This window comes from Limnohabitans sp. Rim8, from assembly GCF_943326455.1.
In the GTDB taxonomy this organism is placed as follows: Bacteria; Pseudomonadota; Gammaproteobacteria; order Burkholderiales; family Burkholderiaceae_C; genus Limnohabitans_A.
Genome location: NZ_CALPTI020000008.1, coordinates 56,437 through 156,552 on the forward strand (window position 1 = coordinate 56,437; position 100,116 = coordinate 156,552).

The 100,116-nt window shown below is 58.1% G+C and carries 91 protein-coding genes, 1 tRNA gene, 1 other RNA gene and 1 riboswitch (1 of these 94 only partly in view); of the genes, 51 read left to right on the plus strand and 42 right to left on the minus strand.

Features of this window, described 5'->3' with window-relative positions; genetic code table 11:
* The 5 genes from Q1M54_RS07590 to Q1M54_RS07610 form a co-directional block, all read right to left on the minus strand.
* Window positions 1–1,012 carry the 5' portion of an amidase gene (locus Q1M54_RS07590; RefSeq protein WP_300555867.1) on the minus strand. The gene continues 449 nt to the left of window position 1, outside the view, so only the first 1,012 of its 1,461 coding nucleotides appear in the window; the start codon lies at window positions 1,010–1,012; the stop codon falls past the left edge of the window.
* Between the two features lie 104 nt (window positions 1,013–1,116).
* Complete coding sequence (locus tag Q1M54_RS07595) at window positions 1,117–2,094, minus strand: tripartite tricarboxylate transporter substrate binding protein (protein WP_300555869.1); 978 nt, start codon at window positions 2,092–2,094, stop codon at window positions 1,117–1,119.
* Window positions 2,095–2,229: 135 nt separating this feature from the next.
* A complete protein-coding gene (locus Q1M54_RS07600; protein WP_300555871.1) occupies window positions 2,230–3,300 on the minus strand; it encodes a M14 family metallopeptidase in 1,071 nt (356 codons plus the stop codon).
* Entirely contained in the window at window positions 3,297–4,172 is an 876-nt protein-coding gene (locus Q1M54_RS07605) for a DMT family transporter (RefSeq protein WP_300555873.1), read from the minus strand. The genes Q1M54_RS07600 and Q1M54_RS07605 overlap by 4 nt, the downstream gene beginning before the upstream one ends.
* Window positions 4,169–5,128 carry a helix-turn-helix domain-containing protein gene (locus Q1M54_RS07610; RefSeq protein ID WP_300555875.1) on the minus strand — a complete coding sequence of 320 codons (960 nt, stop codon included), beginning with the start codon at window positions 5,126–5,128 and terminating at the stop codon, window positions 4,169–4,171. The genes Q1M54_RS07605 and Q1M54_RS07610 overlap by 4 nt, the downstream gene beginning before the upstream one ends.
* Before the next feature lie 155 nt (window positions 5,129–5,283).
* On the opposite strand from Q1M54_RS07610, the gene Q1M54_RS07615 reads away from it, so the two are divergent.
* The 10 genes from Q1M54_RS07615 (at window position 5,284) to Q1M54_RS07660 (ending at window position 16,484) form a co-directional block, all read left to right on the plus strand.
* The gene (locus Q1M54_RS07615; protein ID WP_300555877.1) at window positions 5,284–6,012 is read left to right on the plus strand and encodes a type 1 glutamine amidotransferase; all 729 of its coding nucleotides are present in this window, start codon (window positions 5,284–5,286) and stop codon (window positions 6,010–6,012) included.
* The gene (locus tag Q1M54_RS07620; protein WP_300555879.1) at window positions 6,009–7,274 is read left to right on the plus strand and encodes a cytochrome P450; all 1,266 of its coding nucleotides are present in this window, start codon (window positions 6,009–6,011) and stop codon (window positions 7,272–7,274) included. The genes Q1M54_RS07615 and Q1M54_RS07620 overlap by 4 nt, the downstream gene beginning before the upstream one ends.
* A gap of 11 nt (window positions 7,275–7,285) precedes the next feature.
* On the plus strand, window positions 7,286–8,578 hold the full coding sequence (locus tag Q1M54_RS07625) for a glutamine synthetase family protein (protein ID WP_300555881.1): 1,293 nt from the start codon (window positions 7,286–7,288) through the stop codon (window positions 8,576–8,578).
* Window positions 8,579–8,596: 18 nt separating this feature from the next.
* A complete protein-coding gene (locus Q1M54_RS07630; protein ID WP_300555883.1) occupies window positions 8,597–8,911 on the plus strand; it encodes a 2Fe-2S iron-sulfur cluster-binding protein in 315 nt (104 codons plus the stop codon).
* Between the two features lie 9 nt (window positions 8,912–8,920).
* The gene (locus Q1M54_RS07635) at window positions 8,921–10,405 is read left to right on the plus strand and encodes an aldehyde dehydrogenase family protein (RefSeq protein WP_300555885.1); all 1,485 of its coding nucleotides are present in this window, start codon (window positions 8,921–8,923) and stop codon (window positions 10,403–10,405) included.
* An 18-nt stretch (window positions 10,406–10,423) separates the two neighbouring features.
* Entirely contained in the window at window positions 10,424–11,788 is a 1,365-nt protein-coding gene (locus Q1M54_RS07640) for an aminotransferase class III-fold pyridoxal phosphate-dependent enzyme (protein ID WP_300555887.1), read from the plus strand.
* Entirely contained in the window at window positions 11,785–13,026 is a 1,242-nt protein-coding gene (locus tag Q1M54_RS07645) for a Tm-1-like ATP-binding domain-containing protein (protein ID WP_300555889.1), read from the plus strand. The genes Q1M54_RS07640 and Q1M54_RS07645 overlap by 4 nt, the downstream gene beginning before the upstream one ends.
* Before the next feature lie 9 nt (window positions 13,027–13,035).
* Window positions 13,036–13,704, plus strand: coding sequence for an HAD-IA family hydrolase (locus tag Q1M54_RS07650; RefSeq protein ID WP_300555891.1), 669 nt, complete (start codon window positions 13,036–13,038; stop codon window positions 13,702–13,704).
* Window positions 13,705–13,860: 156 nt separating this feature from the next.
* Complete coding sequence (locus Q1M54_RS07655) at window positions 13,861–14,856, plus strand: tripartite tricarboxylate transporter substrate binding protein (protein ID WP_300555893.1); 996 nt, start codon at window positions 13,861–13,863, stop codon at window positions 14,854–14,856.
* Window positions 14,857–14,918: 62 nt separating this feature from the next.
* Entirely contained in the window at window positions 14,919–16,484 is a 1,566-nt protein-coding gene (locus Q1M54_RS07660) for a malonyl-CoA synthase (protein WP_300555895.1), read from the plus strand.
* A 38-nt stretch (window positions 16,485–16,522) separates the two neighbouring features.
* Here Q1M54_RS07660 and Q1M54_RS07665 read toward each other — a convergent pair whose 3' ends face one another.
* Entirely contained in the window at window positions 16,523–16,966 is a 444-nt protein-coding gene (locus Q1M54_RS07665; RefSeq protein WP_300555897.1) for a universal stress protein, read from the minus strand.
* A 106-nt stretch (window positions 16,967–17,072) separates the two neighbouring features.
* Here Q1M54_RS07665 and Q1M54_RS07670 point away from each other — a divergent pair, with 106 nt between their 5' ends.
* The 8 genes from Q1M54_RS07670 to Q1M54_RS07705 all read left to right on the plus strand — a co-directional run bounded on the left by Q1M54_RS07670 (window position 17,073) and on the right by Q1M54_RS07705 (window position 24,695).
* On the plus strand, window positions 17,073–19,475 hold the full coding sequence (locus Q1M54_RS07670; RefSeq protein WP_300555899.1) for a cation-translocating P-type ATPase: 2,403 nt from the start codon (window positions 17,073–17,075) through the stop codon (window positions 19,473–19,475).
* A gap of 9 nt (window positions 19,476–19,484) precedes the next feature.
* The gene (gene ccoS / locus Q1M54_RS07675) at window positions 19,485–19,622 is read left to right on the plus strand and encodes a cbb3-type cytochrome oxidase assembly protein CcoS (protein WP_300555901.1); all 138 of its coding nucleotides are present in this window, start codon (window positions 19,485–19,487) and stop codon (window positions 19,620–19,622) included.
* A 70-nt stretch (window positions 19,623–19,692) separates the two neighbouring features.
* On the plus strand, window positions 19,693–21,132 hold the full coding sequence (gene ccoN / locus Q1M54_RS07680; protein WP_300555903.1) for a cytochrome-c oxidase, cbb3-type subunit I: 1,440 nt from the start codon (window positions 19,693–19,695) through the stop codon (window positions 21,130–21,132).
* 13 nt (window positions 21,133–21,145) lie between these two features.
* Entirely contained in the window at window positions 21,146–21,772 is a 627-nt protein-coding gene (gene ccoO / locus Q1M54_RS07685) for a cytochrome-c oxidase, cbb3-type subunit II (protein ID WP_300555905.1), read from the plus strand.
* A 9-nt stretch (window positions 21,773–21,781) separates the two neighbouring features.
* Window positions 21,782–21,922, plus strand: a complete 141-nt coding sequence (locus Q1M54_RS07690; RefSeq protein WP_300555907.1) for a cbb3-type cytochrome c oxidase subunit 3 — start codon at window positions 21,782–21,784, stop codon at window positions 21,920–21,922.
* Window positions 21,923–21,961: 39 nt separating this feature from the next.
* A complete protein-coding gene (ccoP, locus tag Q1M54_RS07695) occupies window positions 21,962–22,882 on the plus strand; it encodes a cytochrome-c oxidase, cbb3-type subunit III (protein WP_300555909.1) in 921 nt (306 codons plus the stop codon).
* 125 nt (window positions 22,883–23,007) lie between these two features.
* Window positions 23,008–24,390, plus strand: coding sequence for a cytochrome c oxidase accessory protein CcoG (gene ccoG / locus Q1M54_RS07700; protein ID WP_300556043.1), 1,383 nt, complete (start codon window positions 23,008–23,010; stop codon window positions 24,388–24,390).
* A 23-nt stretch (window positions 24,391–24,413) separates the two neighbouring features.
* Window positions 24,414–24,695 (plus strand): nitrogen fixation protein FixH, encoded by a 282-nt coding sequence (locus Q1M54_RS07705; RefSeq protein ID WP_300555911.1) that lies wholly within the window; start codon window positions 24,414–24,416, stop codon window positions 24,693–24,695.
* A 38-nt stretch (window positions 24,696–24,733) separates the two neighbouring features.
* Here the strand turns inward: Q1M54_RS07705 and fnr are convergent, their stop codons facing one another.
* Window positions 24,734–25,453 carry a fumarate/nitrate reduction transcriptional regulator Fnr gene (gene fnr, locus Q1M54_RS07710; RefSeq protein ID WP_300555913.1) on the minus strand — a complete coding sequence of 240 codons (720 nt, stop codon included), beginning with the start codon at window positions 25,451–25,453 and terminating at the stop codon, window positions 24,734–24,736.
* A 206-nt stretch (window positions 25,454–25,659) separates the two neighbouring features.
* On the opposite strand from fnr, the gene hemN reads away from it, so the two are divergent.
* The gene (gene hemN / locus Q1M54_RS07715; RefSeq protein WP_300555915.1) at window positions 25,660–27,042 is read left to right on the plus strand and encodes an oxygen-independent coproporphyrinogen III oxidase; all 1,383 of its coding nucleotides are present in this window, start codon (window positions 25,660–25,662) and stop codon (window positions 27,040–27,042) included.
* Window positions 27,043–27,116: 74 nt separating this feature from the next.
* Window positions 27,117–27,794, plus strand: coding sequence for a sulfite exporter TauE/SafE family protein (locus tag Q1M54_RS07720; RefSeq protein WP_300555917.1), 678 nt, complete (start codon window positions 27,117–27,119; stop codon window positions 27,792–27,794).
* Window positions 27,795–27,815: 21 nt separating this feature from the next.
* Here Q1M54_RS07720 and Q1M54_RS07725 read toward each other — a convergent pair whose 3' ends face one another.
* Window positions 27,816–28,628: a sulfite exporter TauE/SafE family protein gene (locus Q1M54_RS07725; protein ID WP_300555919.1), complete on the minus strand. Its 813-nt coding sequence runs from the start codon at window positions 28,626–28,628 to the stop codon at window positions 27,816–27,818.
* Between the two features lie 4 nt (window positions 28,629–28,632).
* Window positions 28,633–30,150, minus strand: coding sequence for an acyl--CoA ligase (locus Q1M54_RS07730; protein WP_300555921.1), 1,518 nt, complete (start codon window positions 30,148–30,150; stop codon window positions 28,633–28,635).
* 123 nt (window positions 30,151–30,273) lie between these two features.
* On the opposite strand from Q1M54_RS07730, the gene Q1M54_RS07735 reads away from it, so the two are divergent.
* Genes Q1M54_RS07735 through Q1M54_RS07745 form a run of 3 tightly spaced genes read left to right on the plus strand, consistent with a single transcriptional unit; the run spans window position 30,274 to window position 33,276 of the window.
* Window positions 30,274–31,266, plus strand: a complete 993-nt coding sequence (locus Q1M54_RS07735) for a tripartite tricarboxylate transporter substrate-binding protein (protein ID WP_300556045.1) — start codon at window positions 30,274–30,276, stop codon at window positions 31,264–31,266.
* Between the two features lie 19 nt (window positions 31,267–31,285).
* Window positions 31,286–31,783 (plus strand): tripartite tricarboxylate transporter TctB family protein, encoded by a 498-nt coding sequence (locus Q1M54_RS07740; protein ID WP_300555924.1) that lies wholly within the window; start codon window positions 31,286–31,288, stop codon window positions 31,781–31,783.
* Between the two features lie 2 nt (window positions 31,784–31,785).
* A complete protein-coding gene (locus Q1M54_RS07745; RefSeq protein WP_300555926.1) occupies window positions 31,786–33,276 on the plus strand; it encodes a tripartite tricarboxylate transporter permease in 1,491 nt (496 codons plus the stop codon).
* Here the strand turns inward: Q1M54_RS07745 and Q1M54_RS07750 are convergent.
* The 5 genes from Q1M54_RS07750 to Q1M54_RS07770 all read right to left on the minus strand — a co-directional run bounded on the left by Q1M54_RS07750 (window position 33,263) and on the right by Q1M54_RS07770 (window position 35,893).
* Window positions 33,263–34,267, minus strand: a complete 1,005-nt coding sequence (locus Q1M54_RS07750) for a 2-dehydropantoate 2-reductase (protein ID WP_300555928.1) — start codon at window positions 34,265–34,267, stop codon at window positions 33,263–33,265. The genes Q1M54_RS07745 and Q1M54_RS07750 overlap by 14 nt on opposite strands.
* Window positions 34,264–35,052: a fumarylacetoacetate hydrolase family protein gene (locus tag Q1M54_RS07755; RefSeq protein WP_366146253.1), complete on the minus strand. Its 789-nt coding sequence runs from the start codon at window positions 35,050–35,052 to the stop codon at window positions 34,264–34,266. The genes Q1M54_RS07750 and Q1M54_RS07755 overlap by 4 nt, the downstream gene beginning before the upstream one ends.
* 18 nt (window positions 35,053–35,070) lie before the next feature.
* Window positions 35,071–35,250: non-coding RNA, 6S RNA (gene ssrS, locus Q1M54_RS07760), on the minus strand.
* 89 nt (window positions 35,251–35,339) lie between these two features.
* Window positions 35,340–35,669, minus strand: a complete 330-nt coding sequence (locus tag Q1M54_RS07765; RefSeq protein WP_300555932.1) for a cell division protein ZapA — start codon at window positions 35,667–35,669, stop codon at window positions 35,340–35,342.
* A complete protein-coding gene (locus Q1M54_RS07770) occupies window positions 35,666–35,893 on the minus strand; it encodes a DUF904 domain-containing protein (protein ID WP_300555934.1) in 228 nt (75 codons plus the stop codon). Before Q1M54_RS07770 ends, Q1M54_RS07765 begins: the two co-directional genes overlap by 4 nt.
* A gap of 84 nt (window positions 35,894–35,977) precedes the next feature.
* Window positions 35,978–36,226, plus strand: a riboswitch (cobalamin riboswitch).
* 172 nt (window positions 36,227–36,398) lie between these two features.
* Between Q1M54_RS07770 and Q1M54_RS07775 the strand changes: the two genes are divergently transcribed.
* The 6 genes from Q1M54_RS07775 to Q1M54_RS07800 are packed head-to-tail and all read left to right on the plus strand — an operon-like array spanning window position 36,399 to window position 41,941.
* Window positions 36,399–38,156 carry a TonB-dependent receptor gene (locus Q1M54_RS07775; RefSeq protein ID WP_300555936.1) on the plus strand — a complete coding sequence of 586 codons (1,758 nt, stop codon included), beginning with the start codon at window positions 36,399–36,401 and terminating at the stop codon, window positions 38,154–38,156.
* Between the two features lie 7 nt (window positions 38,157–38,163).
* Window positions 38,164–38,967: an ABC transporter substrate-binding protein gene (locus Q1M54_RS07780; RefSeq protein WP_300555938.1), complete on the plus strand. Its 804-nt coding sequence runs from the start codon at window positions 38,164–38,166 to the stop codon at window positions 38,965–38,967.
* Complete coding sequence (locus Q1M54_RS07785) at window positions 38,960–39,898, plus strand: helical backbone metal receptor (protein WP_300555940.1); 939 nt, start codon at window positions 38,960–38,962, stop codon at window positions 39,896–39,898. Before Q1M54_RS07780 ends, Q1M54_RS07785 begins: the two co-directional genes overlap by 8 nt.
* Window positions 39,895–40,896, plus strand: coding sequence for an iron ABC transporter permease (locus tag Q1M54_RS07790; protein WP_300555942.1), 1,002 nt, complete (start codon window positions 39,895–39,897; stop codon window positions 40,894–40,896). Before Q1M54_RS07785 ends, Q1M54_RS07790 begins: the two co-directional genes overlap by 4 nt.
* Window positions 40,893–41,660: an ABC transporter ATP-binding protein gene (locus tag Q1M54_RS07795; protein ID WP_300555944.1), complete on the plus strand. Its 768-nt coding sequence runs from the start codon at window positions 40,893–40,895 to the stop codon at window positions 41,658–41,660. Before Q1M54_RS07790 ends, Q1M54_RS07795 begins: the two co-directional genes overlap by 4 nt.
* Window positions 41,661–41,698: 38 nt before the next feature.
* A complete protein-coding gene (locus Q1M54_RS07800) occupies window positions 41,699–41,941 on the plus strand; it encodes a glutaredoxin domain-containing protein (RefSeq protein ID WP_300555946.1) in 243 nt (80 codons plus the stop codon).
* Here Q1M54_RS07800 and Q1M54_RS07805 read toward each other — a convergent pair.
* The 5 genes from Q1M54_RS07805 to nth all read right to left on the minus strand — a co-directional run bounded on the left by Q1M54_RS07805 (window position 41,877) and on the right by nth (window position 46,712).
* Window positions 41,877–42,467 (minus strand): DUF2894 domain-containing protein, encoded by a 591-nt coding sequence (locus tag Q1M54_RS07805; protein ID WP_300555948.1) that lies wholly within the window; start codon window positions 42,465–42,467, stop codon window positions 41,877–41,879. The genes Q1M54_RS07800 and Q1M54_RS07805 overlap by 65 nt on opposite strands.
* Entirely contained in the window at window positions 42,464–43,111 is a 648-nt protein-coding gene (locus Q1M54_RS07810) for an OmpA family protein (RefSeq protein WP_300555950.1), read from the minus strand. Before Q1M54_RS07810 ends, Q1M54_RS07805 begins: the two co-directional genes overlap by 4 nt.
* Complete coding sequence (locus Q1M54_RS07815) at window positions 43,111–45,150, minus strand: hypothetical protein (protein ID WP_300555952.1); 2,040 nt, start codon at window positions 45,148–45,150, stop codon at window positions 43,111–43,113. The genes Q1M54_RS07810 and Q1M54_RS07815 overlap by 1 nt, the downstream gene beginning before the upstream one ends.
* Complete coding sequence (locus Q1M54_RS07820) at window positions 45,147–45,932, minus strand: DUF3348 family protein (RefSeq protein WP_300555954.1); 786 nt, start codon at window positions 45,930–45,932, stop codon at window positions 45,147–45,149. Before Q1M54_RS07820 ends, Q1M54_RS07815 begins: the two co-directional genes overlap by 4 nt.
* Before the next feature lie 147 nt (window positions 45,933–46,079).
* Window positions 46,080–46,712, minus strand: coding sequence for an endonuclease III (nth, locus tag Q1M54_RS07825; protein WP_300555956.1), 633 nt, complete (start codon window positions 46,710–46,712; stop codon window positions 46,080–46,082).
* 66 nt (window positions 46,713–46,778) lie between these two features.
* Between nth and Q1M54_RS07830 the strand changes: the two genes are divergently transcribed.
* The 3 genes from Q1M54_RS07830 to Q1M54_RS07840 are packed head-to-tail and all read left to right on the plus strand — an operon-like array spanning window position 46,779 to window position 49,002.
* Window positions 46,779–47,975 (plus strand): PLP-dependent aminotransferase family protein, encoded by a 1,197-nt coding sequence (locus Q1M54_RS07830; protein ID WP_300555958.1) that lies wholly within the window; start codon window positions 46,779–46,781, stop codon window positions 47,973–47,975.
* 3 nt (window positions 47,976–47,978) lie between these two features.
* Entirely contained in the window at window positions 47,979–48,782 is an 804-nt protein-coding gene (locus Q1M54_RS07835; RefSeq protein WP_300555960.1) for an alpha/beta hydrolase, read from the plus strand.
* Between the two features lie 10 nt (window positions 48,783–48,792).
* On the plus strand, window positions 48,793–49,002 hold the full coding sequence (locus Q1M54_RS07840; protein ID WP_300555962.1) for a DUF3820 family protein: 210 nt from the start codon (window positions 48,793–48,795) through the stop codon (window positions 49,000–49,002).
* A 12-nt stretch (window positions 49,003–49,014) separates the two neighbouring features.
* Here the strand turns inward: Q1M54_RS07840 and serB are convergent, their stop codons facing one another.
* The 4 genes from serB to mfd all read right to left on the minus strand — a co-directional run bounded on the left by serB (window position 49,015) and on the right by mfd (window position 54,103).
* Complete coding sequence (gene serB, locus Q1M54_RS07845) at window positions 49,015–49,737, minus strand: phosphoserine phosphatase SerB (protein ID WP_300555964.1); 723 nt, start codon at window positions 49,735–49,737, stop codon at window positions 49,015–49,017.
* Between the two features lie 33 nt (window positions 49,738–49,770).
* Entirely contained in the window at window positions 49,771–50,184 is a 414-nt protein-coding gene (locus Q1M54_RS07850; protein ID WP_300555966.1) for a PIN domain-containing protein, read from the minus strand.
* Window positions 50,181–50,528: a virulence-associated protein VapB gene (locus Q1M54_RS07855; protein ID WP_300555968.1), complete on the minus strand. Its 348-nt coding sequence runs from the start codon at window positions 50,526–50,528 to the stop codon at window positions 50,181–50,183. The genes Q1M54_RS07850 and Q1M54_RS07855 overlap by 4 nt, the downstream gene beginning before the upstream one ends.
* 68 nt (window positions 50,529–50,596) lie before the next feature.
* On the minus strand, window positions 50,597–54,103 hold the full coding sequence (gene mfd, locus Q1M54_RS07860; protein WP_300555970.1) for a transcription-repair coupling factor: 3,507 nt from the start codon (window positions 54,101–54,103) through the stop codon (window positions 50,597–50,599).
* Between the two features lie 157 nt (window positions 54,104–54,260).
* Between mfd and ispD the strand changes: the two genes are divergently transcribed.
* A complete protein-coding gene (gene ispD, locus Q1M54_RS07865; protein ID WP_300555972.1) occupies window positions 54,261–54,974 on the plus strand; it encodes a 2-C-methyl-D-erythritol 4-phosphate cytidylyltransferase in 714 nt (237 codons plus the stop codon).
* Window positions 54,971–55,465, plus strand: coding sequence for a 2-C-methyl-D-erythritol 2,4-cyclodiphosphate synthase (gene ispF / locus Q1M54_RS07870; RefSeq protein WP_300555974.1), 495 nt, complete (start codon window positions 54,971–54,973; stop codon window positions 55,463–55,465). Before ispD ends, ispF begins: the two co-directional genes overlap by 4 nt.
* Here the strand turns inward: ispF and Q1M54_RS07875 are convergent.
* Genes Q1M54_RS07875 through Q1M54_RS07885 form a run of 3 tightly spaced genes read right to left on the minus strand, consistent with a single transcriptional unit; the run spans window position 55,443 to window position 58,338 of the window.
* On the minus strand, window positions 55,443–56,825 hold the full coding sequence (locus tag Q1M54_RS07875) for an ATP-binding protein (RefSeq protein ID WP_300555976.1): 1,383 nt from the start codon (window positions 56,823–56,825) through the stop codon (window positions 55,443–55,445). The two genes, ispF and Q1M54_RS07875, sit on opposite strands and share 23 nt — an antisense overlap.
* Window positions 56,822–57,553: a two-component system response regulator OmpR gene (gene ompR, locus Q1M54_RS07880; RefSeq protein WP_300555978.1), complete on the minus strand. Its 732-nt coding sequence runs from the start codon at window positions 57,551–57,553 to the stop codon at window positions 56,822–56,824. The genes Q1M54_RS07875 and ompR overlap by 4 nt, the downstream gene beginning before the upstream one ends.
* A gap of 14 nt (window positions 57,554–57,567) precedes the next feature.
* Window positions 57,568–58,338, minus strand: a complete 771-nt coding sequence (locus tag Q1M54_RS07885; RefSeq protein ID WP_300555980.1) for a 3-hydroxybutyrate dehydrogenase — start codon at window positions 58,336–58,338, stop codon at window positions 57,568–57,570.
* Between the two features lie 101 nt (window positions 58,339–58,439).
* Here Q1M54_RS07885 and Q1M54_RS07890 point away from each other — a divergent pair, with 101 nt between their 5' ends.
* The 3 genes from Q1M54_RS07890 (at window position 58,440) to Q1M54_RS07900 (ending at window position 61,813) form a co-directional block, all read left to right on the plus strand.
* Window positions 58,440–59,396, plus strand: coding sequence for an alpha/beta hydrolase (locus Q1M54_RS07890; RefSeq protein ID WP_300555982.1), 957 nt, complete (start codon window positions 58,440–58,442; stop codon window positions 59,394–59,396).
* 40 nt (window positions 59,397–59,436) lie between these two features.
* Window positions 59,437–61,671, plus strand: coding sequence for a bifunctional (p)ppGpp synthetase/guanosine-3',5'-bis(diphosphate) 3'-pyrophosphohydrolase (locus Q1M54_RS07895; protein ID WP_300555984.1), 2,235 nt, complete (start codon window positions 59,437–59,439; stop codon window positions 61,669–61,671).
* A gap of 65 nt (window positions 61,672–61,736) precedes the next feature.
* Window positions 61,737–61,813, plus strand: a tRNA-Val gene (locus Q1M54_RS07900).
* A gap of 112 nt (window positions 61,814–61,925) precedes the next feature.
* Here the strand turns inward: Q1M54_RS07900 and Q1M54_RS07905 are convergent.
* The 4 genes from Q1M54_RS07905 to Q1M54_RS07920 form a co-directional block, all read right to left on the minus strand.
* Entirely contained in the window at window positions 61,926–63,965 is a 2,040-nt protein-coding gene (locus tag Q1M54_RS07905) for a M3 family metallopeptidase (protein ID WP_300555986.1), read from the minus strand.
* Window positions 63,966–64,001: 36 nt separating this feature from the next.
* Window positions 64,002–64,853 carry a bifunctional methylenetetrahydrofolate dehydrogenase/methenyltetrahydrofolate cyclohydrolase FolD gene (folD, locus tag Q1M54_RS07910; protein WP_300555988.1) on the minus strand — a complete coding sequence of 284 codons (852 nt, stop codon included), beginning with the start codon at window positions 64,851–64,853 and terminating at the stop codon, window positions 64,002–64,004.
* A gap of 76 nt (window positions 64,854–64,929) precedes the next feature.
* The gene (locus tag Q1M54_RS07915) at window positions 64,930–65,556 is read right to left on the minus strand and encodes a response regulator transcription factor (protein WP_019427964.1); all 627 of its coding nucleotides are present in this window, start codon (window positions 65,554–65,556) and stop codon (window positions 64,930–64,932) included.
* Between the two features lie 4 nt (window positions 65,557–65,560).
* Window positions 65,561–68,083, minus strand: a complete 2,523-nt coding sequence (locus Q1M54_RS07920) for a PAS domain-containing sensor histidine kinase (protein ID WP_300555991.1) — start codon at window positions 68,081–68,083, stop codon at window positions 65,561–65,563.
* A gap of 160 nt (window positions 68,084–68,243) precedes the next feature.
* Between Q1M54_RS07920 and aceE the strand changes: the two genes are divergently transcribed.
* The 3 genes from aceE to lpdA are packed head-to-tail and all read left to right on the plus strand — an operon-like array spanning window position 68,244 to window position 74,500.
* The gene (aceE, locus tag Q1M54_RS07925; protein WP_300555993.1) at window positions 68,244–70,940 is read left to right on the plus strand and encodes a pyruvate dehydrogenase (acetyl-transferring), homodimeric type; all 2,697 of its coding nucleotides are present in this window, start codon (window positions 68,244–68,246) and stop codon (window positions 70,938–70,940) included.
* 26 nt (window positions 70,941–70,966) lie between these two features.
* Entirely contained in the window at window positions 70,967–72,631 is a 1,665-nt protein-coding gene (gene aceF / locus Q1M54_RS07930) for a dihydrolipoyllysine-residue acetyltransferase (RefSeq protein ID WP_300555995.1), read from the plus strand.
* Window positions 72,632–72,640: 9 nt separating this feature from the next.
* A complete protein-coding gene (lpdA, locus tag Q1M54_RS07935; RefSeq protein ID WP_300555997.1) occupies window positions 72,641–74,500 on the plus strand; it encodes a dihydrolipoyl dehydrogenase in 1,860 nt (619 codons plus the stop codon).
* A 99-nt stretch (window positions 74,501–74,599) separates the two neighbouring features.
* Here lpdA and Q1M54_RS07940 read toward each other — a convergent pair whose 3' ends face one another.
* Complete coding sequence (locus tag Q1M54_RS07940; protein WP_300555999.1) at window positions 74,600–74,992, minus strand: hypothetical protein; 393 nt, start codon at window positions 74,990–74,992, stop codon at window positions 74,600–74,602.
* A 257-nt stretch (window positions 74,993–75,249) separates the two neighbouring features.
* Here Q1M54_RS07940 and Q1M54_RS07945 point away from each other — a divergent pair, with 257 nt between their 5' ends.
* Complete coding sequence (locus Q1M54_RS07945) at window positions 75,250–76,413, plus strand: MFS transporter (protein ID WP_300556001.1); 1,164 nt, start codon at window positions 75,250–75,252, stop codon at window positions 76,411–76,413.
* Here Q1M54_RS07945 and Q1M54_RS07950 read toward each other — a convergent pair.
* Window positions 76,343–77,260 carry a hypothetical protein gene (locus Q1M54_RS07950; protein WP_300556003.1) on the minus strand — a complete coding sequence of 306 codons (918 nt, stop codon included), beginning with the start codon at window positions 77,258–77,260 and terminating at the stop codon, window positions 76,343–76,345. The genes Q1M54_RS07945 and Q1M54_RS07950 overlap by 71 nt on opposite strands.
* A gap of 274 nt (window positions 77,261–77,534) precedes the next feature.
* On the opposite strand from Q1M54_RS07950, the gene Q1M54_RS07955 reads away from it, so the two are divergent.
* Window positions 77,535–79,610, plus strand: a complete 2,076-nt coding sequence (locus Q1M54_RS07955) for an ATP-binding protein (RefSeq protein ID WP_300556005.1) — start codon at window positions 77,535–77,537, stop codon at window positions 79,608–79,610.
* A gap of 3 nt (window positions 79,611–79,613) precedes the next feature.
* Here Q1M54_RS07955 and Q1M54_RS07960 read toward each other — a convergent pair whose 3' ends face one another.
* Together Q1M54_RS07960 and Q1M54_RS07965 are read right to left on the minus strand one after the other, a co-directional pair.
* Entirely contained in the window at window positions 79,614–80,480 is an 867-nt protein-coding gene (locus tag Q1M54_RS07960; RefSeq protein WP_300556007.1) for an N-formylglutamate amidohydrolase, read from the minus strand.
* 11 nt (window positions 80,481–80,491) lie between these two features.
* Window positions 80,492–81,463, minus strand: coding sequence for a tripartite tricarboxylate transporter substrate binding protein BugE (locus Q1M54_RS07965; RefSeq protein WP_300556009.1), 972 nt, complete (start codon window positions 81,461–81,463; stop codon window positions 80,492–80,494).
* 89 nt (window positions 81,464–81,552) lie between these two features.
* On the opposite strand from Q1M54_RS07965, the gene Q1M54_RS07970 reads away from it, so the two are divergent.
* Window positions 81,553–82,524: a LysR substrate-binding domain-containing protein gene (locus tag Q1M54_RS07970; RefSeq protein ID WP_300556011.1), complete on the plus strand. Its 972-nt coding sequence runs from the start codon at window positions 81,553–81,555 to the stop codon at window positions 82,522–82,524.
* Here Q1M54_RS07970 and Q1M54_RS07975 read toward each other — a convergent pair.
* The gene (locus tag Q1M54_RS07975; RefSeq protein ID WP_300556013.1) at window positions 82,497–83,207 is read right to left on the minus strand and encodes a response regulator transcription factor; all 711 of its coding nucleotides are present in this window, start codon (window positions 83,205–83,207) and stop codon (window positions 82,497–82,499) included. The two genes, Q1M54_RS07970 and Q1M54_RS07975, sit on opposite strands and share 28 nt — an antisense overlap.
* A complete protein-coding gene (locus tag Q1M54_RS07980; protein WP_300556015.1) occupies window positions 83,204–84,841 on the minus strand; it encodes a HAMP domain-containing sensor histidine kinase in 1,638 nt (545 codons plus the stop codon). The genes Q1M54_RS07975 and Q1M54_RS07980 overlap by 4 nt, the downstream gene beginning before the upstream one ends.
* Before the next feature lie 184 nt (window positions 84,842–85,025).
* Here Q1M54_RS07980 and Q1M54_RS07985 point away from each other — a divergent pair, with 184 nt between their 5' ends.
* Window positions 85,026–85,580 carry a hypothetical protein gene (locus tag Q1M54_RS07985; protein ID WP_300556017.1) on the plus strand — a complete coding sequence of 185 codons (555 nt, stop codon included), beginning with the start codon at window positions 85,026–85,028 and terminating at the stop codon, window positions 85,578–85,580.
* A gap of 54 nt (window positions 85,581–85,634) precedes the next feature.
* On the opposite strand, the gene Q1M54_RS07990 is transcribed toward Q1M54_RS07985, so the two are convergent.
* The 3 genes from Q1M54_RS07990 to Q1M54_RS08000 all read right to left on the minus strand — a co-directional run bounded on the left by Q1M54_RS07990 (window position 85,635) and on the right by Q1M54_RS08000 (window position 88,134).
* Window positions 85,635–86,228: a 3'-5' exonuclease gene (locus Q1M54_RS07990; protein WP_300556019.1), complete on the minus strand. Its 594-nt coding sequence runs from the start codon at window positions 86,226–86,228 to the stop codon at window positions 85,635–85,637.
* 7 nt (window positions 86,229–86,235) lie between these two features.
* Window positions 86,236–87,162 (minus strand): ribosome biogenesis GTPase YlqF, encoded by a 927-nt coding sequence (gene ylqF, locus Q1M54_RS07995; RefSeq protein ID WP_300556021.1) that lies wholly within the window; start codon window positions 87,160–87,162, stop codon window positions 86,236–86,238.
* Between the two features lie 78 nt (window positions 87,163–87,240).
* On the minus strand, window positions 87,241–88,134 hold the full coding sequence (locus tag Q1M54_RS08000) for a LysR family transcriptional regulator (protein ID WP_300556023.1): 894 nt from the start codon (window positions 88,132–88,134) through the stop codon (window positions 87,241–87,243).
* A gap of 107 nt (window positions 88,135–88,241) precedes the next feature.
* On the opposite strand from Q1M54_RS08000, the gene Q1M54_RS08005 reads away from it, so the two are divergent.
* The 4 genes from Q1M54_RS08005 (at window position 88,242) to Q1M54_RS08020 (ending at window position 93,357) form a co-directional block, all read left to right on the plus strand.
* Window positions 88,242–89,414: a twin-arginine translocation pathway signal protein gene (locus Q1M54_RS08005; protein WP_300556024.1), complete on the plus strand. Its 1,173-nt coding sequence runs from the start codon at window positions 88,242–88,244 to the stop codon at window positions 89,412–89,414.
* 100 nt (window positions 89,415–89,514) lie between these two features.
* On the plus strand, window positions 89,515–91,596 hold the full coding sequence (locus tag Q1M54_RS08010) for a DEAD/DEAH box helicase (protein WP_300556026.1): 2,082 nt from the start codon (window positions 89,515–89,517) through the stop codon (window positions 91,594–91,596).
* Window positions 91,597–91,666: 70 nt separating this feature from the next.
* Window positions 91,667–92,143, plus strand: a complete 477-nt coding sequence (locus Q1M54_RS08015; protein ID WP_300556047.1) for a hypothetical protein — start codon at window positions 91,667–91,669, stop codon at window positions 92,141–92,143.
* Complete coding sequence (locus Q1M54_RS08020) at window positions 92,140–93,357, plus strand: CaiB/BaiF CoA-transferase family protein (RefSeq protein ID WP_300556028.1); 1,218 nt, start codon at window positions 92,140–92,142, stop codon at window positions 93,355–93,357. The genes Q1M54_RS08015 and Q1M54_RS08020 overlap by 4 nt, the downstream gene beginning before the upstream one ends.
* A 60-nt stretch (window positions 93,358–93,417) precedes the next feature.
* On the opposite strand, the gene Q1M54_RS08025 is transcribed toward Q1M54_RS08020, so the two are convergent.
* Entirely contained in the window at window positions 93,418–94,443 is a 1,026-nt protein-coding gene (locus tag Q1M54_RS08025; RefSeq protein ID WP_300556030.1) for a tripartite tricarboxylate transporter substrate binding protein, read from the minus strand.
* A gap of 181 nt (window positions 94,444–94,624) precedes the next feature.
* Between Q1M54_RS08025 and Q1M54_RS08030 the strand changes: the two genes are divergently transcribed.
* The gene (locus Q1M54_RS08030; RefSeq protein ID WP_300556032.1) at window positions 94,625–95,809 is read left to right on the plus strand and encodes a YbfB/YjiJ family MFS transporter; all 1,185 of its coding nucleotides are present in this window, start codon (window positions 94,625–94,627) and stop codon (window positions 95,807–95,809) included.
* Here Q1M54_RS08030 and Q1M54_RS08035 read toward each other — a convergent pair whose 3' ends face one another.
* Together Q1M54_RS08035 and Q1M54_RS08040 are read right to left on the minus strand one after the other, a co-directional pair.
* Window positions 95,810–96,517: a VOC family protein gene (locus tag Q1M54_RS08035; protein ID WP_300556034.1), complete on the minus strand. Its 708-nt coding sequence runs from the start codon at window positions 96,515–96,517 to the stop codon at window positions 95,810–95,812.
* Window positions 96,514–97,065 (minus strand): C40 family peptidase, encoded by a 552-nt coding sequence (locus Q1M54_RS08040; protein ID WP_300556037.1) that lies wholly within the window; start codon window positions 97,063–97,065, stop codon window positions 96,514–96,516. Before Q1M54_RS08040 ends, Q1M54_RS08035 begins: the two co-directional genes overlap by 4 nt.
* A gap of 124 nt (window positions 97,066–97,189) precedes the next feature.
* On the opposite strand from Q1M54_RS08040, the gene Q1M54_RS08045 reads away from it, so the two are divergent.
* The gene (locus Q1M54_RS08045; RefSeq protein WP_300556039.1) at window positions 97,190–97,795 is read left to right on the plus strand and encodes an isochorismatase family protein; all 606 of its coding nucleotides are present in this window, start codon (window positions 97,190–97,192) and stop codon (window positions 97,793–97,795) included.
* A 117-nt stretch (window positions 97,796–97,912) separates the two neighbouring features.
* Entirely contained in the window at window positions 97,913–99,811 is a 1,899-nt protein-coding gene (locus Q1M54_RS08050; RefSeq protein WP_300556041.1) for a propionate--CoA ligase, read from the plus strand.
* Window positions 99,812–100,116: the final 305 nt, after the last annotated feature.

A 100,116-nucleotide genomic window follows, 5' to 3' on the forward strand; every position in this document is an offset into this window, starting at 1 on the left:
GGGCCTCAAAGCGAGCAAAAGTTGCATCGTCGAGCCAGGCCCCTGTGGCCGCGCGCAGCAGGTGGCAGTAAACGCGGTGTGACTGCGCGCTGTCCACCGGGCGGTGCTCGTCCAGCACGGTCACGCCTTGGGCGCGCAAAAAATCGGCCAGCGCGTGCAGCCGGTCTTGGATGCTCTTGTCTACCCGCGCTTCGGGGTCGTCGTAGACGATGGCCACCCGGCACTCCCGCAGCGGCTTGTCGTTGCGACGCCACTGCGCGGGCGTCCAGCCCAGCGGTCCAAACTGCTGCAGCGGCGTGGTCAGCACCTTCATGGCCAGCTGCAAGTCTTGAGCACTGCGCGCCAGGGGACCGGCCACGGCAATGTCGAGGCTGTCAATGCAGCGCACGCCCGGCAGCTGGTGGCCTTGCATGGGCACCAAGCCCCAGGTGGGCTTGTGCCCGTAGACGCCGCAGTAATGCGCAGGGTTGCGGATGGATGCGCCGATGTCGCTGCCCAGCTCCAGCGGGGTCATGTCTGCGGCCAGCGCCGCGCTGGCCCCGCCCGACGATCCGCCGGGCGAGCGGCGCAGGTCCCAGGGGTTGTTCGTGGTGCCATAGACCGGGTTGAACGTCTGCCAGTCGCCCAAAGCCACCGGCACATTGGTCTTGCCAAACACCACAGCCCCGGCGTCCAGCAGGCGCTGCACGGCCACGGCCGGTTTTTTTGCGATGTTGTCCTTGTACTGAGGAAAGCCCCAGCAAGTGGCCGTGCCCGGCAAATCAAACGACTCTTTCACAGTCATGGGCAGTCCATGCAGCGGACCCCAGTCCTCGCCACGGGCACGCGCCGCGTCGGCTTGGGAGGCGCGTTCATGGGCGGCCTCAAAGCTTCGCACCACCACCGCGTTGATCGGGCCATCGCGCTGCTCAACACGGGTGATGTGCTGCGCCAGCAACTGGATGCTGGTGACTTCGCCTGAATGGAGTCGGGCCATCAGTTCGGTGGCGGTGTTGTACGTGAAATCGGTCATGCGGCACAAAGAGGGCAGAAATGAAAAACCCGGGCATGTCACGAGGGGTGAGCATGTCCCGGGTGGCGCGAGCGTCAGCGCTTGTGCGCTGCGCCCTCAGGGCTTCACTGTGGTTCGACGTTGGCGGCCTTGAACAGCGCGCGGTAGCGGCTGACTTCCTGGGTGTAGAAGCGGTCCAGTTCGGCCACGCTCATGCCCGCAGGCACTTGGCTGCCGGTGGTGTTCATCCCTTTGACGAAGGCCTCAGACTTGATGGCCTCGTTCATGGCCTGGTTGAGTTTCTGAACCACAGCGTCAGGTGTATTTTTGGACACCTGCAAACCGATCCAGATGTCGAAAATAAAGTCAGACATGCCACGCTGAGCGCTGATTGGGGCAGCTTCAGGCAGTTGTGGGTGGGGCGCGGTGGAGGAGATGCCGATGATCTTGAAGCGGTTGTCCTTGACCATGCCGATGATGGGGCCTGCGACCGGCACGAAGGCCATGTCAACAGTGTTCCCGCCCAGATCGGTGTAGATTTGCACGGCCGCTTTATAGGGCACATGCAGCATGTCCAGACCCGTCAGCGTCTTGAAGCGCTCACCCATGATGTGATAAAGCGAGCCCTGACCCACGCTCGCGTAGCTGACCTTTTTGCCTTTGGCCCAGGCCAGGAATTCGGTCAAGTTGTTGACGGGCAGGTCCTTGCGCACGGCCAAGCCGATCGAGGTGCGACCCAACAAACTGGCCAAGCGCACTTCCTCGGGTTTGAACTTGACGGCTGACAGGGCCAGCGGCGCCATCACCAGCTCCATCGGGGTGCCGAGTAACTGGTAGTAGCCGTCAGCTGGTGCCGCCAATACCTTCTGGATGCCCAAAGCGCCGCTCACACCGCCCAGGTTTTCCACCATCATTTTCTGGCCCAAGCTTTTTTCGTACTCGACCTGAACCAGGCGGGCCACTGCATCCGAAGGGCCGCCTGCAGGGTAAGGCACCATCACGGTGACCATCTTATTGGGGAAGCCCTGCGCTGAGGCGCTGAGCACCATCAGGCTGCTCAGCAGGCCCGCGAGCAGGCTGGAAATCGTACGGCGTGAAATCATGGGTTCGTCCTTGTTGGTCCAGTTGAAGGGGGAGCGGTTGCCACCCCGGGTCAGGACCACAGTCTGAACAAGATACGGTTTAGAAGGTATCGAAAAATTGCAAAGTCTGGGCTGGGTTTTCCCGAGAAATGCGGTTCAGCATGGTGTGGTCAAGCCCTGCACCGCCTGGAGGGCCGCTTGCAGGCCTTGCTGCCAAACTTGTTTTTGCCACTCGGACGACGGTGGGTTGAAGGCCTGCAGCATGTCGGCTCGGATGGCGCGGTGCTGCTCGGGCGGGGCCTCGGGGTGCAGGGCCAGCCAGTGGTCGGCCCGCATGGCTTGGATCATCTGCGCCAGCGGCAAGGTGCCAAACTCCAGGCAAATGCCGGTGTATTGAGCCTCTGGGCACTCCTCGTCAATCGCCATCTGAATGGGCCCGGACAGGGGCACGCTTTGGGACGTGCCTGTGTCAACAGAGGTGATGTCTGGCCCCCACCATTGGCGGGCCCGCTGAAGTGTTTCGCCGTTGTCGGTGCAAGCAAAGATTCGCTCGCCATGGCCGTGTGGCCCCAAGCCCGTGTGCAGGTCGATCCAGGCGATCTGGCGGGCCTGACCCAAATGGGTTCGCAGCACCTGCCGGAATGTGCGGTGACTCCAGGTGGGAGTCAGACCCCCGAACCAAACGCCTTGGGGAAACTGGTATTGCCCGCTGGTGATGGCCCGCTGCATGCGGCGCTCGCCCCAGACCTCGGCCTGGGCTTGCAGTGCTGTCGTGGCTTGCGGGCTGGGCGGCCATTGTGGGGGCAGCAGCAGGTCTTGGACCTCGGCATAGTCGGCGTTGACCGGCAAGGGCCGGGCAAAGTCAATGAAGTTACGGTTGAGGTCCACGTTGTCCTCGTTGACCCGCCGCGCATGCGAAAATCCGTGCGGGTTGACCGCATGCACATGTACCACGGCCACACCGGGCGGCAGCGAGAGACAGTGCAGCAAACCGGTCTGGATGGCTGAGCCGCAAAAGCCTTCGATGCCATGCACCGCGCTGGTGGTCATCAGCACTTGGGCGGCATCTGCCGGGCCTTGGACGGCCACGTCCATGGCGAGTTCTTCGCCCTGTGCGCCCAGCAATGGCAATGCATAACGGTGCAACTGAGCCCCACAGGCGTCGGCAGCCAGAGCAAAACGCGCACGGGCCTCGCGGTAATTGGGGCTGAAAAGCGGTGTACTCATGGTTTGGCTTTTCTTTGGTTCAGCCAGCCAGCCGCCAGGCCAAAGCCCGCGATCATCCCCATGCCGCACAGGGCCAGAGCATCCGGCAGGTGGTCAAACATCCACCAACCGCCCAGCGCAGAGAAACCGATGGCCGAGTAAAGGTAAGGCGTTAAGACCGAGGCGGGCGCTTTGGAAAATGCCAGCACCGTGAAATACTGGCCGTAAGAGCCCGCCAGCGCCACCAAGCCCAGCAGGGCCAAGTCTGGCCAGGACATCTGGTCAGGCCAGAAAAAAGGCACTGCGGCCGACATCAGCGCAAAGCCCAGCGCGCTGGTGCACAGCTGAATGGTGAGCGGTGAGTCCTGCCGCGCCAAGTAGCCCGTGAGGGTCTGAAAGCCGGTGTAGCAAACCACTCCCATCATCGCCAGGCTGGCGCCCATGGGGTCCACATCACCGCCTGGGCGCACCACCAACAAGGCGCCCGTCATGCCGCCTGCCACACACAGCCAGCCCAGCCAGGACACGCTTTCCTTCATCACAAACCGGGCTACAAAAGTCACGGCCAGCGGTACCAGACAATAAATGGCGGTGAACTCGGCCACTGGCATGCGCTGTAAGGCGCCATAGCCAAACACGCTGCCGCTTACGACCAGCGCGCCGCGCAGCAGTTGCAGTCGCCACTGCCGTGTGCGCCACAGTTCGGGCGAATGCCTGCGCCAAATCGTGGCGCTGACCAGCGCGGTTTGCAGGGCGTAGCGCGTCCAGATGATGATGACGGGCGCCACGCTGAGCATCAGCTTTTTGCTCAGGGTGTCTTGCGTTGACAGGCAGGCCATGGCTGCGACCATGGTCAGGATGGCGGTGAGCTGGGTTTGGCTGGCGCTGCTCATCGCTTGTGCATCGTGTCCGAAGGCAGCTCGCCAAACAGGTGGCGGTAGTCTTGTGCGAACTGGCTCAGGTGCCAAAAGCCCCAGTGCGAGGCAATGTCCTGGATGGTCACGCCGGGCGCGGCTTGGCGCAAGGCGCGGCGCACGCTGTTCAGGCGCAGCGAGCGCAGGTACTTGATGGGCGTGGTGCCCAGCACGTCCTGAAAGCAGTAATTGAGTTTGCGTCGGCTGGTGCCCACGCGGCTGCACACTTCGAGGATGGACAGTGGCTCGTCGGCGTGGCCCATCATCAGCTCACACGCACGATCCACCAGTTTCTTGCGCCGCTCTAGGGTGGGCAGTTCGGAGGTGTCAACCTTCGCAGGCAAAGCTTCTAGCCATTCCATCAAGATTTCATCGCGCAGTTGGCGCAGGGCCTGTGGGTCGTGCTGGCGGTGTGCAAGGGCGCTGGCCTGGTCCAGGACGGTAAGTTGCAGGTCGCGCAGGGTTTGCGCCTTGATGTCGGTGGTTTTCAGCACCAGCTGCTTTTCGAGCCAATGCGCCAGAGGCTTTTGGTACATGCGCTCCCAAAGCGGGTTGAGCAGGCTGCGGTTAACCACCACGGCGATCAGGGTGAAGTGGGGTGGGGTGGTCAGGTCGACTTCATCGCCCTTGCCACACATGATGGCGTGGTCCGGCACCCTTTGACCGTTGAAAAACAAATCTGGCGAGTCCTGCAGCGCCATGGCAAAACCATAGACGCTGTCATCAAGCCGCCCGCGCTGACGCAAGGCAATGTTGGTGTCTTCACGAAGTAAGGTCACCTCGGGGAGCTGCACTTGGTGAATGCGCCCCTTGAACTGGCCGGGTGAGAGCTGCTCGTATTGCAGTGCCCAGCCCTGCTGGGCCAGGGCGTGCTGGTCCATGTCTTGGGTGTCCAGCACCTGGACCCATGCTGAATCGGGCACGGGGGAGCTCATCAGAGGCAGAAAACGCGGCACAAATGCATGCCCCTGAGTTTGCCCGTTTCCGCGGCACTCGCTTTTTCGTGGAAACCCGGGGTCCTCGGTGCCCAAACTTGATAGCGCTGCAGACGCCTTTTGCATAGCATGGACAACTGCCTGAAAGAGACCCGATGACACGACGCATTGCCGTTTTACTGACCAACGACGACACCTCGGCGTTTGCCGCGAAATTTCCGAATGATGGCCAAAAGGTGGTGCATCTGCTCCAACCCCTTCGCCCCGACTGGACTTATGAGGTGGTGCCGGTCAAGGACGGGGTGCTGCCTGCCAGTCCAGAGGCCTTTGACGGCTACGTCATCACCGGCAGTCCGGCCTCGGTCAACGACGACAGCCTTCATTGGGTGGGTCAGTTGCTGGATTTCATCCGGGCCGTGCATGCCGCTCGCAAGCCGCTGATTGGCCTGTGCTTTGGCCACCAGGCGGTGGCCCGGGCGCTGGGCGGGCAGGTGGCGCGCAACGCCGCAGGCTGGGGTCTGGGCACCGCCCCCACGAATTGGCATCGACAGCGCCCCTGGATGACCCCACCGCAAACCACCACCACCTTGATGGCCGCCCACAACGAACAGGTCACCAGCATGCCTGAAGGCGCCGTGTGTTTGGGTGGCAGTGACTTTTGCCCCATCGGCTCGATGCAGATCGGCCAGCACATCTGGACTACTCAGTTTCACCCCGAAATGCCACTGGTGTTCATGCAGGCTTTGCTGGGCTATCTGGCCGACAAGCTCGACCCCGCCACCATGGCCCGTGCCCACACCAGCCTGAACAACGCCGCCGATGTGCCCTTGTTTGGGCAATGGATGGTGCAGTTTTTTGATCACGCAAGGACCACCAACCCATGACCGTCTGGAACCCCACCGACGATGGCCACGCCGATTTGGCGGACCACGACAGCTATGTGAACGGCACGCCGCACAACACCTTCAAGCGCCTGCGTGATGAAGACCCCATGGCCTGGTGCGATTGGGCGGATGGCAAGGGTTTCTGGTCGGTCACGCGGCATGCCGACATTCTGGAGCTCAACCGCAATCACCAGCGCTTGTCCTCGGCGCAGGGCATCCGCATGGAAGACCAGTCGCATGAGGAGTACATGGCGCGGCGCACCTTTCAAGAAACCGACCCGCCCGAGCACACCCGCACCCGCATGCTGGTGGCCAAGGCGTTCTCCAAGCCCATGATGGCCTTGTACGAAGACCAGATCCGTGAACTCTGTGTGGGCATCCTTGACCAGGCCCTTGGCCAAGGCGAGTTTGACGCCACGCACCAGATCGCCCGCCAGTTGCCCATGCGCATGCTCGGGCGCATCGCGGGCCTGCCCGAGGAGGACCTGGACTGGCTGGTGGACAAGGGTGACGCACTCATGGCCAACACCGACAGCGATTTCACCAGCCATGTGGTCGACAAGATGGACACCGAGGCCTACCGCTTCATGCCGTTTCGCTCACCCGCCGGGGCTGACCTGTTCGACTACGCGGCCCAGATGATGGAACGCAAGCGCGCAGCGGGTGACACCAGCGGCGTGCTGCACCTGATCACCCAGCCCGACGCCCAGGGCAATGTGATCAGCGACACCGAATTTCGTAACTTTTTTTGTCTTCTGGTGGCTGCAGGCAACGACACCACTCGCTATTCGATCGCTGCCGCCTTGCACGCACTGGCCAACCAGCCCGGCTTGATGGCGCAGCTCAAGGCGGTGCAGGGCGAGGCCGCCTGGGAGGGCGTGGCCGATGAGTTCATCCGCTGGGCCTCACCTGCCACGCACTTTCGCCGCACCGCGACCGAGGACTTCGAGTACCACGGCAAGCAGGTCAAGGCGGGCGACAAGGTGCTGCTCTGGTTCATCTCGGGCAACCGCGACGAGCGGGCTTTTGACCAGCCGTTCACTGTCGACCTGAACCGGGGCGTGAACCGCCACCTGTCGTTCGGGCAGGGCGGGGCGCATGCCTGCCTGGGCATGTGGCTGGCGCGGCTGGAGTTGCGAGTTTTGCTGCAGGAGTTGATCAAGCGGGTGGACCGCATCGAGCAGACCGCACCGCACGCTTTTTTACGTTCCAACTTTGTCTCGGGCATCAAGCGTTTGCCCGTGCGCATGCACCTCATCTGAAAGGAAACACCATGTCCAATGTTCAAGAACGCCTGCGGGTGCTGTATTGCGACCACCTGGCCATCGCGCGGGGCAAGTACATAACGCTCAAACCCGGTCAGGGCGGCGGTGCCCGTTTTTGCAGAGGCACTTTTGGCGTCACTTACGAAAAAGAGCTGATTCCGGCCCCAGGCGCGATGGTCATGGAAGGCCTGCCTGACATGGAGGCGGCTTACACCGCCGAAGACATTCGCCCGGGCTGGCAGCCCTTCACCCAGGTGGCTATTGGCGATCTCAAAGCCAACGATGGCACGCCCCTGCCCATGTGCGGGCGCAGTGCTTTGAAACGCGCCGTGGCCGACTGGCAGGCCATGGGTTACGACCCGATGGTGGGCATTGAGCTCGAAGCCTTTGCTTTCCAGATCGAGCCCGACGGCTCGCTCAAACCCTACGACACGCCTGCGGCCCATGTGTATTCAACTGGTCCCTTCTCCGACCCGAGGGGTTTCACCGACGCCCTTTGGGAAAAAGCCACGGCCGCGGGCTTTCGCATCGACAGCATGAACACCGAATACGACGCGCCGCAGTTCGAATTCACGCTGACCTACGACCGTGCCGTGAAGGCGGTGGACGACATCTTCTTGTTTCGCCTGCTGGCGCGCGAAGTCGCTTTCCAGCACGGCATCGTTTTGACCTTCATGCCCAAGCCCATCCTCACGGTCGGGGGCAGCGGGGTGCACATCAACTTCAGCCTGCGTGACGGTCAAGGCCACAACGCGATTTCGGGCGGGCACGATGCCAGCCAGTTCAACGCAATCACACTGGGCTGCACCGCCGGGCTGATGCACCACCACCAGGCGCTGGCGGGCTTATTGGCGCCGTGCGCCAACTCTTACCAACGCCTGCAACCGGCCAGCCTGTCTGGCTTTTGGAAAAACTGGGCGGTGGACCATCGGGGCGTCACCGTGCGCTTGTCGGCTGAAAGCGGTGCGGGCGCTCGCATTGAGCACCGCATGGGCGACGCTGCGGCCAACCCCTACACGCACACTGCGGCAGTGTTGCAGGCCGCCCGCTTGGGCGTGGCCAACGCCTACCCGCTGCAACCCGCAGAGACGGGCGACTGCCTCGAAAACAAGGACGCTACCCAGAGCGTGGCAGAAACTTTGGGCGGTGCCCTGGATGCGCTCGAAGCCGACACGGCCCTGACCCAGGCCCTGGGCGAAGGCTTGGTGGCCAACCATGTGGGCATCAAGCGCCACGAGATTGAACGCACGGCAGGCCTGGAAGGCGATGCGCTGCGCGATTACTACATCCGATTCATCTGATCTGAAAGAACAAACCCCATGCCCCAAGTGCACTGGATCATGAGCAATGGCGATCGCGTGAGCGATGACGTCAACGAAGGCACCAACCTGATGGACGCCGCGCAGATGAACGGCATTCCCGGCATTGCAGGAGAATGCGGTGGCTGCCTGTCGTGCGCCACTTGTCATGTCTATTTGGATGACGCCTGGCTGGCCGCTTGCCCGCCCATGGAAGAGGTGGAAAACGCCATGCTCGACATCGTCATAGCGCCACGCCAAGCGGGCAGCCGTTTGAGTTGCCAGCTGATCGCGTCCAGCGCGCTCGATGGCATCGTGCTGCATGTGCCCGACTGAAAGCGCTTCATGAAACAGGAACAGATCGACGCCCTGCGCCACCTGCCCATTCCCGACCAAGGACTGATGATCGACGGGCAGTGGGCCGCTGCGACCTCCGGCCAGACGGTCCCCGTGATTTCACCCATCGACGGACAACAGCTCTGCACCATCGCGGCTGCTGGACAGGCCGATGTCGACCGCGCTGTTCAGGCCGCCCGCCGCAGCTTCGAGCAGGGCGTGTGGTCGCGCATGGCGCCAGCCGAGCGCAAGAAAATTCTGCACCGCATCGCTGACTGCATCGAAGCCCGCCATGCCGAACTGGCGGTGCTGGGCGTGCGCGACAACGGCACCGAAATTGCCATGGCCTGGAAGGCCGAGCCGGGCAGCGCGGCGGGCACCTTCCGCTACTACGCCGAGTGCGTGGACAAGATCAATGGCGAGATCGCCCCCACACCAGAAGGCACGCTGGGCTTGATCCACAAGGAGGCGGTCGGCGTTGTCGGGGCCATCGTGCCGTGGAACTTTCCGCTGATGATCGGTGCTTGGAAGATCGCGCCCGCTTTGGCTGCAGGCAACTCGGTGGTGCTCAAGTCGTCCGAAGATGCCTCGCTGTCTTTGTTGCTACTCGCGCAGCTGTGTCTGGAAGCAGGTTTGCCGCCGGGAGTGCTCAATGTGGTCACCGGCACAGGCGCTGAGGCGGGGGAGGCACTGGCGCGACACATGGATGTGGACATCTTGACCTTCACTGGCTCGGGCCCTGTGGGGCGTTTGCTGCTCAAGGCTTCGGCCGAGTCCAACCTGAAACGGGTGTACCTGGAACTGGGCGGCAAGTCGCCCAACATTGTTTTTGACGATGCGATCGACCTAGCGCAAGCCGCCAAAGTGTCGGCCATGGGCATCTTCCGCAACAGCGGTCAGGTGTGTGTGGCGGGCTCTCGGCTTTTGGTGCAACGTTCGGTACACGATGAATTCGTGGAACGGCTGCAAAAAATCGCTGCCAGTTTGCGTGTGGGCGATCCGCTGGATGTCAACACAGAGATCGGCGCGGTCAGCAGCGCCAGGCAACTTGCCAAAAATTTGGCAGCGGTGCAGACCGCGCAGCAGCAGGGCGCGCGCCTGCGGGTGGGCGGCCAAGCTTTGCAGCCCGTGGCGGGCGGCAGCTACATGGCGCCTGCCTTGTTCGACGGTGTGACACCCGACATGAACTTGGCACGCGAAGAAGTCTTTGGCCCGGTGCTGGCGGCCATGCCTTTTGACGACGAAGCCGATGCGGTGCGTCTGGCCAACGATTCGACCTATGGCCTGGCGTCGGCCGTGTGGACGGGGAGTCTGTCGCGTGCCCACCGCATGGTGCGCGCCATCAAGGCCGGGGTGGTGCACGTCAACACCTACGGCGGACCCGACATCACCGTGCCACTTGGCGGCGTGCGCCAGTCGGGCAATGGACACGATAAATCGATGCACGCCCTGGACAAATACCTGGACCTGAAAACGGCCTGGATTCAGCTTTGATTTTTGAAAGTAAATGACATGAACAACGACCAGCTCAAGGCCGACAACGCGCAATATCTCTGGCATCCCATGGCCCACCCGGGGGCGATGAAGAAATCCGCGCCCGACATCATCGCCAAAGGTGCGGGCTGCTGGATCTGGGACGTGGACGGTCACAAGATGCTTGACGGCGTTGGTGGCCTGTGGGCCTGCAACCTGGGCCACAGCAACAAGCCCGTGCGCGACGCCATCGTGGCGCAGATGGACGAGCTGCCTTTTTACAACGTGTTCCGCGGCACCACCCATGTGCGGGCGATCGAGCTGTCCAAACGTCTGGTGCAGTTGATGCAACCCGAGGGCGTGGCCACGGTGATGTTTTCTACTGGCGGCTCTGACGCGGTAGAAGGTGCCCTGAAAGTGGCGCGCCAGTACTGGAAACTCAAAGGTCAGGCCGACCGTTACAAGTTCATCAGCCTGCGCCAGGGTTACCACGGGGTGCACTTTGGCGGCATGAGCGTGAACGGCAACACCAATTTCCGCCGCGCCTACGAGCCGCTGTTGCCCGGTTGCTTTCACATCGACACGCCCTGGGCGTACCACAACCCCTACACCGATGACCCGATCCGCCTGGGCGAAATCTGCGCTGAGTTGCTGGAGCGCGAAATCGTGTTTCAGGGGCCGGACACGGTGGCGGCTTTCATTGCCGAGCCGGTGCAAGGTGCGGGCGGTGTGATCGTGCCGCCGCCCAACTACTGGCCGCTGGTGCGCCAGATTTGCGACAAGTACGGCGTGCTCTTGATCGCCGACGAGGTGGTGACCGGTTTTGGTCGCAGTGGCGAGCTGTTTGGCACACGCCTGTGGGGTGTGAATGCCGACATGTGGTGCCTGGCCAAGGGCATTTCTTCGGGCTATATCCCGCTGGGGGCCACAGCCATCAACCACCGCATTGCCGACGTGTTTGACGCCGACACCACGGGCACGGCCTCGGTCTCGCACGGCTACACCTACAGCGCGCACCCGGTCGCAGCCGCTGCGGCGCTGGCCACACTCGACCAGATCGAGGCGCTGGACATCCCCGGCCATGCCGCCCGAGTGGGTGAGCACCTGCAGACCCGCTTGCGCAAGCTGGTGGACACCTGCAGCTTTGTGGGTGATGTGCGCGGTGTGGGCCTGATGCTGGGCATCGAAATGGTGAGCGACAAGGCCAAACGCACGCCCATGACCCGCACCAGTGACATCCCGGCGCGGGTGGCTAAAGCCGCCTACAAGGCGGGTCTGATGGTGCGCATCTCCGGCCCCAACCTGATCCTGTCGCCGCCGCTGATCATCACCCGAGAAGAGATCGACTTCATGTGCGACGTGCTCGAAGGCGCGTTTGCCGCTGTGCAGGAGGGCCGCGCATGAAGAGCCCCGTCATCCTGATCGTCGGCACCGTCGACACCAAGAGCGACGAAATCGGCTTCATGCGAGAGCAGGTCCAGGCCGCAGGGGGCCGAGCATTGATCATGGACGTGGGTGTGCTGGCCAAAGGGCAGGTGGTCCCGGACATGGCCAACACCGCTGTGGCCGCAGCAGCGGGCGTGACGCTGCAGCAGGTGATGGACAGCGGCGACGAAAACAGCGCCATGGCCTTGATGGCCCTGGGCGCGAGCCGCTTGGCTGCCCAACTGCAGCGCGAAGGCCGCATGGACGGCTTGCTGGTGCTTGGCGGCACCATGGGCACCGACCTGGCGCTGGACGTGGCCAGCAGTTTGCCGTTGGGCGTGCCCAAGGTGGTGTTGTCCACCGTGGCGTTTTCGCCCCTGTTGCCACCCGATCGCATGCCGCCCGATTTGATGATGGTGCTCTGGGCCGGAGGCTTGTATGGCCTCAACAGCCTGTGCCAGTCGGCATTGGCGCAAGCCGCAGGCGCCGTGGTGGGAGCCTGCCGCGTGGCGCGTGTGCCGCGCTTTGACCGGCCGGTGGTGGGCATGACGTCTTTGGGCTCGAGTTGCCTGAAATACATGGTGCAACTGCAGCCCGAGCTGGACAAGCGTGGGTTTGATCTGGCGGTGTTCCATACCACGGGCATGGGGGGCAGGGCGTTTGAATTGCTGGCAGCACAGGGGCAGTTCGCCTGCGTGATGGACTTCAGTCTGCAAGAGCTGGTCAACCAGATGGGCGGCTCCGTGGTGAGCGCAGGCCCCGACCGCCTGATGGGCGCGGGCGGCAAAGGCGTGCCGATGATCGTCGCCCCCGGGGCGACCGATTTGGTGGATTACCCCGCATGGGGTCAGATGCCCGAGCGCTTTGCCGGGCGACCCTCGCACGACCACAACCGCCTGATCGCTTCGGTGGGCATTGATGCCGACATGCGCCGGGAGTTTGCCCGCGAGTTGGCCAGCCGCCTGCGCCGGGCACAAGGCCCGGTGCACTTGGTGTTGCCATTGCAAGGCATTCAAGAGTGGGACCGGGCCGGTGCACCACTGCACGATCCAGAAGGCCTGGCGGCCATGATGGATGAAATGGCGCAATGCGATTGGGGTTTGACTGAAGTCTCGCGCATCGACGCGCACATCAACGATGCTGCTTTTGTGCAGCAGGTGCTTGCAGTGTTTGACGATTGGCTGGACAAAGGGCTGTTGATGCCTGTGCGGGCATGAAAGCGATCCATGTCTGATGCGCTGAGACCTGAAGACAAGGCCCTGATTCTGGACTTTGGCGGCGTGATCAGCCGCACCCTGTTTGAAACCCACGCCTTGAGTGAAGCCGCTTTGGGCCTGCCTGCCGGCACGCTCACCTGGGAAGGCCCGTTTGCCCCTGAAACCGATGCGCTCTGGCAAGCCATGCAGGCCGATCAAATCAGTGAACGCGATTACTGGATGCAACGCACCCGCGAGGTCGGTCGCTTGTTGGGCGAAGAATGGACCGAGATGCAGACCTTTGTGCGGCGCGCTCGAGGGGCGGATGTACAGGCCGTGATCCGGCCCGAAGCAGTGGCGGTCATCCACCAGGCCAAGGCGCTGGGCTACAAGCTGGGCATTTTGTCCAATGAGCTGGATCTGTTTTATGGCGCGGATTTTCGCGCGCCTTTTCCCTTGCTCCAGCGGTTTGACGTGATTGTGGACGCCACTTACACCCAAATCCTCAAGCCCGACCCACGCGCTTACCAGGCGTGTTTGCAGGCCTTGGGGGTGCAGGCTGAGCACGCGGTGTTTGTGGATGATCAAGCACGCAACATCGAAGGCGCCAAGGCTTGCGGCTTGCAAGCGGTGACGTTTGACGTGTTTGAACCTGCACAAAGTTTCTCAAAGGCTATCCAAAGGCTTGCTACTTTATGAACACCTTTACCAAGTATCTGGGTGTCTTTGGGGCATCACTCAGGTGTCAGAAGACGGCCAATCTACTGGAAAACCCTAGGTCTTGCTGAACACCTTGATTCATTTGGAGTGCGTTGCAGTCTTTATGATGCGCCTACCATCATCAGGAGACTCACAATGAAAACAAGCATCACTTTGCGCCAACGACGCGATTTTTTGAAAGTCGTCTCAGTCGCCGCCGGCTCCCTGCCCATGTGGGCTCAAGCCCAGGGCGCATGGCCGACGAAGCCGATCAACATGATTGTTCCTTTTCCCGCAGGCGGAGGCACCGACGCCTTTGCGCGCCCCATGTCTGCTGCATTTGCCAAGCTGACTGGCCGGCAAATGATCATTGACAACCGCGGTGGTGCGGGCGGTACTTTGGGCGCTGGCATCGCTGCCAAAGCGACGCCCGATGGTTACAACTACTTCATGGGGGCCGTGCACCACACCATCGCACCCAGCATGTACCCACGCCTTGATTACGATCTGGAGCGCGATCTGATTCCCTTGATTCAAGTGGCGGCTGTGCCTCAGGTTTTGGTGGTCAACCCCAAGAAAATCACCTCGCCAGATTTCAAATCATTTCTGGAAATGCTCAAAAAGAACCCTGGCCGTCTGAACTACGGCTCTGCTGGTGGCGGAACATCGCACCATTTGGCCGGTGAGTTGTTCAAGCTGCAGACCAAAACCTTCATCACCCACATCCCATACCGTGGCGCAGGGCCCGCCTTGCAAGACCTGATTGCGGGCAACGTGGACATGATGTTCGATGGACTCGGGTCCTCGGCTGCCCACATCAAGGGTGGGCGCATCAAGGCCCTGATGGTCTCTGGCACCAAGCGCAATGCGGCTTTCCCAGATGTGCCTTGTTCGACCGAGTTGGGTTTGCCCGATTACACGGTCTCTACTTGGTACGGTGTATGGGCCCCTAGAGGCACCACCCCAGACGCACAGGCCAAAGCGATCGAAGAGTTCCGCCGTGCCTGCCAGACCGACGAAGCCAAAGCCGTGTGGGCCAACCAAGGCGCTGAATTTCCCAACCTCACGGGCGCTCAGTTCGAAGCTTTCATCAAAAAAGAATTGGCCAAGTGGTCCCAAGTGGTGAAGGCATCGGGCGCCAAACTCGATTGAGCTTTGGTCTGAGTTCTCCGGGCCTGTGATCAGGCCCTTTTTCACGTTTGATTTTTGCCATCATGACCCAAGACAATCTGTTTTCTGCCCTCAGGGCATCGTTTCCATCTGATCTGAAAACGGTGGCTGTTCAGACCGATGAAGGTCTTGAATACAGTTGGTTGGATTTGGAACGGTCCACCGCCATGGTGGCCAACTTGCTGCAATCCCTTGACTTGCCGGAGGGCAGCCGGGTGGCCGTGCAGGTCGAAAAATCCGTCGAAGCCTTGATTTTGTATTTGGCCACTTTGCGTGCGGGTTATGTGTTCTTGCCCTTGAACACCGCCTACCAAAGCGCTGAAATCGAGTACTTCATTGGCAATGCTGAGCCTGCTGTGGTGGTCTGCAGTGGTGTCAATTTTGGCTGGGTCAGCAAGATCGCCTTCAAGGCGGGTACGCAGCATGTCTTCACCCTGAACGAAGACCGAACCGGTAGCTTGCTTGACCGCGCGGCTTTGCAAAGTGACCGGCACACCCCGGTGCAACGCCACGCAGACGATCTGGCGGCCATTTTGTACACCAGCGGTACCACCGGGCGAAGCAAGGGGGCCATGCTCACGCACGGCAACATGCTCAGCAATGCGCTGACACTCAAGGACTACTGGGGCTGGACGGCAACCGGAGGGCCTACAGGCCAGGGGGATGTGCTCATCCATGCCTTGCCCATCTTCCATGTGCACGGTTTGTTTGTGGCCATCCATGGTGCGCTGATCAACGGCAGCAAGATGATTTGGATGGCCAAGTTTGACCCCAAGCGGGCCATTGGCTTCATGAGCCAGGCCACAGTGTTCATGGGCGTGCCCACGCTGTATGTGCGCATGCTGGCTGAACCTTCTTTGACCCAGGCAGCTGTTCAAAACATGCGTTTGTTCGTAGCCGGGTCGGCGCCCCTGCTGATCGAGACCTTCACCGAGTGGCAGCAGCGCACGGGCCACACCATTGTGGAGCGCTATGGCATGAGCGAAACCGCGATGTTGACCTCCAACCCCTATGCGGCAGACAAGCGCTACGCCAAGCAATCTGAGCGACGCGGCGGTACCGTTGGTTTTCCTTTGCCCGGTGTTGACCTGCGCGTTCATGGTGACGATGGGAAGCAGCTGCCCGTGGGTGAGATCGGAGCCATTCAGGTCAAGGGGCCGAATGTGTTCAAGGGCTATTGGCGCATGCCCGAAAAAACTGCCGAAGAGTTCACCGCTGACGGCTTTTTCAAGACAGGCGATGTGGGCAAAGTGGACGAGCGCGGTTACGTGACCATCGTGGGCCGCAGCAAAGACCTGATCATCAGCGGCGGTTACAACGTGTACCCGGCCGAAATCGAAGGCTACATCAACGACATGAAGGGCGTGGCTGAAAGCGCCGTGGTGGGCGTGCCACACCCTGACTTTGGCGAGGTGGGGGTGGCCGTGGTCACGCTCAAGACCGGCGCATCGGTGAAGCCTGAGTCCGTTCTGGCCGAACTCAAGGCCAAGCTGGCGAATTTCAAGATCCCCAAGCGCTGTTTTGTGGTGCCCGAGTTGCCGCGCAACACCATGGGCAAGGTGCAAAAAAACCTCTTGCGTGATCAATACAAGGGTCTTTTCGCATCCTGATACAGGACAGCTTGACCTGTCCGTCCCCAACCCCCGCCTTAGCGCAAGACTAACACAGGCACGTGCGAGTGGGTCAGCACTTGTTGGGTTTCACTTCCCAACAGCAGTCGCTTGATCCCCTTGCGACCGTGTGAGGCCATCACGATCAGGTCTGCTTTTTGTTTTTTGGCGGCGGCAATGATGGCATCCGACACCACATCGGACTTGATCACCAGCGACTTGATGGGAACGCTTTTGACTTTGGCCGATTTTTCCACCGTGGCCAATTGGGCCTGAGCGGCCTCTGTCCATTGCTTTTCGACCCGCGAAATTTCCTCGACAGACAGGGGAATGCTGCCCTCGAAGTAAGTCTGCGGGTAGCGTGGAACCACTTTGAGCGCGATCAACTCAGCGGCGCAGGTGGATGCCAGTTGAATGGCGCTGGCCACGGCTTTTTTGGACAATGCCGAGCCATCGGTGGCGACAAGAATGCGTTGGTACATGGTTGGCTCCTGGTGTGAAAAGAAAACCCCAGCATAAAAGAGCCGCAAACGCAGCCGCTTGATGCACATCAAGCTTTGAATGGGTCGGCTGGCGTATCTTTGAAACATGACACAAGTCAATGTTTTTTCGGGCCTTCCTTCGCACGCCGCTGAAACAAACGGTGTTCTAAGCGTGCATTCATCGCCCGACGCAGACGCAGCTCTCGATGCCGATGCCCGCTTGCAACTGCTCGATACCCCCGAGGAGTGGGCTGCATTCAGTTTTTCGAGCCAAAGTGAACCGGATAGATGGACCTCGAGTGTCGTCTTTGAAGGCATGCATTGCGCAGCTTGTGCGATCACGCTCGAAGATGCATTGCGGACCGTGCCCGGAGTGCAGTCGGCTCAAATCAGCGGTGCCAGCCACCGTGGGCAAATTGTTTGGTCTGCTGAGTTGACCCGTCCGTCTGAGTGGATGCGCGCCGTTGATCGCTATGGCTATAAAGCAGTGCCTGCCAACGACGCCCATGCCCACGCTATGCGGCGCGACGAAGCGCGGCGCATGGTCTGGCGTTGGTCTGTGTCGGCCATGTGCATGATGCAAGTCATGATGTACGCGACCCCGGCGTACCTGAGTGATCCGGGTGACATTGCCCCCGAGTCCATGCATCTGCTGCGTTGGGCGTCTTGGGTCTTGTCTTTGCCAGTGATTTTTTTCTCTTGCGCTCCGTTTTTGAGATATGCATGGCGCGACTTGCGTGAGCGAAAAATCAGCATGGATTTGCCCGTGGCTCTGGGCATGGTGGTGACCTTTGTGGTGAGCACTTTGGGCACTTTTGAGCCTCTCGGGCTGTTTGGTGCAGAGGTTTTTTTCGACTCCTTCACCATGTTCGTTTTCTTTTTGCTGACGGGACGATGGCTGGAGTTGCGCATGCGCGACCGCACAGCGGGCGCCTTGGAGGCGGTGCTGAACCGACTGCCTGAAAGCGTCCGCAAGCTTCAACCCGACGGCTGCTGGGTGCTCATGTCAGTTCGTCGTCTGCAAGTGGGAGATGTGATCGAGGTCTTGCCCGGCGAGGCTTTTGCAGCGGATGGCTTGGTGTTGAGTGGCCAGGCTCAAGTCGACGAAGCCTTGCTGACCGGGGAGTCGCGGCCCTTGGCTCGTCAAGCTGGAGACCGTGTGATCGCAGGGAGCCACAACCTGAGTGGCATTTTGCAGATCCAGATTGAGCAAATTGGCGCATCCACGCGTTACGCACAAATCGTGTCCTTGATGGAAAGTGCGGCCGTTTCCAAACCGGCCATGGCTTTGCTGGTGGACCGTTGGGCCAAGCCCTTTTTGATGGGCGTGATGTTGGCGGCGCTGGGCTCGGCCATCTACTGGTGGCCCACCGACCCCGCCCATGCGGTGATGGTGGCGGTGGCGGTTTTGATCGTGACCTGTCCTTGTGCCTTGTCGCTGGCCACGCCTGCGGCCATGCTGGCCACGGCTGGGGCACTCGCCCGCAGCGGTGTTTTGGTGCGTCGGCTCAGCGCTTTGCAAAATCTGGCGGGCATCGATACCGTGATTTTTGACAAGACAGGCACCTTGACGCGCGATGCATTTGAAGTGGTTCGCATCCACACCCGAGAAGGAGTGGGGCAAGCGCGGGCCTTGGACTTGGCGGGCACTTTGGCGCGCCATTCCTTACACCCAGTGTCGCGGGCCTTGTGGTCCAAAGCCCGGCGTCAAGCCCAAGCCGAGAGCCGATTGCCTGCGCTGGAGGCGCTGTCGGCGCACGAGCTGATTGAGCAAGCGGGGCAGGGTGTGCAAGGTGCTTTGAAGTGCCCAGGACAAGATGGCATGCTGTTTCGCTTGGGCTCTGCCGCTTTTTGCGCTGCACCGCCTCTCGCTAGTCACCACTTGCAAGTGAGCTTGGCTGACGCATCGGGATGGATGGCCAGCTTTGAGTTGGCCGAAGAAATCAGACCCGAGGCTGCGCGCGTGGTGCGTCAACTGAAACAGCTGGGGTTGCGCTTGAAAGTGCTGTCTGGCGATGGCCAAGCGGCAGTGACCCAAGTGGCGCATGCGGTGGGCATTTCAGAAGCGCAGGGCTGTTGCAGCCCCCAATACAAACTGCAAGCACTGCAGGCCTTGCAAGCCCAAGGTCACAAAGTGGCGATGGTGGGCGATGGCTTGAACGACGGTCCTGTATTGGCCGGGGCCGATGTGTCTTTTGCCTTGGGACAAGCCGTTCCATTGGCGCAGTCCAAATCAGACTTTGTGCTGATGAGTGGACAACTCGATGTGCTGGTCAGTACGGTGCAGCGCAGTCGCCAGACCCTTCGCATCGTCCGGCAAAACCTGTGGTGGTCGGCCATTTACAACGCTGCATGTGTGCCGCTGGCCGTCGTGGGTTGGTTGCCCGCATGGGCGGCGGGTTTGGGCATGGCACTCAGTTCACTGGGGGTTGTGCTCAATGCGCTGCGCCTGTCCAAGGCCTTGCCCGAAGTGTTGACGACACCGGATGCAGCCCATCCATCCACTTAATTCAACAACATGGACATCCTTTATTTGTTGATTCCTTTGTCGGTGGCCTTGGTGTTTTTCATCTTGGCGGGTTTGTGGTGGGCCATCTACCGCGGTCAATTTGAGGACATCGAGGCCGAAGGCGAACGAATTTTGCGTGACGATTGATTTCGATCAAGTCCTTGCAATGTACGCCCGTGCACACTCGTTTCGAAGATTTTAAAAACAAGAGGTGAAAATGAAATTTGCCAATATGCAGGCGACTTCGTACAACGACAAGGTGGTCAGACAGTTCGCCATCATGACGGTGGTCTGGGGTGTGGTGGGCATGCTGGTCGGCGTGATCATTGCGGCCCAGCTGACTTGGCCGGAGCTCAACTTCGGCATTTCTTGGCTCAGCTATGGGCGTCTTCGGCCCTTGCACACCAACGCGGTGATTTTCGCGTTCGGAGGTTGCGGCTTGTTTGCCGCCGCTTATTACGTGGTGCAGCGCACCTGCAACGTGCGCCTGATCAGCGACAAGCTCGCCGCTTTCACCTTCTGGGGCTGGCAATTGGTCATCGTCTTGGCGGCCATCTCTTTGCCCTTGGGATTCACCAGCGGCAAGGAATACGCCGAGCTCGAATGGCCGATCGACATCCTGATCACACTGGTCTGGGTGGCTTTTGCAGTGGTGTTTTTTGGCACCATTGGCACACGCAAGGTGCGTCACATCTATGTGGCCAACTGGTTTTTTGGGGCCTTCATCATCGCCGTGGCATTGCTGCACATTGTCAACAGCGCGGCCTTGCCTGTGGGCATGATGAAGTCTTACTCGGCCTACGCGGGCGTGCAAGACGCGATGGTGCAATGGTGGTACGGCCACAACGCGGTGGGCTTCTTTTTGACGGCCGGTTTCTTGGGCATGATGTATTACTTCATCCCCAAGCAGGCTGAACGTCCTGTGTATTCGTATCGCCTGTCGATCGTGCACTTCTGGGCGTTGATTTTCACTTACATGTGGGCGGGTCCCCACCATCTGCACTACACCGCCTTGCCCGATTGGACACAGTCGATCGGCATGGTCTTCTCACTCATTTTGTTGGCCCCCAGCTGGGGCGGCATGATCAACGGCATCATGACCTTGTCGGGCGCTTGGCACAAACTGCGTGATGACCCGATCCTGCGCTTTTTGATCGTGTCTCTTTCGTTCTACGGCATGTCGACTTTTGAAGGCCCGATGATGTCCATCAAGACCGTCAACGCGCTGAGCCACTACACCGACTGGACCGTGGGCCATGTGCACTCGGGTGCTTTGGGTTGGGTGGGTCTGGTGACCATGGGCTCCATGTACTACCTGATTCCCCGCCTGTTTGGTCAAAAGCAGATGTACAGCGTCAAGGCCATTGAAATCCACTTTTGGACGGCCACCATCGGCATCGTGATCTACATCGCAGCCATGTGGATTGCCGGTGTGATGCAAGGCCTGATGTGGCGCGCCATCAACGCGGACGGCACCTTGACCTACACCTTTGTGGAGTCCGTCAAAGCCACTTACCCGTTCTATGTGTTGCGTTTGCTCGGTGGTTTGCTGTACTTCGGCGGCATGTTGATCATGTTGTGGAACACCTTCAAGACGGTGACGCAAGGTCGTTCGGTGGAAGTCCGAATCCCCAATCTCGAAATCGCACACGCCTGAGGAGAAATCAAACATGGCTCAAAACCAAAAATCAGGCGGCTTGTCGCATGAGAAAGTCGAAACCAACAACTTCCTGATGATCGTGCTGATCCTGCTGGTTTTGTTGGTGGGTGGCATGGTTGAAATCCTGCCACTGTTCTTCCAAAAATCAACCACCGAGCCGGTGCCGGGCCTCAAGCCCTACACCGCGCTTCAAGTGGTGGGGCGCGATGTGTATGTGCGCGAAGGCTGCTACAACTGCCATTCGCAAATGATTCGCCCCTTCCGCGCCGAAACCCTGCGCTACGGCCCTTACTCGCTGGCGGGTGAATTCGTCTACGACCGGCCATTCCAGTGGGGCTCCAAGCGCACGGGCCCCGATCTGGCCCGCGTGGGCGGTCGCTACAGCGACGAGTGGCACCGCATCCATTTGACCAACCCGCGCGATCTGGTTCCTGAGTCCAACATGCCGGCCTATCCGTGGCTTGAGAAAGCACCTGCCAGTGCTGCCTCCATCCAAGCCCATATGAACGGCTTGCGCACCTTGGGTGCGCCATACAGCGACGAAGAAATTGCCAAAGCACCTGAAGCGGTGAAAGACAAGACCGAGCTGGACGCCGTCATCGCCTACCTGCAGGTGCTGGGTACCCACCGCAAATAAGGAATTGTCATGGACATCAACACCATGCGCTCTGCCGTGACCTTGCTCGCCTTTTGCTGCTTTGTCGGCATCGTGGCGTGGGCGTGGTCGCGCCGCAACCAGGCCGAATTTGACGAGGCGGCACAACTGCCGTTTCGCCAGGACGACTGAGCCATCCTCCAGCACAAAAAACAATACCAAGGAATCTCCATGAGTGACTTCATCAGCAATTTCTGGCACGTGTATGTGGCCGGCATCACGCTGTTCAGCATCATCGCCTGCTTGGCTTTGCTGTGGTTCAGCGGCAAGGCCAAGGCCATGACGGCCAACGACAACACCACGGGGCACGTTTGGGACGGTGACCTGCGCGAGATGAACAACCCGCTGCCACGCTGGTGGGTGGGATTGTTCGTCATCACCATCATTTTTGCTTTCGTTTACCTGGCCATGTACCCGGGCGCAGGCAGCTTCGCAGGTAAATTTGGTTGGTCTTCGGCCGGTCAGTACGAGGCCGAAGTGGCCAAAGGCCATGCCGAAGTGGCGCCGCTTTACGCCAAGTTTTCTGGGATGCCGCCCGAGCAAGTGTCCAAAGACCCGCAGGCCCTGGCCATTGGTGATCGTCTGTTCATGAACAACTGCGCCCAGTGCCACGGCTCTGACGCACGCGGCAGCAAGGGCTTCCCCAATTTGGCAGATGCCGATTGGTTGTATGGCGGCACGCCAGATGCCATCAAAACCACTTTGGTACAAGGCCGTGCCGGCAATATGCCGCCCATGGCCGCAGCCGTGGGCACGCCCGAAGACGTGCGCAACTTGGCGCACTACGTGCTGAGCATGTCGGGCAGCCCACACGACTCCTTGCGTGCATCGCTGGGCAAGTCCAAATTCGGGGTCTGTGCCGCTTGCCACGGCATGGACGGTAAGGGCAATCAAGCCATGGGCGCACCCAACCTGACCGACGACATCTGGTTGCACGGCTGGGGAGAGAACGCCATCGTGAACATCATCAACAACGGCAAGCTCAATCAGATGCCCGCACAGGCCGATAAGCTGACCGAAGGCCAGATCCATGTCCTCGCGGCGTATGTCTGGAGTTTGTCCAACAACGCCGTGGCCAAAGTCACCAAGTGATGACAGCCATTGCAGCAGGCCGTGTCCGCTGCAAAAACTGATCCAAGGTTTGCACGTTGCCTACTTCCGATAAACCATCCTCCCGCGGTGTCATTCCCATCGCGCCTTTGCCAGTCGAAGGGGAGATGGTGTCTTTGTACCAAGCGCAGCAAAAAATTTACCCCCGCAGCGTGCAAGGCATGTTTGCGCGTTGGCGTTGGTTCACCGTGTTCGTCACGCAATTGGTTTTTTATGGTTTGCCATGGCTGGAGTGGGGTCAGCGACAGGCGGTTTTGTTTGATCTGGGTGCGCGCCGCTTTTATATTTTTGGTTTGGTGCTCTACCCGCAGGACTTTATTTACCTGACCGCTTTGCTGGTCATCTCAGCGCTGTCGTTGTTTTTGTTCACGGCAGTGGCTGGGCGGTTGTGGTGTGGCTTTGCATGCCCACAAACCGTTTACAGCGAGGTCTTCATGTGGGTCGAGCGCCAGTTTGAGGGCGACCGCTCAGCCCGTCAACGTTTGGACGCGGCGCCCATGAGCTTCAACAAGCTGTCGCGCAAAAGCGGTAAACAAGCGGTTTGGCTGTCGCTGTCTTTGTGGACAGGTTTCAGCTTTGTCGGCTACTTCACGCCGATACGCGATTTGACCGCGTCGATCCTGTCCTTGGGTTTTGGCCCTTGGGAAATTTTCTGGATTCTTTTTTACAGCTTGGCCACCTATGGCAACGCTGGATTCATGCGCGAGCAAGTCTGCAAATACATGTGCCCTTATGCACGCTTTCAAAGCGCCATGTTCGACAAGGACACTTTGATCGTCACTTACGACGAGGCGCGTGGCGAGCCGCGTGGTGCCCGCTCCAAGAAGGCAGACCCCACAGCCCTCGGGCTGGGCTCTTGTGTGGACTGTACTTTGTGCGTTCAGGTCTGCCCCACGGGCATCGACATTCGCAAAGGCTTGCAGTACGAGTGCATAGGCTGCGGCGCTTGTGTGGATGTGTGCGACACGGTCATGGACAAGGTGGGCTATCCGCGTGGCTTGGTCAAGTTTTCGACACAAAACGCGCTTGACCATGGTTGGACTTGGGGACAAACGGTTCGGCGAATTTTTCGGCCTCGTGTGCTCATTTACACCGCTGTGTTGTGGGCCATCATCATCAGCGTTGGTGCGTCTTTGTGGTTGCGCTTGCCGTTCAAGGTGGACATTGAGCGCGATCGCGCCACCATGGCTCGTATCGTGGCAGGCGGCAAGATGGAGAACGTGTACCGTCTGCAAATCATGAACGCGGCAGAGCAAAAATTGACGTTCGACCTACAGGTCGACGGCTTGCTGGGCCTGAGTCTGGTCAGTGAAACGGGCGTGCAAGTAGCGGCAACCGAATCGCGCTGGGTCTCTGTCCGTTTGCAAATGCCCTATGAGGCTGCAGCACCAGGTTCGCACCCGATTGATTTTCGCATTCAGGCGACCTGGCCAGATGGCCAATCGGCCGGTTTTTTGAGTGAAAAAACCGTGTTTTTGGTTCCCCGTTGAATGACTTTTTTGGAAAGACAAGCATGATCCATGCAATGAAGAACCCCCAAGATGGACTGCCATGGTGGCGATTTGGCCTGGTCTGGATGGTGTTTGCGGGCCCCGCGGTGGTGGTGGTGGCCGGGTTTACAACGCTCTACATTGCGGTGAGCCACCCTGACCCTGTGATCACGGTCACGCCGCGGACGGCGATGCAAGAGCGCCAAGGCATCACCCATGCGCCTGCCATGCAAGGACGCAACCATGCCGCGACGGGTGAGTTGCCTGAGCCTGCTGAGTCTTCATCTGAGCCCACCAAACCTTGAAGTTTGGTGGTCCAGGGCCTCAACCCAGCTTGAATATTTCAGTTGCAGGCGTTGTGGTTGACCAACCGTTGCAGACCATCGCTGTCTAGGATGCGGACGTGGCGTTGTTTTACTTCGACCAATCCGTCGTCGACAAATTTTGAAAAAGTGCGACTCACGGTCTCAAGCTTCAGGCCCAAGTAGCTCCCGATTTCTTCACGCGTCATGCGCAGGACCAGCTCAGACTGCGAGAAACCCCGTGCATGCAGGCGTTGGACCAAGTTCAACAAGAAAGCAGCCAAGCGCTCCTCCGCACGCATGCTGCCTAAAAGCAGCATCACGCCGTGCTCGCGCACGATTTCACGGCTCATGATTTTGTGCACATGGTGTTGCAGAGCAGTCACTTCGCGAGAAATTTCCTCGATCCGATCAAAAGGCATCACACAGACCTCTGCGTCCTCCAGGGCCACCGCGTCGCAGCTGTGCTGGTCGTTCACGATGCCGTCAAGGCCTATGATTTCGCCCGCCATCTGGAAACCCGTGACCTGGTCGTGCCCGTCTTCGGTGGCCAGGCAGGTTTTGAAAAATCCAGTGCGAATCGCATACAAAGAAGTGAACTTGTCGCCGTTGGTGAACAAGGTGGTGCCTCTTTTGACCTTTCGCCGAACGGCGACCAAGTCGTCTAGTCGGTTCAAGTCATGGTCATTCAGGCCCATGGGCATGCACAACTCGCGCAAGTTGCAGTTGGAGCAGGCGACTTTGATGGCTTGTGGATTCATGTTTTATCCAATGTAAAAAAATGAATTTGCTCTGGATCAAGTCTTGAGCTTAAGGCCAAAAATTGACGTATGTTCAGCCTGTACCCGATATGGACTGGAAATCATCGGAAACCGGTAGCTTGTTTGATTTGGGTCAATACTTGGGCTGGGTCTGAAAGGCAAAGTCGTGACATTGTTTGGCACACGTTTTACCAAGGGGCAGACACATGTCCGTCATCACGCCTGAATTGTTGACACGCTTTGATGTATCTGGACCGCGATACACCTCTTACCCCTCTGCTGACCGATTTGTAGAGGCATTTGGCCAGGCCGATTACATCCAGGTTTTGCAGCAACGCCATTGCGGCCGTGTGGGGCAGCAGTCGCCCTTGTCCTTGTACGTTCACATTCCGTTTTGTGAATCGCTTTGTTATTACTGTGCTTGCAACAAAATCATCACCCAACACAAAGACCGGGCAGCCACGTATCTGCGATACCTCACGAAAGAGGTGATCCTGCACAGCCAACATCTGGGGCTTGGTCAGCCGGTGAGCCAATTGCACCTGGGTGGGGGCACGCCCACCTTCATGAGCGACGAGGAACTGCGTCAACTCATGGCCATGTTGCGGGCGCACTTTGCTTTTGTTCCCGGGGGTGAATACTCGGTTGAAGTCGATCCGCGTACCGTGGATGAGGGCCGTTTGGCTGTGTTGGCCGAGTTGGGCTTTAACCGCCTGAGTTTTGGCGTTCAGGACTTTGACCCTGCCGTACAAAAAGCGGTGCACCGAATTCAACCGGCCGAGCAAGTTTTCCAGCTGGTTGAAGCCTCACGCAGATTGGGTTTTGAATCGGTCAATGTGGACCTGATATACGGTTTGCCCTTGCAAACTCCCGCGTCTTTTGACCGGACATTGGCACAAATCAAAAGTCTCAGGCCTGACCGAATCGCACTCTACGCTTACGCGCATTTGCCGGATCGTTTCAAGCCGCAAAGACGCATACACGCGCAAGACTTGCCGGTGGGTGGCGCCAAGGTGGCCATGTTGTCGCGCTCGCTCGATGCCTTGACCGAGGTGGGCTACATCTATATCGGCATGGACCACTTCGCCTTGCCAGATGACCCATTGGCGGTGGCGAAAAGGCAGGGTCGTTTGCACCGAAACTTTCAGGGCTACAGCACCCAAGCCGATGGCGATTTGATCGCTTTGGGCATGTCCTCGATTGGCCGTGTCGGTTCCACTTACAGCCAAAACGCCAAGACCATGGAAGAGTATGTCGACGCGTTAGACCAGGGCCGTTTCCCTGTGGTCAGGGGGGTGGCGCTGTCACGCGACGACCTGATTCGCCGCTCGGTCATCATGGCCTTGATGTGTCAGGGTCATGTGCAATTCGAGTCGATCAACTTGGCTTGGCTGGTCGATTTCAAGATGCTCTTTGCCAAAGAGTTGTGCCAACTTGAAGACCTGCAAGCCCAGGGATTGGTTCAACTGAGCGAGACGGGCATTCAGGTGACACCAACAGGGTGGTTCTTTGTGCGGGGCGTGGCGATGGTGTTTGACCGCTACCTTCAGGCGGACCGAAATCGCCACCGGTTTTCCAAAATCATCTGAGCTTACAAGCCTCCCTGTTTGACCAATCTGGGCATCGTTGACAATGACCAGATGGACCTACAACTGAATTCACCATGCAAAGCTCTTTGGCCATCACGGCCCTGATGATGGGGGTTCTCGGTGGGCCGCATTGCGTGGCCATGTGCGGCGCTGCCTGTGCGGGCTTGGGCCAAGCCGCTGGAGAAAGACGTGCGCAGGCCATGTGGGCCTTCCAATTTGGTCGCTTGGGTGGCTATGCGCTTTTGGGTGCCTTGGCTGCTGCCAGCATACAGGGCTTAGGGTGGCTGACCACGCAATCGGCCGCCATTCGCCCCGTCTGGACTTTGCTGCACCTGACGGCCTTGGTGCTGGGCTTGCTGCTCATGCTGCAAGCCCGTCAACCTGTGTGGCTGGATGCCGGTGCGCGCCGTTTGTGGGCGCGCGTGCGTGCCTTCAACACCCGCTGGGCGCGCGCTGCACCGTGGATGGTGGGCGGGCTGTGGGCCTTGATGCCATGCGGTTTGCTTTATTCGGCCCTGATGGTGGCTGCCCTGACCAGCCAGCCGCTAGAGGGTGCAGCCACCATGGCCTTGTTTGCCCTGGGCAGCAGCATCAGCCTTTGGGCAGGGCCTTGGATTTTTTTGCGCATGCAAACCCTGGGCGACGGATCTTGGGGCATGCGCACAGCGGGGTTGGCTTTGACCAGCGTGTCCGGTTGGACCTTGTGGATGGGGCTGGTTCATGACCAAGCGCCTTGGTGCGTCACTGGATGAGACGCATGTCCAACCACCCCGTCAAGTAGCACTCATGCCTTTGTTGAACATGTAGACCGCAAGAAACACCAAGAAGAAAGAAAACACCCTTTTCAATTTCTTCACCGGGAGTCGATGTGCCGCTCTGGCACCGAAAGGGGCCGTCAAAACGCTGAAGCATGCAATGACCACCATGCCAGGTAGCCAAATATAGCCAAGTGACCAGTCTGGCAGGTTATCCAGTTTCATACCGCTGATGACAAAGCCGGTGACATTCGCAAGTGCAATGGGAAATCCCAAAGCAGCGCTGGTGCCAATGGCGTTGTGTATGGCCACGTTGCACCAGGTCATCAAAGGCACACTGACGAAAGCTCCCCCAGCGCCAACCAAGCCAGACAGCAGCCCGATCAGACCACCCATGCCCAATTGACCTGCGAAACCCGGCATTTGACGTGATGGTTTTGGTTTTTTATCCAAAAACATTTGAAAGGCAGAAAAAGAGACAAACAGACCAAACAAAATGGCCAATGTGGCGCCTTTTACAGCTACAAAAATCCAGAGGCTGGCCATGGCACTTCCCAGCACAATGCCAGGCGCTAAACCTTTGACCAAGTCCCATCGCACAGCGCCCAACTTTTGGTGGGTCCTCACGCTAGAGACCGATGTGAACAAAATGGTCGACATGGACGTCACAATGGCCATTTTGATGGACAGATCGTCAGCGACGCCCATGTTGCCGAGTAAAAAACTCAACACTGGAACCATCATCAACCCACCGCCCAAACCCAACAAGCCAGCCATGAACCCAACAACCGTGCCAGTCAGGGCCAGTTCTAAAAAGATTTGAGCTTCCATGGGTTTAGGCCAATCCGAGTTTCTGAGCCATGCCAATGCGTTGCAATTTACCAGTAGCCCCTTTGGGAATTTCTTCCATCAGCAAAACTTTACGCGGCACTTTGAAATCGGCCAAACGTGTGGCCGTGTATTCGCGGAGTTCTTTTTCAGTGGCCGACATGCCTTCGCGCAGAACCACGGCAGCGCCGACTTCCTCACCCAACTTGTCATGAGGGATGCCAAAGCAAACGACCTGTGCAACAGCAGGATGGTCCATCAAAACTTCGTCGACTTCGCGCGGGCTGATTTTTTCTCCACCGCGGTTGATGATTTCTTTGAGTCTGCCTGTAATGCTGACATAGCCCTGTGCATCCAAGACGCCTTGGTCACCCGTTCTGAACCATCCATTGCTGAAGGCTTCCGCGTTGGCTTTGTTGTTGTTCTCATAGCCAGGGGTGACGTTGCTGCCGCGGATCACAATTTCGCCAGTGCTCCCTACCGGCAATAAATCACCCTCTGCACTCATGATGGCAATTTCGGGGCCTGCAGCCAAGCCGACGGTGCCTGGTTTTCTTTGTCCAGGCGGCAGCGGATTGCAAGCCATTTGGTGGGCCGCCTCGGTCATGCCATAAGCTTCGATCACTGGCGCATTGAAGGTGGCTTCGAGCTCTGCCAAAACCTGCGGCGGTAACGAAGAGGATGATGAACGAATGAATCGAAGTGGCACCCTTGAAATGATTTCTTTGTTGTGGGCCGATCTGGACAAAATAGCTTGGTGCATGGTGGGCACTGCGGTGTACCAAGTGGGCTTGACTTCGTCCATTTGGCTGAAGAACTTCAAGGCATTGAACCCGCTGGTGCAAAAGACTTCCCCGCCTTGAGACAGCGGCGCCAAGATGCCGGCAATCAGGCCGTGAATGTGGAAGAGGGGCATGACATTCAAGCCGCGATCGGAACTGGTGAAGCGCGTACTTTGGGCAATGTTCTGCGCTGAAGCAGTGACGTTGCGGTGTGTCAGTGGAACAATTTTGGGGCGCGAGGTGGTGCCCGATGTGTGAAGCACCAGGGCCACGTCGTCAGGCTGAGCTTGACCAGGGTGCTGTGCCGCCTTTGGCGAGAGGCCATTCATGTTCAACGTGAAAGAGCCAGCGCCCATCGTCGGTGTGGGTTCTAGTTCGATGAGTGCGATACCCATTTTGGCGGCGACTTCCACTGCAGGGCTGTTCGAACCTTTTTCAACGACCAAGGCTTTGGCGTTCAAGTCATTGAGATAAAACTCGAATTCATCGGCGCGGTAGCTGGGGTTGAGGGGCGCTGAGGTACAGCAACAGGCCACGGTCACAAAACTGGCCGCCATTTCTGCGCTGTTGGGTAAAACGAGCGCCACACGATCGTTCCGGCCAATACCAACTTGGTTGAATTCTTTTTGAACATAGTTATTCAGTTTCATTAATTCTGAATAACTCATAGGCGCACTGTTGGCAGCGGTCAAACAAACAGACTCAGAATTACCAAAAGCCAAAAGTTCATGGAGGGTTTTCATGGATGAAAGATAAAAAAGTGTTGTTGAACGGATTTTTTACTCGACAAGATACAAATCATTCTAGTACGATACTAACGAGTCAAATAAATTACCAAGGAGTTTACTGTGAAAAATCGTCTCTGGATGTTCATCAACACAGCTGCCTTGGCGGTCAGCTGCTTGTTCAGTTTCAACGCTCAAGCCCAATCTAATTGGGAACCCACTAAAAATGTCGAGTTCATCGTGCCAGCAGGCACGGGCGGCGGCGCTGATCAAATGGCGCGGTTTCTTCAAGGGGTGATTACCAAGCACAAACTCATGGCCCAACCCTTGGTGGTGGTCAACAAATCGGGGGGTGCGGGAGCAGAAGGCTTTTTGGATGCCAAAGGGGCTCGACCAGATGGTCACAAAATCATCATCACACTGTCTAATTTATTCACGACCCCCTTGGCAACGGGTGTTCCCTTCAATTGGAAAGATCTGACCCCTGTGGCCATGCTGGCATTGGACGAGTTTGTGCTTTGGGTCAATGCCGAGTCACCCTATAAATCGGCGGGCGACTTGACCAAGGCCATCAAGCAAGCTGAACCTGGCAAATTCAAAATGGGCGGAACGGGTTCCAAACAAGAAGACCAGATCATCACGGTGGCCATTGAAAAAGCCACCAACAAAAAAATGATCTACATCCCTTTTAAAGGCGGTGGTGATGTAGCGGTTCAATTGGTAGGAAAGCACGTGGATGTCACGGTGAACAACCCCATTGAAGCGGTGGCCCACTGGAAGGGCGGCTCTTTGAGGGCATTGTGTGTGTTTGATTCTCAGGTCATGCCTTATCCCAAAAAAATCACCCCTACACAGTCTTGGAAAGACATTCCCACCTGCAAATCGCAAGGTCTTGATGTCGAGTATTTGATGTTACGTGGCATTTTCATGCCGCCCAAGGCCACGCCAGCACAAGTGGCTTATTTCACCGATGTTTTACAAAAAGTACGCCAACTTCCTGAGTGGAAAGAATTCATGGAGACCGGCGCTTTCAAAGACACCTTCATGAAGGGTCAAGAGTTTCAAGATTGGTTGCTGAAAGCAGAGGTGGAGCATTACCGCCTCATGCGTGAAGCGGGTTTCCTCGCCAAATAAAAACTCTGAGGACCTTGTCATGAAAACAAACACACACCTGCAAATGCGGTGGATGGAGTTGTTGGTGGCTGCATGCTTTGTAGGCGTGAGCTTGTTGGTCATAACCGACAGTATTCGCGTAGGCAAGGCATGGGGCAGCGATGGCCCAGAACCTGGTTATTTCCCTTTTTACATTGGTTGCCTTTTGCTGGGCGGCGCTGCTTGGGTCATTTTGCAAACCTTGCTGAGTTGGAAGAAAGACGATGGCAAAGAAGTATTTGCCGAAAAGCATGAGTTCAACTTGATGTTGCTGATGCTCATCCCGTCTGCGGTCTTCACGGCCGCCATCTTTGTTTTGGGAATTTATTTGGCCTCAATGACTTTCGTCGCAGCCTTTATGGTCTGGCAGGGCAAATACAGTTACTACAAATCAATAGCAGTCGGCTTGGGTATCAGCGCAGCTTTGTTTGCCTTGTTTGAGGTTTGGTTCAATTTACCGTTGCCAAAAGGCTTCATTGAAACTTGGTTGGGCCATTGATCATGGATGAACTCAACAACCTGTTTCATGGCTTTGCAGTTGCGCTGACACTGCCTAACATTGGCTTCATGCTGATAGGCATTTTTCTGGGCGTGTTGATTGGTGTATTGCCAGGTTTGGGCGGTGCCAATGGTGTGGCCATTTTGCTGCCTCTGACCTTTGGCATGTCACCCACGTCCGCCATCATCATGCTGTCTTGCATTTACTGGGGTGCCTTGTTTGGAGGCGCCATCACTTCCATCCTGTTCAACATTCCAGGTGAGCCTTGGTCGGTGGCGACCACCTTCGATGGTTACCCCTTGGCGCAAAAGGGCAAGGCCGCGCAAGCCTTGACCGCGGCCTTCACATCGTCATTTGTGGGGGCCTTGGTAGCCGTTCTCATGGTGACATTTTTGGCGCCCTTGGTGGCCAAGTTTGCACTTAACTTTGGACCGCCTGAATTCTTTGCAGTTCAGTTGCTTACTTTTGCAAGCTTCATTGGGATGAGCAAAGAGCCCCCCGTCAAAACCATGTTGGCCATGATGTTGGGTTTTGCTCTGGCCGCTGTGGGCTTGGACAGCGTGACCGGCACATTGCGCATGACCTATGGCCAAGAAAGTTTGCTCAAAGGCTTTGACTTTTTGATCGCGGTAATTGGCCTCTTTGGTATCGGGGAAATTTTGCTCACCATGGAAGAGGGTCTTGCCTTCAAAGGACAAAAGGGTCGCATCACCCTCAGAGATGTCCTCGACACTTGGAAGGAACTGCCCAAGTATTGGGCTACATCCTTGCGCGCTTGTTTGATCGGGTGCTGGATGGGCGTGACACCAGGGGGCGCAACACCTGCTTCTTTCATGAGTTACGGCACAGCCAAACGAATTTCAAAGCATCCTGAAAATTTTGGCAAAGGTGCCATTGAAGGTGTGATCGCACCCGAAACTGCCGCCCATGCGGCAGGGACGAGCGCTTTGTTGCCCATGCTCACGCTCGGAATTCCTGGCTCACCCACAGCGGCTGTTTTGTTGGGCGGCCTGCTGATATGGGGTCTGCAACCCGGCCCCTTGTTGTTCACCGAGCAAAAAGATTTTGTCTGGGGGCTGATTGCCTCGATGTATTTGGGCAACATTGTGGGCTTGATTGTGGTCTTGACCACTGTCCCTTGGTGGGCGGCTATTTTGAGAATTCCGTTCTCCATCATTGCGCCAGTGATTGTGGTGATCTGTGCCGTGGGTGCCTACACAGTCCACAACAGCATGCTGGATGTTGTCTTGATGCTGATCTTTGGCTTGATGGGCTACGCCTTCAAAAAGCTCAAATACCCTCTGGCCCCCTTGGTGTTGGCTTTGGTGCTGGGGGACATGGCCGAAACCAGCTTTAGACAGTCCATGCTGATTTCTAAGGGTAGCTTGGAAATTTTTGTGAGCACGCCATTGGCTGGCTCTATCACTGGATTGGCCATCTTCATGCTGTTGTGGCCAGTGTGGGGGGTCTTCAAGAAGCTCAGTCGAGGCTAAGGCCTTTGCCACTTTTCAACACACTCTGCTCGAGCAAGCGCGTCATGGCGTAAACCGAGTCGAGTGTGGGCGTGGGCATGTTGCAGATTTTGCCCAGCTCAATCACGCTGCCTAATAGCGCCTCTAATTCCAAAGCTTTGCCATGCTCAATGTCTTGCAGCATGGAGGTTTTGTGCGCGCCAACGGCTTGGGCGCCCGCAATCCGTTTGTCGATGCTGATCTTGAATTGAACGCCCAGTTTTTCTCCCACGGTTTGGGCTTCCGCCATCATGCGGGCTGCCAAATTGCGGGTGAGATCAAAAGTGCAAATGTCTTCGAGTGTGGCGTGCGTTAAGGCAGACACGGGGTTGAAAGTGAGGTTGCCCCAAAGTTTTACCCACAACTCGCTGCGAATGTCCGTGGACACAGGCGTCTTGAATCCAGCGGCAATCATGGCCTGCGCCAATTGGGTCACACGTTGTGACTTTTCGCCACTGGGCTCACCCAAGGTAAAGCGGTTGCCCTCAATGAGTTTCACAACACCAGGCGCAACCAACTCGGCCGCGGGGTAAACCACCGCACCAATCACACGTTGTGGGCCAATGTGCTGCCATTGGGCGCCACCAGGATCGATGGAGCTCAATTGACGATCTTGATACTCGCCCACCAAGTTGTAAAAGTACCACCAAGGCACGCCATTTTGCAGGGTGACCACGGCAGTATTGTCGTGGCACAGGCGTCCAATTTGTTCGGCAACTGGGCTGACTTGATGCGACTTCATGGTCAAAAACACATAGTCGTGCGGTGTCGCTTCATCAATGGTGCAGGCCTGGACGTGAGGAGCGTGCAGTGATGTGCCGTCTTCTAAAGTGAGCGTCATGCCATTGGCTTGAATGGCTTTGAGATTTTCGCCGCGCGCAATAAAGGTGACGTTGCAACCCGACAAGGCCAACTTCACACCGAGGTAACCCCCAATGGCGCCTGCGCCCACAATGGCAATGTTCAAACTCATGCTGAGGCTTTCATGGTGTTAGAGAGAGTGCCAATGCCTTCAATGCTCACTTCGACAACGGCATCATTTTGCCAAGGCATGGCCCCGATGGATGTGCCGCAAGAAATGATATCGCCGGGCTCCAAAGTCATGCCTCTGGAGAGTTTGGCGACCAATTCTTGAGGAGAGAAAAACATGTCACTCACAGGGTAATTTTGGCGCTCTCTTCCGTTGACTTTAGCGGTCACGATCGCTTGGGTGCAATCCAAGTCGGTTTCAATCCAAGGACCAAAAGGGGTAAATCCATCAAAATTTTTAGCCCGCGTCCATTGTTCAAAACTTGTGTCTGCTTTCAGCAGCTCAATGGCTGTGACGTCGTTCACACAGGTGAAGCCAAAAATAAAGTTCTCAGCTTCATCAAGTGGAATGTCGCGTCCGCGTCTACCGATGACGATGCCCAGCTCCGCTTCGTAAACCACCCGTCCGACATCGTGAGGGGGCCGAATGACGTCTTGAAGGTGGTGCGAATATGAATTGGGCGATTTGAGAAAGTAGAGCGGCTCTGAAGGCGCACTCCAACCATTCTTTTCTGCAGCCGTTTTGAAATTGTTCCAAAGAGCCAAAACTTTGGTGGGATGGCAGGGCGCCAAGATCTCAACCTGCGACACACTCAAGGTCTCGCCCGTGGGTTGCGGACTATTAAAAAGAAGACCTTGATGAACATGAATGGTTTCACCCACCAATTGACCTATGCCCATGTGGCCTTGGTGTGAATAGCGCAGCCACCTCATGCTGTTCTTCCTCATTGAATTCAAATCGCGTGAAAGGTGTCTGCAAGTGCCACCGGACCGGCATCCTGAACCGGGGTTCAGGTGGGCAAGGGCAGACTGGCGTTGGGTTCATCTGACGCGAGATGATCACGCTCACCAGCCGATGTTCCAAGCCCGGGCTCTAAGAGCATTGGTTCAAGGAAATATAAAGCCCGGCGTGCACTGCAGACAATTTGGATTGTAGGTCTTTAGCGGGGCGTCTGCAGCCCCATGATGAAAAGAGCCGCACAGAACGCAAAGCGCAAAGGCGCATGGCGCCGCCATCAAAGCAGCTGGCCATCCTTTTCGATGACCTGGTCCAAGCGCTTGAGCAATTGATTCAAACGCTCTTGGGAGTCGGCAGGCAGATCGGTGCTGCTGGTCGGTGTGGTGCTGGCTTCTACTGAGGGCGTGCCCACTTGCTCAAATGCCAAATTCAAAGCCGCCAAGACAGCAATGCGGTCACGTGCCTTGATCTTGCCAGCATCGCGGATTTTGCACATCGCCTCATCGACTTTGCGCACCGCGGTCAGCAGGCTTTCTTCACCGCCCACAGGGCAACCCAAGATGTAGCTTTGGCCCATGATCTGGACATCGATCTGTTTGTTGCTCATGCGGAGGCCTCAGGCGACGTGGGGGCAGAAGATGGCAGGCGCTCGATCAGGGCATCGACCCGAGCCCGAGCTGCAGCCAAACGCGACTTGAGTTGATCCCTTTCGGTCGTCAGGGACTGCACTTGTTGTGTCAGTAACGCGTTGGTTCTCTGAAGCTCTTCGTGACGCAGCAACAGGTGATCCACACGTTCGGCAATTTGATCGATGGTGTTGGAGTGGGCCATGGCAAACTGGAAAAAGAAGTTGCCTATTGTAGAACGTGCGCCTCAGGCTTCAATGATTTTGTAGGGTTGCTGACAGCTTTGCACCTAGAATGGTGGCTTGTTGGTGCTCGCGGAACTGGTTCACAGTCCGCAGTTCAACGGGAAGCAGGAGGGCCAGGCCAACACGGCCTACCTAACCTGCGCTGCCCCCGCAACGGTAAGTAGACGGGTTTTCAGTCCAACGAAAACCCAGCTTTCATCTCAAACCACTGATGGCTCTGAAACAGGCCGTTGGGAAGGTGATGAAGGTTGCATCTACCAGCCCGGATACCGGCCAACAAGGTGACCTGTCGCAAGACGGGTTGTAAAGCCCATGCACTGTCGGGGAAGGCGGTGAGGGCGTTTGACTTGTTGGTTTTAAATGAAAAATCGTTCCATTCGTGCGCGTTCAGTTGTGCCCGTTATTTCATCCTTGGTTGTTTTTTGTTCGCCACTGCTTGCACAAACAAATAAACCAGAGATCGTGGTGACTGCCAGTCGCACAGAGCAAATATTGACCGATGTCTTGCCTCACACCACTGTCTTGGGTCGTGATGCGATTGAGCAATCCCAAGTCATGGATTTGCCCAGCTTGCTGTCCAGAGAGGCCGGATTTCAGTTCACCCAAACCGGTGGTCGCGGTGGGCAAGCAACTTCCTTTTTAAGGGGTGCAGCTTCGCTTCAAGTTTTGGTGTTGGTGGATGGGGTGCCGATGACGAAGCAGGATACGACGGGTGCTGTCAGCCTCGAACACATCATGCTCGACCAGGTAGACCGAATTGAAATTGTGCGAGGTAATGTGTCTGCCATCCACGGTAGCGGTGCGGTTGGCGGTGTGATCCAAGTTTTCACCCGCCAAGGCGCGGGTGAACCCACGGTTTTTGCCACTGTGGAGCAAGGCTCGTTGGGAACCAGCAGAAGGCAAATGGGAACTCAGGGTTCAGTCGGTCAATTCGGATACTCCGTGTCTGTGAGCCACCTCGATACCCGCGGTATCAATGCCGCCAATATCCCTCAAACCGTCAATGCCAATCCCGATCTGGATGGCTATACCAACGAAAATCGCACCTTGGCTTTGTCTTACAAACTCAATACCGACCATCAGTTGGGGCTGCGTTCAACACAATTCAATGGACGTTTTGACTATGATGTGCCGAGCAGCTTTTCTTCCCCTCAAGACGTTCACAAAGGGGGGGCCAAAATCGACAGCAACTCTTTTTTTTGGTCTGGACGTTTGAACCCCATCTGGTCTGCTCGTCTGAGCTATTCCGATGCCAAGGAGCGCAACACCACACAAACGCTGGGTTCGTTTCCTTTCGCGACTGAGGCTGAAACACGCAGCCAGATCACATCCTGGAGCAACAAATTTGATCTGGATTCCTGGGTGTTGTCATGGGGGGCAGATCACCAGTCGCAAGGCATTGAAATGTCCACAGATGGTGTTTCAGGTTTGTCTCGACAGCGGTCGGCGTCTGCGGTTTATGGTGGTGCTGTTTTCAACCGGAATGCGCACGGTCTGCAACTCAATGCCCGTCGTGATCATGTGCAGGGCATGTCGCACAAAGATTCGGTGTACTTTGGCTACGGCTTCAACTTGAATCGCTATTGGAAACTGATCGCAAGCCATTCGACAGCTTTTAATGTGCCGCCTTTGGGTTATCTTTATGACCCCTACAGTGGAAATTCTAATTTGCGGCCTGAAACGGCGGAAACACAAGAGTTTGGATTGCAGTGGGCATCTGGGCCACACCGCCTGAGGTCCACTTGGTTCGACACGCGAACCAGCGACTTGCTTTTGTACGATTTCAATACATGGCAATTTGGCAACGTCAGTCGTGTGAAGAATCAAGGACTTGAAACCAGTTACAGCGGTCGATTTCACATGACAGACTTGCGAGCAAGTCTGTCTTTGCAAGATCCAATCAACCAAACAACGGGCCTTCAATTGGTGCGGCGCGCCAAGACGCTCGCTTCGGTGTCTGTGTCTCAATCGCTGGGCTTGTGGACGCTGGGAGGCAGTGTCCGCTACACGGGTGCAAGACCTGACGTTGCAGGGATGCCAGAGCTTCCCAGTAATGTGCTTGTAGACCTGACAGCGAGGTATGTGCTGAGCCGTGATTGGACTGCTTTTGGCCGAATTGAGAACTTCACAGATGCCCGCTACCAAACAGCATTTGGCTACAACCAGTTGCCACGTACTTTCACGATAGGTTTGAGCTGGAAGATGAAGCCCGTCAAGCCTTGAGACTGATATGCACGCTTTACTCCCCCAACGCATCGTCTGCCTCACCGAAGAGGCCACCGAGTGGCTTTACCTTCTCGGTGAGGAGGCGCGCATTGTGGGCATCAGCGGCTACACGGTGCGTCCGCGCCGTGCCCGCGCGGAAAAGCCCAAGGTGAGTGCGTTTTTGAGCGCCAAGATCGACAAGATCTTGGCGCTCAAGCCCGATTGTGTTTTTGGTTTTTCGGATTTGCAGGCCGACATTGCTTCCTTGTTGATCAAGGCGGGGGTGCAGGTCACCATCTTCAACCAGCGCAGCGTTGACGAGGTTTTTTCTATGCTCTACCAGGTGGCGGCCATGGTGGGGCAGGCCGATCAGGGCTTGGCGCGTTTGCAGACCATGCGAGCCGAACTGGATGCCATCGCGCATCGGGCCGCAGGCTTCAAGCGCAGGCCAAAGGTGTTTTTTGAAGAGTGGGATGAGCCGCACATCAGTGGCATCCGCTGGGTGTCTGAGCTGATGGGCATCGCCGGAGGCGATGACGTTTTCCCGGAGTTGGCGGTTCAGTCCTTGGGCAAGGACCGGATCATTGCCAACGGCCAAAGCATCATTGACCGCGCGCCCGACATCATCATCGGCTCGTGGTGCGGCAAGAAGTTTCGCCCGGAAAAAGTGGCGGCCAGACCCGGTTGGCAAGATGTGCCGGCGGTTCGCACCGGGCAGATTTTCGAAATCAAATCGGCCGACATTTTGCAGCCCGGTCCAGCGTCTCTCACGGATGGCGTGGCGCAGATGCACCGCATCTTCAGCCAGTGGGAAGCGCTGCATGGCTGATCTCACGAGAAGCTGGGCTCAATCCGTGGCCTTGGCCTTAGCCTTGGTCGGTGTCGTCTGGGCGTGCGCGCAGCCCGCCCAAGCCGTCACCGTGCTCGACGACCGCGAGCAAAAAGTGCAGATCGACCAAGCTCCGCAGCGCATCGTGAGCTTGTTGCCGTCCCTGACCGAAACGGTGTGCGCCTTGCAGCAGTGTCACAAATTGGTGGGGCTGGACCGTTATTCCAATTGGCCCGAGTCGGTCAAAGCTGTATCGCGTGTAGGGGGCGGCTTGGACCCGAACATCGAGAGCATCGTGGCGCTCAAGCCCGATCTGGTCTTGGCCGCTGGCTCCACCCGAGGTGCAGATCGCTTGCAGGCGCTGGGTCTGAAGGTGCTTCGCCTTGAACCTCGCAACCACGCTGATGCTGAGCGCGTGTGGCGCACAGTTGCCCAGGTTTTGCATGTGCCTGCTGCTGAAAGCGATCGAATTTGGCAAGGCATTCAACACGGCGTGCAGTCGGCGGTGCAATCGCTCAGCCCAGCCGCACGGCAGCAGCGTGTTTATTTTGAGGTCAGCCCCGCGCCCTATGGCGCGAGTGAGTCGTCTTTCATCGGCGAGACGCTCACGCGCATGGGCGTGGGCAACATCCTTCCTGCCAGCATGGGACCGTTTCCACAGGTCAACCCCGAATGGGTGGTGCAGGCCCGGCCTGATGTGATCATGGCTGGCGACAGCAGCCGAGCCAGCATGCTGCAGCGCCCGGGCTGGAGCCGCTTACGTGCCATGCAAGGCCAGCGTTTGTGTGTTTTCAAGCCAGAAGAATCCGACATGTTGGTGCGTGCCGGACCGCGCATGGCCGAGGGCGCTCGGCTCATGGCCGTCTGCTTGAACCGCGCTGCAGCCCAGGCTGACGCAGTTGTAGGCCCCAACAGCGGGGTGTTGCGGTGAACACCACACGCGCACCGATTTTGGCTTGGGGGCTTTTGGCTCTGGGTTTGGCTGTGGTTTTGCTGGGCACGGCCGCGGGCAGTCAAGGCTGGCAGGCTTGGTGGATGGCCCCTGCCGATCCGGTGGCGCATCAAATCGTTTGGGACATTCGCCTGCCGCGCAGCTTAGGCGCATGGTTGGGTGGCGCCTTGTTGGGCTTGGCTGGGGCTGTGGCGCAAGGCTTGTTTCGCAACCCGCTGGCCGATCCGTATTTGCTGGGCAGTGCCTCGGGCGCCTCTTTGGGCGTGGGCGTTTATTTGAGTTTGTTTGGCGGCAGCGCTTGGACCATGAGCGCGTGGCTCGGCTTGGGTCTGACGGGCGCTGCTTTTGTGGGCGCGGTGCTGGCGGTGGTGCTCACGCTGGTTTTGGCGCGCGGTGTGCAACAAACCTTGCGCCTGTTGTTGGCGGGCGTGGTGGTGGGCGTGGTGCTGGGGGCGGTGACGTCATTGATCTCGCTGCTGCAGCCGCAGGTGTTGCAGGCCATGCAGGGCTTCATGCTGGGCTCGACCGCTTTTGTGAGCTGGACGGCTTGCGTCACCATGGCAGCGGTTTTAGGCCTGTGCTTGGTTCTGGCCTGGGTCTTTGCCCGCGTGTTGGATGCGCTGAGCTTGGGCGAAGCCACGGCGCAAAGCTTGGGTGTGCCTTTGTCACAGGCCCGGATGGTGCTGGTGGGCGTGATTTCTTTGGCCACTGGTGCGGCTGTGGCACACATCGGTTTGGTGGCGTTTGTCGGTTTGGCGGCCCCGCATTTGGTGCGCTCGCTGGTGCGCTGCACGCACGCTTGGCAGATGCTGTTGTCGGCGCTCGTGGGCGGCGCTTTGTTGGTGCTGGCCGATGTGACAGCCCGGGTGCTTTTTGCGCCGCAAGAGTTGCCTGTCGGGGTGCTCACTGCGGTGTTGGGTGGGGGTTATTTGTTGTGGCGTGTTTACCGCGATGCTGACACCGGAGTGCGCACATGAGTGCAGCTTTGGAAGTCCGTGACTTGAGCCTCACCTTAGGGGCGCGGCTGGTGCTCAAGAACTTGGACCTGCAAATTAAGGCAGGCCGCTGGACCTGCGTGGTCGGCCCCAATGGCGCGGGCAAATCGAGCCTGCTCAAAGCCTTGGCGGGCTTGTTGCCGTTCAGCGGGCATGTGCTTTGGCAGGGTCAGCCGCTGTCTGCTCTCAACCGCCAACAGAGGGCCTTGCAACTGTCATGGTTGGGGCAGGGCGAAGCCAGTACCCTGGATTTGCGAGTTTGGGATGTGGCCATGCTGGGCCGATTGCCGCACCAAGGCTGGCTGGGGGCATCTTCCCCAACCGATGCGCAGATGGTCGAAGCCGCCCTCAAAGCCACCCAGGCTTGGGACTGGCGCGAGCGCACCTTGGGCGAGCTGTCGGGCGGCGAGAGACAGCGGGTCTTGCTGGCCCGCGCCATGGCGGGCAACGCACCCACCATACTGATGGACGAACCCCTGGCCAACCTGGACCCGCCGCACCAGGTGGACTGGCTGGAACAGGTGCATTGTTTGTTGGCTCAGGGCACCACGGTGGTGAGTGTGCTGCACGAGATTGGCATGGCCCTGCACGCCGACGACATCGTGGTCATGAGCGGTGGCGAGGTGGTGCACCACGGCGCAGGCCAAGATGCCGCCACCCATGCGGCCATCGAATCGGTGTTCGAGCACCGCATACGCATCCATGCGCTGGACGGTCAGTGGGTGGTTCTGCCGCGCAAGGCCTGAACGGCCCCTGTTGACCAACTTTCGCTAGAATTTCAGGCATGGAACTCAAAATCGTCGTCTACTCCAAGTCCGCATGCCCCCAATGCGATTCCGCCAAGATGGTGCTCAAAACCAAGTCATTGGCTTTCGAGGAAATCAAGATCGACGGCGAAGCCGAACGCATGGCTTTCTTTGAAAAATGCGGTCCTTCAGTTCGCCAAATGCCCCAAATCTTCATCAACGACCAGCGCGTGGGCGGTTTGGCGGGTTTGCAAGCCGCCTTGGTTCAACTCGGGCTTTGAATGTGGTGTTGGGTGCGTCCAAACACAGCAGTGTGTCCAGATACACCATGAACCTGCCCAAGTAGTCCGGCGATGCCTCGCGCATCAGGCCCAGTGAGCGCAGCACCAGCATGTGTGAGTTGATGGGCCCCGCATTTTGCGGAGCTTGGGCCATGGCTTGCGCCACCTGTTTTTGTACACTGATTTGTGCCAACTGCTTGCGAAACGCTTGAATACGGGGGCTTTCAGCGCGCCATGTGTTGGGTTTGATCGTCAGTGTTTCAACGTTTGCACGCGTCATCTCTTGCAGCAGCTGCGCCAAAGGCGAGGGCGAAGCTGCAGTGGGTTCTGCTGCAGGCAGGACGCTCAACTGGGCGGCTTCAAAGCGCGCGTTCAACTCGCTCAAGGACCTTTCGAGTTTGGCCAGCAGCAAATCGCGCGTGATGCCGGTGGCCTCGCTGGCGCGTTGCGACAACAGTTCGGTGTAATGCCAGCCCACCGGGTCAAAGGCAGCGAGCGCAGGCCGTGGCGATGTGGCGTTGGTCATTGAGGCGCTGTCACCGCTTGCGCGGCCTTGGCCGCCTTGGGGACCGGTGCCATCTCGACCCGTCGGTTTTGGGCCCGAGCCTGGTCGTTGGTGTTGGCCACCAAGGGTTGCTCTTGGCCAAAAGCCGCTGCAAACAGGGCCGAAGACGGCATGCCTTCTTCGATCAACGTGCGCGTCACCGTCAAAGCACGTTGCGCCGACAACTCCCAGTTGTCCTCAAATTTGCGGTTGCGTTGGCCAATGGCTTGGTCGTCGGTGAAACCACTGACCATCAAGATCTCATCGCGTGACTGCAGGTAACTGCGCAGCGGCACCAAACTTTTCAGCAGCTGGCGGCCTTCGGGCTCCAGCTTGTCTGAGTTGAGCTCGAACAACAGTTTGCCACTGATGCCGATGCGCCCGTTGTTCAAAGTGATGCGCCCGCTGGCCAAAGGAATGGCCAGCGCCTGCTCCAGCGACATTCGCTTTTGTTCTTCCACTTGGCGTTTTTGCACCTCGTCTTCCAATTTGGAGGCCATGTCCAGCTGTGCAGCCATCACGCCGACCAGCAACAAAACAAAGGCGCCCAGCAAACCTGTCATCAGGTCTGCAAACGACATCCAGGTGGGTGACGTTGAATCGACGTCGGCGTCGTTCTCCAGCATCAGACGGCCCCTTGCGTGGCCAAGTCGGTGCGCCTCTGAAGCGCTTCGAGCACATCCTTTTGGCTGCCAATGCTCAAGTCCACAATTTCCCGGGCCTGCGCAACGTAGTAAGCCAGTTGTTCGTCGCTGCGCGTCATCGATTTGTTCATCGCCGCTTCGATGCGCTGCAAGTGGGCCATGAGTTTGTCGTTGGTCTCGCTGAACGAGCGCACTGCGAAGCCAAAGGTTTCACCCAGGCTCGCCACATCCACCGCACTGGCCGTGACTTGCGCGGCAATGCTGCCCAGCTTGTCGGTCTCGGCAGTCACATGGTCTTGGAACTTGTCGCTGGCTTTGTCCAGTGTGGCCTGGCTTGTGGTCACCAGCGCGTCGATCACACCGCGCTGCTCGGTGGAGGCATGGTTGATCGCATGCAGCAAGGTGCTGAGCGTGGCCAGAATGCGGGTGCGCTCGTCCAGCAGCGCGTTGTCGCGTGCCACGCTGACCGAGATTTCCTGGCGCAACTGGCCAATGACTTCAGCAGCGGCTTTCGGTGCTTGTGATGCGGTTTCGATCAAACGAGCGATGGGGTCTTCCAGCGCTGTGCCCAGTGTGGTCAGGTGGGCGGTCACCGCACTTTGCAGCTCGGTCAGACGAGCCACAGCGGTCTGACCGCGTGCGTCTTCTGCGTCCCTCAGGGCCGACAGCTCTTGGCGCAGCACGGCGGCCAGTTCTTCGGCACGTTGCTGGTGTCCTGCAGTCCATTGCGCCTCTGTGGCGATGCGTTCACGCATCAGCGCTTCGCTGCTGGCCATCAGGCGTGTGATTTCTGCCAAGGTCTGGGTGGCCTGGTTCTGGGTGTGCGTGGTGATGTCCTGCGCTGTTTGGCTCAGGGTGTCGCAAATGGTTTGCTGTTGCGCCAAGGTCTGCGCACCTGAGGCTTGCCACTGGGTGCTGAGCGATGACGCCATCTGAGACAGTGCCGCTTGCCACGCCTGCAGGCGCTCTTGGTCGGCGCTGTGGCGTTGTGCGCTTTGCTCGGTTTGGGCGGTGCCGATGTGTTCGACCATCGCTTTGGCCGTAACGGTGAGTTGGGTGTTGATCTCGCTCAGTTGCACCTGAGCAATCTGCTGCAAGCGATCATTCAGGGTTTGGGCCTGATGGGCCAGCTGCGCCATGCTGGCTTGCACCATGGGTTTCAGGCTGTCTGTGGCCAGTTGCAGGCTTTGGCTCAAACTGCTGCGCAGCGATTGGTCCACCGATTGCGCCAGTCCTGTGTAAGCCGTTTGCACTTGCGAGTGGAAGCTTTGCTGGTTGGACAGCAAACGCTCGTTCAGCTGTTCACTGGTGCTGGCCATTTGCGCCATCATCTTTTGCAGTTGTTCAACCACTAGGGGCAGCGCCTGTGCTTGTTGTTGCAAGGCCTTGTAGGTTTCTTGACGCTGGTGCGTGAGTGAGAACCGGTGCAAGCGCGTGGGAATCAAGCTGTCCAGTTGTTGTGATGCCAAAGCGCGTTCTCGGCGGGTCAAGCTGCTCATCAGGCCCAGCATGGCCGAGGTGGCCACACCCGCTACCGATGTACCGAAGGCCAATCCCAAACCTTTGATGGGTTCAGAAAAAGCGGCACGCACACCGGCGATGCTGTTCGAGCCTTCGAGCGCAAATACCGCGCCGTTCAGAGTGACCACCATGCCCAAAAAAGTGCCCAACATGCCCAGCATGACCAAAAGACCGATCAAGTAGGGCGTGAACACAGGACCGGGCAGGCCCACGGGCTCGCCTTCAACCCGCTGACGCACAGAGTTTTGCAAATCAGCGGGCAAGGTGATCAGCCAATCGTTCAAGTGGGCCAAGTCTGGTGGCAGTTGTGCCAAAGCTTGGTTCATGGTCTGCGTGGTGGCCCGATATTGGCGCAACTCTAGCGCGCCAAAGACATACACAGCGCCGATCAACGCCGTCATCACCAGCACCAAAAAATGGCTGCTGGCCACGGCAGCGGCTACCCAAAGCAGCGCCAGCGCGCCCAAACCAAAGGCGATTGAAAAAGAAAAGCGTTTCATGTGTCGGGGGTCTCTGAGGTGAGGGCTTCGAGCAAACCCAGCGTGGGCTGCAATCGGGTGTCCAATTCGGCCAACAATGCGTTTCGCAGGGCTTGGCGGTGGGGTGTCAACCACGACAAAGCCTGTTGGGTCGCACCGTTAGGGCTGTTGGTGTCCAGTTGAGTCTCGTTTTGTTGTTTGAGTTGCAGTTTGAGGGCTTGAACAAAACGTTTTTCCAGCATTTTGCTCACCTTGCCCAGCAGCAAGGCTTCGCGTTCACTGAGGATGCTTTCAAAGGCTGCGTCGAGAGCGGCCAATTGCTGCAAGCGTCCCCCTCGTTTGGTCAGCTGCAGACGCACACTGGCGCGCAGGCTGCGCACACTGTTTTCCATCTGCCGCTGGTGCGCAGCGTGGAAACGCCGGAAAGGGGCGAAAGCGGTTTTGGGGTCGATGGGCTCGTCCAAGTCTGAAGCAGGCATCTGGATGAGGGCCAAGCCAGAGCCTGCTGGCGCTCCTTGGGTGATTGACTCGGCCAATTGCGCCCTGACTTTGTCGACATGGACGGCCAAAGCTGCCGGGCTGATGGACGCTGCACGCTGGAGGTGGGCCGGCAAGGGTTCTGTTCCACCTGGAGCAGCCTGGAAAACGCTTTGCAAGGCGATGGCTTGCCGAAAATTGAGCCAATCGCCCAACTTTTGCCCAACATCTTCCGTTGCTTGGACAGCATCCATCATGGTGTTTTCGGTCAAAAACCGCACCAAGGGGGAGCTGTTGAAATGGGCACGCGGCAAGGGGCGCGTCATGGAAGGGTATTTGAACTTGGAAAAACCGAGCGTCGAGGCTCTTGGGTAGGCAGGCGTCTGCCATCTGGACGAACGCTGCCAATCTGGCAAAAGTGTGATTTTACCCGCCCAACATGCCTGATTTTGACCCTGCCATCGGGTCGAATGTCAGGGTGTTTTGGGCTTGAAATCGCAAAAAGCTGCTACAGAGCACTGCCCGCACAGAGGTTTACGTGCTTGGCACACATAGCGTCCATGCAAGATGAGCCAATGGTGGGCATCTACCAAATACTGGGGCGGTATGCGTTTGAGCAGTTTCAGTTCAACCGCCAATGGGGTTTTTCCCGGGGCCAAGCCCGTGCGGTTGCCCATGCGAAAGATGTGCGTGTCCACCGCCATGGTGGGCTCGCCAAAAGCAGAATTGAGCACCACATTGGCGGTTTTGCGGCCCACACCGGGCAGGGCTTCGAGGGCCTCGCGGCTGCGCGGCACCTGGCCGCCATGTTGTTCCACCAAGATGCGGCAGGTCTCCATCAGGTGTTTGGCTTTGCTGCGGTAAAGGCCAATCGTCTTGATGTAGCCCTCTAGCCCTTCCAGCCCGAGTGCCAGGATTTTTTGCGGTGAGCCAGCCACTGGAAACAGCTTGCGCGTGGCCTTGTTCACGCCCACGTCGGTCGCTTGGGCCGATAGCAGCACGGCGGCCAGCAACTCGAACACGCTGGTGTATTCCAGTTCGGTCACGGGCATGGGGTTGGCAGCTTGCAGCGTGGCAAAGAAGGATTCGATCTGTGCGGGTTTCATGGCGGTAAAAAGTAGGTGTGCAGATGTTGGCAAAATGACGGCCAAGTCAACTCGGGAAGATACACCATGCCTTTGCAATTTGCCGACCGTCTGAACAATGTCGAAACCTCCGCCATACGCGAACTTTTCAAGCTTTTGGGCAAGCCCGGCATCATCAGTTTCGCGGGTGGTTTCCCTGACAGCGCCATGTTTGACGTGGAGGGCATCCGCGAAGCCAGCAACGCCGCCTTGACGCAAGACCCAGGCGCGGCGCTGCAATACGGCGCGACCGAAGGTTTTGGCCCACTGCGTGAGCAACTGGCCCACTTCATGGCCCATAAGGGTGCCGATGGCGTGACTGCAGACCAGCTGATCGTGACCACCGGCAGCCAGCAGGGGTTGGATTTGATCGGCAAAACCATGATCAGCCCCGGCGACAAAGTGATCGTGGAGGGGCCGACCTTTTTGGCCACCATCCAGTGCTTTCGCTTGTATGGGGCCGAGCTCATCAGCGCCCCGGTGGACGGCCATGGCGTCAAAACCGACGAGCTGGAAAAACTGATCGCCGAGCACAAGCCGAAGTTTGTGTATTTGATCCCTACCTTTGGCAACCCGAGCGGTGCCCTGATGACTGCTGAGCGCCGCCGCCAAGTTCTGGAGATGGCCGTTAAGCACCAAACCCTGATTGTCGAAGACGACCCGTATGGCGATCTGTATTTTGGTGAAGCACCACCGTCCAGCCTGCTGGCCTTGTGCAGCACCGTGCCTGGCAGCCGTGAGTTGTTGGTGCATTGCGGCTCTTTGTCAAAAGTGCTGTCGCCCGGCCTGCGTGTGGGCTGGATGGTCGCGCCTCCTGAATTGTTGGCCCGCGCCACCATGTGCAAACAGTTCAGCGACGCGCACACCAGCACTTTTGCCCAGGCCACGGCGGCGCAATACCTGTTGGCCGGCCGCATGCCCGCCACACTGGACAAAGTGCGTGCCGTGTACGCCAAGCGCGCCCAAACCATGGGCGATGCGCTGCGCCGTGAGTTGGGCGATGCGGTGTCTTTTGTGCAGCCCGAAGGTGGTCTGTTTGTTTGGGCGCGCCTCACGGGTGCAGGCGGCAAGGTGAATGATGGCAACGTGTTTGCCAAACGTGCCATCGAACAAGGTGTGGCCTTTGTGCCGGGTACACCGTTCTTCTGTGCGAACCCCGATCACGCCACATTCCGCTTGAGCTTTGCCACCGTAGGCGAAGACAAGATTCTGGAAGGTGTTTCGCGGCTGGCCAAAGCGCTTTGAGCCATGGTTGCTGGAACGGAGCTGTGCATCACCGTCAACGGTACTGACGTTTGGCTGCAAGGGCAGGGTGATGAAGTCATTCTAATGCTGCATGGCTGGCCTGACACCCGAGCCTTGTGGGACGGCACTGTGGCTGCCTTGCAAGACCGCGCCACCTGCGCCCGCCTGACCTTGCCCGGTTTTGAATCCGGCCCTGCAGTCACCCGCTTGGACGATATGAGCCAGCTGTTGCGTCAGATTGTTGAGCGCATCAGCCCCAATAAGCCGGTGACTTTGATGCTGCACGACTGGGGCTGCATGTTCGGTTATGAATTCGCCATGCGCCACCCCGATCGGGTGGCCCGCGTGGTGGCAGTGGACGTGGGCGATCACAATTCGGGTGCTTTGTGGCGCGAATGGGGCTTCAAGGAAAAGCTGTCCGTGGTGGGCTATCAAGTTTGGCTGGCCTTGGCGTGGAAGTGGGGTGGCCGCTTGGGCACCCGCATGACCCGCGCCATGGCTCGGTGGCTGCGCTGTCCCTCCGATGCTGGCCGCATCACCCACAAGATGAACTACCCCTATGCCATGCAATGGTTCGGCACGGCGGGTGGCTTGAAGCATGCGGCGCCAGTCCATTTGCCGATGCCGCTTTTGTTTGTTTATGGGGCGCGCAAACCTTTCATGTTCCATTCGGCCAAATGGTTGGATAGAGTCGCTGCCCAGCTTGGCAGCGCGGTGCAAGGCTTGCCTTGCGGCCATTGGGTGATGATCTCTCGGCCCGAAGCCTTCCATGCCCGGGTGCGCAGCTGGCTGTGGGGCGAGCTTTGAGGGGGCAGGCTTGAAACCCGAAGACCTGGTGAAGCTCGTGACCACCCCTATGCCGTACGGTAAACACAAAGGCATGTTGATCGCCGATTTGCCTGGCAACTACCTCAATTGGTTTGCGCGTGAAGGTTTTCCCCAAGGTGAAATCGGGCAACTGCTGCAGCTGATGCAAGAGATCGACCACAACGGCCTGAGCGATCTGCTCAAACCGCTGCGCCGCTGAGGGGGCGTGACTTCAGGGCTTGACGACTTCCAGCAAGCGGTCGAGCCCACCTTGGTTGATGGCGACCATGGCTTGCTCGCGCACCTTGGGTTTGGCGTGGTAGGCCACCGACAATCCCGCGGCGCCCATCATGGGCAGGTCGTTTGCACCGTCGCCGACAGCGATGCATTGATGCGGCTCGATGCCCATCAACGAGGCCATTTCCAGCACCGTTCTGCGCTTCTCGGCCCCGTCGCAAATGTCGCCCCAGCTTTGCATCACCAAGCCGCCCGTGAGTTCACCGTTCACCACTTCTAGCCGATTGGAACGGGCAAAGTCGATGTTCAGGCGCTCTTTGACGCGGTCGGCAAAGAAGGTGAAACCACCCGAGACCAGCAGCACCTTCATGCCCGCCTTTTGGCAAGCGGCAACCAGCTCGGCTGCGCCGGGGTTGATTTTCAGGCGCTCGGTGTACACGCGCTCCATTTCGGCCAGCGTCACGCCCTTGAGCAGGGCCAAGCGGCGGCGCAGGCTTTCTTTGAAGTCGGTGATCTCGCCGCGCATGGCCGCTTCGGTGATGGCGGCGACTTCGGCCTTGCGGCCCACGGCGTCGGCGATCTCGTCGATGCACTCGATGCTGATGAGCGTGGAGTCCATGTCAAACGCGATCAGCTTGAACTTGGACAGAGGAAGGGGAGCAGTGAAGCCCTGAATGGCAAGGCCGGGTGCGAATTCTGTGAGGGTGGCGGTGGTCATGAGCAGCATCAAAAAATCAAATGGGAAAAGAGATCAGGCCAGCCAATTTTGCAGTTTCAAGCCCGGTACACGGGCAAAGGCGGCATCGCCACTGACCAGCGTGGCGTCGCAGCGCATGGCTTGCGCCGCGATCAGCAAATCGTTGGGCCCCAGAGGGGTGCCACTGGATTCAAGGGCGTTTCGCAATTGGGCATAAACAGGTGCATCGGCTTCGTCCATTGAGATGACCTTCAGCCCCCGCATTTGCAGTTCGTAAGCACGCTCAAGGCGCGGGCTCGGCCGCTTGCGCAAGCCATAAAGCAATTCACATTGAACGACGATGCTGGTGCACAAATCGATGTCGGGTTGTTCGGTCAGAACCTGAATGGCGCGACGTGCTGCTGCACCATCGCCGTCCAGCATCATGTGGCTGATGATGTTGGTGTCCAGAAAATAGGTGGTTGTCATGGGGTGAAGACAATGTCATCGAGCGGCAGCACGCCTTCGTCTACATCTGGGAAGGTGTCTTCGCAAGGCCCGAGTTTTTTGATCTCTTCAAGCGCCATGCGCAGCGCTGCAGCCGATCCGCGCTGAGGCCAAAACGTGACCGGTTCCAAGACCAGCGTATTGCCCACCTTTTTCATCACCACTTCTTGGGCTGCAAACTCAAATTCACGCGGAATGCGCACCGCCTGGTTGGCCCCGTTGCGGAACAGCCGCACATGACGTCCGGCATCGGCAGGCGCATCCGTGCTGGCGGCGGTCAGATAAACGGCAGATTTTTCAGCGGCGGTGAGTGCAGTGACAGACATGGGGCACCTCCATGGAAAGAGGCTATGAGTTTAGCATATGCCGGACATATGTCTTGTGGGTGAGTTTTTCAAACTCCCGCCATCGCCACCTTCGGCGTCCCCAAACTCCTGAGCACATCCCGCACCATCTGCGCCCTGGCCTTGGGGTCAGGCAGTTCGCGTTCGATGCGGATTTTGTCGTTGCCCGCCAGCTTGATGTGTTTGTTTTTCTGGATCAGGCCGATGATGGCCATGGGGTCCACGGGCGGGTTGGGTTTGAAGGTGATCTGGATGACGCCAGGGGCGGCGTCGACCTTGATCACGCCATAGGGCTGGGTCAGCACGCGCAGGCGGTGCACATCCACCAGGGTTTGCGCTTGCGCTGGCAGCTTGCCAAAGCGGTCCACCAATTCTTCGAGCAGGGCATCGATCTGGTCGCTGGTTTTGGCGGTGGCCAGCTTTTTGTAAAACGACAGGCGCAGGTGCACATCGCCGCAATAGTCGTTGGGCAGCAGGGCAGGGGCGTGCAGGTTGATGTCGGTCGTGACGGAAAGAGGGCTGAGCAAATCGGGTTCTTTGCCCGCTTTGAGGCAGCGCACCGCTTCGGACAGCATTTCGTTGTAGAGCTGAAAACCCACTTCGAGCATGTTACCGCTCTGGTTTTCGCCCAGCACTTCACCCGCGCCGCGGATTTCCAGGTCGTGCATGGCCAAATAAAAGCCGCTGCCCAGTTCTTCCATCTGCTGGATGGCATCGAGCCGCTGGGCGGCCTGTTTGGTCAGGCCTTCGATCTCGGGCACCATCAAATAGGCATAGGCTTGGTGGTGCGATCGGCCCACGCGGCCGCGCAGCTGGTGCAACTGGGCCAGGCCGAACTTGTCGGCGCGGCTCATGATGATGGTGTTGGCCGTGGGTACGTCGATGCCGGTCTCGATGATGGTGGAGCACAAGAGGATGTTGTAGCGCTGGGCCACAAAGTCGCGCATGACGCGCTCCAACTCGCGCTCGGGCATCTGGCCGTGGGCCACGGCGATGCGGGCTTCGGGCAGGATTTCTTCGAGCTTTTGCTTGCGGTTCTCGATGGTCTCAACCTCGTTGTGCAAAAAGTAAACCTGGCCGCCGCGCTTGAGTTCGCGCAGCACCGCCTCGCGGATCACGCCCGTGCCTTCGTTGCGCACAAAGGTCTTGATGGCCAGGCGACGTTGCGGCGCGGTGGCGATCACGCTCAGATCGCGCAGGCCCTCTAAAGCCATGCCCATGGTGCGTGGAATGGGGGTGGCGGTCAGTGTGAGCACATCGACCTCGGCCCGCAGGGCTTTCATGGCCTCTTTGTGGCGCACGCCAAAACGGTGTTCCTCGTCGATGATGAGCAGGCCAAGATCGTGGAATTTGGTGGACTCGCTCAGCAGCTTGTGCGTGCCGACCACGATGTCCACCGTGCCATCGGCAATGCCTTTGAGGGCGGCGGTGACTTCTTTGCCCGAGCGAAAGCGCGAAATTTCGGCCACCTTGACCGGCCATTTGGCAAAGCGGTCTTTGAGCGTTTGGTAATGCTGCTCGGCCAAAAGCGTGGTGGGGGCCAAAATGGCCACTTGCTTGCCGCCTGTGACGGCCACAAAGGCTGCACGCAAGGCGACTTCGGTCTTGCCAAAACCGACGTCGCCGCACACCAGCCGGTCCATAGGACGGGGGCTGATCATGTCTTGGATCACGCAGTGGATGGCGGCCTTTTGGTCGGCGGTTTCTTCAAAACCAAAGTCGTTGGCAAAGGTTTCGTAGTCTTGCGGGCTGTACCGGAAAGGATGGCCTTCGCGCGCGGCGCGGCGGGCGTAGATGTTGAGCAATTCGGCAGCGGCGTCGCGCACCTGTTCAGCGGCCTTGCGTTTGGCTTTTTCCCATTGGCCACTGCCCAGCTTGTGCAAGGGCGCTTCGTCGGCGCTCACGCCCGTGTAGCGGCCGATGAGCTGCAATTGGCTGACCGGTACATAAAGCGTGGCGTCGCCTGCGTATTCCAAGTGCAAAAATTCCTGCAGGGCAGGCGAGCCGTCTTCGTTTTTCTGGCCCATGTCCATGTTGACCAGACCCCGGTAGCGGCCAATGCCGTGGGCACTGTGCACCACCGGGTCGCCCACATTCAGCTCGCTCAGGTCTTTGATCAGCGCTTCCACATCGCTGACCTGCTCTTGTTTTTTGCGGCGGCGCGTGGTGGTGCCCGCTGCAAAGAGCTCGGTTTCAGTCACCAAGTCGATGTTGTGCTCGAACCAGTGAAAGCCTTGGTTGAGGGTGGACGTGGCCATGCCGACTTTTTCGTCACTGGCCAAAAATGCTTGCAGGCTCTCAAACACCGGGGGTGCGAGGCCGCTGGAGCGTACGAAGTCAAGCAGGCTTTCTCGGCGGCCGTCACTCTCGGCCAAGATCAGCACACGGCCTGCACTCTTGCGGATGTGCGCTTGCAGGCGGGCCAGCGGGTCATCGGCACCGCGCACCACGGTGAGATCGGGCAGACTTTGCGCAAATGCGTTGTCAGGTACGTCGTCTGTGCTTTGCCCTGCGCTTTGTCGAAGCGCCAGTTGCGCGTGGGTATTGGCCAATGTGTAGAACTGCTCAGCGCTCAAAAACAGCGCTTCGGGCGGCAGCACCGGCCGCTCGGGGTCACCTTGCACAAGGCGGTAGCGGTCTTTGGTGTCTTGCCAAAAGCGCTGAAATGAGGGCTCCAAGTCGCCGTGCAACACCACCGTGGCGGCGTTCGCCTCGCCAGCTCCTAAATAGTTGAAAACGGTGGCGGTTTCTTCAAAAAACAGCGGCAGGTAGTACTCGATGCCTGCGGTGGCCACCCCGTTGCCCATGTCTTTGTAGATGCGGCTTTTGGTTGGGTCGCCCTCCAGCAGTTCGCGCCAGCGACTCCTGAAACGTGCTCGCGCCGCCTCGTCCATCGGAAACTCGCGTCCGGGCAAGAGCCGCACTTCGGGCACGGGGTAGAGGCTGCGTTGGCTGTCAGGATCAAAAGTGCGAATGGAGTCGATCTCGTCGTCGAACAAGTCCACCCGGTAAGGCACCAGCGAGCCCATGGGGAAAAGGTCAATCAATCCACCGCGCACCGCGTATTCACCAGGGCTGACCACTTGGCTGACATGCGAGTAGCCCGCCAAGGTCAATTGCGCCTTGAGTTGGGCTTCATCGAGCTTTTGCTTGACCTTGAATTCAAAGGTGTAGCCGGCCAAAAAGGACGGCGGTGCGAGTCTGTAAAGCGCGGTGGTGGCGGGCACCAGCACCACGTCGGCGCTCTCGGGGTGGTTGCGCTGTTTGATGCGCCACAGCGTGGCCAGTCGCTCCGAGATCAAGTCCTGGTGCGGCGAGAAGGTGTCATACGGCAGGGTTTCCCAGTCGGGAAACATCACGCAGCGCAGATCAGGCGCAAAAAATACCAACTCGTCCATGAGTCGCTGGGCGTCAGCCGCGTCGGCGGTGACGATGGCGGTGATCTTGCCTGCCTTTTTTTCACGCTCAGCCAGTTGGGCCAACAGCACGGCATCGGCCGATCCGGCGGGGCGGGGCAGGGTGAATCGTTTGCCGAAAATCAGGCTGGGCAGTTGCATGGCGGTGTCGAAGAAAAAAGCGAAACACCCCCCGCCAAGAAGGAGGGGGGTGTGGAAATGTCGAATTGAAGGTGATTTTAAAGTCTTTGTCGCATTAAGAATGTCGATGGTCTTCGTTAAGCACAGCCGCCGACCTACAAAACTACAATGTCATCCTATGAATGAACGCACCGCCTCGCCCCGCTTTCATGCCCTGATCCCTTGCGCGGGAACGGGTAGCCGTGCGGGCACGCTACAACCCAAGCAATACCAGCAAGTGGCTGGTCAGCCCATGGTCATGCACACTTTGCAGGCATTGGCGCTGGTGCCTCGATTGACCAGTGGTTGGGTGATTTTGTCGCCCGACGATACGCATGCTTGGACCGAGCAGGGCTGGCCCGTGCATTTCCAGCGCCTGACCTGCGGCGGCATCAGCCGTGCCCAGAGTGTGTTCAATGGCCTGCAAGCCATGTTGTCGGCAGGCCTTGACCCGATGGATTGGGTGTTGGTGCACGATGCGGCGCGTTGTTTGGTATCGCCCGAGTCGGTGACCCGCCTCATCGACACTTGCCAACACGATGCGGTGGGTGGGCTGTTGGCGCTGCCCTTGCCCGATACGCTCAAAAGCGAAGAGGGCGGTCGCGTTTTGGCCACGGTGCCGCGTGAGCACAAATGGTTGGCGCAGACGCCACAGATGTTTCGGCTGCAGGCCTTGCACGATGCCCTGGCTGCGGTGGCGGCCAGTGGTTTTGCAGGCATCACCGATGAGGCCAGTGCGATGGAGCGACTGGGCCTCAAGCCGCGTTTGGTGGAAGGCTCGGCGCAAAATTTCAAAGTCACTTACCCGGCCGACTTCGCGTTGGCCGAAGCCATTTTGGGGAGCAAGGCATGAGTTTCAGAATCGGTGAAGGCTGGGACGTGCATGCCTTGGTGCCAGGACGCAAGCTGGTTTTGGGTGGGGTGGAAATCGAACATACATCAGGTCTTTTGGGCCACTCGGACGCCGATGTGTTGCTGCACGCCATCACCGATGCGGTGCTGGGCGCTGCGGGCTTGGGCGACATCGGGCGGCATTTTCCGGACACGGACGCTCAGTTCAAAGGGGCTGATTCTCGCGTGCTGTTACAAGAAGCCATGCGTCGTGTGCGCGAAAAAGGATGGGAGCTGGTGAACGTGGACAGCACCATCGTGGCCCAAGCCCCCAAGTTGGCCCCGCACATGGCGGCCATCAATGCAGGTGTAGCGCAAGCTTTGGGCGTGGCCCTGAATCAGGTGAATGTGAAGGCCAAGACGGCGGAAAAACTCGGGCCTGTGGGTATGGGCCAGAGTATGGAAGCGCGTGCGGTGGCCTTGTTGACCCTCAAGTCGGCGAAACCTGCCTGAATTTCATCAGCGCCATCAGCCCCCCGGCGCTGTGGTTGACGACCGAGAACGTGCCGCCCATGCGCTGCACAGACCTTTCCACAATCGCCAATCCCAAGCCCGATCCCGATGCGTCGGTTCTGGCGGTGTCACCTCTGAAAAACGGCTGAGTCAGGTTTTTCAGGGCTTCCTCGGACACTCCTGGGCCTTGGTCGCACACGCTGAGCCACACCCAGCCACCTTCAGGGCGGGCCACGATGTCGACACGCGTGATGCCATCGCTGGGGCTTTGGCCATAGCGGCGGGCGTTTTCTATTAAGTTGGACAACACCCGGACCAGTTCGACTTGTTCGGCATGGACCTGCAGGTCTTCGGCGACATCGACACTGATTTCAAACCGGGGGGTGTTGCGCCAAGGCGAAATGCTGCGGCTGATGACGCCCGACAGCACAACCGGCCCCAAGTTTTGGGGCTCGGGCCGGGCGTAGTCGAGAAACTTGTCGATGATGGCGTCCAGTTGGGCAATGTCGGCAGCCATCAGATCGCGCGTTTCCAGGTTGGCCACGCTCAGTTCGGTTTCTAAGCGCAAGCGGGCCAAGGGGGTACGCAAATCGTGCGATATGCCTGCCAGCATCACCGCGCGCTCTTGTTCGATCTTGGCCAAACGCTCGGCCATCCGGTTAAAACCGATGTTGACTTCGCGGATTTCGCTGGTGGCCGCGTCCTCGTCCAGTTGAGAAGTGTTGAAGTGCCCCTCGCGCACGCGGCTGGCCGCCAGTGACAACCGCTTTAGGGGGCGGTTGATCAGGCCCGCCATCATGGCTGCGCCGCCCAAGGACAGCGCCAGGGTCAAACCCAGCCAAGTGAGCCAGGCCGAGCCACCCAAAGGTCTGAGCCGTTCGGGGTCCATCTGCAGCCAATAACTGTCACGCTCGATTTTGAAGCCGATCCACAGGCCATCGACTTGGTTGACTTGGGATGCAATCAGCGTATCGGGCCCAAGACGTTTGATCATCTCATTGACCAATTGGCGTTCCAACCCAGACGAGCCGAAGGCCAAGATCTGGTCTCCTGGTTCCCGGATTTGGATGCTGACGTCTTCCTCGTCTGCCAGTGTTTTGAGAAGAGACACCCTTGCAATGGCATCGGTGTGGATCAAGGCGGTTTTGGTCAGATTGACCACCGTGGCAATCTGATGGACGTTGCGCAAAATACGTGGCTCATACTCTTGCGTGCGAAACATCTGCAGCCAAGCCATGCTGCTGAACAAAATCAGCAGGGCCAACCAAATGAAAGTTCGCCAGAACAGGCTGAGTTTGAGCTTGCGTGTGGGTTTTTCGGCCACGCTGTGCTCAGGGGCAGTGACTTCTGCGGGCGTCACGCTTGGCCATCGGGCACAAAGACGTAGCCAACGCCCCAAACCGTTTGGATCACTTTGGGGGAGGCGGGGTCTCGCTCGATCATCTTTCGCAGACGAGAGATTTGAACGTCCAAGCTGCGGTCAAAAGGCTCAAAGTCGCGACCTCGCGCCAACTGGGCCAGTTTTTCTCGGGACAAAGCTTGCTTGGGGTGCCGAGCCAGTGCTTTGAGCATGGAGAATTCGCCGCTGGTCAGTGGCATGTTTTGGCCCAAACGGCTCAAGGATCGGGTCCCCAAATCGAGCGTGAACGCACCAAAAACGATGACTTCTTTGTCTGCGATGGACGGTGCCCCGGGAACTTCGGCTGTTGGCCTTCGGCGCAAGACGGCGTGAATTCGGGCCAACAACTCGCGCGGGTTGAAGGGTTTGCCCAGATAGTCATCGGCGCCAATGTCCAAGCCCGCAATGCGATCGTTATCTTCAACTTTGGCGGTGAGCATGATCACGGGTGTTTTGTTGCCAGCTGCGCGCATCCGCTTGCAAATGCTCATCCCGTCTTCGCCAGGCAGCATCAGGTCGAGCACCACAAGATCAATGGTTTCTCGCTGCAAGATGCGGTCTAAAGCCTGACCATCCTCGGCCAACAGGACATCCAAGCCTTCTTGCGACAAGAAGCGCCGCAGCAAATCTCGGATGCGCGCGTCATCGTCAACGATGACGACTTTGTCCAACCGGGTCGAGCTGCTCATGTATGCCTGATCAATTATTGAGCGGTCCAGCCGCCGTCCATGTTCCAGGCTGCGCCGCGCACGTTGTTGCCAGCAGCCGAGCAGAAGAACACAGCCAATGCGCCCAATTCTTCGGGGGTGGTGAACTGAATAGAAGGCTCTTTTTCTTGCAGCAGCTGTTTTTTGGCTTCTTCGTTGGTCAAGCCCATGGCCACGGCCTTGGCATCCACTTGTTTTTGCACCAAGGGTGTCAGCACCCAGCCGGGACAAATGGCGTTGCAGGTCACGCCCGTGGTGGCGTTTTCGAGGGCGGTGACTTTGGTCAAGCCCACGACACCGTGTTTAGAGGCGACATAGGCAGATTTTTCAGCAGAGCCCACCAAACCATGGGTTGACGCCACGTTGATGATGCGGCCCCAATTGGCCGCTTTCATGGCCGGCAGTGCCAAGCGTGTGGCATGGAAGGCGCTGGTCAGGTTGATGGCGATGATGGCGTCCCAGCGCTCGACAGGGAAATCTTCGATCTTGGCCACGTGCTGGATACCTGCGTTGTTGACCAAAATGTCCACGCGGCCAAATGTGTCGGCCGCAAACTTCATCATGGCTTCGATTTCGGAGGCTTTGCTCATGTCGGCGCCGTGGTAGGCCACCTTCACACCCAAGGCTGCGATTTCAGCCTTGGGGCCTTCGACATCGCCGAAACCGTTGAGCACAATGTTCGCGCCTTGTTGGGCCAAAGCCTTGGCAATCCCCAGTCCGATACCGCTGGTTGAACCTGTGACCAGTGCTGTTTTACCTTGCAACATGAAAATGACTCCGAAAGATGAATTAGGATGTTCAAAAGAACATTATGGCGCTGTCAAAGACTTGTTCAGTCTCCGTTGCCTTCAGATTTTTTCCAATTGTGATGACCTCAACCTCAAACTCAACCTCAGCCCCCAACCCTGTTCCAGCGCCTCAACTTGAGTTCGTCTCTTGCCCCCACCCAGAGGGCCAACACCGCATGGCTTATTGGCGCTGGGGCGATGTGCAAGCCCAGCACGTGGTGGTGTGTGTCCACGGCTTGACGCGCCAAGGGCGAGACTTTGACCGGTTGGCGCAGGCTATGGTGTTGACAAGCCCAGTGCCCGTCCAAATCATTTGCCCAGATGTGGCTGGGCGGGGTCAAAGCGAATGGCTCCAAAACCCGGCGCTTTATCAAATTCCGCAGTACGCGGCCGATATGCTGGCTTTGTTGGGTCAAATTCAGGCCACATTGGGTCTCGATCGGCCGATTCAGGCCTTGGACTGGGTCGGCACCAGCATGGGCGGTTTGATTGGGATGGTGCTGGCCGGTCAGCCCGGTTTGCCCTTGCCCGTCCCCATCCGTAAATTGGTGCTGAACGATGTGGGGCCTGCTATCACCTGGTCATCATTGCAGCGCATGCAAAGCTACGTGGGCCAGTATGGGCAATACCCAAATCTGGATCAACTCGCTGCTGCCTTGTGGGATTTGTCGCAGGGCTTTGGCCCGGTCTTGCCTGAGGTTTGGCGCGAGATGTCGTCGCACATGGCACGTCCAGCCAGCGATGGTCTCATGACCCTGCACTACGACCCTGCCATTGGTGTCCCCTTACGCGCCTTGACGCCTGAAGTCGCCTCTGCGGGCGAGTCAGCCATGTGGGCGTTGTATGACCAAATTCAAGCAAAAACCTTGCTCATTCGTGGTGGGCAGTCTGACTTGTTGACTGCCCAAACTGCCTTGAACATGACGCAGCGCGGACCCAAAGCCCAACTGGAAACCTGGCCAGACTGTGGGCACGCGCCGACGTTGAGCGCCGAACAGCAAATGGCCGTGGTGACAAGTTTCTTGTGGGGTAATTGATCCGATGGTCAGCCCCAGTTCCAGCCATTCCGCAAGCCCAATGTCGCCCTCAGGGCGTCTGCACGCCGTGCATTTGCCACCGGTTGTTCTGGCCACATCCGGTGGCCTCGACTTGCAAGCAGATGCCGATCTGTTGTTCAAAGCCAGAACATTTGCTGAGCCCTTGATCACGGGCGAATCGCTGGACACAGGTGAAAACATCTTGGCGCACGCCGATGCGGTGGCCACGATTTTGGCAGACATGGGGGGCTCGGTGGCCATGCAAGCGGCCATCTATTTGGTCTATGCCTGTCCGCACCTGAACAAACCAGAAGAAGTGATGGGCAAGGCCTTTGGCCCGCATCTGGCGCAACTGGCTCTGCAAACCAACCAGTTGGTGCATGTGCAGCGATTGTCCCGGGCCACGGAGTCCAGTACCCAAGGGCCTGACAACACGCCTTTGAGCCCGCGCATCCAGACTGAAAACGTGCGCAAGATGCTCTTGGCCTTCAGCCGCGACTTGCGTGTGGTGATGCTGCGTTTGGCTTCTCGTTTGCAAACCTTGCGCCATTTTGCGGCCAGTAAATTGCCGGTGCCGGTGGTGTTGGCCCGCGAATCTTTGCAGGTCTTTGCACCGCTGGCCAACCGTTTGGGCATTTGGCAAATCAAATGGGAACTGGAAGATCTGTCTTTCCGCTTTCTGGAACCGGCAACTTACAAAGACATCGCCCTGCTGCTGGACGAGAAACGCACCGAGCGAGAGTCCTACATGGTGGCCCTGCGCGAGCGACTGCAGAAGGCTTTGACCAAGCAAGGCATCGTGGCGACCGTGGAGGGACGACCCAAACACATCTACAGCATTGTCAAGAAGATGCGCGGCAAGGCGCTGCCTTTTGAACGCGTGTTCGACATCCGGGCGCTGCGTGTTGTGGTGCCCAGCGTGGCCGATTGCTACCAAGTGCTCAGCTGGGTGCATGAGCAGTTTGCGCCCATTGCCGAAGAGTTTGACGACTACATCGCCAAACCCAAAGCCAACGGCTACCAGTCTTTGCACACCGTCGTCCGCGATGCCGATGGTGGTCCGATTGAAGTTCAAATTCGCACCCAAACCATGCACGCGCACGCCGAGCATGGCGTGGCCGCGCACTGGGCCTACAAAGAAGCGGGGGCCAAAGGGTACAGCGGGGTCTCAGCCAGCAGCGAATACGACACCAAGATCGCGGTGCTGCGCCAGTTGTTGGCTTGGGAGCGTGATTTGTCTGGTGCGGCGCAGGCCCATGGGCAAGGCAGCGGCTTGTTTGAGGACCGCATTTATGTGCTGACACCCGATGCGGCGGTGGTCGAATTGCCGCAAGGCGCCACCGCCATTGACTTTGCCTACACCGTGCACACCAACTTGGGGCACCGTTGCCGAGGCGCCAAGGTGGACGGGGCCATGGTGCCTTTGAACACGCAGTTGGCCAATGGTCAGACGGTGGAGATCACGACCATCAAAGAGGGGGGTCCTTCACGCGATTGGCTCAACCCCGAGTTGGGCTTTTTGGCCAGTCCAAGGGCTCGGGCCAAAGTACGTGCTTGGTTCAACGCGCAGGTCAGCGAAGAAACCATTGCCAAAGGCCGTGAGGCGGTCGAAAAATCACTTCAGCGATTGGGTCGCACCGCTATTCGCCTCGAAGACTTGGCCAACCAGCTGGGCTTCAAATCGGCCGATGGCTTGTTTGAGGTGGTGGGCAAAGACGAGTATTCGCTGCGCAACATCGAGGTCTTGCTCAACCCCCCCGAGCCTGCACTCGAGCCCGATGAGTACTTCCAAAAGAAGTTCAAAGGAGCGGTGGCCCGCAAGTCCCCTTCGGGTGTCTTGGTGGTGGGGGTGGATTCGCTGTTGACCCAATTGTCGCGCTGCTGCAAACCCGCACCACCCGATGCGATTGGGGGCTTTGTCACCCGGGGTAAAGGCGTGAGCATCCATCGGCAAGACTGCAGCAACTTCCGCGAACTGGCTTCGCGCCATGCCGAACGCGTGATTGATGTCCGCTGGGGTGAGGGCAAAGCTGCGCAAGGCGCTGTCTATCCGGTCGATGTCTCTGTTGAAGCCATCGACCGCCAAGGCTTGCTGCGCGATATTTCGGAAGTGTTTGCCAAGGAAAAAATGAATGTGATCGGTGTGCAAACCCAATCGGTCAAAGGCATGGCCTGGATGACCTTCACGGTGGAAATCGGGGATGCCATGAGTCTGAACCGGGTCTTGGTCACTGTTCGTGGCGTCAAAGGCGTCAGGGCTGCCCGCAGGCGCTGAACGCTTCAACTTCAAGAGGCAGTTTAGAAAAATCGGGTTTTTGACGCTATAATTTGCGGCTTAGCAGGCGCGTAGCTCAGTTGGTTAGAGCACCACCTTGACATGGTGGGGGTCGCTAGTTCGAATCTAGTCGCGCCTACCAAATTCGGTAGGAAAAACAAGCACTTGGCGGAAATGCCCGGTGCTTTTTTTCGTCCATGACATTCAATTATGGGGGCCGTACTTTCACGACCACCCCTGTCACTCATTTGTTTTTAAGCCGCCACCATCCCTTGGTGCCGCAGCAATGCATCCAAATTCGGCTCTCGGCCCCGGAAGGCCTTGAACGATTCCAGCGCAGGTCGGCTGCCGCCGGCCTCCAGAATGGCTTGGCGGTAGAGGCGTCCGGTTTCCACGCTGGGCGTGCCGTCGGCCGCAGCGGTTTCTTCAAACGCAGCGTAGGCGTCGGCGCTCAGCACCTCGGCCCATTTGTAGCTGTAGTAACCCGCGGCGTAACCACCTGCAAAGATGTGGCTGAAGGTGTGGGCCATGCGGTTGAATGCCGGTGGCCGCATGACGGCGACTTCTTCGCGCACTCGTGCCAGGAGCGGCATGAAGTCTTGCGCCGGGTCATGCTCAGAATGCACCAGCATGTCGAACAGTGAAAACTCGATCTGGCGCAGGGTTTGCAGGCCACTTTGGAAGTTTTTGGCAGCCAGCATCTTGTCGAACAGCGCGCGCGGCAGGGGCTCGCCCGTTTCCACATGAGCGGTCATGTGGCGCAGCACAGACCATTCCCAGCAGAAGTTTTCCATGAATTGGCTGGGCAATTCGACCGCGTCCCACTCCACACCGCTGATGCCGGAGACATCACGCTCGTTCACCTGCGTGAGCATGTGGTGCAGCCCATGGCCAAATTCGTGGAAGAGGGTGATGACGTCGTCGTGCGTCAGCAAGGCGGGTTGGCCATTGACGCCTTCGGCAAAGTTGCAGACCAAATGCGCCACCGGCGTTTGCAGCACGCCGGTGTCGGGGCGCTGCCAGCGGCCGCGCACATCGTCCATCCAGGCGCCGCCGCGTTTGCCGGCGCGGGCTGGGGGGTCTAGGTAAAACTGGCCAATCAGCTTGCCATCGCGCTCGATGCGGTAAAAGCCCACGGCTGGGTGCCAAACAGGGGCTTGGTCGGCGCGGATGCTGACTTCAAACAAAGTCTCGATGATTTTGAACAAACCGGCCAACACTTTGGGCGCGGTGAAGTACTGCTTGACCTCTTGCTCGCTGAAGCTGTAGCGGGCTTCTTTGAGCTTTTCGCTCAGGTAGGGAACGTCCCAGGCGTTGAGCGGGCCGGTGATGCCCAGCTCTTGGGCGGCAAATTCGCGCAGGTCTGCCAGGTCTTTTTCAGCGAATGGACGAGCTTTGGCCGCCAAGTCGCGCAAGAAAGTGGTGACTTTTTCGGGGGACTCGGCCATTTTGGGCACGACCGAGACTTGGGCGTAATTGTCAAAACCCAGCAGGCGTGACTCTTCTTGCCGCAGTGCCAAGATTTCTTGCATCAAGGGGGTGTTGTCAAAGTGCTTGGCTTCATCGGGGGCTTGGTCTGATGCTCTGGTGACATAGGCTTTGTAGAGCTGTTCGCGCAAAGCGGCGTTGTCGGCGAACTGCATCACAGGCAAATACACCGGCATTTTCAGGCTCAGGCGGTGGCCTTCTTTGCCATCCTTTTGGGCTGCATCGCGTGTGGCTTGAACCACATCGGCTGGCACACCTATGAGCTGGTCTTCGCTCACGTAGAGGGCAAATTTGTCGGTGGCATCCAGCGTGTTTTCACTGAACTTTTGCGTGATCTCGGCCAGTCGTTCTTGGATGGCGGCGTAGCGTTCTTTGGCTGCGCCTTGCAATTCAGCACCGCCCAGCACAAAGCCGCGCAGGGCGTTTTTGCGGGCCTGCGTTTGTTCGGTGTTGAGGCTGGCGGCATCAATGGCTTTGTATTTGGCGTAAAGACGCTCATCGCTGCCCAAGCGCGTCCAGAACTCGGTCACGCGGGGCAGGGCGGCGTTGTAGGCGGCACGCAATTCAGGTGTGTCGGCCACGCTGTTGAGGTGACTGACCGCGCCCCATGCCATGCCCAGTCGCTCGGTGCTCACGTCCAAGGTCTGGGCAATGGCTTTCCAATGGGCTGGAAATTCGGCTGCGGTCACGGCTTCCAGAGCTTTTTCAGCGGCGGCCAGCAATTCGTCCAAGGCCGGGGCGACATGCTCGGGGGCAATGCGGTCAAACAAGGGCAGGCCAGAGGTATCGAGCAAGGGATTGGTCATGGGGTTTCCAATAAACGGATCAATGGGTCAGTTTTATCACTTGGTGGCGCGTTCGGCCGCTTCAAGGGTGTTGACCAGCAGCATGGTGATGGTCATGGGGCCAACGCCGCCGGGCACTGGCGTGATGTGGCTGGCGATTTGTTTGACCCCTTCAAAATCCACATCGCCACAAAGCTTGCCCTCGTCATTGCGGTTCATCCCCACGTCCAGCACCACCGCACCTGGCTTGACCATGTCGGCTGTGAGCACGTTGCGTTTGCCCACAGCGGCTACGATCACATCGGCTTGCAAAGTCAGGGCTTTGAGGTTTTGGGTGCGCGAGTGCGCCACCGTCACAGTGGCGTCTTTCTGCAGCAGCATCAGCGCCATGGGTTTGCCCACAATGTTGCTGCGACCAATGACCACGGCGTGTTTGCCGCGCAGGTCGTAGCCAATGCTATCCAGCATCTTCATGCATCCGTAAGGCGTGCAAGGCCAAAAGCCTGGCATGCCGGTCATGAGGGCCCCGGCGCTGGCAATATGAAACCCGTCCACGTCTTTGGCAGGGCTGATGGCCTCAATCACTTTTTGCGCGTCGATGTGCGCGGGCAGGGGCAGTTGCACCAGGATGCCGTGAATGGCCGGATCGTTGTTCAGCGTTTCGACACGGGCCAACAATTCGGCCTCGGTCATGGTCACTTCGTACTTTTCTAGCACCGAGTGCAGACCATTGTCTTCGCAGGCCTTGACCTTGTTGCGCACATAGACCTGGCTGGCCGGGTTGTCCCCCACCAGCACCACGGCAAGGCCCGGGGTGACGCCCTTGGACTTGAGGGCCTGGGCGCGGCTGGCGACCTCGGTTCGCAATTGTTTGGAAAGCTGGTTGCCGTCGATCAGTTGGGCCGTCATGTTTGAAAATTGAAATTCAGATAAAAAAATGCAAAACGCCCGGCGAGTGCGGGCGTTTTGGTCGGGTGTGGTTGGTTCAGGCCTTGGGTGCGTTTTGCCCCAGCGCAATCTTGAGCAAATCGGCCACGGTGTTGGCGTTGAGCTTTTCCATGATGTTGGCGCGGTGCGCCTCAACGGTTTTGATGCTGATACCCAAGTCATCGGCGATTTGCTTGTTCAGGCGCCCCGCCACGATGCGTTCAAGCACTTGGGCTTCTCGGCCTGTGAGTTTGGACAACAAGGCATCTCTGCTGGCAGCTTGTTGGTAATCGGCAAAGGAATCGCGGGCCTCGTCAAGCATGCGCTCGACCAAGCTCAAAAGCTCTTCTTCCTTGAAAGGCTTTTGGATGAAATCCATGGCGCCTTTTTTCATGGTGTTCACCGCCATGGGGACATCGCCGTGGCCGGTGATGAACACGATGGGCAGGGGTGAGCGTCGCTCGATCAAACGGTCCTGCAGTTCCATGCCGCTCATGCCGCCCATGCGAATGTCGGCAATCAAACAGGCCACCTCTCGGGGGTCGTAGCGGCTGATGAAGGATTCGGCGCTGTCAAAGCAGCGCACTCGGTAATCCTTGCCTTCCAGCAACCATTGCAAGGAATCACGCACGGCTTCGTCGTCATCAACAACGTAAACAGTGCCTTTTTTTGGTATCAAACTCATTCGGTTACCCCATTGGGTTGTGATGTGGTTCACCAGTCTCGACCGGTATCCAAAAGGAGAAACGGCAGCCTGTGACCTCGTCGGCATTGTAGATGTTCTCGGCTTTGATCCTGCCTTGGTGCGATTCCACAATGCTTCGGCACAAATTCAAGCCAATGCCCATGCCTTCAACTTTGGTCGAGAAAAAGGCCTCGTAAACCCGCTCAATCGACTCTGGCGGCAAGCCTGCACCTGTGTCGGTGACCGAAAACTCCACCACGGATTGCTTGTCAATGGTCTTGGGCAGGATGCGCAATTCGACCTGACGTTGCTCTGGCGGCCGGTTGGCGTTGTCGATCGATTCCGCTGCATTTTTCATCAGGTTCACCAACACTTGCTCGATCAAGATCGGGTCTACCCAGAGTTGGGGCAAGCGGGCCGCGATGTGGTGGGTCAGCCGAACGTGGCGTCTGCGCAGCTCGATTTCTGCCAATTCAAGTGATTCGCTGACCATGGCCGAGACATCGGACAGGGCGCGGTTGGGTTCACTGCGTTTGACAAAGCTGCGAATGCGCAAAATGATTTGCCCGGCCCTTTGGGCTTGGTGGGCGGTCTTTTCCAAAGCCCAGAGCAAGTCTTCTTCATTGACTTGTTTGGCCTGAATGCGAGAGATCATGCCGCTGCAGTAGTTGCTGATGGCGGTCAAGGGTTGGTTCAGTTCGTGCGCCACGCTGGAGGCCATTTCACCCATGGTGATCAAACTGCTGGCGGTCTGGGCACGCTCTGCTTGTTGGGCCGCCAGCTCTTCGGCCTGGCGACGTGGCGTGATGTCGCTGGCAATCACCATTTGGGCCAAACGGCCGTCGGCCCAGTTGATGTAACGCGAGCGGACTTCCAGCCATTTGTTCAATTCGGGGACGAAAATTTCAGCATTTTCAGAACCGGCGGCGGGAAGCCCCACGGTGGGCAGCCCCGCCATGTCGTCCACGTCTTCGGAAGATCTTTCATCGCTGTAAGCGCCGGCTTGCTGGACCAGCCGCAGGTGACCTCCGGTGTCTTGACCAAACCACAAACGGTAAAGTTTGTTGGCAAAAAGAAGTTCTTCGCTGCCCAGAGGCGCCACCGACACCGAAGCGTCAAGCGCCTCCAGCACGATGGTGAAGCGCTCGTGCGAACTGGCCAGTTGTTCCCGAATGCGGTTGGGCTCGGTGATGTCGGTCATCGAGGTCATCCAGCCCGTTTGTTTGCCCGTGGCGTCAATCAAGGGGGACACGTACATGCGGGCTTCAAACAACTGACCATTCTTGCGTTTGACGCGGACCTGAAACCCCCCAGCCGAATGTTGTCCGCTGATTTCTTCTTCCAAGCGGCGCATCAAGAGTTCACGGTCTTGTTCGGGCCAGTAAGGGAAGGGCGCGACAGCGCCCACCAAGTCGGACTCGCTCCAGCCGGTCATGTGGCAAAAACCCGGGTTCACATAGGTGATGCGGCCGCGCAAATCCAGCGCCCGCATACCGGTCAGCATGGAGTTTTCCATGGCGCGGCGAAAGTTGGTCTCTGCCACCAAGGCTTTTTGAGCCTGCAATCGCCTTCGGGTGTGTCGCCAATTGGCAATCAGCATCCAGGCGGTCATTGCACTCAACACGCTGACCAGCCAAAACAGTCCGCTGCCCACCAGGCCCTGAGAGGTTCGCCAGGTTTGGGCCCGCAAGACCAAATCGTTGCCAACGGGGGAAACCGGAATTTCAAAATCGTTGTGAGGCTTGTCGCTGCCTGGCAGTAAAGACCACAGAACCGCGCGGGAGGCAATCGATTGGCCTGCCAGCAAGCGCCCTTCGCCGTCTTGCAAGGCCACGGCATATTTGGCCAATACCTCGGTGGGAATGCCGTAGCGAAGCAGTCCCTCCATTCTGTATTGCGCCATGACGACCCCATTGAATCGACCTTGATCGTTGCTCAATGGGGTGTGCAGCTGCAACACATTCATGGGCGTATCGCGCTCGGCTTCCACTGAGATTTGCCCATAAATGGGCTGCATCAAGTCTCGGGACAAACTGAACAGGCTTTCTGTGTCGCCTGTTCTTAAGGTGCTGCCTGTACGCAGCTGCTGGCTTGAGGAGATGCTGGAGATGCTTTGGTTGGCCACGATTCGGCGCCGGTCATCGATCCAAGTCAGCGATAAAAACTCGGGGTACTGTTGCACCAAAGACTCGGAGCGGATCAAAAATTGATCCAACCTGATTTCCCGGTTGGAGACGTCCCTCGCCAATCGCATCACCTGCTCTTGCCGCTCCAGCAGGCGGAGTCTCAGGCGTTGTTGCGCGTATTCCACATCTCTCTTAATGGCTTCCTGCTCACGTTCAACTTCTTCAACCCTCAGATACCAGAATGCACTCGCAATGGCAGCCAAAAACAACACCACCGCGGCAACCGGGGCCAAGTTGGCAAAACGGTCTTGCTTGTTGGGCGATTGGCGGCGCCACCACGAAAGCCACCATGTCCAAGGGCTCACTTTTTTCACAACCGACGTTGTTTTGTTCAATTCCATCGCCCGAGTTTAGAGGACGGACATGTCAAAACACCCATAACCAAAGCCCAATGCTTCATTAAAATTTCACAATACAAAACATATCCGCATAATTTGAAATAAAAAGAAAAATATGAGAAAATTTGGCCAGTTCAAAGATCATGACTTTCAGGAGACAAATATGACAGCGGCAACACCTCAACAACCGGTGCAAGACACAGACAGCCAAGAAACCCGTGAATGGCTGGACGCGCTGTCCGCCGTCATTGAAAAAGCGGGCCCAGAGCGCGCTCACTTTTTGCTTGAAGGCTTGCTCGAAGAAGCCCGTCAACACAGCATCGATTTACCGTTTTCGGCCACGACGGGTTACGTCAACACGATTGAGCCCACCGAAGAAGCCCGTTGCCCCGGCAATATCGAAATTGAAGAGCGGCTTCGCGCCTACATGCGTTGGAACGCCATGGCCATGGTGGTCAAGGCCAACCGCCACAACCCCGCAGATGGCGGTGATTTGGGCGGACACATTGGCTCTTTCGCCTCGTTGGCCCACATGTTTGGTGCCGGGTTCAACCATTTTTGGCACGCCGAGAATGAAAACCATGGGGGCGATTGCCTTTACATCCAAGGCCATGTGTCACCCGGTGTCTACGCCCGCGCCTACCTTGAAGGCCGCCTGACAGAAGAGCAATTGCTCAACTTCCGCCAAGAGGTGGACGGAAAAGGTCTGTCGAGCTACCCACACCCCAAGCTGATGCCCGAGTTCTGGCAGTTCCCCACGGTGTCCATGGGTCTTGGCCCATTGATGGCCATTTACCAAGCGCGTTTCCTCAAGTATTTGCATGCCCGTGGCATCGCCAACACCGAAAACCGCAAGGTCTGGGTATTTTGCGGCGACGGCGAGATGGATGAGGTCGAATCTTTGGGCGCTATCGGCTTGGCCGCCCGCGAGAATCTGGACAACCTGATTTTTGTCGTCAACTGCAACTTGCAGCGCTTGGATGGCCCGGTGCGTGGCAACGGCAAAATTGTGCAAGAGCTCGAAGGTGAGTTCCGCGGTTCGGGCTGGAACGTCATCAAGCTGCTGTGGGGCAGCGAGTGGGACAGTTTGCTGGCCCGCGACAAAGACGGCGCTTTGCGCAAACTGATGATGGAAACCTTGGACGGCGACTACCAGGCCTTCAAAGCCAACGACGGTGCCTACGTGCGCAAGCATTTTTTTGGCCGCGACCCGCGCACACTGGAGATGGTGGCCCACCTTTCGGACAACGACATCTGGAACCTCAAACGCGGTGGTCATGACCCGCAAAAGGTGTATGCCGCTTACCACCAAGCGGTGAACACCACTGGTCAACCCACGGTATTGCTGATCAAGACCGTCAAAGGTTTTGGCATGGGCAAAGCCGGTGAAGGCAAAAACACCGTTCACCAAACCAAGAAGCTCACAGACGACGACATCAAGTACATGCGCGACCGCTTCAACATTCCGATTCCGGACAGTGAGTTGCCCAATATTCCCTTTTACAAGCCAGCTGACGACACGCCAGAGATGCGTTACCTGCACGAGCGCCGTCAAGCCTTGGGTGGTTATTTGCCCAAGCGCCGCGCCAAGGCCGAAGAGAGTTTCACAGTGCCCTCGCTCGACACCTTCAAGGCTGTCATGGAGCCCACCGCCGAGGGCCGTGAAATCTCTACCACCCAAGCTTATGTGCGTTTCTTGACGCAACTGCTGCGCGACCAAGCCTTAGGCCCACGCGTGGTGCCCATTCTTGTAGACGAAGCCCGTACCTTTGGTATGGAAGGCTTGTTCCGCCAGATCGGAATCTACAACCCTGCGGGCCAGCAATACACCCCGGTCGACAAAGACCAGGTCATGTACTACAAAGAAGACAAAGCTGGGCAGATCCTGCAGGAAGGCATCAACGAAGCCGGCGGTATGTCGAGCTGGATTGCCGCGGCCACCAGCTACAGCACCAGTAACCGCATCATGGTGCCGTTTTATGTTTATTACTCGATGTTCGGCTTCCAGCGCATTGGCGATCTGGCTTGGGCGGCGGGTGATATGCAAGCGCGTGGCTTCTTGCTGGGTGGCACCTCGGGTCGCACCACGCTCAACGGTGAAGGCCTGCAGCACGAAGACGGTCATAGCCACATCATGGCCAACACCATCCCGAATTGCGTGTCTTATGACCCGACCTTTGCGCACGAAGTCGGCGTCATCCTGCACCATGGATTGAAGCGCATGGTTGAGAAGCAAGACAATGTGTTTTATTACATCACCCTGCTGAACGAAAACTACGCCATGCCAGGACTCACGCCTGGCACCGAAGAGCAGATCATCAAGGGCATGTATCTGTGCAAGCCAGGAGCTGCCGGCGACAAGCGTGTGCAGCTGCTGGGTTCGGGCACCATCTTGCGCGAATCCATTGCCGCGCAAACCTTGCTGGCGACCGACTGGGGCATCCAAGCCGATGTTTGGAGCTGCCCAAGCTTCAACGAACTGACCCGCGACGGCCAAGACACTGAGCGCCACAACATGCTGCACCCCATGGAAACACCGCGTGTGTCTTTTGTGGGCCAGCAGCTGGCCAAGCACAGCGGCCCTGTGGTCGCATCCACCGACTACATGAAGGCTTATGCCGAGCAGATCCGTCCGTTCATTCCAAAGGGTCGCACCTACAAAGTGCTGGGCACCGACGGTTTTGGCCGCTCCGACTTCCGCAGCAAGCTGCGCGAGCACTTCGAGGTCAACCGCCATTACATCGTGGTCGCCGCCCTCAAGGCGTTGAGCGAAGACGGTGCCGTCCCCGTCAGCCAAGTGGCGGAGGCGATCAAAAAGTACGGTATCAACACCGACAAAATCAACCCGCTGTACGCATAACCATCAACCCAATAAGCGAGACAAAAATGGCACTGGTAGAAGTTCAAGTCCCAGACATCGGGGATTTCGATGAAGTGACCGTCATTGAGTTGATGGTCAAGGTGGGCGACACCGTGAAGGCCGAGCAATCGCTGATCACCGTGGAGTCCGACAAAGCCTCGATGGAAATTCCATCGAGCACGGCTGGCTTGGTCAAGGAAATGCGCGTGGCGCTTGGCGATAAAGTCAAGCAAGGCTCGGTCGTGTTGGTGGTGGAAGCGGCAGGCGTGGTTGCTACACCTGTTAAACATGCTGCGGCTGCTGTGGCAGCACCATCTGCATCGGTTGTGGTTGCGACCCCAGTGGCTGTTACGCCTGTCGCTGCGCCTTCCGCCGCCGGTCCGGTTGAAGTGCATGTGCCTGACATTGGCGACTTCAAGGATGTGGTCGTCATTGAAGTCATGGTCAAGCCCGGCGACACCATCAAGGTTGAGCAATCGCTGATCACCGTGGAGTCAGACAAAGCTTCCATGGAAATCCCGTCTTCGCACGCTGGCGTGCTTCAAGAGCTCAAAGTCAAAGTGGGTGACAAACTCAACATTGGTGACCTGCTGGCTGTGCTGGTGGGAACAGCCACTGCGGTAGCACCTGCTGCAGCTGCAGTTGCGGCTGCTCCTGTCGCCGTGGCCTCGGCCCCGGCTGCAGCCCCATCCCCTGCGGCGGCAACTGCCGGTATGGTGGCTGCGCCCTCGCATGCCCCTGGCGGTTCCACGCTGGGCTTGCCCCACGCATCTCCTTCAGTGCGCAAGTTCGCCCGAGAACTCGGTGTGCCTTTGGACGAAGTCAAAGGCTCAGGCATCAAAGGCCGCATCACCGAGGGCGATGTGCACGCCTTCACCAAAGCTGTCATGTCGGGCGCTGCGCAAACCAAGGCCCAAGCGGCCAAAGCCCCTGCGGCCTCGGGTGGTGATGGTGCGGGTTTGGGCTTGATTCCATGGCCCAAGGTCGACTTCGCCAAGTTCGGCCCCATCGAGCGGAAAGAGATGGGCCGCATCAAGAAGATCAGCGGCGCCAACTTGCTGCGCAACGCGGTCATGATTCCGGCCGTCACCAACCATGACGACGCCGACATCACCGACCTTGAGGCCTTCCGCGTCTCTACGAACAAAGAAAATGAGAAGAGTGGCGTCAAGGTGACGATGCTGGCGTTCTTGATCAAGGCCTGTGTGGCCGCGCTCAAGAAATACCCCGAGTTCAACAGCTCGTTGGATGGCGATGCATTGGTCTACAAAAATTACTGGCACATCGGCTTTGCAGCCGACACGCCCAATGGTTTGATGGTGCCGGTGATTCGCGATTGCGATAAAAAAGGCGTGCTGCAAATCAGCCAGGAAATGGGCGAATTGGCCAAGAAAGCCCGTGAAGGCAAACTTGGTCCCGCCGAGATGACCGGCGCGACCTTCACCATCTCCAGCCTTGGCGGTATTGGTGGCAAGTACTTCACACCCATCATCAACGCGCCCGAAGTGGCCATCCTCGGTGTGTGCAAGAGCACCATGGAACCCGTTTGGGACGGCAAGCAGTTTGTGCCCCGCCTGATGCTGCCCCTGTCGCTGACATGGGACCACCGCGTCATCGACGGCGCCGCAGCGGCACGCTTCAACGCGTTCCTGGGTCAAATCCTCAGCGACTTCCGTCGTGTTCTTCTCTAAGGATTTGGTATGGCACTGATTGATATTCAAGTCCCTGACATCGGCGACTTTGACGAAGTGGCCGTGATCGAGTTGCTGGTCAAACCCGGCGACACCGTCAAAGTCGAACAATCGCTCATCACCGTCGAGTCCGACAAAGCCTCGATGGAAATTCCGTCTTCGCAAGCGGGTGTCGTCAAAGAACTGCGCGTGAAGCTGGGCGACAAGGTCAAGCAAGGCTCGGTGGTGTTGGTGCTGGAAGGCGAGGGCGCTGCCGCGGCTCCCGCTGCATCTCCTGCTCCTGCGCCAGCGGCTGCACCAGTTCCCTCTGCTGCACCTGCGGCCGCAATGCCTGCCTTTGCAGCTCCCGTAGCCTCCAGCTTCGGCGGCTCTGCAGACATCGAGTGCGACCTTGTCGTGCTTGGTGGTGGTCCCGGCGGTTACTCGGCTGCATTCCGTGCGGCTGACCTCGGCTTGAACGTGGTCATCGTTGAGCGATACGCCACCTTGGGTGGCGTTTGCCTCAACGTGGGTTGCATCCCCTCCAAAGCCTTGCTGCATGTCGCTGCCGTCATGGACGAAGTCAGCCACATGGCCGATTTGGGTGTGGACTTCGGTAAGCCCGTGGTCAACATCGACAAGCTGCGCGGCCACAAAGAAAAAGTCATTGGCAAACTCACAGGCGGCTTGGCGGCCATGGCCAAGATGCGCAAGGTCACCACTGTGCGTGGCTTGGGTCAATTCGTGGGTGCCAACCACCTCGAAGTGTCTGAGACCAGCGGCACCGCGCAAGAACAAACCGGCAGCAAAAAAGTGATTGCCTTCAAGAAGGCCATCATCGCTGCAGGCTCGCAAGCGGTGCGCTTGCCGTTCATGCAGAAGGATGGGCTAGATAAGGACCCACGCGTGGTCGACAGCACAGGCGCTTTGGAACTCAAAGAAGTGCCCAAACGCATGTTGATTTTGGGCGGCGGCATCATTGGCCTGGAAATGGGTACCGTTTACAGCACGCTGGGCGCGCGCCTCGATGTGGTGGAAATGATGGACGGCCTCATGCAAGGCGCTGACCGCGACTTGGTCAAGGTCTGGCAAAAGATGAACGCCAAGCGCTTTGACAACATCATGCTCAAGACCAAGACCGTGTCCGCACGCGCCGTGCCTGAAGGCATTGAAGTGACTTTCGAAAGCGCCGAAACCGGCGGCACAGCCCCCGCGCCGCAGGTGTACGACCTCGTGTTGCAAGCAGTCGGCCGCACGCCCAACGGCAAAAAACTCGCCGCTGAAAAAGCCGGCGTGGCGGTGACCGACCGCGGCTTCATCAACGTCGACATCCAAATGCGCACCAACGTGCCGCATATCTTTGCCATTGGCGACATCGTGGGCCAGCCCATGTTGGCGCACAAGGCAGTGCATGAAGCGCACGTGGCAGCCGAAGTGATTGCGGGCGAACTGCAAGGCAACAAAGAGTTGGCAGCGTCTGCGTTCAACGCCCGCGTGATCCCCAGCGTCGCCTACACCGACCCCGAAGTGGCATGGGTGGGTCTCACCGAAGATCAAGCCAAAGCGCAAGGCATCAAGGTCAAAAAGGGCTTGTTCCCTTGGTCGGCCTCAGGCCGCGCCATTGCCAATGGCCGCGACGAAGGCGTGACCAAACTGCTGTTTGACGATTCACCCGAGGCGCACGGCCACGGCAAGATCTTGGGCGGCGGCATGGTGGGCACCCACGCGGGCGACATGATCGGCGAGATCGCTCTGGCGATTGAAATGGGCGCTGACGCTGTGGACATCGGCAAAACCATCCACCCACACCCCACACTGGGCGAAAGCATCGGCATGGCGGCGGAGGTGGCGCACGGGAGCTGCACGGACTTGCCCCCAGCCAAGAGGTAAAACCAGAAGCAACTGAATTGGCTAAAAATTCAGCTGCTTATTTGGGTTTCGTTCCTAAGGTGACGAGTATGAAGACTGGGAATTTCACATTCCGAGTTTTCATGCTCCCCACAAGTCTTTTTCCAAATCCCGCTGCAAGCTGATCCAGGCTTGGTCAAAACTGAGTTTTTTGGACAACGGGGTTCCTGGCTCCACCACTCGCCAAAACGGTGGCAAATCGGCCAGCGGGACATTTCTCGCGTTGTGTTCCTCCCATGCGTACTCGGCCACAATTCTCAAGAACAGGGAGGTCGATACGGGGCACGTGGCATCACAGGATTGTGTTTGAGCCATATTTTTACGAAATTGCTGAAGGGATACCGTTTCACCGGGTCGAATTTTTCTGAGTTCATCTGCAATTTCCTCCGGGCTGGAAATGTGCAGTTTTGAGCCGCTTTTCACGCCCGCGAAGTTTTTTTCAAGAACAACATGGTGCGGTGGCTTGGTGGCCATTTTGTCTTTCCAAGTTTTTTTAGCTCTTGGCATGGTCATTGAATGAGAAGTGATGAAGTTTTGATTTTCTTCGCTCAGTTGAGCAGTGCAAATAATGCCAGGGACACCCCTTATTTTTTGGATTTGCCCTGGCTCCGCTGCTCAATGTTTGCACCGACCCGGAAGTGGCTTTGTTCGGGCCTGCATGAAAACCAGAATCAGCGTCATGCGGCTTTTACTTTCAGGTACAGGCTCTGACGCGGTTTACAGTCACGGCCATGAATCCCGTCCCTCGTCATGTATTGCCCGTGTTGGTGCTGGCCCAATTTGCTGGCACTTCGCTGTGGTTCGCGGTCAACGCCGTCATGCCCGACTTGCAGCAAGCCTTTGGCTGGCCTGCCACCGCCGTGGGCAGCTTGACCTCTGCTTTGCAATGGGGTTTTATTCTGGGCACTTTGGTGTTTGCCTTGTTGGCTTTGGCTGACCGGTTTCGGGCAACGCGGGTGTTTTTGTGTTGTGCGATGGCGGGCGCGGCTTGCACCGTTGGGGCTTGGGCCATGGTGTCGGACTTCACTGCGCTGCTCTTTTGGCGCTTCGCCAGTGGTTTTTTCATGGCCGGTATTTACCCTGTGGGCATGAAGATCGCGTCACAGTGGTATCGGCAAGGTCTGGGTTCGGCGTTGGGTTATTTGTTGGGTGCCTTGGTGCTGGGCTCGGCCAGCGCCCATGGCCTTCGGGCTGTCGCCGATGCCTTGCCCTGGCCCAGCATCATGTTGGGTGTGGCCGCTTTGGCTGCAGCAGGGGGTTTGTTGATCCTCACATTGGGAGAGCCACCGCAAGCCCCTGTGCGCGTGAGCACCTTGCAGTGGCCAGCGATGGCCACGATGTGGACCGATGCTCGGGTACGAAGCTCTGTCCTTGGCTACTTTGGTCACATGTGGGAGCTCTACACGCTGTGGGTCTTGGTGCCACTGATTTTGAGCACGCGTTTGTCGGGCGTGGACTTGTCATGGATGGCTTTTGCGGTTTTGGGCAGCGGTGCTGTGGGCTGCGTGCTGGGCGGCTATGCGGCACAGCGCTGGGGCAGTGCTCGGATCGCCGCTTTTTTCTTGGGGGTCAGTGGGCTGTGTTGCTTGTTGGCGCCGTGGTTGCTGCATGCCACCGATGCCGTTTTTTACGCATGGCTGTTGGTGTGGGGAGTCAGCGTGGCGGGCGATTCGCCCCAGTTCTCTGCGCTGACGGCTCGAAACGCGCCACCGCAGGCTGTGGGCACTTTGCTCACGCTCACCAACTGCATCGGTTTTTCCATCAGCACCGTGAGCATTTTGTTGTTCGTCGCGCTGACCGATTGGCTGCCCTTGGGCTGGTTGCTCACAGGATTGGCGTTAGGTCCAGCGCTGGGCTTGTGGGCTTTGCGTTTGTTGGTGCGAGAGCGGGCTTGAGGTCTCGTGCCAAGGCGCAGACCTCACGCGCTTGACCACCCGCGCTTTCGTCGTCTTCTTCGCTGCACAGAGCAGCCAAGAACGCGGGATCCAGCATCTCGCCTGGCAGCAACAATTCTTCATTGGGCCAGCGCTTGACCAAATGACCGTTGGCCACACCGCCGGTATGAGTGGTTTGGTAGGCGCGGCGATGTTGCATGGTGACGCCGCTGTTGCCATTGGCGATGATGCGGCTTTCGCCCAAGGCCCAAGGCTCAAAGTAGGCATTGGCCGCTTCATCGACTTGGCGGAAATAGACCCGGGCTCCTTCGGCGTTCAGTTTTTTTCGCACGGTTCGCGTGATCAGTCCTTGCAAATGTTCGAGCGCTGAACCGTCCATTTGGTTCAATGCGTCTGTGCCCATGTCTTGCGAAACCAGTGCAGCTGAGCTTGCCAATTCAGCAGGCAAAACCTGCACCATGGCTTTGACCACATCGCGGTGTGGCGCTACGGCGGTGGCGACGCCACGGGTTTGGGGTTGGATGGGGCAGCGTATTTCGACGAAGCGTGGTTTGACAGGGCCCGTGCAGCCGTCGTGGTGGTAGTACTCGCCTTGGCTTAGACGTCCCTTGCTGGATCGGCCACGCACATCGCGGTAAGTGGGGTGTTCGGTGTGAAGGTTCAGGCAAACGACCAAGCCCGTGGCATCGACCAATTGGTAAAAGGCTTCGCGCCACTGCGGCGAGAGCAGTTGTTCATGCAGGTAATCGCAGGTCTTGGCGGATGCAGCGGGCACGTCCTCGCCCTCAATGACCAGCACAAAAGGCTTGGGGCGGCGGACCCGCCAGCGGGTATTGGCAAAAGACATGAAAGCGACTGTGGACGGTGCAATCGCAGGGTTATCAGGCGCCAAGCTTATTGACATTTTTTTGCAGAGAGAGTGTATGAATCAGGGCCCAAAGAGTGGGGCGCGTTGTTGAGATTTTAGGGCGTCAAGTAGTGCTGCAACACATGCCATCAGCCTTCGTGGATTCATAGAAAAAATGTCGGTTGAGATTAATGGCTGTCTTGTTAAAATTTTTACTTATTGAATTATTTAATATTTATTACAATATAAAAATTGATTTTTAAGAACTATTGCGATGAATATCTTTATCAGCCGCTTATCGATACGCTTCAGACTCCTGATTGGATTTGGGTTAATGGGCAGTTTGCTGTTTGCTGTTGTGATGGTGAGTTGGTGGACCTTGCACCATGTTCAATCCAGTGCAAAGCAAATCATCGATATGTATGAGCCTCAGGTTGATCGCATGACCCGAGTTGAGCTGTTGATGGTCAAAATTTCACTGGAGGCGCGGCATGCCATTTTGTCGGCCAAGGATCCCACAGAACTCCATGCTGCGATTGAACGTATTGGAAAAGATCGCAGCAGATTGGTGGATTTGATCCATGAAACGGAAGCCAATTTGTCCACCGACGTGGGTCGAGACATCATGAAAAATATCCGTGAAGCGGATGATGTGTTTTGGCGCCTGTCACTGCAGGTTGTGGGCCACGCGCAAACGGGTCAAGTAGCGGCGGCATACGCCTTATTGACCACCGACTTGGTGCCTGCCCGCAATCGTCAGTTGGATCACATTGGGGCTCAAAAAGAGTGGCAACGTCAGTTGATGAACCAAGCATTGGCCGATGCCAATCAGACCATTGACCAAGTGAAAATAGTGTTGGCAGCTGTTGTGTCCGGCATCTTGGTCCTGATCAGTTTCATGTTGATGCGATTGATCAACTCCATGATTCGGCCTCTGACGAGTTTGCTCAACACCATTGTGGAAGTTGAGCACAGCGGTGATTACACCAAGCGAGTGTCTGTGGTGGGTGAGGATGAAGTCGGGCGAACGGCTGCTGCATTCGACCGCATGATGGAAATCGTGGAGAGCCGGACCAACGAGTTGGCTCGCAACAGAGAGCAACTTGAAGAAAAAGTGGAGCAGCGCACCGCTGAATTGAGCCGTGCTGTGACGTTGGCCAAAGCTGCCAACGAGGCCAAAAGCCGCTTCTTGGCGACCATGTCCCATGAATTGCGTACACCCATGAATGGCGTGTTGGGCATGGCTCAGTTGCTGCTGTCAGGACCTGTTGATTCAAAAAAGACACAAGACCATGCACGCACCATATTGCAATCGGGCCAGTCGCTGTTGACGTTGCTCAACGATATTTTGGATTTGTCAAAAATTGAGTCAGGAACCCAGACCCTTGGAGCGGGTATGGTCAATCCAGTCGAGCTTTTGCTCAACACCCAAGCCTTGTTTGCCAACAACGCGACAGCCAAAGATCTGAAGTTGAGTGTTCAGTGGAATGGGCCACATGGCAGGCGTTATCGAGGGGATGCCAATCGATTGAAACAGATGTTGTCCAATTTGACGAACAACGCCATCAAATTTACTGCGGTGGGGGAAGTGCGCATTGAGGCGACCGAGTTGAGTCAAGTGGACGGGTCTGCTTGTGTTGAGTGGGCTGTACAGGACTCAGGCATGGGAATTCCTGCACCAAAAATGCCCTTGTTGTTCCAGCCTTTTAGCCAAGTCGATGACTCGACAACGCGTCAATTTGGAGGCACTGGCTTGGGCTTGTCCATCGTCAAAAGTCTGACGCAACTGATGGGAGGAGAAGTCGGGGTTGAAAGCAAAGAAGGCGAGGGCGCGAGGTTTTGGATTCGTCTGCGTTTGGATGTCATGACCGATGCGGTGGATCTGTCAGAAGTCGATACTTGTCATCGGACCGGCCTGATGCCCCAAGATTCATCTCAACAAATGTCAGGCCGAGTGTTGGTGGTGGAGGACAACCGAGTCAATCAGCAGGTGATTTGTGCGATGCTGAACCAACTGGGTTTTGAGGCAATTGCCGTTGACAATGGGCAGCTGGCTGTAAAACGGGTGATGCTGGAAGCCGATGCGATCTCGGCCATTTTGATGGATGTGCAAATGCCTGTGCTGGATGGTTATGAAGCGACTCGTCAGATACGAGATTGGGAACGCTTTCAAGGGCGCACAGCATTGCCCATCATTGCGGTGACTGCCGACGCGTTCATTGAAGACCAAGCGCGCTGTCGGCAAGCTGGCATGGACCATTTCTTACCCAAGCCCATCAAACTGAGTGCCTTGTCCGAGGTGCTTTATGCTTTTCAAACCGTCCAGACAGACCGCTTAAGTCTTTCTTGAGGATCAAGCTTTTTGACCACCCACTTGAGATTGGACATACAGAGCCACATCGCTCAGTGTCTTGTCCAGGCTCAATTTGAGCTTGTCAAAATCAGCGTTGCGTTCACGGCTGGCTTCATGCATGTACAACGGTCTGCGGATTTCAATCTGTAGGCTGTGCCGTCTTTGTGCAGGTTGACCGATTTGCTCTAGCAGGGCGACGCCTTTGTAAGGGTCATTTCGAGCAACGGAGTAGCCACACGAACGAAGGCTTTCTTCAACCAAACTCACGAATGCGGGTTCACAGGTGGTGCCGTCCCGATCACCGAGAACAAAATCTGCCAAAGGTTTGTCGGTTTTGATGCCCAGCCTTTCATAAGCATTTTGCGGCATGGAGTGCAAATTCAAATGCCAGACGCTGCCAAATGCGTCGTAGGACGAACGTATTTCCTCATCCAGCGCAGATCGGTAGGGTTGCCAGTAGTGGTCAATTCTTTGTTGAATTTCTTGCACCGTCAGTTGCCGGTCGTAAATCATGTTGTGGGCATCGACTTTGCTGAAAATCAGGCCATAACCCAATTTCGATTTGGGGCCAGGTGCCAAAGGCACCGGCCAAGTCCCAGCGATCAGCGATGGGTCCAGATCTTCTAGCGCACGGTTAGGGTCGATGTAACAACGTGGGAACAAGGCGGACACCAATGTGCCGCCAACGGCGGGCACACCGGCCCACAAAGCGTCGATGTCGGTGTCTTCTGTTTGGCGGAGCTGCGCGAAGGGCAGTGCAGACCTGAAATCTGATGGGTAGTTGGTTCCGCTGTGTGGCGAGTCGCACACCAAGGGCAAACGCCGTTTGTTTTCAGGGCGGCTCAACACATAACTTGACTCAGCCATGTCGCGTTCTCTCAGTCGATTTGAATGTTGGCAGACTTTGCAATGCGCTGGTAACGCGCCAAAGCCCGCTTGATTTGCTCGCCAAATTGTTCGGGGGTGTTGGCCATAGAGATACCGTCAATCGTTTCAGCGCGTGCCTTGAATGCAGGGTCTTGCATGGCTTGGTGTGCGGCCTCATTGAGCTTGAGTACAACAGCCCGTGGTGTTTTGGCGGGCGCCAGCAATCCAAACCATCCGCCTTCATCCAAATCTGGATAACCAGATTCTTTGTAGGTAGGCAGATCGGGCAACAGTTTGCTGCGCTGAGGTGACAACAAGGCCAGCGGACGTAAACGTCCTGCCTGGATATGCGGCAGGGTGGAAGGCAGGTTGTCGGTCAGTGCGTCGATTTGGCCAGCCAAAGCGTCGTTCAGCGCAGGTCCTCCCCCTTTGTAGGGCACATGCAAGAGTTTGATGCCTGCCAATTGCAAAAGGTTTTCGACGTTGGCATGGCCCAAGGAGCCGTTGCCTGGCGATCCATAGGAGTATTTTCCCGGCGAGGCCTTGGCCAAGGCCACAAACTCTTGCAAGTTTTTGACGGGCAGTTTGGGGTGAACGGTCAGGACACTGGGCACTGACATGACGTTGGTGATGGGTTCAAAATCTTTGGCGGCGTCATAGGGGATTTTTTTGTACACCGCTGGGCTGGCGCCATGCGTGCTGACGGTTCCCATCAACAGCGTGTAACCGTCTGGGCTTGCTTTTGCCACTGCATCAGCACCCAAAACGCCGCCCACACCCGCGCGGTTTTCCACCACAACGCTTTGACCCAAGATCGGGCTCATGCGTTCAGCCAGCAGCCTCGCAACCATGTCGGTTGATCCGCCAGGCGCGAAAGGAACGATCAATTTAATGGGTTTTTGAGGGAAAGCCTGTGCCTGCACCACCGCTGAGAGGGCCTGCAAACACACCAAAGCCAAAATAGAAAGTAATTTGACACGCATCACCAGCCTCCTTGAAAAACACCATTTTGAAAGGCAGTTTGATGATTGGCGAGCGACATTCGGGCTGTCAATAGTGACTAAAATTCACTATGCGCATTGCTTCGCCCTCACTGTCAGAGTTACACGCCTTTGTTGCGGCAGCGAGGCTGGGCACTTTTCTAAAGGCAGCCGAAATTTTGTGCGTCACACCGGGCGCCGTCAGCCGCGCCATCTCCAGAGTTGAGGCCGATCTGGGGTGTCAACTGTTCACCCGAAATGTCCGAGGATGTGAACTCACTGACCACGGGCGTGATTACTTGAGCTTGGTGGCACCCGCCTTGGATGCGCTGGAGTCTGCAGCAGCCAAAGCCAAAGTCAGGTCTGCCAACCTTGTGCTTCGTTTGTCGGTCACGCCCACCTTGGCCAGCCACTGGTTGATTCGACGCCTTCCGGAGTTTCAACGTGAACACCCTGAAATCAGTTTGGAGTTTGTGCCCTACCGTGCGGGTGATTACCCGCTTTTGGCCTCTCAGGGGGCGAGCTTGTGCGGTGGCAATGGGCACTGGCCTGTCGGTTTAGAAGCCACTTATGTGGTGGGTCGTCAAATTGTTCCTGTTTGTCGTCCGGTCGATTTGACAGGCCCTAAGCCCCTGCAGAAACCAGCTGATTTGTTGAAATGGCCCTTGTTGTTTCATGCACATCACCCGCACACATGGCATCACTGGTTCGAAACGATCGCTTGTCTTTCAAATGAGGCCATTGATCATCGCGACATTCAAGCTGCTGCCAGTTTTGACCAAGTTAGCCAGTTGCTGGAGGCGGCCGTCAGTGGTTTGGGTGTTGCAATGGTGCAGCGGTGCCTGATTGAGGATTACTTGGAGGCCGGGAAGTTGGTCATTCCCTTTACGGAAGTGGTGCACAACGACCGGGGTTATTTCTTTTGCTATCCCGAATCATTGAGGAGAACGCCGGCGGTCGAGGCGTTTTGCACTTGGCTGGTCAGGCACGGTGAAATCAGCGATGAGACCTGCAGGGGTCATGACCTTCAGTCCCATTATTCGGTGGGTGCCTCAAGCCGGTAACCCAGACCGCGCATGGTTTGAATCAAGGGCACCGGGCGACCCTCATCGATTTTGCTTCGCAAGCGCCGAATGTAGACATCCACCACATTCGTCAGCGGGTCCTCGTTCAAACCCCAAACACTGGACAAAATCCGTTCGCGACTGAACATGCGGCCAGGCGCAGTCATCAGCAGTTCCAGCAGGGCCAACTCACGCGCCGTCAGGTTCAGGGCCTCCCCAGAGCGACTGGCCCGCATCGATTCGCGGTCAAGCACGATGTCGGCCACTTGCAGCTGGGCAGGACGGGTGCTTTGCAGGCCGGATCCTCGCCGCGCTAAGGCCTCCAACCGGGCCAGTAATTCTTCAAACTCAAAGGGCTTGCACATGTAATCGTCGGCCCCCATGCGAAGACCTGCCACTCTTTCTTCCAAGGTGTTCAAGGCTGTGAGCATGAGCAAAGGAAACGTGATGCCTTTTGCACGCAGAGTTTGGCAGATTTCCATGCCGTTCATGCCGGGGAGCATCAAATCCAAAATGACCACGGTGACAGCGTTTTCGGTTTTGTTTTGCCGGGCTGTCTCCAGTACCAAGGCCAGCCCTTCTGGACCTGTTGCAGCTCGTTGCACCTGCAGCCCTTCGGCCCTCAAACCGCGTTGTAAAAAGTCGGCAATTCGAGTGTCATCTTCGATCAGGATGATGTTCATGTTTGAGCTTTTTGAGGGGTTTCTAAGACGGGGCGGGTCAACAATGGCAAGTTCAAAACCACGCAAGTTCCCGTGTTTCGAATTTCATCGGCAGGGCTTTGCAGCGTTAAATTGCCGCCGTGAGCCAAGACCAAGGCCTTGGCAATGGGCAGACCCAAACCACTGCCTGCTGCTCGGTGCAAGCGTGCCAGGCTACCCCGAAAATGGCGGTCAAAAACTTGGTGCAGCTCCTCAGCAGGGATGCCAATACCTTGGTCGATGACCTGCAGCATCAACATGGGTGGAAAATCGGTGCTGCGTTCCCAGCGGACTGTGACCGTGCCATTGCTGTGCGAATAGCGCACGGCGTTGTCCAGCAAAAGCAGTAACAGTTGACTCAGGCGTTGCCCATCCCCCATCACCTTGACCGTGCCTTTGGGCATAACAGGGCAATCGATGTGGATACTCCTTTCGCCCGCCAGGGCGCTGGCCTGAGACAAGGCATCGGCCAAGGGTTCGGACAGGTCGACTGTTTGGTGCACGATGCTCAGCGTCTCCATGTCGCTGCGAGCCATCGCGAGCAAGTCGTCAATCACCGATCCCAGTTGGCGCGAAATCGCCACAATGCGTTGCAACGCTTCGCGGTACTCGGGGCTGGGTCTTTCACCACCGCGCAGGGTGATTTCGGCTTCACCTCGAATGGCGGTGGTTGGGGTGCGCAACTCGTGGCTGATATCGGCCAGCAGTTGTCTGCGCCTTGTGTCGGTTTGCTGCAAAGACTTGTTCGCCTCATGCAAGGCGCTGGTGCGTTCGCGCACTTCAGACTCCAGCCGATGACGCTGTTCGGTTTCTTGCTGGCTGTGCATCTCTAAGGCTGCAGCCATGGCGTTCATGCTGCGTGCCACGTCCGAAAACTCATCCTGACCATTCAGCGGAATGCGGTGCTGCAATCGCCCTTGTCGGAGTTTGTGCGCACCTCGGGCCAATTCGTCGATGGGGCGTCGCAGGGCTCGCGCAAAATAGACCGTAGCGCCCAATGCCAACAAGGCCAGTGACAAGGCCATGCCCACCCATAACCAACGGATACGCGCCAGTGTGGCATCTGCGGCTTGGCGCTCTCGCAGCATGGCGGCACGTTCACGAACAATGCTTTGACCAATCAACTCGCGCAAATCACGCCCCTCCGACTTTTCGAAAACCTCGCTCAAGGTGTCCCACCCCAAACGGGCCGGAATATCGGCTGGCAGGGTTTTAACTTGTCCAACGGCGTCTCCGAGTGTTTTGACGTTTTGCCCTAAAACATGCAAAGCCTCTTGTCTGGCTGTTTGCTCCTCGCCATCGCTGCGGTCCATGCCCAAGCTGGACGCTGTTCGGGCCAGGTTCGCCAAATCGGCCAAGGTTTGGTGCATCTCGTTGAGCAAGGCCTCGCGGGCTGCCGGGTTGCCTCCGGCCCCAATTTTGTGTTGAGTCACCCATGCACGCAGGTGCTGCTTGGTGGCCGACAGTTGCACAAACCCTTGGTGAATATCGCTGGCAATGCGCCCGCGAACGACTTGACGTTCTGCTTCACGCAGCGCAAAAACTGCCCCAACACCCTGCAACACAATGCAGGCGGCCAAAAAGAGTAAGACCCAACTGAGTTGTTTTCTGAACATTTTCCTATTGTCGCTGTCCGCATCCTGTGCTGATGGTTGTCATCTCTTGTTAATGCCACTCCCAATAAAGAGTCATTAAATATTCAAAAAAAAGACCATCAAAGTCTTTTTTAATGCGAAAGGACACCTGACGACTTGCCGGATGTCTAAAACTTTTTTTATCTCAATGATTGGGAACGCAGCCATGAAATCTAAGCATTTGATCGCCACTTCAATGGCTCTTATGGGTTTGTCCAGTGCCTTATCGGCATCCGTGGTCGTTAACCAAGGCATCACCGAAGCCGAAGTGCGTGGTGCTCAGACCGCTTGGTGCAAAGCCTTGGTCGACATCAGTCAAACAGGCGCGACCAAAGGCCAGGCAGCCGCCAAAGCTTTGGCCGAGCAAGTGATTGACTCGGCTTACGGTTACCAAATGGGCGCCGTATTATTTAAGCCCACACTGACCGTGGTGCCCCAAACCTTCCGCACCACGCGGGCTGGCGCCTTGGCATACTTTGTTGGCGGCGACAGCAATTTCCCAAAAGACAAGGGTTTTGCGCTCAATGGTTGGACCGCTTGTGAATCGAAAAATGCTGCCATTTTCATTGCGGGCAGTTCCGCCAGCAGCATGGGCAATGTGATGATCACCGACAAAGCGGGCAAGGTCACCACCGTTGACAAGACTTGGACTTACGTCAAAGATTCCGCCGGCAGGCTGCGCATCGTGGTACACCACTCTTCATTGCCATTTGGTGGCTAAAGCAACTGAGAGGAGATGCGAACAGCCTCACCCGACCGGGCAAGGGCTGTCGCTTCACATGCCCAATGCATGCCAAACGCGAATGGCTGCATAGGCGTCGTTGGCGGCGTAGACCAGTTGCGCCTCGCTCAGGCGGGTGTTGGCCCAATTGCTGGTGGCCGCTTTTTTGGATTTGATGAAGCGCTGGTTGAACAGCACCGCCACCGCACCTTTTACGCCCATGTCTTTGCGGTAACCGCGCTCCCTAAAGATGGTGTTGAGCTCCAAGATGCCCTGCGGGTCGATGCCCAGTTTGTCCACGATGCGTTTACGGTCGTCGCCCAAGCCGAATCCGGCTTTGGCAATGCCGCCTCGGGCCAATAAGTCGGCCGCCACGGCGCGGCATTCGGGCTCGTGCAGTTGAAACACCCATGCCCGTTCGGCCGTGGCCAGCTGCAAAATGTGCGGCCCGTCAGACTGCTCGCCCACCCGAAAGGTGGGTTTGGACTCGGTGTCAAAACCCCAAGCTTTGGCCACGATTAACTGGTCATGCGCTTGGTGTGCCTCGCTGCCCGTGCTCACCAAGCTGATGCGGTCCAGCCCCAGGCGCTCGAATTCTGGCAACAGGGCGATCGCTTCTTTGTCGGGCGTGGGTTTGTGGGCTTGCATTTTGGGCTCAGTCTTTCAAGGCCTTTTTGGCTTTTTTGCCGCCTTCTTTGCGCACAGCGCGCTCGGCATCGGCTTTTTTGCCTTCTGCCAGCCAAACGGAAAACTCTTGGGGGGTCTCTAGCGTCAAACGGCCTAACGCGGCAGATCTGAAATCGTAGATCACGATTTCGGCGGCTTTGGTGGTGTTGACCCGACCGCCGCTTTGAATCGCACCGCGGTATCGGGCAATGGCTTCGAGCAAGGTTTCGTCGGTGTGGCTGGCCACGTTTTGCACTTTGTAGCGCTCGGTGATGGCCTGCGGGTAATGCGGAATCAGGTAGTTCAACAACTCCAGCGCCACCACCTCTTCGTCAAACGCGTTGACACCAATCGCGCCGCTGGCGGCCAGGTTGTAGCCACTTTGCTCGACGATGATGCGCGGCCAAAGCACGCCGGGCGTGTCGTACAAATAAAAATCATCGGCCAAGGTGATGCGCTGCTCCAGTTTGGTCACGCCTGCTTCGTCACCGGTCTTGGCAGCGCGTTTGCCTTTGAGGGTGTTGATCAGAGTCGATTTGCCCACGTTGGGAATGCCGCAGATCAGCACCCGCATGGGCTTGACCATACCGCCCCGGTTGGGGGCCAACTGGCGGCTGGCGTCGATCAAGGCTTTGGCGGGAGACACCACGCTGGTGTCCATGCCCAAAGCGCTCACGCCGGGCAGGGCGTTGTAGTGGGTCAGCCATGCCGCGGTTTGTACCGGGTCGGCCAAGTCTTGCTTGCTCAGGATTTTCAGGGCGGGTTTGCCTTCGATCAGATCGGCCAGCATGGGGTTGGCGCTCGAGCCCGGCAGGCGGGCGTCGAGCATCTCAATGACGACGTCAATGTCTTTGATGCGCTCCCCAATCGCCTTGCGCGTGAGGTGCATGTGTCCGGGAAACCATTGAATCGCCATAAATGAAGCCGCTGCTGACAAAAGTGCAAAGTGGTGATTGTGGGGCAGTTCGTCCTCTGGCCGATTTGAAACCTGCCATCAGTTTTTTAGACTGCGCGGTACCTCGTCGGCCAAAAAGTCAAATACCGCCCGAATCAGCGCACTGGTACGCAACTCGCGATGCACCGTGAGCCAAACGGGCAAGACTGGCAGCTCGATCATGGGCAGGATGGCCTGGACTGTCGGGTCTGAGTCAATCAGGTGCTCGCTCACAAAACCCACGCCCAACCCGGCTTGGACGGCTGCCCAACGGGCGATCAGGTCATCGGTGCGCAGACCGTAGCGCAAGCCGCTGGGCGGAAAACCCAGTGCCGCGAAGCCGTCCTCGATCTCGGTGTTGTGGTCGCCCGTGATGAGGTCGTGCGCCAGCAGATCTGCGGGTTGCAGCGGCGTACCTTTGCGCTGCAAATAGCCTTGGCTGGCACAGGCTCGCAACGCCACTTGGCCAATGTGCTGGGCCACCAGGCTGCCCTGTTCGGGCCTGACCATACGCAGCGCCATGTCGGCCTCGCGCATGAGCAGGTTGCTCACCGAGTTGCTGACCAGCAAATCCACCACCACATCTGGCAGCGCCTGGCGCATGCGGGCCAGGATGGGCGGCATCAAAAAGCAGGCCACGGGCTGGCTGGCCGACAGCCGCACCCGGCCTTGCACCGTTTGCCCAGAGCCCGAAGCCATCCGCGAAAACCGCGCTGCGCCGTCTTGCATGGTGTGGGCCGCCTCGGCCAGCGCCAATGCCTGCGCGGTGGGCTGCAGGCCACGCCCAGTGCGCTCGAACAGCACGAGTTTGAGTTGGTCTTCCAGCTCGGCGATGTGCCGTCCCAGCGTAGGCTGGCTCACCCCGGTAGCGCGGGCCGCGCCCATCAGGCTGCCGTGTTCGAGGGCGGCCAAAAAAGAGGGGATGAGCGCCCAGTTGAAATGTGATGTATTCATGAATGAATGGCTGGTATTTGGTTGCATGCAATTGTGTAATGTCTCTGAGGTTCAGACAATCGAATTTGGTTCTTTTGAATGATTTTTTTAATCCGGAGGAGTACCCCATGAACAGACGACACATGTTGCGAATCGCAGGCGGCGGACTCATCGCCGCTGCCACCGTGTCCAGCTTGACCGCGTGCGACAGCAGCATGCCGCCCGAGGCCATTGCAGCCTGGAACCCGCCAGCCGATAGCCTGGACATCCGCCGCTGGGCGCTCTCGCACGCCTTGCTGGCGCCCAACGCGCACAACCTGCAGTCGTGGCTGGTGGACTTGGACACGCAGGACACCATCGTGCTGCGCATGGACATGACGCGTTTGCTGCCCGAGACCGATCCGCTGTCGCGCCAGTTGGTGATCAGCCAGGGCACCTTCATCGAGGTGCTGGACTTGGCGGCACGCCAGCGCGGTTACCGCACCGAGGTGGCGATGTTTCCTGAAGGGGAATACAGCGCCCAAGCGCCCGATACCCGGCCCACCGCCTGCATTCGGCTGGTGCGCGACGCGCAGGTGCAGCCCGACCCGCTGTTTGCGCAAGTTTTCAAGCGCCACACGCACAAGGGCGTGTACGAAACGCGCACGCCCGATGCTGCTGCCTTGCAGGCCGTGCAGGATAGCGTCAAGGGTTTGCCTGTCAGTTTAGGCATCGTCACCCGGTCGCAAGAGGCGGCCATGGCTCGCCACGCGCAGATCGCCATGGACGCTTGGCGCACCGAGCTGGTCACGCCGCGCACCTTGCTGGAGTCCTACCATGTGCTGCGCATCGGCCCCCAGGAGATTGCCCAGCACCGCGATGGCATTTCGCTGAATACGCCCATGCTGCGAGTGATCAACGCCCTGGGTTTGTTTGACCGCACCCAAGCACCGGCTCCGGACAGCTCGGAAATCAAGGGCCAGCTGGAGCGCTTCAATGTCGCCATTGCCAGCACTCCCGCGTATTTTTGGCTGAGCACCGAGCGCAACGACCGCAGCTCGCAGCTGCTGGTCGGTCGCACTTATGTGCGGGCCCAATTGGCGGCTACGGCGCAGGGCTTGTCCATGCACCCGTTGTCGCAGGCTTTGCAGGAATACTCCGAGCAAAAGCCGCACTACCAAGCGGTGCACCAGTTGCTGGGCGCTGCCGAACGTGGACACACGGTGCAAATGTGGACGCGCCTGGGCCACGCCCCCGCCATCGGGCCTTCGCCTCGTCGGGGGCTGCAGGCGCATCTCCGCCAGGGCGTTCTGCCTTCGTAGGTCAGACCTGCAGCGGTGAACCGGGTGTTCACCCCGCCCATCGGCATTGCACAATCTCCCATGATCAAAAAACGCCAAACTAGGCGTGCAAGGGGAGTCCATGAACACATTCAGCCAGGCGCAGCCGTCGCACACCCGCGACTTCGCCGAGCAACACACGTGCACCATCCTGGTCCGTCTGGCCGGGCCGGGTGCAGCCCCCCGCACCGATCAGGTGGATGCGGTTCACGCGGTGCTGCAACCGGCGTCGCGCGTGCTGGTGGTTCAGGCCACGGGCTGGGGCAAGTCGGCGGTGTATTGGACGGCCACGCACGCGATCCGCAGCACAGGCGCTGGTCCCACCTTGGTGGTGTCGCCGCTTTTGGCGCTGATGCGCGACCAAGTCAGCGCCGCCGAGCGGGCTGGCTTGAAGGCGGCCACCGTGAACTCCACCAACATCGACGACTGGGACGAGGTCTTTCAGCGGCTCGATGCGGACGATATCGATGTGCTGCTGGTTTCACCCGAGCGGCTGGGCAACCCACGATTTGCGGCGCGGCTGGACGTTTTGCTGGCCCGGGTGGGCCTGATCGTGATCGACGAGGCACATTGCATCAGCGATTGGGGTTTTGATTTCAGGCCCGATTACCAGCGGCTGGCGCGGGCGCTTTTGTCGACACCCACGGCCAGCGTGCTGGCCACCACGGCCACGGCCAACGAGCGGGTAACGCACGACATTGGTCAGCAGTTGGGCGCGGGCACCGTGACCTTTCGGGGCACTTTGGCCCGCACCTCGCTCACGCTGTCGGTGGTGCCGGGTTTGACGCCCTTGCAGCGCTACGCCTGGATTGCCGATGCGCTGGAGCAGCTGCCCGGCTCGGGCATTGTGTATGTGCTGACGGTGGCCGAGGCCGAGCGCCTCACGGCCTTTTTGCGCGGCTGCGGCCATGCGGTTGAAGCCTACAGTGGGCAGACCGATGCCGACACTCGACTGAAGGTCGAAGAACTATTGCGCCATAACCAGGTCAAGGCGGTGGTGGCCACATCAGCGCTGGGCATGGGTTACGACAAGCCGGACCTTGGTTTTTGTGTGCATGTGGGCTCGCCCTCGACCCCGGTGGCCTATTACCAACAGGTGGGGCGGGCGGGCAGGGCAGTGGCGCATGCCGAAGGGGTGTTGTTGCCGTCTGATGCCGACGAACGCATTTGGGATTACTTTGCCACCGCGTCAATCCCTGACGCGTCAACGGCCGCCAAGGTGTTGCAAAGCCTGGGCAAGGATGGGCGCAGTTTGCTGGAGATCGAAGCCGACACGGGCGTGCGCCGGGGGCGGCTGGAAGCGCTGCTCAAAATTTTGGCGGTGGAGGGCGTGGTGGACAAAGACGGCCCGACTTGGCGCGCGACAGGCGTGCCGTATGAGCACGACACTGGCAAATGGACCGCGCTGGCCCAGGTTCGCCAGCAAGAGGCCGACATCATGCGCCAGTACGCGCATGGTCAGGGTTGCTTGATGGCGTATTTGCAGACCGCGCTGGACGATCCTTCGCCCGCGCCCTGCGGTCGCTGCTCGGTATGCACCGGACATTTGCCGTTTCCCGGCCATGCGCCTTCATCCGAGAAACTGATCGCTGCCCGTAACTTTTTGCGTGGCATGGACGTGGACATCGAGCCGCGCAAACGTTGGCCAAGCGGGGTGGGGCGCAAGGGCGCGATTCGCGGCTTTGAGGTGGGCCGCGCCGTGGCCTATGCTGACGACCCGGGCTGGGTGACCGAGCTGCAGGCGCTGCGCAGCGCTGCGCCCGGGGATGTGCCTGCCGAGATCTTGACTGGGGCCGTCGCCTTGCTCGGGCGCTGGGCTAAAAATTGGCCCACCCGCCCGGTGTGTGTGGTGCCCCTGCCTGCGCCCGACATGGCTTCGAACAGGCGCGTGGCCGAGTACATCGCCCAAAAGGGGCGACTGCCTTTGCACGATGTGTTCATTTGGATGGGCGGGCATGCGCCGGATGACGCAGCATCGACTCCCGTGGTGGCGCATCTGGAGTCGGCCATTGGCCTGGCACCCGATGCCGCCATGCCTGTCGGCGCGGTGCTTTTGGTGGCCACTGATGTGCGCACCCGATGGACAGCCACGGTGGCGGCAGCGCTCTTGCGCGAGCAAGGGGCCAGCCAGGTGCTGCTGTTGGCCTTGCACCTGCGGCCTTGAGGCATGATCGGCGCTTGATTTGAAGAAAATGATGAACGACAACTCCCCGGTGAACGACAAAACCCCAGACATGCAAGAAATGCAAGACCGGCCCTTGCTTCAGGAGCCCCGCCTTTGGCAAAACGAGCAATGGACCGCTCAGGTCATCAAAAATGACGATGATGACGGTTGGGCTGTGGCCATGTACAAGGCCGGCGAGAGCGAACCTGCGCTGGTGGGGCCGTGGACCATGGGGCGCGACAAAAAGAACCCCAAGCCGCTCGATGGCTCTGCATTCATCACTTTGGTCAAAACCGCCAGCGAGTTTGTACGCCGAAGCGAGCAGCAGTTGCACGCACAGCTCAACCAAAGCGTGACCGTCAACGGACAAGACAGCCGCATCACGGTGCTGTTGCGCATCGTGCCCGACGAGGACAACCCCTATGCCATGTTGAGTGCGCAGGAAGAGGGCGGCGCCGCCTTGGCCGAAGTCAAGGTGGCGGCAGGGTTCAAGTTCAATCGACAAACTGCCCAGGCTTGGGTGGATGCAGACTTTGTGAAACCATGACCAACGCAAAAGCTTTTTCACCCTCTACCGGCCCTTTGGCGGGCCTCAAGGTCCTGGAACTGGGCCAGTTGATTGCTGGTCCTTTTGCGGCCAAAACCTTGGCCGACTTTGGGGCCGATGTGGTCAAGATCGAGCCGCCCGGCGCGGGCGACCCTTTGCGGCAATGGCGCTTGATGAAAGACGGCACTTCGGTGTGGTGGCAGGTGCAGTCGCGCAACAAGCAGTCTTTGGCGCTGGACCTCAAGCAGCCCGCCGCGCAAGACATCGTGCGCCAGTTGGCTGCTGAAAGCGATGTGCTGATTGAAAACTTCCGCCCCGGAGCCATGGAAAACTGGGGTTTGGGTCCCGAAGATTTGATGGCTTTGAATCCGCGTTTGATCGTGCTTCGCGTGAGCGGTTATGGCCAGACTGGCCCTTACCGCGACCGTCCCGGCTTTGGGGTGGTGGGCGAGGCCATGGGCGGCATCCGTCACCTGACAGCAGAGCCAGGCCGTGTGCCTGTGCGCGTGGGGATCAGCCTTGGCGATACGCTGGCGGCTTTGCATGGGGTGATTGGCATTTTGATGGCCATACATGAGCGCCAGAACTCGGGCAGGGGACAGGTGATCGACGTGGCTTTGTATGAGGCGATGTTCAACTGCATGGAAAGCTTGTTGCCCGAGTACAGCGCCTTTGGCGCTGTGCGTGGGCCTGCTGGCAGCGCATTGCCGGGCATTGCACCGAGCAACGCCTACCTGTGCAAGGACGGCGGCTACGCCCTGATTGCGGGCAACGGCGACAGCATCTTTAAACGGTTGATGGCCGAAATTGGCCGAGACGACCTGGCACAAGACCCCGCCCTGAAAGACAACACCGGGCGTGTGGCCCGAGTGGCCGAAATCGATGGGGTGATTGGTGATTGGACGGCGCAGCACACGGTGGACGAGGTATTGGCTGCGCTGGACCGCGCCAGTGTGCCAGCTGGTCGCATCTACACCGTTGCCGATATCGCGCAAGACCCGCATTACCAAGCGCGTGACATGCTGCAAACCGTGCGCATGGAAGACGGCAGCGATTTGATGGTGCCGGGCATCGTGCCCAAGTTGTCACGCACACCCGGCGGTCACCGTCGCAACGCGCCCCGAGTTGGTCAAGACAGCGATACGGTGCTGGCGGGCATGGGCCTGAGCTCAGAGCAGATCAAAGCCCTGCGTGATCAAGGCATTGTGGCTTGAGGGCTAAACGTCAGACAGGTCACCCGGGTGTTGGCCCGGGAGCCTGCTGGTTTGGCCAGATCACTCGGCCTTGGCGCCCGAGTCTTTCACCACCTTGGCCCACTTGGTGATTTCAGTGGCTTGGTAACGCGCCAGTTCATCGGGACTGGACAGCACGGCATCTAATCCCAAAGTTTTCAGCCGTTCTTGCACGTCCGGGAGCTTGAACACCCGCAAAACTTCGGCGTTCAGTCGGTCAATGACAGGGCGAGGTACGTTGGCGGGAGCGAACATGGCAAACCATGTGGTGGCCTCAAAACCAGGCACCGATTCGGCCACGGTAGGCACATCGGGCGCAGCGGGTGAACGCCTGGCCGTGGTTTGGGCCAAGGCGCGAATTTTGCCCTCTTTGGCCATGGGCAAGGCCGACGGCATGTTGTCAAACATCACCTGGATGCTACCGCCGATCAGGTCGGGGATGGCGAATTGACGACCTTTGTAGGGCACGTGCGTCATGGTGGTGCCCGTGAGTGACTTGAACAACTCACCGGAGACGTGCACCGAGGTGCCAATGCCAGGAGACCCAAACGACAACTTGTTGGGGTTGGCCTTCATGTAAGCGATGAGCTCGGGCACGTTTTTGACGGGCAAGGCATTGTTGACCACCAGCAAATTGGGAGCCGATGCGATCAACGAGATGGGGCTGAAATCCTTGACCATGTCATAGGGCATTTTTTCGTAAAGCGCGCCATTGATCGAATGCGTGCCTACGGTGCCCATGACGATGGTGTGTCCGTCACCGGGTGACTTGGCCACATTGTCAGCCCCGATGTTGCCGCCTGCGCCTGGCCGGTTGTCGACCACCACCGGAAACCCCAATTGGGCTTTTTCACTGAACAGACGGGCCAAAATGTCGGGCGCTCCCCCCGAAGGAAAGGTGACCACCAAGCGCAAAGGCTTGTTGGGAAAAGCTTGGGCCGCTGCGCCTGTGGCGCTCAATGCACCCAGGCTCAGCGCCAAAAGGCCAAGGCTGCGCCTCAGGGGCGATGCCAAACGTTTCGGCGCAGTGGTTTGATCGATGGATCCAGATTGAAGGTGGGTTGTCATGACAGTCTCCTTGTGGTTTTGGATTCACTTTAGGGTTCTGTGCCAGGCTGTGGCATGGTGAAAACCCTGCACAACACGGGCGTTCTGTCGTCTGAGCGACGTCAACACCCCCCACCACAAGATTCATGGCAAAGCCCCCTTGATGGAGTGCGAGCCCACAATCTCGCGTTAACCTATGACCATGACGACAACTACCAGCTCTTCAACAACGCGGCCTTTGCAGGCCTGGCAAGTGATGCTTGGCGGGATTTGCGGATTGGTTTTGACCATTGGTCTGGCCCGTTTTGCCTATACGCCCTTGTTGCCTGCTCTGCAAACACAAACCGGTTTGAACGATGCCGCTGCCGGTGGGCTGGCGGCCATCAATTACGCGGGTTACATCGTTGGGGCCTTGGTCACGGCTTGGATGGACGATGTGCGTTGGCGTCACCGTTTTTACAGTGCAGGTTTATGGATGGCTTTACTGACGACAGCGGCCATGGCGATGTCAACCTGGTTGCCAGCCTGGGGCCTGTGGCGTTTTCTGGGTGGTTTGTGTGGGGCTACCGGCATGTTGTTGGGCTCTGGCTTGGTATTGGGTTGGTTGATGCGGCAAGGCAGAAGGCCTGAGTTGGGCGTTTTGTTCATTGGCCTCGGACTGGGCATTGTGGTTTCGGCGTTGGGTGCTTGGGTCTTGTCGGGCATCTGGTCCCTTTGGTCTGACCAGTGGCTGGCTTTTGCTGCTTTGGGATTGTTGTTTTTTGTGCCCGCTTGGCTTTGGCGGCCACCCGTGCCCCCCGCACCAACGCCTCAAGTTTTGGCGCAAGCGCAGCCGTTGGTTTCAAAACGATGGATGAGGACCATGGCCTTGAGTTATTTCGCGGCCGGTTGGGGGTTTGTCATCAGTGCCACGTTCACGGTGGCCATTGTTGAGCGTGAACCGGCTTTGGCCGGGCAGGGCGCTTTTGTTTGGGCTTTGGTGGGTTTGGCCGCAATGCCCGCTGTGTTTTTGTGGGACCGAGTGGCGCGCCGGTGGGGTGACATACCGGCTTTGCTGCTGGCGTTTGGGCTGCAAACGGTGTCCATTGTGCTGCCGGCTTTATCAGGTTCCTTGACTGCGGCGCTGGCCGGTGCCATTGGTTATGGGGCTACTTTCATCGGTATCGTGAGTTTGACATTGGCCTTGGTAGGGCGGCGTGCACCCCAAAACCCGGGCAAGGCCATGGCGCGTTTGACCTTGAGTTACGGTGCTGCACAAATGATTGCGCCAGTGGTGGCTGGGGCCATGGCCCAAGCCACGGGCAGCTTCAAAGGCGCTTTGTGGTTGACGGCTGCGGTGATGATGGCGGGCATGGCCCTGTTGACCACGTTGCCCAAAGACAGTTGATCAAGCGCCCAAGCTTTGCAGTTGTACCAAGCCCTTGGGCGTTTGCAGGGTGGCCACCAAATTGGCGGGTCCCGTCAAGACCTCCACACCCGTCAGGCCAACGGCATCCAGTGCGGTCTGCAGTTTGGGGCCGCTGGGGTGGTGAAGGGTCAGGCTTTGCAAAGTCACACCAGAGCGGGGCAAGCTGTTGCGCGGGTGCAAGCGCAAGGGTTCTGCGGCATCGGGTTTGCCCCATTGAATCAAAGTGGGCAAGCAGCCGTTGAACAGGCGCTCGCCATCCTCGCGCACGGTGATTTGCCAGTGGAGCATGCCCTTGCTTGATTTGCGACTGGCATGCACCACTTGCCCGCGCTCAATACCTTGGGTTCGCAAGGCGTGGCGCGCGGCCTTGATGTCATCGGTGCTGCTGACAAAGTGCACCAAGCGTGGTTCTTGGGCAATGGTTTTTTGCAAGACTGCGTCATCCATGTCAAACCAGCGTGTGACCTGCAGCCGCTTGGGAATCACGGCTTCGGGGTTGATGGCAATGATTTCAAAATAGGCCAAAGGAAATTGGGGTGTGGCGATTTTGAAGAGGCGGTTGTGGGTGCCGTATTTTTCGTGTTCGCCACCAGCAGAAGGGGTGATGCCCAAGGTGGCTTCGCACCATTGCACGCCCACGTCCAAAGAAGGAGCCATCACCACGAGGTGGTCAATTTGGGTTTTCATGGTTTGGCGTTTTCAGTGTCGAGGGGGACACGGCGTGCGCCGTTGAACCTTTTTTGCCAGTAGGCGCTGCGCATGTCTTCTACCTGCACGGATTTGCCAGCACGGGGTGAGTGGATGAATTGGCCATCACCGACATAAATTCCGACATGGCTGAATGCTCGGCGCATGGTGTTGAAGAAAACCAGATCACCGGGTTTCAGTTCTTCTTTGTCGATCACTTGTGTGGCGCGTGCTTGTTCTTCAGCGCGTCGCGGCAACAGGCGGCCCACCGACTTTTCATAGAGGTGACGGACAAATCCACTGCAGTCAAAACCGGTGCTTTCGGTGTTGCCGCCCCGTCGGTAGGGAACGCCCAAGAGGCTCATCGCCTGGATGACCATGCCTGTTGCTTGATCGCTCGCCTTGTCTTTGGCCAAGCTCAGTTGACCAGTGATTTGCGATACAAAGCCTTTGTCAGGCAGCGCAGTGACCACCGCTTCGTCGGAAGGGGCAGACCAAGAGGGAGCGCTTAAAAACAAGCCGGCTAAAAATAGGAACTTCCATCGCATAAGCTTTGAGCATAACGGATGTGGCCCGTGCACTTGATTGGGTGCAAATTGGGCCAGGCCAAGTCTTGGCGATAGTGCTCAGTTGTGCTGCGACAATCCATCCACAATTTACCGAGGACGAACGATGTTGATGCAAGTGGACGAGAGTCAGTTGGTGTTGGTGGATTTTCAAGCGCGCTTGAAGCCTGCGATGCTGGATGCCGATGGGGTGTGGGCCAATGCTGCGCGACTGGCCACTTTGGCCAAAGCGTTGCAGGTGCCGACCTGGGGCACGGAGCAAAACCCCTCTCGCTTGGGCGAGATGCCCCCCGACATCCGAAACCACTGTCAACAGATTTTGGCCAAGATGCATTTCAGCGCGGTCGAAGAAGGCCTTGGCGAGTGGTTGAAACCCGAACCCGTTCAATCGCCTCGCGGCAACGCCCGCAGCCTGCCTCGCCATTTGCAAAAACCCCAGACGGCTGCCCAAGCGCGTCAAACCATTGTCTTGGCGGGTTGTGAGGCGCATATTTGCCTGCTCCAAACAGCCCTTGATTTGTTGGAAGATGAATACGAAGTATGGGTAGTGACCGATGCCTGCAGTTCGCGCACCGAGCGCAACCGGGATGCCGCCTATGACCGCTTGGCGGGGGCTGGGGCTGAATTGGTCACCTCCGAGATGGTGGCTTTTGAATGGGTCCGCACAGCTGAGCACCCTGACTTCAAGCTGCTGCAAAACCTTTTTAAATGAGTCTTTGAGTCAGCTTCCAGCAAGTCGTTTGGCCATAATTATGAATTCAGAAGAGGGGGGGCATGTGCGCCCCTTTCGTTCAGACGCATTGACTTAGCCGGTAAACAGGAGACTTTCATGGGCAATTTTGCTGATTTCCACGCGCGATCTATCCATGATCGTGATGCTTTTTGGGCCGAGCAAGCCAAATTGGTGGACTGGAAAGTCCAGCCGCAGCAAATTTGTGACTACAGCCATCCACCATTTGCAAAATGGTTTGTAGGGGGCCAGACCAATCTGTGCCACAACGCGGTGGACCGCCACTTGGCAGAGCGCGCCGACCAGCCGGCCTTGATCTTTGTTTCGACCGAGACGAACCAGGAAAAGACCTACACCTACCGCGATTTGCATGCCGAGGTGCAGCGCATGGCCGCTGTTTTGCAAGATTTGGGCGTGGTCAAGGGCGACCGCGTGTTGATTTACATGCCCATGATTGCGGAGGCTGCTTTTGCCATGCTGGCTTGCGTGCGTTTGGGAGCCATCCATTCGGTGGTGTTTGGTGGTTTCGCCTCCCATTCTTTGGCCACCCGCATCGAAGACGCTTCGCCCAAGGTCATCATCAGCGCTGATGCCGGTTCTCGGGGTGGCAAGGTGGTGCCCTACAAGCCCTTGCTGGACGAAGCCATCCAGTTGTCTGCACACAAGCCCGCCAATGTGATCATGGTGGATCGCCACCTCGCTGCTTTCACGCCTGTGGCCTTGCGTGACGTGGACTATGCCACGGAGCGTGCCAAGCACATGGATGCGGTCGTGCCTTGTGAGTGGGTCGAATCCACCCACCCCAGCTACACCTTGTATACATCGGGCACGACCGGCAAACCCAAGGGCGTTCAGCGCGATACCGGCGGCTACACCGTGGCTCTGGCAGCCAGCATGCCGCATGTGTTTGAAGGCAAGCCGGGTGGCACCTTCTTTTGCACCAGCGACATCGGTTGGGTGGTGGGCCACAGCTACATCATTTATGGCCCGCTGATTGGCGGCATGGCCACTGTCCTTTATGAAGGACTGCCGATCCGCCCAGACGGCGGTATTTGGTGGAGCTTGGTCGAGAAGTACAAAGTCAATGTCATGTTCAGCGCGCCCACGGCCATTCGGGTGCTCAAAAAACAAGACCCGGCATTGCTCAGCAAATACGATTTGTCCAGTTTGCAAGCCTTGTTCTTGGCCGGTGAGCCGCTGGACGAGCCCACGGCCAAGTGGATTTCTGAAGGCTTGAATGGCAAAGCCATCATCGACAATTATTGGCAGACCGAGACTGGCTGGCCCATCTTGAGCATTTGCAATGGCGTTGAAAAAGCGCCCAGCAAGTTTGGCTCGCCCGGCAAGGCCATTTATGGCTACAACGTCAAGTTGGTGGATGACCAAACCGGCGAAGAGCTGACCGGCGCCAACCAAAAGGGCGTTTTGACGATTGAAGGCCCATTGCCACCCGGCAACCTGCAAACCATTTGGGGCGATGATGCACGGTTTGTCAAAACTTACTGGAAAACGGTGCCGGGCAAGCTGGTCTACAGCACCTTCGACTGGGCGGTTCGAGACGAAGATGGTTATTACTTCATTCTTGGCCGTACCGATGATGTGATCAACGTGGCTGGGCACCGCTTGGGTACTCGTGAGATTGAGGAGAGCATTTCCAGTCACCCCAACGTCGCCGAAGTGGCGGTGGTGGGTGTGGCCGACCAGCTCAAAGGGCAGGTGGCCATGGCTTTTGCCATTGCCAAGGACACCTCTGGTTTGACGGATGCAGCCGCTCGCCTCAAGTTGGAGTGCGAAGTCATGAAAGTCGTGGACTCACAATTGGGTGCAGTGGCCAGGCCTTCAAGGGTGTTCTTCGTGTCCGCTTTGCCCAAAACCCGAAGCGGCAAGCTGCTGCGCCGGGCCATTCAGGCTGTGGCCGAGGGCCGGGACCCTGGTGATTTGACCACCATGGACGATCCGGCTGCTTTGCAGCAGATCGTTGAGCTGATCAAGGGCTGATCCTTCTGACCCCGCCTTGGCGGGGTTTTTTGATCCCAACGTCATATCCCTATAAGCGTTATGTAAGTTGGCGGTTGGGCAAGGCGTGGCACAATGTGCGTTGTACTCAGGCCCTTCCCATGCCACAGTCGCATCCGCCAACCGGTTCAGCCGTGTCGCGGAAGGTAATTCTCAACCAACTAATGTTTCCCTGAGGGGAACGGAGGTCAGCGAAATATGAGCGAGACTAATTCCGTCTACGCTGCCTATTCAGGCAACACCCACCTTTTCGGAGGCAACGGCCCATACGTCGAAGAGATGTATGA

Bases quoted from the DNA above. Each gene is read 5' to 3' on its own strand.
- Q1M54_RS07595 (WP_300555869.1), bottom strand. From the start codon at position 2,094: ATGATTTCACGCCGTACGATTTCCAGCCTGCTCGCGGGCCTGCTGAGC.
- Q1M54_RS07600 (WP_300555871.1), bottom strand. From the start codon at position 3,300: ATGAGTACACCGCTTTTCAGCCCCAATTACCGCGAGGCCCGTGCGCGT.
- Q1M54_RS07605 (WP_300555873.1), bottom strand. From the start codon at position 4,172: ATGAGCAGCGCCAGCCAAACCCAGCTCACCGCCATCCTGACCATGGTC.
- Q1M54_RS07610 (WP_300555875.1), bottom strand. From the start codon at position 5,128: ATGAGCTCCCCCGTGCCCGATTCAGCATGGGTCCAGGTGCTGGACACC.
- Q1M54_RS07615 (WP_300555877.1), top strand. From the start codon at position 5,284: ATGACACGACGCATTGCCGTTTTACTGACCAACGACGACACCTCGGCG.
- Q1M54_RS07620 (WP_300555879.1), top strand. From the start codon at position 6,009: ATGACCGTCTGGAACCCCACCGACGATGGCCACGCCGATTTGGCGGAC.
- Q1M54_RS07625 (WP_300555881.1), top strand. From the start codon at position 7,286: ATGTCCAATGTTCAAGAACGCCTGCGGGTGCTGTATTGCGACCACCTG.
- Q1M54_RS07630 (WP_300555883.1), top strand. From the start codon at position 8,597: ATGCCCCAAGTGCACTGGATCATGAGCAATGGCGATCGCGTGAGCGAT.
- Q1M54_RS07635 (WP_300555885.1), top strand. From the start codon at position 8,921: ATGAAACAGGAACAGATCGACGCCCTGCGCCACCTGCCCATTCCCGAC.
- Q1M54_RS07640 (WP_300555887.1), top strand. From the start codon at position 10,424: ATGAACAACGACCAGCTCAAGGCCGACAACGCGCAATATCTCTGGCAT.
- Q1M54_RS07645 (WP_300555889.1), top strand. From the start codon at position 11,785: ATGAAGAGCCCCGTCATCCTGATCGTCGGCACCGTCGACACCAAGAGC.
- Q1M54_RS07650 (WP_300555891.1), top strand. From the start codon at position 13,036: ATGTCTGATGCGCTGAGACCTGAAGACAAGGCCCTGATTCTGGACTTT.
- Q1M54_RS07655 (WP_300555893.1), top strand. From the start codon at position 13,861: ATGAAAACAAGCATCACTTTGCGCCAACGACGCGATTTTTTGAAAGTC.
- Q1M54_RS07660 (WP_300555895.1), top strand. From the start codon at position 14,919: ATGACCCAAGACAATCTGTTTTCTGCCCTCAGGGCATCGTTTCCATCT.
- Q1M54_RS07665 (WP_300555897.1), bottom strand. From the start codon at position 16,966: ATGTACCAACGCATTCTTGTCGCCACCGATGGCTCGGCATTGTCCAAA.
- Q1M54_RS07670 (WP_300555899.1), top strand. From the start codon at position 17,073: ATGACACAAGTCAATGTTTTTTCGGGCCTTCCTTCGCACGCCGCTGAA.
- ccoS (WP_300555901.1), top strand. From the start codon at position 19,485: ATGGACATCCTTTATTTGTTGATTCCTTTGTCGGTGGCCTTGGTGTTT.
- ccoN (WP_300555903.1), top strand. From the start codon at position 19,693: ATGAAATTTGCCAATATGCAGGCGACTTCGTACAACGACAAGGTGGTC.
- ccoO (WP_300555905.1), top strand. From the start codon at position 21,146: ATGGCTCAAAACCAAAAATCAGGCGGCTTGTCGCATGAGAAAGTCGAA.
- Q1M54_RS07690 (WP_300555907.1), top strand. From the start codon at position 21,782: ATGGACATCAACACCATGCGCTCTGCCGTGACCTTGCTCGCCTTTTGC.
- ccoP (WP_300555909.1), top strand. From the start codon at position 21,962: ATGAGTGACTTCATCAGCAATTTCTGGCACGTGTATGTGGCCGGCATC.
- ccoG (WP_300556043.1), top strand. From the start codon at position 23,008: ATGGTGTCTTTGTACCAAGCGCAGCAAAAAATTTACCCCCGCAGCGTG.
- Q1M54_RS07705 (WP_300555911.1), top strand. From the start codon at position 24,414: ATGATCCATGCAATGAAGAACCCCCAAGATGGACTGCCATGGTGGCGA.
- fnr (WP_300555913.1), bottom strand. From the start codon at position 25,453: ATGAATCCACAAGCCATCAAAGTCGCCTGCTCCAACTGCAACTTGCGC.
- hemN (WP_300555915.1), top strand. From the start codon at position 25,660: ATGTCCGTCATCACGCCTGAATTGTTGACACGCTTTGATGTATCTGGA.
- Q1M54_RS07720 (WP_300555917.1), top strand. From the start codon at position 27,117: ATGCAAAGCTCTTTGGCCATCACGGCCCTGATGATGGGGGTTCTCGGT.
- Q1M54_RS07725 (WP_300555919.1), bottom strand. From the start codon at position 28,628: ATGGAAGCTCAAATCTTTTTAGAACTGGCCCTGACTGGCACGGTTGTT.
- Q1M54_RS07730 (WP_300555921.1), bottom strand. From the start codon at position 30,150: ATGAAAACCCTCCATGAACTTTTGGCTTTTGGTAATTCTGAGTCTGTT.
- Q1M54_RS07735 (WP_300556045.1), top strand. From the start codon at position 30,274: ATGTTCATCAACACAGCTGCCTTGGCGGTCAGCTGCTTGTTCAGTTTC.
- Q1M54_RS07740 (WP_300555924.1), top strand. From the start codon at position 31,286: ATGAAAACAAACACACACCTGCAAATGCGGTGGATGGAGTTGTTGGTG.
- Q1M54_RS07745 (WP_300555926.1), top strand. From the start codon at position 31,786: ATGGATGAACTCAACAACCTGTTTCATGGCTTTGCAGTTGCGCTGACA.
- Q1M54_RS07750 (WP_300555928.1), bottom strand. From the start codon at position 34,267: ATGAGTTTGAACATTGCCATTGTGGGCGCAGGCGCCATTGGGGGTTAC.
- Q1M54_RS07755 (WP_366146253.1), bottom strand. From the start codon at position 35,052: ATGAGGAAGAACAGCATGAGGTGGCTGCGCTATTCACACCAAGGCCAC.
- Q1M54_RS07765 (WP_300555932.1), bottom strand. From the start codon at position 35,669: ATGAGCAACAAACAGATCGATGTCCAGATCATGGGCCAAAGCTACATC.
- Q1M54_RS07770 (WP_300555934.1), bottom strand. From the start codon at position 35,893: ATGGCCCACTCCAACACCATCGATCAAATTGCCGAACGTGTGGATCAC.
- Q1M54_RS07780 (WP_300555938.1), top strand. From the start codon at position 38,164: ATGCACGCTTTACTCCCCCAACGCATCGTCTGCCTCACCGAAGAGGCC.
- Q1M54_RS07785 (WP_300555940.1), top strand. From the start codon at position 38,960: ATGGCTGATCTCACGAGAAGCTGGGCTCAATCCGTGGCCTTGGCCTTA.
- Q1M54_RS07795 (WP_300555944.1), top strand. From the start codon at position 40,893: ATGAGTGCAGCTTTGGAAGTCCGTGACTTGAGCCTCACCTTAGGGGCG.
- Q1M54_RS07800 (WP_300555946.1), top strand. From the start codon at position 41,699: ATGGAACTCAAAATCGTCGTCTACTCCAAGTCCGCATGCCCCCAATGC.
- Q1M54_RS07805 (WP_300555948.1), bottom strand. From the start codon at position 42,467: ATGACCAACGCCACATCGCCACGGCCTGCGCTCGCTGCCTTTGACCCG.
- Q1M54_RS07810 (WP_300555950.1), bottom strand. From the start codon at position 43,111: ATGCTGGAGAACGACGCCGACGTCGATTCAACGTCACCCACCTGGATG.
- Q1M54_RS07815 (WP_300555952.1), bottom strand. From the start codon at position 45,150: ATGAAACGCTTTTCTTTTTCAATCGCCTTTGGTTTGGGCGCGCTGGCG.
- Q1M54_RS07820 (WP_300555954.1), bottom strand. From the start codon at position 45,932: ATGACGCGCCCCTTGCCGCGTGCCCATTTCAACAGCTCCCCCTTGGTG.
- nth (WP_300555956.1), bottom strand. From the start codon at position 46,712: ATGAAACCCGCACAGATCGAATCCTTCTTTGCCACGCTGCAAGCTGCC.
- Q1M54_RS07830 (WP_300555958.1), top strand. From the start codon at position 46,779: ATGCCTTTGCAATTTGCCGACCGTCTGAACAATGTCGAAACCTCCGCC.
- Q1M54_RS07835 (WP_300555960.1), top strand. From the start codon at position 47,979: ATGGTTGCTGGAACGGAGCTGTGCATCACCGTCAACGGTACTGACGTT.
- serB (WP_300555964.1), bottom strand. From the start codon at position 49,737: ATGACCACCGCCACCCTCACAGAATTCGCACCCGGCCTTGCCATTCAG.
- Q1M54_RS07850 (WP_300555966.1), bottom strand. From the start codon at position 50,184: ATGACAACCACCTATTTTCTGGACACCAACATCATCAGCCACATGATG.
- Q1M54_RS07855 (WP_300555968.1), bottom strand. From the start codon at position 50,528: ATGTCTGTCACTGCACTCACCGCCGCTGAAAAATCTGCCGTTTATCTG.
- mfd (WP_300555970.1), bottom strand. From the start codon at position 54,103: ATGCAACTGCCCAGCCTGATTTTCGGCAAACGATTCACCCTGCCCCGC.
- ispD (WP_300555972.1), top strand. From the start codon at position 54,261: ATGAATGAACGCACCGCCTCGCCCCGCTTTCATGCCCTGATCCCTTGC.
- ispF (WP_300555974.1), top strand. From the start codon at position 54,971: ATGAGTTTCAGAATCGGTGAAGGCTGGGACGTGCATGCCTTGGTGCCA.
- ompR (WP_300555978.1), bottom strand. From the start codon at position 57,553: ATGAGCAGCTCGACCCGGTTGGACAAAGTCGTCATCGTTGACGATGAC.
- Q1M54_RS07885 (WP_300555980.1), bottom strand. From the start codon at position 58,338: ATGTTGCAAGGTAAAACAGCACTGGTCACAGGTTCAACCAGCGGTATC.
- Q1M54_RS07890 (WP_300555982.1), top strand. From the start codon at position 58,440: ATGACCTCAACCTCAAACTCAACCTCAGCCCCCAACCCTGTTCCAGCG.
- Q1M54_RS07895 (WP_300555984.1), top strand. From the start codon at position 59,437: ATGTCGCCCTCAGGGCGTCTGCACGCCGTGCATTTGCCACCGGTTGTT.
- Q1M54_RS07905 (WP_300555986.1), bottom strand. From the start codon at position 63,965: ATGACCAATCCCTTGCTCGATACCTCTGGCCTGCCCTTGTTTGACCGC.
- folD (WP_300555988.1), bottom strand. From the start codon at position 64,853: ATGACGGCCCAACTGATCGACGGCAACCAGCTTTCCAAACAATTGCGA.
- Q1M54_RS07915 (WP_019427964.1), bottom strand. From the start codon at position 65,556: ATGAGTTTGATACCAAAAAAAGGCACTGTTTACGTTGTTGATGACGAC.
- Q1M54_RS07920 (WP_300555991.1), bottom strand. From the start codon at position 68,083: ATGGAATTGAACAAAACAACGTCGGTTGTGAAAAAAGTGAGCCCTTGG.
- aceE (WP_300555993.1), top strand. From the start codon at position 68,244: ATGACAGCGGCAACACCTCAACAACCGGTGCAAGACACAGACAGCCAA.
- aceF (WP_300555995.1), top strand. From the start codon at position 70,967: ATGGCACTGGTAGAAGTTCAAGTCCCAGACATCGGGGATTTCGATGAA.
- lpdA (WP_300555997.1), top strand. From the start codon at position 72,641: ATGGCACTGATTGATATTCAAGTCCCTGACATCGGCGACTTTGACGAA.
- Q1M54_RS07940 (WP_300555999.1), bottom strand. From the start codon at position 74,992: ATGGCCACCAAGCCACCGCACCATGTTGTTCTTGAAAAAAACTTCGCG.
- Q1M54_RS07945 (WP_300556001.1), top strand. From the start codon at position 75,250: ATGAATCCCGTCCCTCGTCATGTATTGCCCGTGTTGGTGCTGGCCCAA.
- Q1M54_RS07950 (WP_300556003.1), bottom strand. From the start codon at position 77,260: ATGTCTTTTGCCAATACCCGCTGGCGGGTCCGCCGCCCCAAGCCTTTT.
- Q1M54_RS07955 (WP_300556005.1), top strand. From the start codon at position 77,535: ATGAATATCTTTATCAGCCGCTTATCGATACGCTTCAGACTCCTGATT.
- Q1M54_RS07960 (WP_300556007.1), bottom strand. From the start codon at position 80,480: ATGGCTGAGTCAAGTTATGTGTTGAGCCGCCCTGAAAACAAACGGCGT.
- Q1M54_RS07965 (WP_300556009.1), bottom strand. From the start codon at position 81,463: ATGCGTGTCAAATTACTTTCTATTTTGGCTTTGGTGTGTTTGCAGGCC.
- Q1M54_RS07970 (WP_300556011.1), top strand. From the start codon at position 81,553: ATGCGCATTGCTTCGCCCTCACTGTCAGAGTTACACGCCTTTGTTGCG.
- Q1M54_RS07975 (WP_300556013.1), bottom strand. From the start codon at position 83,207: ATGAACATCATCCTGATCGAAGATGACACTCGAATTGCCGACTTTTTA.
- Q1M54_RS07980 (WP_300556015.1), bottom strand. From the start codon at position 84,841: ATGTTCAGAAAACAACTCAGTTGGGTCTTACTCTTTTTGGCCGCCTGC.
- Q1M54_RS07985 (WP_300556017.1), top strand. From the start codon at position 85,026: ATGAAATCTAAGCATTTGATCGCCACTTCAATGGCTCTTATGGGTTTG.
- Q1M54_RS07990 (WP_300556019.1), bottom strand. From the start codon at position 86,228: ATGCAAGCCCACAAACCCACGCCCGACAAAGAAGCGATCGCCCTGTTG.
- ylqF (WP_300556021.1), bottom strand. From the start codon at position 87,162: ATGGCGATTCAATGGTTTCCCGGACACATGCACCTCACGCGCAAGGCG.
- Q1M54_RS08000 (WP_300556023.1), bottom strand. From the start codon at position 88,134: ATGAATACATCACATTTCAACTGGGCGCTCATCCCCTCTTTTTTGGCC.
- Q1M54_RS08005 (WP_300556024.1), top strand. From the start codon at position 88,242: ATGAACAGACGACACATGTTGCGAATCGCAGGCGGCGGACTCATCGCC.
- Q1M54_RS08010 (WP_300556026.1), top strand. From the start codon at position 89,515: ATGAACACATTCAGCCAGGCGCAGCCGTCGCACACCCGCGACTTCGCC.
- Q1M54_RS08015 (WP_300556047.1), top strand. From the start codon at position 91,667: ATGCAAGAAATGCAAGACCGGCCCTTGCTTCAGGAGCCCCGCCTTTGG.
- Q1M54_RS08020 (WP_300556028.1), top strand. From the start codon at position 92,140: ATGACCAACGCAAAAGCTTTTTCACCCTCTACCGGCCCTTTGGCGGGC.
- Q1M54_RS08025 (WP_300556030.1), bottom strand. From the start codon at position 94,443: ATGACAACCCACCTTCAATCTGGATCCATCGATCAAACCACTGCGCCG.
- Q1M54_RS08030 (WP_300556032.1), top strand. From the start codon at position 94,625: ATGACGACAACTACCAGCTCTTCAACAACGCGGCCTTTGCAGGCCTGG.
- Q1M54_RS08035 (WP_300556034.1), bottom strand. From the start codon at position 96,517: ATGAAAACCCAAATTGACCACCTCGTGGTGATGGCTCCTTCTTTGGAC.
- Q1M54_RS08040 (WP_300556037.1), bottom strand. From the start codon at position 97,065: ATGCGATGGAAGTTCCTATTTTTAGCCGGCTTGTTTTTAAGCGCTCCC.
- Q1M54_RS08045 (WP_300556039.1), top strand. From the start codon at position 97,190: ATGTTGATGCAAGTGGACGAGAGTCAGTTGGTGTTGGTGGATTTTCAA.
- Q1M54_RS08050 (WP_300556041.1), top strand. From the start codon at position 97,913: ATGGGCAATTTTGCTGATTTCCACGCGCGATCTATCCATGATCGTGAT.